General features: G+C 69.8%; 111 protein-coding genes (3 of these 111 cut by a window edge). 57 read left to right on the top strand and 54 right to left on the bottom strand.

The window, feature by feature from the left end; all coding sequences use genetic code 11:
* Positions 1-3 carry the beginning of an amino acid ABC transporter permease gene (locus tag ACFQU4_RS24095; protein ID WP_377496805.1) on the bottom strand. Its footprint begins 873 nt before the window's first position, so the window shows 3 of its 876 coding nt (coding positions 1-3); the start codon lies at positions 1-3; its stop codon lies off the left edge, out of view.
* On the bottom strand, positions 1-872 hold the 5' portion of the coding sequence (locus ACFQU4_RS24090; protein ID WP_377496803.1) for an ABC transporter substrate-binding protein. 1 nt of this gene lie to the left of the window's left edge; the window shows 872 of its 873 coding nt (coding positions 1-872); the start codon lies at positions 870-872; its stop codon straddles the left edge of the window (only 2 of its three bases are visible, at positions 1-2). The genes ACFQU4_RS24095 and ACFQU4_RS24090 overlap by 4 nt, the downstream gene beginning before the upstream one ends.
* Positions 873-963: 91 nt before the next feature.
* On the opposite strand from ACFQU4_RS24090, the gene ACFQU4_RS24085 reads away from it, so the two are divergent.
* Positions 964-1,215 carry a PLD nuclease N-terminal domain-containing protein gene (locus ACFQU4_RS24085; RefSeq protein ID WP_377496801.1) on the top strand — a complete coding sequence of 84 codons (252 nt, stop codon included), beginning with the start codon at positions 964-966 and terminating at the stop codon, positions 1,213-1,215.
* A gap of 1 nt (position 1,216) precedes the next feature.
* On the opposite strand, the gene ACFQU4_RS24080 is transcribed toward ACFQU4_RS24085, so the two are convergent.
* From ACFQU4_RS24080 to ACFQU4_RS24060, 5 genes are all read right to left on the bottom strand, one after another.
* Positions 1,217-1,723: a gluconokinase gene (locus tag ACFQU4_RS24080; RefSeq protein WP_377496798.1), complete on the bottom strand. Its 507-nt coding sequence runs from the start codon at positions 1,721-1,723 to the stop codon at positions 1,217-1,219.
* Positions 1,720-3,156 carry an NADP-dependent phosphogluconate dehydrogenase gene (gene gndA / locus ACFQU4_RS24075; protein WP_377496796.1) on the bottom strand — a complete coding sequence of 479 codons (1,437 nt, stop codon included), beginning with the start codon at positions 3,154-3,156 and terminating at the stop codon, positions 1,720-1,722. Before gndA ends, ACFQU4_RS24080 begins: the two co-directional genes overlap by 4 nt.
* A 117-nt stretch (positions 3,157-3,273) precedes the next feature.
* A complete protein-coding gene (locus ACFQU4_RS24070; RefSeq protein ID WP_377496794.1) occupies positions 3,274-3,879 on the bottom strand; it encodes a GNAT family N-acetyltransferase in 606 nt (201 codons plus the stop codon).
* 588 nt (positions 3,880-4,467) lie between these two features.
* The gene (locus ACFQU4_RS24065; RefSeq protein ID WP_377496792.1) at positions 4,468-5,724 is read right to left on the bottom strand and encodes an MFS transporter; all 1,257 of its coding nucleotides are present in this window, start codon (positions 5,722-5,724) and stop codon (positions 4,468-4,470) included.
* A 47-nt stretch (positions 5,725-5,771) separates the two neighbouring features.
* Entirely contained in the window at positions 5,772-6,953 is a 1,182-nt protein-coding gene (locus ACFQU4_RS24060) for a hypothetical protein (protein ID WP_377496789.1), read from the bottom strand.
* A 401-nt stretch (positions 6,954-7,354) separates the two neighbouring features.
* On the opposite strand from ACFQU4_RS24060, the gene ACFQU4_RS24055 reads away from it, so the two are divergent.
* The 4 genes from ACFQU4_RS24055 to ACFQU4_RS24040 all read left to right on the top strand — a co-directional run bounded on the left by ACFQU4_RS24055 (position 7,355) and on the right by ACFQU4_RS24040 (position 11,818).
* Entirely contained in the window at positions 7,355-8,539 is a 1,185-nt protein-coding gene (locus ACFQU4_RS24055) for a YcaO-like family protein (RefSeq protein WP_377496787.1), read from the top strand.
* Positions 8,539-9,288 carry a TfuA-like protein gene (locus ACFQU4_RS24050; RefSeq protein WP_377496785.1) on the top strand — a complete coding sequence of 250 codons (750 nt, stop codon included), beginning with the start codon at positions 8,539-8,541 and terminating at the stop codon, positions 9,286-9,288. Before ACFQU4_RS24055 ends, ACFQU4_RS24050 begins: the two co-directional genes overlap by 1 nt.
* A gap of 117 nt (positions 9,289-9,405) precedes the next feature.
* Positions 9,406-10,389 (top strand): hypothetical protein, encoded by a 984-nt coding sequence (locus ACFQU4_RS24045; RefSeq protein WP_377496782.1) that lies wholly within the window; start codon positions 9,406-9,408, stop codon positions 10,387-10,389.
* Between the two features lie 883 nt (positions 10,390-11,272).
* Complete coding sequence (locus ACFQU4_RS24040) at positions 11,273-11,818, top strand: rRNA adenine N-6-methyltransferase family protein (RefSeq protein WP_377496780.1); 546 nt, start codon at positions 11,273-11,275, stop codon at positions 11,816-11,818.
* A gap of 29 nt (positions 11,819-11,847) precedes the next feature.
* Here the strand turns inward: ACFQU4_RS24040 and ACFQU4_RS24035 are convergent, their stop codons facing one another.
* Positions 11,848-12,228 (bottom strand): SSI family serine proteinase inhibitor, encoded by a 381-nt coding sequence (locus ACFQU4_RS24035; RefSeq protein WP_377496778.1) that lies wholly within the window; start codon positions 12,226-12,228, stop codon positions 11,848-11,850.
* Positions 12,229-12,516: 288 nt separating this feature from the next.
* Between ACFQU4_RS24035 and ACFQU4_RS24030 the strand changes: the two genes are divergently transcribed.
* Entirely contained in the window at positions 12,517-15,453 is a 2,937-nt protein-coding gene (locus tag ACFQU4_RS24030) for a S8 family peptidase (RefSeq protein WP_377496776.1), read from the top strand.
* Between the two features lie 10 nt (positions 15,454-15,463).
* Positions 15,464-16,312 carry an AAC(3) family N-acetyltransferase gene (locus tag ACFQU4_RS24025; protein WP_377496774.1) on the top strand — a complete coding sequence of 283 codons (849 nt, stop codon included), beginning with the start codon at positions 15,464-15,466 and terminating at the stop codon, positions 16,310-16,312.
* Between the two features lie 15 nt (positions 16,313-16,327).
* On the opposite strand, the gene ACFQU4_RS24020 is transcribed toward ACFQU4_RS24025, so the two are convergent.
* The gene (locus ACFQU4_RS24020; protein WP_377496771.1) at positions 16,328-17,170 is read right to left on the bottom strand and encodes an alpha/beta fold hydrolase; all 843 of its coding nucleotides are present in this window, start codon (positions 17,168-17,170) and stop codon (positions 16,328-16,330) included.
* Between the two features lie 111 nt (positions 17,171-17,281).
* Here ACFQU4_RS24020 and ACFQU4_RS24015 point away from each other — a divergent pair, with 111 nt between their 5' ends.
* On the top strand, positions 17,282-17,842 hold the full coding sequence (locus ACFQU4_RS24015) for a TetR/AcrR family transcriptional regulator (protein WP_377496769.1): 561 nt from the start codon (positions 17,282-17,284) through the stop codon (positions 17,840-17,842).
* A gap of 1 nt (position 17,843) precedes the next feature.
* Here the strand turns inward: ACFQU4_RS24015 and ACFQU4_RS24010 are convergent, their stop codons facing one another.
* Positions 17,844-18,611 carry an N-formylglutamate amidohydrolase gene (locus ACFQU4_RS24010; RefSeq protein ID WP_377496766.1) on the bottom strand — a complete coding sequence of 256 codons (768 nt, stop codon included), beginning with the start codon at positions 18,609-18,611 and terminating at the stop codon, positions 17,844-17,846.
* An 85-nt stretch (positions 18,612-18,696) separates the two neighbouring features.
* Between ACFQU4_RS24010 and ACFQU4_RS24005 the strand changes: the two genes are divergently transcribed.
* Positions 18,697-19,098 carry a hypothetical protein gene (locus ACFQU4_RS24005; protein WP_377496764.1) on the top strand — a complete coding sequence of 134 codons (402 nt, stop codon included), beginning with the start codon at positions 18,697-18,699 and terminating at the stop codon, positions 19,096-19,098.
* Positions 19,099-19,271: 173 nt separating this feature from the next.
* Here the strand turns inward: ACFQU4_RS24005 and ACFQU4_RS24000 are convergent, their stop codons facing one another.
* The 3 genes from ACFQU4_RS24000 to ACFQU4_RS23990 form a co-directional block, all read right to left on the bottom strand.
* A complete protein-coding gene (locus tag ACFQU4_RS24000; RefSeq protein ID WP_377496762.1) occupies positions 19,272-19,931 on the bottom strand; it encodes a response regulator transcription factor in 660 nt (219 codons plus the stop codon).
* Positions 19,916-21,505, bottom strand: coding sequence for a sensor histidine kinase (locus ACFQU4_RS23995; protein WP_377496760.1), 1,590 nt, complete (start codon positions 21,503-21,505; stop codon positions 19,916-19,918). Before ACFQU4_RS23995 ends, ACFQU4_RS24000 begins: the two co-directional genes overlap by 16 nt.
* Positions 21,506-21,574: 69 nt before the next feature.
* On the bottom strand, positions 21,575-22,720 hold the full coding sequence (locus tag ACFQU4_RS23990; RefSeq protein ID WP_377496758.1) for a GntR family transcriptional regulator: 1,146 nt from the start codon (positions 22,718-22,720) through the stop codon (positions 21,575-21,577).
* Positions 22,721-22,873: 153 nt separating this feature from the next.
* Between ACFQU4_RS23990 and ACFQU4_RS23985 the strand changes: the two genes are divergently transcribed.
* From ACFQU4_RS23985 to ACFQU4_RS23970, 4 genes are all read left to right on the top strand, one after another.
* A complete protein-coding gene (locus ACFQU4_RS23985) occupies positions 22,874-24,412 on the top strand; it encodes an extracellular solute-binding protein (protein WP_377496756.1) in 1,539 nt (512 codons plus the stop codon).
* Positions 24,409-25,323, top strand: a complete 915-nt coding sequence (locus ACFQU4_RS23980; protein ID WP_377496754.1) for an ABC transporter permease — start codon at positions 24,409-24,411, stop codon at positions 25,321-25,323. Before ACFQU4_RS23985 ends, ACFQU4_RS23980 begins: the two co-directional genes overlap by 4 nt.
* On the top strand, positions 25,317-26,291 hold the full coding sequence (locus ACFQU4_RS23975; RefSeq protein WP_377496752.1) for a carbohydrate ABC transporter permease: 975 nt from the start codon (positions 25,317-25,319) through the stop codon (positions 26,289-26,291). The genes ACFQU4_RS23980 and ACFQU4_RS23975 overlap by 7 nt, the downstream gene beginning before the upstream one ends.
* Positions 26,292-26,365: 74 nt before the next feature.
* Complete coding sequence (locus ACFQU4_RS23970; protein ID WP_377496750.1) at positions 26,366-26,875, top strand: DUF1772 domain-containing protein; 510 nt, start codon at positions 26,366-26,368, stop codon at positions 26,873-26,875.
* Here ACFQU4_RS23970 and ACFQU4_RS23965 read toward each other — a convergent pair.
* Positions 26,872-27,915 carry a LacI family DNA-binding transcriptional regulator gene (locus tag ACFQU4_RS23965; RefSeq protein WP_377496748.1) on the bottom strand — a complete coding sequence of 348 codons (1,044 nt, stop codon included), beginning with the start codon at positions 27,913-27,915 and terminating at the stop codon, positions 26,872-26,874. The genes ACFQU4_RS23970 and ACFQU4_RS23965 overlap by 4 nt on opposite strands.
* 108 nt (positions 27,916-28,023) lie before the next feature.
* Here ACFQU4_RS23965 and ACFQU4_RS23960 point away from each other — a divergent pair, with 108 nt between their 5' ends.
* The 6 genes from ACFQU4_RS23960 (at position 28,024) to ACFQU4_RS23935 (ending at position 34,171) form a co-directional block, all read left to right on the top strand.
* Entirely contained in the window at positions 28,024-29,334 is a 1,311-nt protein-coding gene (locus ACFQU4_RS23960; RefSeq protein WP_377496745.1) for an ABC transporter substrate-binding protein, read from the top strand.
* A gap of 4 nt (positions 29,335-29,338) precedes the next feature.
* Positions 29,339-30,256 carry a carbohydrate ABC transporter permease gene (locus tag ACFQU4_RS23955; protein WP_377496743.1) on the top strand — a complete coding sequence of 306 codons (918 nt, stop codon included), beginning with the start codon at positions 29,339-29,341 and terminating at the stop codon, positions 30,254-30,256.
* Positions 30,256-31,155 carry a carbohydrate ABC transporter permease gene (locus ACFQU4_RS23950; RefSeq protein WP_377496741.1) on the top strand — a complete coding sequence of 300 codons (900 nt, stop codon included), beginning with the start codon at positions 30,256-30,258 and terminating at the stop codon, positions 31,153-31,155. The genes ACFQU4_RS23955 and ACFQU4_RS23950 overlap by 1 nt, the downstream gene beginning before the upstream one ends.
* Before the next feature lie 44 nt (positions 31,156-31,199).
* Entirely contained in the window at positions 31,200-32,246 is a 1,047-nt protein-coding gene (locus ACFQU4_RS23945) for a zinc-binding alcohol dehydrogenase (protein ID WP_377496949.1), read from the top strand.
* Entirely contained in the window at positions 32,243-33,055 is an 813-nt protein-coding gene (locus tag ACFQU4_RS23940) for a sugar phosphate isomerase/epimerase family protein (protein ID WP_377496739.1), read from the top strand. Before ACFQU4_RS23945 ends, ACFQU4_RS23940 begins: the two co-directional genes overlap by 4 nt.
* 186 nt (positions 33,056-33,241) lie before the next feature.
* Positions 33,242-34,171 (top strand): TRM11 family SAM-dependent methyltransferase, encoded by a 930-nt coding sequence (locus tag ACFQU4_RS23935; RefSeq protein WP_377496737.1) that lies wholly within the window; start codon positions 33,242-33,244, stop codon positions 34,169-34,171.
* 9 nt (positions 34,172-34,180) lie between these two features.
* Here ACFQU4_RS23935 and ACFQU4_RS23930 read toward each other — a convergent pair whose 3' ends face one another.
* Positions 34,181-34,528 carry a MerR family transcriptional regulator gene (locus tag ACFQU4_RS23930; RefSeq protein ID WP_377496735.1) on the bottom strand — a complete coding sequence of 116 codons (348 nt, stop codon included), beginning with the start codon at positions 34,526-34,528 and terminating at the stop codon, positions 34,181-34,183.
* A 51-nt stretch (positions 34,529-34,579) separates the two neighbouring features.
* On the opposite strand from ACFQU4_RS23930, the gene ACFQU4_RS23925 reads away from it, so the two are divergent.
* The 5 genes from ACFQU4_RS23925 (at position 34,580) to ACFQU4_RS23905 (ending at position 38,394) form a co-directional block, all read left to right on the top strand.
* The gene (locus tag ACFQU4_RS23925; RefSeq protein ID WP_377496733.1) at positions 34,580-35,350 is read left to right on the top strand and encodes an SDR family NAD(P)-dependent oxidoreductase; all 771 of its coding nucleotides are present in this window, start codon (positions 34,580-34,582) and stop codon (positions 35,348-35,350) included.
* 29 nt (positions 35,351-35,379) lie between these two features.
* Positions 35,380-36,780, top strand: a complete 1,401-nt coding sequence (locus ACFQU4_RS23920; RefSeq protein ID WP_377496731.1) for an acyl-CoA synthetase — start codon at positions 35,380-35,382, stop codon at positions 36,778-36,780.
* A gap of 176 nt (positions 36,781-36,956) precedes the next feature.
* Positions 36,957-37,787: a hypothetical protein gene (locus ACFQU4_RS23915; protein WP_377496729.1), complete on the top strand. Its 831-nt coding sequence runs from the start codon at positions 36,957-36,959 to the stop codon at positions 37,785-37,787.
* Between the two features lie 9 nt (positions 37,788-37,796).
* A complete protein-coding gene (locus ACFQU4_RS23910; RefSeq protein WP_377496727.1) occupies positions 37,797-38,015 on the top strand; it encodes a cold-shock protein in 219 nt (72 codons plus the stop codon).
* A 91-nt stretch (positions 38,016-38,106) separates the two neighbouring features.
* Positions 38,107-38,394: a hypothetical protein gene (locus tag ACFQU4_RS23905; protein ID WP_377496725.1), complete on the top strand. Its 288-nt coding sequence runs from the start codon at positions 38,107-38,109 to the stop codon at positions 38,392-38,394.
* Between the two features lie 21 nt (positions 38,395-38,415).
* Here ACFQU4_RS23905 and ACFQU4_RS23900 read toward each other — a convergent pair whose 3' ends face one another.
* Positions 38,416-39,207, bottom strand: coding sequence for an SDR family NAD(P)-dependent oxidoreductase (locus ACFQU4_RS23900; protein ID WP_377496723.1), 792 nt, complete (start codon positions 39,205-39,207; stop codon positions 38,416-38,418).
* 97 nt (positions 39,208-39,304) lie between these two features.
* Here ACFQU4_RS23900 and ACFQU4_RS23895 point away from each other — a divergent pair, with 97 nt between their 5' ends.
* The 9 genes from ACFQU4_RS23895 (at position 39,305) to ACFQU4_RS23855 (ending at position 49,205) form a co-directional block, all read left to right on the top strand.
* On the top strand, positions 39,305-39,937 hold the full coding sequence (locus ACFQU4_RS23895; RefSeq protein WP_377496721.1) for a TetR/AcrR family transcriptional regulator: 633 nt from the start codon (positions 39,305-39,307) through the stop codon (positions 39,935-39,937).
* Between the two features lie 106 nt (positions 39,938-40,043).
* On the top strand, positions 40,044-40,892 hold the full coding sequence (locus ACFQU4_RS23890) for a phosphatase PAP2 family protein (RefSeq protein ID WP_377496718.1): 849 nt from the start codon (positions 40,044-40,046) through the stop codon (positions 40,890-40,892).
* 42 nt (positions 40,893-40,934) lie between these two features.
* Positions 40,935-42,722 carry a beta-galactosidase family protein gene (locus ACFQU4_RS23885; RefSeq protein ID WP_377496716.1) on the top strand — a complete coding sequence of 596 codons (1,788 nt, stop codon included), beginning with the start codon at positions 40,935-40,937 and terminating at the stop codon, positions 42,720-42,722.
* 207 nt (positions 42,723-42,929) lie between these two features.
* Complete coding sequence (locus ACFQU4_RS23880; protein WP_377496714.1) at positions 42,930-43,874, top strand: TauD/TfdA family dioxygenase; 945 nt, start codon at positions 42,930-42,932, stop codon at positions 43,872-43,874.
* Positions 43,871-44,857 carry an ornithine cyclodeaminase family protein gene (locus ACFQU4_RS23875; protein ID WP_377496712.1) on the top strand — a complete coding sequence of 329 codons (987 nt, stop codon included), beginning with the start codon at positions 43,871-43,873 and terminating at the stop codon, positions 44,855-44,857. Before ACFQU4_RS23880 ends, ACFQU4_RS23875 begins: the two co-directional genes overlap by 4 nt.
* Positions 44,848-46,203, top strand: a complete 1,356-nt coding sequence (locus ACFQU4_RS23870) for an alanine racemase (RefSeq protein ID WP_377496710.1) — start codon at positions 44,848-44,850, stop codon at positions 46,201-46,203. Before ACFQU4_RS23875 ends, ACFQU4_RS23870 begins: the two co-directional genes overlap by 10 nt.
* Positions 46,204-46,214: 11 nt before the next feature.
* Positions 46,215-47,225, top strand: a complete 1,011-nt coding sequence (locus ACFQU4_RS23865) for a PLP-dependent cysteine synthase family protein (protein ID WP_377496708.1) — start codon at positions 46,215-46,217, stop codon at positions 47,223-47,225.
* Positions 47,226-47,331: 106 nt separating this feature from the next.
* Complete coding sequence (locus ACFQU4_RS23860; RefSeq protein ID WP_377496706.1) at positions 47,332-47,799, top strand: pyridoxamine 5'-phosphate oxidase family protein; 468 nt, start codon at positions 47,332-47,334, stop codon at positions 47,797-47,799.
* Between the two features lie 23 nt (positions 47,800-47,822).
* Positions 47,823-49,205 (top strand): acyltransferase family protein, encoded by a 1,383-nt coding sequence (locus ACFQU4_RS23855; protein WP_377496704.1) that lies wholly within the window; start codon positions 47,823-47,825, stop codon positions 49,203-49,205.
* A 6-nt stretch (positions 49,206-49,211) separates the two neighbouring features.
* Here the strand turns inward: ACFQU4_RS23855 and ACFQU4_RS23850 are convergent, their stop codons facing one another.
* Complete coding sequence (locus ACFQU4_RS23850; RefSeq protein WP_377496702.1) at positions 49,212-50,369, bottom strand: enolase C-terminal domain-like protein; 1,158 nt, start codon at positions 50,367-50,369, stop codon at positions 49,212-49,214.
* 25 nt (positions 50,370-50,394) lie between these two features.
* Positions 50,395-51,705: a hypothetical protein gene (locus ACFQU4_RS23845; protein WP_377496700.1), complete on the bottom strand. Its 1,311-nt coding sequence runs from the start codon at positions 51,703-51,705 to the stop codon at positions 50,395-50,397.
* A 113-nt stretch (positions 51,706-51,818) separates the two neighbouring features.
* Between ACFQU4_RS23845 and ACFQU4_RS23840 the strand changes: the two genes are divergently transcribed.
* Positions 51,819-52,655 (top strand): hydroxypyruvate isomerase family protein, encoded by an 837-nt coding sequence (locus ACFQU4_RS23840; protein ID WP_377496697.1) that lies wholly within the window; start codon positions 51,819-51,821, stop codon positions 52,653-52,655.
* Positions 52,656-52,667: 12 nt separating this feature from the next.
* Positions 52,668-53,339: a GntR family transcriptional regulator gene (locus tag ACFQU4_RS23835; protein WP_377496695.1), complete on the top strand. Its 672-nt coding sequence runs from the start codon at positions 52,668-52,670 to the stop codon at positions 53,337-53,339.
* A 116-nt stretch (positions 53,340-53,455) separates the two neighbouring features.
* Here the strand turns inward: ACFQU4_RS23835 and ACFQU4_RS23830 are convergent, their stop codons facing one another.
* Positions 53,456-54,226: a TetR/AcrR family transcriptional regulator gene (locus ACFQU4_RS23830; protein WP_377496693.1), complete on the bottom strand. Its 771-nt coding sequence runs from the start codon at positions 54,224-54,226 to the stop codon at positions 53,456-53,458.
* Positions 54,227-54,312: 86 nt separating this feature from the next.
* Here ACFQU4_RS23830 and ACFQU4_RS23825 point away from each other — a divergent pair, with 86 nt between their 5' ends.
* Complete coding sequence (locus ACFQU4_RS23825; RefSeq protein WP_377496691.1) at positions 54,313-55,269, top strand: ATP-binding cassette domain-containing protein; 957 nt, start codon at positions 54,313-54,315, stop codon at positions 55,267-55,269.
* A 74-nt stretch (positions 55,270-55,343) separates the two neighbouring features.
* Positions 55,344-56,117, top strand: coding sequence for an ABC transporter permease (locus tag ACFQU4_RS23820; protein WP_377496947.1), 774 nt, complete (start codon positions 55,344-55,346; stop codon positions 56,115-56,117).
* A 152-nt stretch (positions 56,118-56,269) separates the two neighbouring features.
* On the opposite strand, the gene ACFQU4_RS23815 is transcribed toward ACFQU4_RS23820, so the two are convergent.
* Both ACFQU4_RS23815 and ACFQU4_RS23810 read right to left on the bottom strand, forming a co-directional pair.
* Positions 56,270-56,605, bottom strand: a complete 336-nt coding sequence (locus ACFQU4_RS23815; protein ID WP_377496689.1) for a VOC family protein — start codon at positions 56,603-56,605, stop codon at positions 56,270-56,272.
* Between the two features lie 2 nt (positions 56,606-56,607).
* Complete coding sequence (locus ACFQU4_RS23810) at positions 56,608-56,940, bottom strand: PadR family transcriptional regulator (protein WP_377496687.1); 333 nt, start codon at positions 56,938-56,940, stop codon at positions 56,608-56,610.
* Between the two features lie 62 nt (positions 56,941-57,002).
* Here ACFQU4_RS23810 and ACFQU4_RS23805 point away from each other — a divergent pair, with 62 nt between their 5' ends.
* Complete coding sequence (locus ACFQU4_RS23805; RefSeq protein ID WP_377496685.1) at positions 57,003-58,187, top strand: DNA glycosylase AlkZ-like family protein; 1,185 nt, start codon at positions 57,003-57,005, stop codon at positions 58,185-58,187.
* 9 nt (positions 58,188-58,196) lie between these two features.
* On the opposite strand, the gene ACFQU4_RS23800 is transcribed toward ACFQU4_RS23805, so the two are convergent.
* The gene (locus ACFQU4_RS23800; RefSeq protein ID WP_377496683.1) at positions 58,197-59,909 is read right to left on the bottom strand and encodes a hypothetical protein; all 1,713 of its coding nucleotides are present in this window, start codon (positions 59,907-59,909) and stop codon (positions 58,197-58,199) included.
* On the bottom strand, positions 59,894-60,664 hold the full coding sequence (locus ACFQU4_RS23795) for an ABC transporter ATP-binding protein (RefSeq protein ID WP_377496681.1): 771 nt from the start codon (positions 60,662-60,664) through the stop codon (positions 59,894-59,896). The genes ACFQU4_RS23800 and ACFQU4_RS23795 overlap by 16 nt, the downstream gene beginning before the upstream one ends.
* 113 nt (positions 60,665-60,777) lie before the next feature.
* Between ACFQU4_RS23795 and ACFQU4_RS23790 the strand changes: the two genes are divergently transcribed.
* The 3 genes from ACFQU4_RS23790 to ACFQU4_RS23780 are packed head-to-tail and all read left to right on the top strand — an operon-like array spanning position 60,778 to position 63,745.
* The gene (locus tag ACFQU4_RS23790; RefSeq protein WP_377496679.1) at positions 60,778-62,016 is read left to right on the top strand and encodes a histidine kinase; all 1,239 of its coding nucleotides are present in this window, start codon (positions 60,778-60,780) and stop codon (positions 62,014-62,016) included.
* Positions 62,004-62,708 carry a response regulator gene (locus ACFQU4_RS23785; protein ID WP_377496677.1) on the top strand — a complete coding sequence of 235 codons (705 nt, stop codon included), beginning with the start codon at positions 62,004-62,006 and terminating at the stop codon, positions 62,706-62,708. Before ACFQU4_RS23790 ends, ACFQU4_RS23785 begins: the two co-directional genes overlap by 13 nt.
* Before the next feature lie 23 nt (positions 62,709-62,731).
* Positions 62,732-63,745: an ABC transporter substrate-binding protein gene (locus ACFQU4_RS23780; RefSeq protein ID WP_377496675.1), complete on the top strand. Its 1,014-nt coding sequence runs from the start codon at positions 62,732-62,734 to the stop codon at positions 63,743-63,745.
* Here the strand turns inward: ACFQU4_RS23780 and ACFQU4_RS23775 are convergent, their stop codons facing one another.
* Positions 63,746-65,149, bottom strand: coding sequence for a sulfatase (locus tag ACFQU4_RS23775; RefSeq protein ID WP_377496673.1), 1,404 nt, complete (start codon positions 65,147-65,149; stop codon positions 63,746-63,748).
* Positions 65,150-65,191: 42 nt separating this feature from the next.
* On the opposite strand from ACFQU4_RS23775, the gene ACFQU4_RS23770 reads away from it, so the two are divergent.
* Positions 65,192-65,770: a DinB family protein gene (locus ACFQU4_RS23770; RefSeq protein WP_377496671.1), complete on the top strand. Its 579-nt coding sequence runs from the start codon at positions 65,192-65,194 to the stop codon at positions 65,768-65,770.
* On the opposite strand, the gene ACFQU4_RS23765 is transcribed toward ACFQU4_RS23770, so the two are convergent.
* From ACFQU4_RS23765 to ACFQU4_RS23745, 5 genes are all read right to left on the bottom strand, one after another.
* Positions 65,763-66,179: an RNHCP domain-containing protein gene (locus tag ACFQU4_RS23765; RefSeq protein ID WP_377496669.1), complete on the bottom strand. Its 417-nt coding sequence runs from the start codon at positions 66,177-66,179 to the stop codon at positions 65,763-65,765. The genes ACFQU4_RS23770 and ACFQU4_RS23765 overlap by 8 nt on opposite strands.
* A gap of 120 nt (positions 66,180-66,299) precedes the next feature.
* On the bottom strand, positions 66,300-67,469 hold the full coding sequence (locus ACFQU4_RS23760; protein ID WP_377496667.1) for a serine hydrolase domain-containing protein: 1,170 nt from the start codon (positions 67,467-67,469) through the stop codon (positions 66,300-66,302).
* 36 nt (positions 67,470-67,505) lie between these two features.
* A complete protein-coding gene (locus ACFQU4_RS23755; protein ID WP_377496665.1) occupies positions 67,506-68,774 on the bottom strand; it encodes an RNA polymerase sigma factor in 1,269 nt (422 codons plus the stop codon).
* On the bottom strand, positions 68,771-69,157 hold the full coding sequence (locus tag ACFQU4_RS23750; protein ID WP_377496663.1) for a YciI family protein: 387 nt from the start codon (positions 69,155-69,157) through the stop codon (positions 68,771-68,773). Before ACFQU4_RS23750 ends, ACFQU4_RS23755 begins: the two co-directional genes overlap by 4 nt.
* A gap of 6 nt (positions 69,158-69,163) precedes the next feature.
* The gene (locus ACFQU4_RS23745) at positions 69,164-69,487 is read right to left on the bottom strand and encodes a hypothetical protein (RefSeq protein WP_377496661.1); all 324 of its coding nucleotides are present in this window, start codon (positions 69,485-69,487) and stop codon (positions 69,164-69,166) included.
* An 85-nt stretch (positions 69,488-69,572) separates the two neighbouring features.
* On the opposite strand from ACFQU4_RS23745, the gene ACFQU4_RS23740 reads away from it, so the two are divergent.
* Complete coding sequence (locus ACFQU4_RS23740; protein ID WP_377496659.1) at positions 69,573-70,133, top strand: TetR/AcrR family transcriptional regulator; 561 nt, start codon at positions 69,573-69,575, stop codon at positions 70,131-70,133.
* Here the strand turns inward: ACFQU4_RS23740 and ACFQU4_RS23735 are convergent.
* The 10 genes from ACFQU4_RS23735 to ACFQU4_RS23690 form a co-directional block, all read right to left on the bottom strand.
* Entirely contained in the window at positions 70,130-70,951 is an 822-nt protein-coding gene (locus tag ACFQU4_RS23735) for an LLM class flavin-dependent oxidoreductase (protein ID WP_377496657.1), read from the bottom strand. The genes ACFQU4_RS23740 and ACFQU4_RS23735 overlap by 4 nt on opposite strands.
* A 10-nt stretch (positions 70,952-70,961) precedes the next feature.
* The gene (locus ACFQU4_RS23730) at positions 70,962-71,483 is read right to left on the bottom strand and encodes a cupin domain-containing protein (RefSeq protein ID WP_377496655.1); all 522 of its coding nucleotides are present in this window, start codon (positions 71,481-71,483) and stop codon (positions 70,962-70,964) included.
* A gap of 49 nt (positions 71,484-71,532) precedes the next feature.
* Complete coding sequence (locus ACFQU4_RS23725) at positions 71,533-72,576, bottom strand: ABC transporter ATP-binding protein (RefSeq protein WP_377496653.1); 1,044 nt, start codon at positions 72,574-72,576, stop codon at positions 71,533-71,535.
* Positions 72,566-73,570 (bottom strand): ABC transporter ATP-binding protein, encoded by a 1,005-nt coding sequence (locus tag ACFQU4_RS23720; protein ID WP_377496651.1) that lies wholly within the window; start codon positions 73,568-73,570, stop codon positions 72,566-72,568. The genes ACFQU4_RS23725 and ACFQU4_RS23720 overlap by 11 nt, the downstream gene beginning before the upstream one ends.
* On the bottom strand, positions 73,567-74,484 hold the full coding sequence (locus tag ACFQU4_RS23715; protein ID WP_377496649.1) for an ABC transporter permease: 918 nt from the start codon (positions 74,482-74,484) through the stop codon (positions 73,567-73,569). The genes ACFQU4_RS23720 and ACFQU4_RS23715 overlap by 4 nt, the downstream gene beginning before the upstream one ends.
* Before the next feature lie 3 nt (positions 74,485-74,487).
* On the bottom strand, positions 74,488-75,495 hold the full coding sequence (locus ACFQU4_RS23710) for an ABC transporter permease (RefSeq protein WP_377496647.1): 1,008 nt from the start codon (positions 75,493-75,495) through the stop codon (positions 74,488-74,490).
* A 16-nt stretch (positions 75,496-75,511) separates the two neighbouring features.
* Positions 75,512-77,356 carry an ABC transporter substrate-binding protein gene (locus tag ACFQU4_RS23705; RefSeq protein WP_377496645.1) on the bottom strand — a complete coding sequence of 615 codons (1,845 nt, stop codon included), beginning with the start codon at positions 77,354-77,356 and terminating at the stop codon, positions 75,512-75,514.
* A gap of 222 nt (positions 77,357-77,578) precedes the next feature.
* Positions 77,579-78,349, bottom strand: a complete 771-nt coding sequence (locus ACFQU4_RS23700) for an SDR family NAD(P)-dependent oxidoreductase (RefSeq protein WP_377496643.1) — start codon at positions 78,347-78,349, stop codon at positions 77,579-77,581.
* A 48-nt stretch (positions 78,350-78,397) separates the two neighbouring features.
* Positions 78,398-79,699, bottom strand: a complete 1,302-nt coding sequence (locus ACFQU4_RS23695; RefSeq protein WP_377496641.1) for an MFS transporter — start codon at positions 79,697-79,699, stop codon at positions 78,398-78,400.
* A gap of 95 nt (positions 79,700-79,794) precedes the next feature.
* Positions 79,795-80,808, bottom strand: a complete 1,014-nt coding sequence (locus ACFQU4_RS23690) for a LacI family DNA-binding transcriptional regulator (RefSeq protein ID WP_377496639.1) — start codon at positions 80,806-80,808, stop codon at positions 79,795-79,797.
* Positions 80,809-80,988: 180 nt separating this feature from the next.
* Here ACFQU4_RS23690 and ACFQU4_RS23685 point away from each other — a divergent pair, with 180 nt between their 5' ends.
* The 5 genes from ACFQU4_RS23685 to ACFQU4_RS23665 all read left to right on the top strand — a co-directional run bounded on the left by ACFQU4_RS23685 (position 80,989) and on the right by ACFQU4_RS23665 (position 87,369).
* Positions 80,989-82,821: a glycoside hydrolase family 127 protein gene (locus ACFQU4_RS23685; protein WP_377496637.1), complete on the top strand. Its 1,833-nt coding sequence runs from the start codon at positions 80,989-80,991 to the stop codon at positions 82,819-82,821.
* 38 nt (positions 82,822-82,859) lie between these two features.
* On the top strand, positions 82,860-84,161 hold the full coding sequence (locus tag ACFQU4_RS23680; RefSeq protein ID WP_377496635.1) for an ABC transporter substrate-binding protein: 1,302 nt from the start codon (positions 82,860-82,862) through the stop codon (positions 84,159-84,161).
* On the top strand, positions 84,158-85,093 hold the full coding sequence (locus tag ACFQU4_RS23675; protein ID WP_377496633.1) for a carbohydrate ABC transporter permease: 936 nt from the start codon (positions 84,158-84,160) through the stop codon (positions 85,091-85,093). The genes ACFQU4_RS23680 and ACFQU4_RS23675 overlap by 4 nt, the downstream gene beginning before the upstream one ends.
* Before the next feature lie 2 nt (positions 85,094-85,095).
* The gene (locus tag ACFQU4_RS23670; RefSeq protein WP_377496631.1) at positions 85,096-85,983 is read left to right on the top strand and encodes a carbohydrate ABC transporter permease; all 888 of its coding nucleotides are present in this window, start codon (positions 85,096-85,098) and stop codon (positions 85,981-85,983) included.
* Between the two features lie 198 nt (positions 85,984-86,181).
* Entirely contained in the window at positions 86,182-87,369 is a 1,188-nt protein-coding gene (locus tag ACFQU4_RS23665) for a serine hydrolase domain-containing protein (protein ID WP_377496629.1), read from the top strand.
* Positions 87,370-87,414: 45 nt separating this feature from the next.
* On the opposite strand, the gene ACFQU4_RS23660 is transcribed toward ACFQU4_RS23665, so the two are convergent.
* On the bottom strand, positions 87,415-88,137 hold the full coding sequence (locus ACFQU4_RS23660; protein WP_377496627.1) for a 4a-hydroxytetrahydrobiopterin dehydratase: 723 nt from the start codon (positions 88,135-88,137) through the stop codon (positions 87,415-87,417).
* Between the two features lie 91 nt (positions 88,138-88,228).
* On the opposite strand from ACFQU4_RS23660, the gene ACFQU4_RS23655 reads away from it, so the two are divergent.
* Complete coding sequence (locus tag ACFQU4_RS23655) at positions 88,229-89,203, top strand: helix-turn-helix transcriptional regulator (protein WP_377496625.1); 975 nt, start codon at positions 88,229-88,231, stop codon at positions 89,201-89,203.
* A 7-nt stretch (positions 89,204-89,210) separates the two neighbouring features.
* Here ACFQU4_RS23655 and ACFQU4_RS23650 read toward each other — a convergent pair whose 3' ends face one another.
* Entirely contained in the window at positions 89,211-89,957 is a 747-nt protein-coding gene (locus ACFQU4_RS23650; protein WP_377496623.1) for a phytanoyl-CoA dioxygenase family protein, read from the bottom strand.
* 91 nt (positions 89,958-90,048) lie between these two features.
* Between ACFQU4_RS23650 and ACFQU4_RS23645 the strand changes: the two genes are divergently transcribed.
* A complete protein-coding gene (locus ACFQU4_RS23645; protein ID WP_377496620.1) occupies positions 90,049-90,858 on the top strand; it encodes an AraC family transcriptional regulator in 810 nt (269 codons plus the stop codon).
* A gap of 6 nt (positions 90,859-90,864) precedes the next feature.
* Here the strand turns inward: ACFQU4_RS23645 and ACFQU4_RS23640 are convergent, their stop codons facing one another.
* From ACFQU4_RS23640 to ACFQU4_RS23630, 3 genes are read right to left on the bottom strand one after another with little or no spacing between them, the layout of a single operon-like run.
* Complete coding sequence (locus ACFQU4_RS23640; protein ID WP_377496618.1) at positions 90,865-91,677, bottom strand: TIGR03943 family putative permease subunit; 813 nt, start codon at positions 91,675-91,677, stop codon at positions 90,865-90,867.
* Entirely contained in the window at positions 91,674-92,696 is a 1,023-nt protein-coding gene (locus ACFQU4_RS23635; RefSeq protein WP_377496616.1) for a permease, read from the bottom strand. The genes ACFQU4_RS23640 and ACFQU4_RS23635 overlap by 4 nt, the downstream gene beginning before the upstream one ends.
* A 27-nt stretch (positions 92,697-92,723) precedes the next feature.
* Positions 92,724-93,512, bottom strand: coding sequence for an alpha/beta fold hydrolase (locus ACFQU4_RS23630; RefSeq protein ID WP_377496614.1), 789 nt, complete (start codon positions 93,510-93,512; stop codon positions 92,724-92,726).
* 97 nt (positions 93,513-93,609) lie between these two features.
* Between ACFQU4_RS23630 and ACFQU4_RS23625 the strand changes: the two genes are divergently transcribed.
* From ACFQU4_RS23625 to ACFQU4_RS23605, 5 genes are all read left to right on the top strand, one after another.
* A complete protein-coding gene (locus ACFQU4_RS23625; protein WP_377496612.1) occupies positions 93,610-94,305 on the top strand; it encodes a TetR/AcrR family transcriptional regulator in 696 nt (231 codons plus the stop codon).
* Entirely contained in the window at positions 94,302-94,919 is a 618-nt protein-coding gene (locus ACFQU4_RS23620; RefSeq protein WP_377496610.1) for a class I SAM-dependent methyltransferase, read from the top strand. Before ACFQU4_RS23625 ends, ACFQU4_RS23620 begins: the two co-directional genes overlap by 4 nt.
* Before the next feature lie 43 nt (positions 94,920-94,962).
* On the top strand, positions 94,963-95,595 hold the full coding sequence (locus ACFQU4_RS23615) for a DUF2461 family protein (protein WP_377496608.1): 633 nt from the start codon (positions 94,963-94,965) through the stop codon (positions 95,593-95,595).
* A gap of 84 nt (positions 95,596-95,679) precedes the next feature.
* Positions 95,680-96,141 carry a nitroreductase/quinone reductase family protein gene (locus ACFQU4_RS23610; protein ID WP_377496606.1) on the top strand — a complete coding sequence of 154 codons (462 nt, stop codon included), beginning with the start codon at positions 95,680-95,682 and terminating at the stop codon, positions 96,139-96,141.
* On the top strand, positions 96,138-96,728 hold the full coding sequence (locus tag ACFQU4_RS23605) for a TetR/AcrR family transcriptional regulator (protein WP_377496604.1): 591 nt from the start codon (positions 96,138-96,140) through the stop codon (positions 96,726-96,728). The genes ACFQU4_RS23610 and ACFQU4_RS23605 overlap by 4 nt, the downstream gene beginning before the upstream one ends.
* Here ACFQU4_RS23605 and ACFQU4_RS23600 read toward each other — a convergent pair.
* The 3 genes from ACFQU4_RS23600 to ACFQU4_RS23590 are packed head-to-tail and all read right to left on the bottom strand — an operon-like array spanning position 96,715 to position 100,305.
* Positions 96,715-97,509: an inositol monophosphatase family protein gene (locus ACFQU4_RS23600; RefSeq protein ID WP_377496602.1), complete on the bottom strand. Its 795-nt coding sequence runs from the start codon at positions 97,507-97,509 to the stop codon at positions 96,715-96,717. The two genes, ACFQU4_RS23605 and ACFQU4_RS23600, sit on opposite strands and share 14 nt — an antisense overlap.
* Positions 97,510-97,562: 53 nt before the next feature.
* Positions 97,563-97,877, bottom strand: coding sequence for a hypothetical protein (locus ACFQU4_RS23595; RefSeq protein ID WP_377496600.1), 315 nt, complete (start codon positions 97,875-97,877; stop codon positions 97,563-97,565).
* Positions 97,878-97,908: 31 nt separating this feature from the next.
* The gene (locus tag ACFQU4_RS23590; protein WP_377496598.1) at positions 97,909-100,305 is read right to left on the bottom strand and encodes a NosD domain-containing protein; all 2,397 of its coding nucleotides are present in this window, start codon (positions 100,303-100,305) and stop codon (positions 97,909-97,911) included.
* 97 nt (positions 100,306-100,402) lie between these two features.
* Here ACFQU4_RS23590 and ACFQU4_RS23585 point away from each other — a divergent pair, with 97 nt between their 5' ends.
* The gene (locus ACFQU4_RS23585) at positions 100,403-100,939 is read left to right on the top strand and encodes a hypothetical protein (protein ID WP_377496945.1); all 537 of its coding nucleotides are present in this window, start codon (positions 100,403-100,405) and stop codon (positions 100,937-100,939) included.
* Here ACFQU4_RS23585 and ACFQU4_RS23580 read toward each other — a convergent pair.
* Entirely contained in the window at positions 100,936-102,774 is a 1,839-nt protein-coding gene (locus ACFQU4_RS23580; protein ID WP_377496596.1) for a polysaccharide biosynthesis tyrosine autokinase, read from the bottom strand. The genes ACFQU4_RS23585 and ACFQU4_RS23580 overlap by 4 nt on opposite strands.
* Before the next feature lie 53 nt (positions 102,775-102,827).
* Between ACFQU4_RS23580 and ACFQU4_RS23575 the strand changes: the two genes are divergently transcribed.
* Positions 102,828-103,553 carry a polysaccharide deacetylase family protein gene (locus tag ACFQU4_RS23575; RefSeq protein ID WP_377496594.1) on the top strand — a complete coding sequence of 242 codons (726 nt, stop codon included), beginning with the start codon at positions 102,828-102,830 and terminating at the stop codon, positions 103,551-103,553.
* 104 nt (positions 103,554-103,657) lie between these two features.
* On the opposite strand, the gene ACFQU4_RS23570 is transcribed toward ACFQU4_RS23575, so the two are convergent.
* The 6 genes from ACFQU4_RS23570 to ACFQU4_RS23545 all read right to left on the bottom strand — a co-directional run.
* Positions 103,658-104,566, bottom strand: coding sequence for a dienelactone hydrolase family protein (locus ACFQU4_RS23570; protein WP_377496592.1), 909 nt, complete (start codon positions 104,564-104,566; stop codon positions 103,658-103,660).
* Positions 104,567-104,671: 105 nt separating this feature from the next.
* Positions 104,672-105,988: a hypothetical protein gene (locus tag ACFQU4_RS23565; protein ID WP_377496590.1), complete on the bottom strand. Its 1,317-nt coding sequence runs from the start codon at positions 105,986-105,988 to the stop codon at positions 104,672-104,674.
* 65 nt (positions 105,989-106,053) lie between these two features.
* Positions 106,054-107,556, bottom strand: a complete 1,503-nt coding sequence (locus ACFQU4_RS23560; RefSeq protein ID WP_377496588.1) for a lipopolysaccharide biosynthesis protein — start codon at positions 107,554-107,556, stop codon at positions 106,054-106,056.
* The gene (locus ACFQU4_RS23555) at positions 107,553-109,640 is read right to left on the bottom strand and encodes a glycosyltransferase (RefSeq protein ID WP_377496586.1); all 2,088 of its coding nucleotides are present in this window, start codon (positions 109,638-109,640) and stop codon (positions 107,553-107,555) included. The genes ACFQU4_RS23560 and ACFQU4_RS23555 overlap by 4 nt, the downstream gene beginning before the upstream one ends.
* Complete coding sequence (locus tag ACFQU4_RS23550) at positions 109,637-110,242, bottom strand: hypothetical protein (protein ID WP_377496584.1); 606 nt, start codon at positions 110,240-110,242, stop codon at positions 109,637-109,639. The genes ACFQU4_RS23555 and ACFQU4_RS23550 overlap by 4 nt, the downstream gene beginning before the upstream one ends.
* On the bottom strand, positions 110,239-112,886 hold the 3' portion of the coding sequence (locus ACFQU4_RS23545; protein WP_377496582.1) for a PKD domain-containing protein. The gene runs 508 nt beyond the window's last position; the window shows 2,648 of its 3,156 coding nt (coding positions 509-3,156); its start codon lies beyond the right edge, outside the window — the gene reads right to left on this strand; it ends in the stop codon at positions 110,239-110,241. Before ACFQU4_RS23545 ends, ACFQU4_RS23550 begins: the two co-directional genes overlap by 4 nt.

Here is a 112,886-nt window from a genome sequence, read left to right as displayed (position 1 = left end):
CACGACAGGACGGGAGCCCCGCCCGAGCCGGCCAGCCACTCCTGCTCGAGCCGCTCCAGGGTGCCGTCCGCGCGCAGTTGATCAACGGCACCGGAGACGCAGCCGGTCAGCCGGCTTCCCTTGCCCAGAACGAAACCGAACTGGTCCGGCGTGCCCTGACCGGCCGGCAGCTGGCCGACGATCACCCCGTCGTCGAGCTGGGCGGCGGTCATGTAGAACGCGGTCGGCAGGTCCACCACGATGCCGTCCACCTGGCCGTTCTGCAGGGCCTGCACGGCAAGATCGTTCGTGTCGTAGACGGCCGGCTGCTGGCTCGGCTTGATCTGCTCGGTGATCGCCGTGTACGAGGTCGTACCCACCTGGGCGCCGAGCTTGGCGCCGGCCAGGTCGGCGATCGAGGTCTTCCCGTCGATCGCCGAGCCCTTCGTGGTGATCACGGTCTGCGCGACGTCGTAGTAGCCGGTGGAGAAGTCGACCGCCTTGCGCCGCTCCTCCGTGATCGACACCTGGTTGAGGTCGACGTCGAACTTCTTGTCCCCCGGCGCGTACGCGCTGGTGAACGGGACCACGGTCCAGGCCACCTCGTCCCGGGTGAAGCCGAGCTTCTCGGCGACCGCGTAGGCGACCGCGGACTCGTAGCCCTTGCCGTTGGCCGGGTCATCGTCGACGAACCACGGCGCGTAGGCCGGCTTGTCGGTCGCCACGGTGAAGGTGCCGGGCTTGACCAGGGCCAGTGACTCCTTGGCGCAGGCGGCGGCATCGGTCGGTGGTGGTGCGGACGACTCGACCTGCGGCGCGCACGCGGCGGCGAGGGTCAGCGCGACCGCGGCGAGGGCGCCGAGGCCCAGCCGGGCCGGACGGAGAGGGGACATCGCAAGGCCTCCCAGGGGTTCGACGAGTCGGTTCACCGACGGGCAAACCCTACTGGCTCCGCAACTGGCGTCACGGGGCTAGGCTTTGCCCATGATCAGGTACCTGCCGATCATCATCGTCGCGCTCCTCACGATCTACTGTGTCGTCGAGGTGGCTCAGGCGCGCCCGCTCGAGGTGCGCCGGATGCCGCGCTGGCTCTGGGCCACGATCATCATCTGCCTGCCGCTCGCCGGTGCGGTCTGCTGGCTGTTCTTCGGCCGGCCGAACGCCGAGTCCCGCCGCCGGTTCGATCAACCGCCGAAGGCCCCGGACGACGACGTCGACTTCCTCCGCGGGCTCTAGCTCAGTCCGCGGCGAGCCGCGCCAGGGCCGCTGCGGCGATCTCCTCCGGCGTGCCCGTCACCGGGATCACCACGCCGTCCTCGTCCGGCCCCAGCGGTTCCAGCGTGTCCAGCTGCGAGTCGAGCAGGCCGAGCGGCATGAAGTGGTCGGTCCGGGCGGACATCCGGGCCGCGATCTCCTGCCGGGACCCGTCCAGGTGGACGAACCGTACCCGCGCATCGGCCTGGCGCAGCACGTCCCGGTAGACCCGGCGCAGCGCCGAGCAGGTGACCACGACGTCGCCGTCCGAGGCCGAGATCCAGTCCCGGATCGCGGCCAGCCAGGGCTGCCGGTCCTCGTCGGTGAGCGGAGTGCCGGCCGACATCTTGGCGACGTTCTCGGCCGAGTGGAAGTCGTCCGCCTCGGCGACCGGCCGGCCCAGCCGCTCGCCGAGGATCGCGGCCACCGTCGTCTTGCCCGAGCCCGCCACGCCCATCACGACGAGCGCGGTCTTCGGAGTCTCGGTCACGCCGGGCTCTCGGAGCGGTCCGCGCTCCACTCGGTGTGGAAGGTGCCCTCGCCGTCGACCCGCCGGTACGTGTGCGCACCGAAGAAGTCGCGCTGCCCCTGGATCAGGGCGGCCGGCAACCGCTCGGCCCGTACCCCGTCGTAGTAGGCCAGCGACGACGAGAAGGCCGGCGTCGGCACCCCGTGCCGGGCCGCCGCGATGACCACCCGGCGCCAGGCGGCCAAGCTGCTCCCGACCGCGCTGGTGAAGTACTCGTCGGCGAGCAGCAGCGGCAGCTCCGGATCCCGCTGGTACGCCTCCGTGATGCGATCCAGGAACCGGGCCCGGATGATGCAGCCGCCGCGCCAGATCTTGGCCATCGCGCCCCGGTCGATGTCCCAGTCGAACTCCTCGCTGGCGGCCGCGATCTGATCGAAGCCCTGCGAGTACGCGACCACCTTGGACGCGTACAGCGCCTGCCGGACGTCCTCGACGAAAGCGTCCGGATCCTCGACCTGCCAGGCCTCCGCGTCACCCGGCAGCACCTTCCGGGCGGCCTCGCGCTGCGGCACCGACCCGGACAGGGCCCGGGCGAAGGTGGCCTCGGCGATCCCGGTGATCGGCACCCCGAGATCGAGCGCGTTCTGCACGGTCCAGCGACCGGTGCCCTTCTGCTCGGCCTGGTCCAGCACGATGTCCACGAACGCCGAGCCGGTCTTCGCGTCGACGTGACCGAGCACGTCCGCGGTGATCTCGATCAGGAACGACTCCAGGTCGCCCGAGTTCCAGGTCCGGAAGATCTCGGCGATCTCCGCCGCCGACTTCCCGGTGCCCTGCCGGATCAGGTCGTACGCCTCGGCGATCAGCTGCATGTCGGCGTACTCGATGCCGTTGTGCACCATCTTGACGAAGTGCCCGGCACCGTCCGGCCCGACGTGGGTGCAGCACGGTTCGCCGTTCACCTTGGCCGAGATGTCCTCCAGCATCGGCCCCAGCGTCTTGTACGACTCCGGCGACCCGCCCGGCATGATCGACGGACCGTTCAGCGCCCCTTCCTCACCACCGGAGACCCCGGTGCCGACGAAGTGCAGGCCGCGCTCCTTCAGCGCCGCCTCGCGCCGCCGGGTGTCCGGGAAGTGCGCGTTGCCGGCGTCGATCACGATGTCGCCCTCGTCGAGCAGGCCGAGCAGCTCGTCGATCACCGCATCGGTCGCCGCGCCCGCCTTGACCATGATCACCACGCGGCGCGGCTTCTCCAACGAGGCAACGAAATCCCGCATCGACTCCGAGGGTACGAAGGTCCCGTCGTCACCATGATCATCGATCAAGGAGGTGGTCTTCGCGTAGCTGCGGTTGTGCACCGCCACCCGGTACCCGTGCCGGGCGAAGTTGCGGGCAAGGTTCCGGCCCATCACGGCCAGTCCGGTGACCCCGATCTGCGCAAGTTCAGCCACGATTCGACTCCATCTCTTCGGTCCTGTACGAGCAAGCGACTGCGGGGAGTAGCGTAGCCGCGCCGGTCCGGACGTGCGCCGGCAGGTGGACCACACGTGACGTGGTTTAAAAGCTGCCTATGAGGCTGAGTCCTGCTGTCGTTCGGCGGAACGCCGCCACTCATTCTCAAGCACGCTCATGATCACCTCGTCACAATACTGACCGTTGTGGAATGCCACGTCGCGGCGTCGGCCTTCCTCGATGAACCCGGCACTCCGGTATGCCGCGATGGCGCGGGTGTTGTAGGCCCAGACCCACAACTCGATCCGGTGCAGCCCGAGTTCTGCGAAGCCGAATCGCAGCATCAGCCGGACTGCCTCGGTGCCATATCCCTGACTGGTGTATTCCGGGCCGAGAACGATGACGAACTCGGCCGATCGCCCGTACTGTTCCAGCTTAAGTCCAGCCTGACCGATCAAGGTGTCGTCGGAGGCGCGGACCACAGCTAGGCCGAAGTCCTGCAGCGTCATGGTGCGAGTCCACTCTCGGAAGCGGTCGACCGTCGCACCTTCCGGAACGGGACGGGCTGTCGACTGCTGAAGGGTCAGCGTCGCAGGGTCGTTCCACCACCGTGTGAACTGGCCAAGATCTTCGTCACGGACCTCCCTCAAATAGATCCGGTCGCTCCGCAGCAGGTCGGTGCTGTAGGCGATCGCCGAGTCAGTGTCGGTCAGCCGTCGCATTGCCACATCCTGCCCTATTGGTCACTGACGCACCAGATCTTGATCAAGATTGAGCCGACGAGTCGTTTGGAGACGATCCAGAGACGTCGTGCCGGGGAAGCAAGTCATTCGCAGTCGGACCGATGCTCTTGTCGGCGAACGAGCCGGAGCCTGATCATGCTCCTATCAACCGGGCGGAATTCAGCAGCTTCGGGCGCTGACGGCGCCCTCGGTGCCGAGGTCCCAACTTTGTTGACTGCGCTTGACGATCGCAGCCCTCCGAAGTCTAAGTACATGCTTCACCCCGCCGCGATCCAGGCGCGGCCGACGAAGATCAACTCGATCACTCCTTGCGGTCCAACGATCAGCGTGTCGGCGAGAGACCTCGCGTTCTGCATGGCACGGATATATTCCAGCCTGGCAGGACAGCCCCCCCACGGATTGCGCTGCAGAACGTGAGGACATACCCGAAGCCGCGAGTGACGCTTGACGTCAAGGGTCAGCGCACTGAGATCCAGCGGGAGGGCGAGCGGCAGTGCGAGCACGAGCCCACGCGGTCCCCAGACACGATCACCGCCCCCTAGCCCCTGCGGGTCTGGCTATCGAGAATCAGGGCGTGACGGCGCCAACGTCCTCTGACTCGACCTCTGGCCTGCTACTGAACCTTCGCACAGCGCGCGTCATCGCAGCGATGATCGCAGCGGCCAAGATCACCAGAGCGCCGAAAACGAACGGGACCTTCGCGCTACTCCAAGATGTGAGCAGGCCCGTCAGCGCGTAGCTGAACGGAATGGCGGTCCGACTGGTGAATGCGAGCGCAGCAACGACTCGACCGACATGAGCAGCCGGAGCCATCTCCAACATTGCCGCGTTTGCCAGGGTGCCGAATAGTCCAGCCCCTATCCCCATCAGAACCCCGATTCCGCCAGACAGCACCAACACGCTCCCACTGGCCCCGATCAGCGCAAGAGCAGCGAGACCCATGAGACCGCCTGCCATGATCACTAGCCCGAGGCACATCACCAGTCCACCGCGACTTACACCCTTGCGCCACGACAGCAGTCCCGCAACGGTGGCTGATCCGAGGCCGAACCCGCCGATGATCCAACCGATCGCCCCGACGCCCCAGCCCGCCTCCTTGGCAAGCAGCGGAACTCCAGCGGCCGTCTGGCCCACGAAGCCCAACTCCAGCAGGAAGATGATGAGGAGCAACCGCGCCAATGCCTTGTTGCTCCTGATGGCCCGGAAGCCAGAAGCCATGTCCGCCCACATTGACCGAGAGCCCTCAGCGCCCTCGTCGACCCCGTGTGCCGAACCAACGGTGTGCCGGGACGGGGGGACCATCCGTGTCAGCAGTAGGGCAACGACGGAGATGGCGAACAGGCCGGCGTTGACCCCAAACACCCAAGCGCTGCCCGCCAACAGCAACAAGGCGCTGGCGGCCGGCGAACTGATGAACGCGGACACACGGCTCGCCACCGTCTTCGCCGCCGAAAGTCGCGTCACCGACACAGTAGGCCCGAGGAACCGCGGCACCGACGCAACCGCCGGCTGGAAGAATCCGTCGACGATACCGAACAGTGCGGCAAGGACGGCTAGCAACAGTGGACTGAGAGAACCGCTGCCGATAACGACCAGCAAGATGATCATGATCAACGTTCGAAGCGAATCGGACACCACGATGATCCGCTTCGGCCCGACACGGTCGACCAGCACACCACCGAACAGCAGAATCAGCGCCTCAGGCACCGCATTTGCCAGCAAAATCCAGCCTACATTCGCTGGTGTCGTCGTCTGGACCGCGACCCAGCTCAGAGCAATCAGAAATATATGACTCCCAATGAAAGAGGTCGTCAACCCGATCAACCATCGCACCGAATGTGGGACCGTACTCGCGGCCCGTGCAAAAGCCATCAGACGTTGCGCTTCGCCGCGAGCAGCCCATGCCTGATTAGCAACTGAAGGTGCTCGAGGATCTCTTCCTCCGGAACTGTCTCACCCTCGGCCCGCGACCAGGTCAACGCCTCCGCCACGCGGAACGGTCCGGCGACACTCCCCAGCCCGATAAGGAACGCGCGCAGCCTGGGATCATCCGACTCGAACTCATCTTCAGGTGACAGCGAGACGCGCACCAGGTTTCCATCCTGCTGCAGAGTCGGTTTACGCCGGAAGATCAATAGCGAGTCGCTGTTGATGCTCGCCTTACGCTCAGCGAAGCGCTGCTCCGACCGCTCCCAGTCACGATCCCAGCTTCCGCCGTCCCGCAGATCAGACTGATACTTTCCAAGGCGAACGGCGTTGCGGCGGTACGGATCGAAGACGTGCCAACGTAGTGGGTCGAGGATTCTGCCCTCCGGCACCGATGGAATGTCGGTGTGCTCGACAACGTCGCCAGCTGGCCTAAAGACCCACACTTGAGCTAACGGCTCCTCGGGGGCCACGGACAGCCAAGCGTCCTTGTTGTGGACACGCAGCGGAATGGCCACACTCCCATGCCATCGGTCGCTGGCGATTACGGCGTCCAGCACGCGGAAACCCCGATCGACCATCTGCACATGACTGGGGTCTTTAACGAACAGTTCGTGGCCTGGTTCCGTCTCGAACACCACGCCCAACCAGATGCTGATCAAGAAACCGAAGTCTCGAGGGCCCTGCTCATGTGTGACCTCGATGAAGTGGTGCGGGTAGTCGGGGTCGTCCACATCGAAATGCTTTGGAACCCGCTGTCCGGCCAGCCGATCCCGGTACAAATCCACGCACTCCTGATGCCACGAAGGCGAGAAGTCAGAAATCCTGATGTAGCTGTCCTCGTCGATCGTTCGCAGGTAAGTGGATCCGTCGTCACCAGGAAGACGGAAGTCGACTGCGTCGGAGCGAACCCGGAAGGAGAAGCCGACCGGAGAGAAGCACAATGCCCCAGTGCCGTATGGACCAGCGACCGGAGGGCAGAACTGCACTGCGCGTGCCGGCAGATCAGGAGCCAGGTCGGAGGCCGGAACGACCGCCCGCGCCCTCGGCAAGGTCGCATACGTGCGCAACGTCGAGGCGGGAAACCTGGAGCCCGGTTCAAGATCACCAACGCGCTGTGTGGCCATAGCAGCACAAGTGTAGACAGCCCATCCGCACCTGAGCAGTGACTCAACGAAATTTGGCCAATGTGATCGAACCCATTGCCGTGGGCGACCGCCCTACGTACCATCAATCACATCCATCGATCCATCTGCGGCATTGGACTGCAGCCACCACTCAAGGGGAGATGAACATGTTTGAGCACGACACAAAGCCGTTAACGGAAACCACCCAGCCTGACTCGCCCACGCCGACGAGGAAGGACGAAGGGGGCTCGACCCGCAGTACAAGTCTGAAGGTGCGATCCGCCGTGCGCGGTGGTGCCAACGGCGCCTACATCCGCTGATCAGTTGCAGTGGCCCCACAAGGAGGCACCGAGTCCGACAGTGCCCGCCATGATGCGGCAGCGACTCGTCGGCCGCCGGGAATGAAGCGCTACTTTGGGGGCACTTACCGAGCCGTCGACCCGGCTGACACATGGAAACGCGTGTGGCGGTCGCGGTCGACGTTCGGTATTACCCGGCTAGCACGAGTCACAGGGCTCGATTTTGTTGGCATCCCAGGATTCACCGCCATCCGTCCGAATTCGAAATCTCTGGCCGTTTCCCAAGGCAAGGGCCTTAGTGACGACGCAGCACGCGCGTCCGCGATCATGGAGTCGGTCGAGCTTTGGCACGCCGAGAACGCAAACCTTGTGACACGGACCACCTCATTTGAGACATTGTCGCGAACCGGCCGCGTCATCGACGTCAATCGACTGCCGCTTAGGCCCGGCGTACAGAAGGTGGATGAGACGCAGGAGATCGCCTGGGTCGAAGGAACCAATGTGATCGACGCCCAGAATATGTGGGTCCCGCTGGACGCGGTGATTATCGACAGCACTCTACCCGCGCCGCCGGTCTTTCCACATTCCACCAATGGACTCGCGTCAGGAAACACCCACGACGAGGCCGCTTGCCATGCATTGTTCGAACTCATCGAACGTGACGCCTATTCAATGTGGCAACACGACCTCGCAGATCCCGAAGGCGAATCCACTCTGCTCGATCTGAGGACTGTCGACGACCCCGATTGCCGAGCGTTGCTCAACCTGTTCGCCGAAGCAGGCTTGGTGGTTGTAGTCAACGACATCACCTCAGAGTTCGGCGTTCCCTGCTACACGTGCCTGGTCGGCGACCAACCCGGAAATTACCGCACAATTGGGCTCGAGTGGGGAGCTGGTTGCCATCTGTCCCCACGGGTTGCGCTCGCCCGCGCACTCACCGAAGCGGCACAGTCTCGGCTAACCGTCATTTCTGGCAACCGCGACGACATCGCCGACAGCCGGTACACCGACCTCACCGACGACGACCTCACCGATTTCCGAGACCGCGTCCAGTCCGCTGTTCCCACCTGCCAATGGCGGATGGAGGTCGACTGCACATCGAGTTTCACGACAGACTTCAAGACGGTCGTGTCCCGGTTGTCGAGCGCCGGCATCGATGCCGTAGTCCTCGTCACTCTGACCGATCCCGACATCGGCATACCTGTCGTCAAGGCGATCGCTACCGATCTGGAGGGGCCGTTTGGCCATGTCCGGATCAATAGCCGAGCCCGGACGTTGACGTCCTAATGAGCGCAGATGCGGTGGTCTTTCTCGGTCCGAGCCTTGCTTGCGACCGTGCCACTACCATTCTCGACGCGACCTACTTGCCCCCTGTCCGCGCAGGCGACGTGTTGCGGGTTGTTGAAGAAATCCATCCAGCTTTTCTGTTGGTCATAGACGGTCTGTTCGAGCAGGTCGCTTCAGTCCGCCACAAGGAGTTGCTCTATGCGTTGTCGCAAGGAGTACGAGTTTTCGGGGCGTCCAGCATGGGGGCGCTCCGTGCCGCTGAGCTTGGTGAGTTTGGAATGATCGGTGTCGGCCGAGTCCACGACCAGTACGCGCTCGGCGACATCGACGGCGACGACGAGGTCGCAATCTCCCACAGCTCAGCCGATGACGGCTGGCAGCCGTTGTCAGAATCGCTGGTGAACATCCGCTGGGCCACCGGGAGAGCCGTCACCCGCGGCGTAATCAGCCCCGCCGTCCAGCATCAACTGGTGAGACACGCGCGGCGGACCTACTATCCGTTCAGGCACTGGGCGTCCTGTTGCGACGCAGCGCTCTCGGGAGGCGCACCCGCCGGCGAGATCGCAGACTTCCGTTCATTCCTAGCCGCCGAGAAGCCTGACGTGAAGGCTCTCGATGCTGAGGATCTGCTCCGCCGTGTCCGCTCCGAAGTCGAACAACGGACGGGCGCAAACCGCTCCCCAAACTTCACGCTGGCCCGCACCAGCGAACTGGACGGATGGCTGACCGACGCCCGACCGCAAGGTTGACCCGGCAGGTGAAACACCCTGCACGCCGCCCTCGCCAGAATCGACGTACTGATCGCGACCGGCGAACAAGCATCGGATACTGTGACGGGAAGCCCCGATCATCATCGAGGAGCAGTCATGCTTCAGCCCCTTGGTATCCGCGCCGAGGCCGAGGCCATCTACGTGGTCCTGGCAACGACGGATGCCGCCTCGGTCGAGGAACTGGCTCAACGCGCTGGCGCACCCTTGGACAGTGCTGAGCATTCCTTGTCAGAGCTCCGAGGCTTGGGCCTAGCAGCCGAGGTGACGCCCGGGTTGTGGAAGGCGCTGCCGCTGCTCGATGTGGTCAGCGGGCTGCGAGCGCAGCGGCTCTCCGAGCTGGAGACAGCGACCATCGCGGCGGAATCCCTGGCCAGCCATCTTCTGGCCGCCTCAGAGTCCACCACTGACGCCATCAAGGTGCTGGTCGGGACGGATGCCATCGTCGCTGCCCATCGGGAGATCTGGGACTCCGCGAAGCGCGAGGTCTGCGCTTTCGACAAACCGCCCTACGTCAAGGCTCGTCCGAATGCCACGCCCGAGAGTTTGCTGCAAGTGGCGCCTGAGTGGCGAGCGCTGGAGCGCGGCGTCGGGATCCGCGCCGTCTATCACCCCGGATTCGATTCCGACCGGCTGGCAGAACTGGCCCTGTTCGGGCAGAGAGGCGAGCAGTCACGGACGGCGCCGGTGCCGATGAAGCTCGTCGTCGTCGACGGCCAGGTCGCCATGATCCCTTCGATGCGTTCCTACGGACCGGGGCACGAGCTCCGGGTTTCGGTCACCAGGCATCCGGCGATCATCGAAATGCTGCAGTGGTTGTTCGAGTCGGTCTGGGACTCTTCGGTGCCGATCATCACCCACTACGGACGCACTGATCCACGGCGCCAGATGCTGATCTCGCTACTGATGACGGGGTCGACCGATAACGCGATTGCCGGCCAACTCGGCGTCACGGTGCGATCCGTCCGACGCTGGATCTCCGACCTCATGGACGAGTTGGGCGTGACCACCCGACTGCAACTCGGTGCCGCATTGGTGCGAGCGGACGCCCTGAATCAGACCCCGGATCGCCAGCGCGCCTGAGAATTCCATTGATCTCAGCGTCAACATCTTTCCAAGTCGGGTGCTTCAAGGCTAGGATCCTCACACAAAGAAGCCACGCCCGCGGTCCTCTGGGAAAGGACCGCGGGCGTCGCCCAGGGGGAGGAGATCCTCATCAGTCTCGGGGGATGACTGATAAGGACATCAGCGACAGATTCGGTGCTCACATCACCGGTCTGTCTTTCCGGGAACGTCAGGTAATCCCGGCTTCCTTGCGGAAGTCTCTTTTGTTGTCGTCGCTCGGACCGCTCACCACCCTGACGGTGGGGCTCTGGTCCGGCGGTCCTGCGTCTACTTCCTGCGAACTCAGAGGCTGTTGACCTCGCTCGCGATCTGCAGACTGTTCACCTCGGGAACTAGCCCGTTGTCTGCCTTCAAGCTATTCACTGCACTCGCCGCCGTAGCCGCCGCAGCAATCACGCCCACCGCCAACACGGCCGCGGCTACTGCTCGTACGACGATGCGCTTGGAAGGCCTGGACGGCCCTGCCCGCCGAGCACCGACATTGTTGTGAGACATGCAACTCTTCCTTCCTGTTGGTGCCAGCCTCCGCATTCCCAGTTGCTTCGGCAGTCACCCCTGACGTTGGTTAGAACTTATTCGACCCTGGAGACGAAGTCACCATTTTTGAGTGTCCAGTACTGGAAATGTCCTAAAGCGGACCCTGGCGGTCGCCATGCGACCTGACTGCCCCCGAGGCTCACCAGGCCAGGATGGCCCCGCCCCAGGTCTCGGTCAAGCCGCCTCTCACTAGGCGAGGAACCGCGTTCCCGAGCCTCCGGCCGGGCGCTGCCGGAAAATCCGTCGCGGACCTGGGCGGCCGATCGGTACGTTCGGATCATGAGCATGTTCATGATGGTGACCCGTGTCCGGGGCAGGGCGGCAGCGGCCGTCGTCCCGACGTCGATGGGGTTGGCACCGGCTCGAGCCTGAGTGGGCGGACCGGCTGGTCGATCATTCCCAGGTCCGGCCCGGGCAGCTGGTGGTGGAGTTCGGAGCCGGGACCGGAGCGGTGACCGGACCGCTGCTGAACAGCGGGGCCCGGGTGATCGCGGTCGAGCGGCACCCCGGACGGGCCGAGACCCTTCGGCGGAAGTTCTCCGAGCAGCAGGCCGAGGACCGGTTGAAGGTGGTCGAGCTCGATGCCCGCGACTTCCGGTTACCGGGCCGTCCGTTCCGGGTGGTCGCCAGTCCCCCGTACTCGATCACCTCGGAGTTGCTGGGGTTGATCACAACCCGCGGCAGCCGGATGGTGCGAGCCGACCTGCTGCTGCAGCGGGCCGCCGTGAGGCGGTACGTCCGACGGCCGCCCGGAAGGTACGCCGGCGCCCTCGGGCTGCCGGTGCCGCGGCGGGCGTTCGCGCCACCGCCCGAGGTCGACTCGGCGGTGCTGACGCTGAGGCGGCGCTGACCGTTGTCCTCGCGGACACCCAGCGCTGATCAGGTGCCGGCGCGCGGGAGCAGACCGGCCAGCGCGTCCCAGCGGCCGATCTCGCAGCCGTTGGTCCGGCTGAGGATGCTGTTCACCGGCTGGCCGCGCCAGGTCCCGGTGATGGTGGCGGTGTCCGGGCCGCCGTACTGCTCGGTGCAGGCGCGGTCCGGCGGCACCGGCTGCAGCGCCTCCTCGTGCGACTGCAGGGCCGCGCACGCTGCCTTCGGGTCGGGATGGTTGCCGCCGGCCGGAGCACAGGTCAGTGTCCAGGTCGAGACGGTGCCGTTGCCGTTGTCGTACCGGATCGTCAGCTCGTCGCCGGGCGACGGCTGGGCCGTCGGAGCGCCGGAGGTCGAGGGGCTCGGCGACGGCTCGCTCGGACCGGACATGGTCGGCTCCTCACTGGGGGCGGCGGGCGTCGTCGCCGATCCGCATCCGGCGATCAGCCAGACCAGGCAACCGAGCAGAACCAGCCAGAATGCCCGTCGGTACCCGTTCCGCATCCTTTTCCTTCGCCTCGACGCGTCTCACCCCGACTGCTAGCGTCAACCCTACCGGGGGGTCCAGTGGGGCTGGGCTCTTCGCATGTCCATGGCCCGGCGACCTCGTCGTGTAAGGGGTTCGACGCGGAGAGGATCGCAATGTTGGTCAGGAAACGCCGTCGGTTGGCTGCCCTCGTGACCGCACTTCTGGTGACGGTCGGTCTGGTGGCGACGGTGCAGCCGGCGACGGCTGATCCGCTGCTGCCGGAGGCCATGCCGCTGACCGCGCCCGGCACCTACATCGTCACTCTGGCCGACCGGCCCCTGGCCACCTACGACGGTTCCCGGAAGGGCTTCGACGCGACCCGGCCGGAGAACGGCCGCAAGGTCCGCGTCGACACCGACGCTGCGAAGGCGTACCGCGGACTGTTGTCCCAACTGCAGGACAGCATCGCCGACCTGGTCGGCGCGAAGGTGCTGCAGCGGTTCTCGGTCTCCCTGAACGGGTTCGCCGCCGAGCTGACCCCGCGCCAGGCCCAGCGCCTGCAGCGCACGCCGGGCGTCATCTCGGTGGTCAAGGACACGCTGATCCAGTCCGACGACGACCGCCGCTCCACCGACTACCTCGGCCTCAGCGGCGACGAGGGGGTCTGGGAGACCCTGGGCGGCCCGAAGAAGGCCGGCGCGGGCGTCGTGGTCGGCGTGATCGACACCGGCATCTGGCCGGAGAACCCCTCCTTCGCCGGTGACCCGCTGAAGACCAAGCGGTCGGACGAGGACTTCCAGCCGTACCTGGACGGCAAGTCCGTGGTCCTGGAGAAGTCCGACGGCAGCACGTTCCACGGCACCTGCCAGACCGGCGAGGAGTGGACCGCCGCCGAGTGCAACGACAAGTTGATCAGCGCCCGCTACTTCGGTGACGCCTGGATGGCCGCCGTCCCGCCGGCCGCCCGGCGCGACTTCCTCTCCCCGCGGGACGGCTCCGGCCACGGCTCGCACACAGCCTCGACGGCAGCCGGCAACGCCGACGTGCCGGCCAGCGTGGACGGGGTCCCGTTCGACGAGATCTCCGGCGTCGCCCCGGCGGCCAAGATCGCCGTCTACAAGGCCCTCTGGGAGGGCGCGACGGTCGAGCAGTCCGGCGGCTTCACCTCCGACATCGTCGCGGCGATCGACGCCGCGGTGGCCGACGGCGTCGACGTGATCAACTACTCCGCCGGCAGCGGTGACACCTCGCACGACGACCCGGTCGGCCTGGCCTTCCTGTCGGCGGCCTCGGCCGGCGTCTTCGTCGCCGCGTCGGCCGGTAACGCCGGGCCGACGCCCGGCTCCGTCGGCAACACCGAGCCGTGGATCACCTCGGTCGCCGCCCACACCGTCCAGCCGTACGAGGCCACCGTCGTGCTCGGCGACGGCCGGAAGTTCGCCGGTGCCAGCAGCACCGTCCGGGACGAGGTCGGGCCGTCGCCGCTGGTCACCGGCGCCACCGTCAAGACCGCCGAGGCCACCCCGGAGGACGCCACGCTGTGCGGGCCCGGCACGCTCGATCCGGCGCTGGCCGTCGGCAAGATCGTCGTCTGCGACCGCGGTACGTACGACCGGGTGGCCAAGTCGGCCGAGGTGAAGCGGGCCGGTGGGCTGGGCATGGTGATGGCCAACCTCTCCGAGGACACCACGGTCGGCGACCGGCACTCGGTGCCGACGGTGCACCTGAACCCGCCGGGCTCGGTCGACGTGAAGACCTATGCGGGCACGGCCGACGCCACGGCGACCCTGGTCCAGGGCAACCAGACCGACCTCAAGACCCCGTACCCGCAGATCGCCGACTTCTCCTCCCGCGGTCCGTCCACGGCCGGCGGTGGCGACCTGGTCAAGCCGGATCTCGCCGCCCCCGGCGCGACGATCCTGGCCGCGGTCGCTCCGCCCAGCAACGAGGGCCGCGACTACGACTTCTACGACGGCACCTCGATGGCCGCGCCGCACGTGGCGGGGCTGGCCGCTCTGCAGCTGACCAAGCATCCGCAGTGGGAGCCGATGCGGATCAAGTCGGCCCTGATGACGACGGCCGGCAATCTGAAGACGTCCGACGGCAAGGCCCTGACCGACCCGTTCGCGCAGGGTGCGGGCGGGGTCCGGCCGGGCCGGATGTTCGATCCCGGCCTGGTCTTCGACGCCTCCGACGACGACTGGCTCGGCTATCTCGAGGGCCTCGGCGTCGACACCGGCACCGGCGCCGACGAGATCGATCCGAGCGACTACAACAGCCCGTCGATTGCGATCGGTGAACTGCTGCAGCACCAGACCGTGACCCGTACGGTGACGGCCGTGAAGCCCGGCACCTACCGGGCCAAGATCAATCTCCCCGGCATCAAGGCCAAGGTCACGCCGTCCATCCTCAACTTCGACGAGGCCGGCCAGACCAAGACCTTCACGGTGACGTTCGAGAAGGATGCGGCGCCGTACGACGAGGCGGCCACCGGGTTCCTCACCTGGAACGGTGCCGGCACCTACGCACGGCTGCCGATCGCGGTCACCCCGGTCCAGCTGTCCGCGCCCGAGGTCGTGACCGGCGACGGCGGCAACGGGTCGCTCCGCTACGAGGTGGTGCCCGGCGTCGACGGCGACTTCCCGATCGTCAAGTACGGCCTCGCTGCCGGGACGGCCGAGAAGGGTGCGCTGAAGCCGTCGGAGCAGAAGCAGTACCCGGTGACCATCGAAAAGGGCACCAAGGCCGCCCAGATCTCGGTCCGTTCCGAGTACGAGCAGGCCGACCTCGACCTCTACCTGTACCGGCTCGTCGACGGGACCCCGGTGCCGGTCGGCGAGTCCGCCGGGCCGACCGCGGACGAGACCGTACGGCTGACCGAGCCGCCGGCCGGCGAGTACGTGGCCCGGGTCGAGGGGTACGCCAACGCGCCGGAGACCGAGACGACGCCGTACCTGTTCCAGGCAGCGTCCGTGACCGACAAGACGTCGGAGGGATCCTTCACGGTCCGGCCGTCGGACCCGACCGCGGAGGTCCAGGAGCCGATCGACGTCTCTGTCCGCTGGCGCGGCCTGGACCGGGACGTCCCCTACCTGGGCTACATCGAGTACCGGGACGGCTCCGGAACCCTCGTCACGATCAACTGATGATCACGGCATGACCGATCCGGTGATCGGCCGGGACGAGCTCGTCGCCGGCCTGGACCGGCTCGGGCTCGGCCCGGAGTCGATCGTGTTCCTGCACGCGTCGCTGCGGTCGTTCGGCCGGGTCGACGGCGGCGCCGAAACCGTGCTCGCCGCCGTGCGGCAGGTCTGCGGCACGGTACTGATGTTCGGCGCGGTCGGCGATCGGACCGGGGTGCCGGCGCCGCCCGGCCTGGTCCGGCCCAACAATTCCTTCTACGAGGCGGATTCCTGGGCGGCCTTCGACGCCGCCGTCGCCGCTGCCACCCCGGCCCGGCCGGGACTGCCGACGGACGCCTGGCTCGGTGCGATCGCGGCCGCCTTCGCCGACCAGCCGGACGTGATCAGCGGTGATCATCCGCTGTATCCGTTCCGGGCCGCCGGTGATCATGCCGAGGAGTTGATCAAGGCTCAGCGGCCGGACCTGATGCTCGGCCCGGTCGACGCGCTGGACCGGCTGGCCGGCGACGTGCTGCTGCTCGGCGTCGGGCATCACGCCAATACCACGATCCATCTCGCCGAGCAGCGGCTGGGTCGCTCGCTCTTCTACCGGTACGCGGTCGTCGCGCCCGGCGTCTGGGCCGAGGTTCCGAACGTCTCCGGCGAGTCGCACCAATTCGACGACCTCGAGCCGCAACTGGCCGCCGCGACGACCGAGACCATGATCGGGAACTGCCGGGCCCGGCGCGTCCCGGCCCGTGCGGTCCTGGCCGCCGCCACCTCGGTGATCATGAACGACCCGGCCGCGCTGCTCTGCCCGGACCCGGATTGCCGCTGCGGCGGTGCGTTCCGGCAGCGGCTCGCCGTACTCGCCGCGGAGTGAGCCGCCGCCCTTTCGTCAGCTCTTGACGAAGTCCAGCAGGGCCTGGTTGACCTCGTCGGCATGGGTCCAGAGCAGGCCGTGCGGGGCGCCTTCCACCTCGACGTACCGCGCCGCCGGCACCGCCTGGCGGAAGCGCCGGCCGGTCGCGTCGATCGGCAGGATCCGGTCGCCGCTGCCGTGCAAGATCAACACCGGCTTGCCGCTGTCCCGGACCGCCACCACGTCGTCCCGGAAGTCCTCGATCCAGGTCGGTACGACTGCGTAGGCCGCGACCGGAGCGGACCGGGTGGCCGTGTTCCAGTTGGCGGTCACGACCTCCTGGCTGATCTTGGTCCCGAGGTTCTCGTCCAGGTTGTAGAAGTCGTTGTAGAACGCGGTGAACCAGGCGTAGCGATCATGGCGGGCGGTCGCGGCGATGCCGTCGAAGACCTCCTGCGGTACGCCCTCGGGGTTGTCGTCGCGCTGCACCAGGAACGGTTCCAAGGAGGCCAGGAAGGCGAGCTTGGCGACCCGATCATGACCGTGGTTCTTGACGTAGCGGGCCAGCTCGCCGGTGCCCATCGAGAACCCGGCCAAGATCACGTCCGTCAGGTCCAGGGTCTCCAGCACCGCGTTCAGGTCCGCGGCGAAGGTGTCGTAGTCGTACCCGTCGTTGATCTTGCTCGACTGCCCGAAGCCGCGGCGGTCGTAGGTGATCACCCGGTAGCCGGCGGCGAGCAGTTCCCGGGTCTGCCGCTCCCAGCTGTGCCCGTCCAGCGGATAGCCGTGGATCAGCACGACCGGCTGCCCGCTGCCCTGATCCTCGTAGTAGAGCTCGATCGGCGTGCTGTTCTGCGTCCCGACGGTGATGGTGGCCATCAGTTTCCCCTTCGACTCATGTCGGAGAACGATCGTTCTCCGCTCCTGTCGACTAGAGTAGAGAACGATCGTTCTCAACGCAAGGGGAGTCCAATGCCTAGGAGTGCTGGCGTGATCGACGAGCAGACCGCCCGGCGGCAACTGGTCGAGGCGGCCGACCGGCTGTTCTACGCGCGCGGAGTGCAGGCCGTCGGGATGGACGCGGTCCGTGCCGAGGCCGGGGTGTCCCTGAAACGGATCTATGCGCTGTTTCCCGCCAAGGACGACCTGGTCACCGCCGTACTGCGGCACCGCTCCGCCCAGTGGGATGACGGCATCACCGCGGCGCTGGCCACCGCCGAGGATCCGGTGGGCCGGCTGCTGGCGATCTTCGACTACCTGCGGGACTGGTTTCAGGAGCCCGACTTCCGCGGCTGCGCCTTCGTCAACCTGTACGGCGAGCTGGGGCCCAGCTCGCCCAACGCGGCGGATGCGGTGCGCCGGCAGAAGCGCGGCTTCGCCGAGCTGGTGGCCGGACTGGTCCGCGACGCCGGGCTGCCCGACGAGCTCGCGCCGCAGCTCGTCGTGCTGGCCGAGGGCGCACAGACCACCGCCGCGATCCTCGGCGACCCCGAGGTGGCGCGGCATGCCCGGACGGCCGCCGCCGTCCTGATCGAGGCGGCGGGCCGGTAGCTCAGGCCAGGGTGTCGATCAGGCCGGCCAGGGTCTCCGCGCGACGACGTACCCCGGCGACGGTGTCGCAGCCGTCCCGGCGCAGTTCGATCATCACCGCGGTGACCCGGAGCGTCTTGCGGTACTGCCGCAGCGGCACGTAGCACCCGGCGAACGGCTCGTCGGTCACCACCGCGCCGAGCGGCGAGAACGCGGCGACGGCGGCGTCGCGGAGCTTGTCCGGAGTGTGGAAGTCGTCGGTGCCGATGCAGGTCATCGGGCGGCGGCGGTCCGGGTGGAGTTCGTACGGCAGCGGGTCCCGCGGGTAGGAGTGCAGGTCGATCACGATCGCCCGGCCGGCCTCGACCAGCCGCGCGTCGACCAGGTCGGCCATCCCCTCGGCGTACGGCCGGTAGAAACGGGCCAGCAGGTCCTCGTGGCCGCCCCCGTCGGCGGCCCGGAGCGGCCGGCGGTCCGAGGTCTTGGCGTAGACCGCCCCCATCCCGGCGGCCGCCATCTCCTCCCGTTCGTCCGGGAACCGTTCCGGATCGACCACCAGCCGGGAGTACCGGTTGACCGCGAGCCAGGGCCGGGCCGCGGCCAGGCCCGCCGCCAGCCGGCCCACCTGGTCGGTGCCCGCATCGGTCATCGCCGCCAGTTCGGCCGCCAACGCGTCGTCGTCGAGCAGCAGCCCGGTCCGTACGTCCGCCGGGATCTCCGTCGCCGCATGCGGCAGATGCACGATCACCGGCGACTCCGGCGCGCCCGGCACGATCGAGAGCGGACTCATCGCGCCGCTCCGACCCGCCGCCCGGATGATAGAGCTCTCATCCTCACTTCCTCGCCTTCTCATCGCTGGCTAGTTTGGTAGAACCATGCAGAACAGGACCAAGTGGATCATCACCGGCGGCGCGGCAGCGTTCGTCCTCGCCCCCGTCGCGGCCTTCGGCCTGCCCGCCCTCTCGCAGGAGCCGCTGGCCGGCTCCGGCTATGTGGCGCACGCCGCCGATCCGACGGCGGACCCGACCGCCAAGCCCAGCCCCGGTGAGGACACCGGCAAGCCGACCCCGCCGCAGACCGCGAAGACCCCGGTCAGCCCGAAGTCTGCCGTGACTCCGCCCACTCCGCAGACCAGCGCCACGCCGAAGAGCGCACAGACCACGCAGACGGCGGCGTCCGCCCAGACCGCGCAGAGCGCCCAGTCGCCGCGGACCACGCAGACTCCGCCGTCCGCGAACTCGGCCGTCTCGCCCGCCTCCCCCACCTCCGCCGGCTGACCCTAAGCCCGCAACGCCGTGCCCTGAGTTCGTCGGAGGGCCAGGCCAATCCCGCATCAGCGCTCCCTGCGAGCCTGTGGCCTGGCCCTTCGACAGACTCAGGGCACGTTTCACGTTTCGGGTGAGTTTTCGCCGGGTAGTCGCGGCCGAATTTCACCCAAGTCGTGCGGCAGTCAGGAGACCAGGCGGTAGCCGGCGCCGCGCACAGTGAGGATGCGGTGGGCGCCGATCTTGTTGCGCAGGTAGCGGATGTAGACGTCGACGACGTTGGAGCCGGGGTCGAAGTCGTAGCCCCAGACCCGGGAGAGCAGTTGCTCCCGGGTCATCACCTGTCCGGGATTGCGGAGCAGCGTCTCCAGCAGCGAGAACTCGCGCGCCGACAATTCGACGGTACGGTCTCCGACGCGGGCCAGCCGGGTGTGCAGGTCGAGCGCCAGGTCGCCGTGGGAGAGGGCGGTCGGCTGCTCGCTCGAGGTCTGCCGCAACCGGATCCGGACCCGGGCCAGCAACTCCTCGATCCGGAACGGCTTGGCCATGTAGTCGTCGGCGCCGCTGTCCAGCCCGGCCACGGTGTCGGTCACCGAGTCGCGCGCGGTCAGGATGATCACCGGCAGCGTGAAGCCCTGTCCGCGCAGCCGTTCCAGCACGGCGAACCCGTCCAGCCCGGGCAGCCCGATGTCCAGCACCAGCAACTCGAACTGATCACTCAGCGCCAGCTCCAGCGCCTCCGGCCCGGTGGCCGCGACGGTGGTGGTGTGGCCGGCGGCGCGCAGCCCCTTCTCCACGAACGAGGCGATCCGGGATTCGTCCTCGGCGATCAAGATCGCGGCCATGGGCTCTCCTGTTCCGTCGGCAGGGGGTGCCGGTCGTCCGGCACCTCGAGTTCTTCGGTACGGGAATCGTCGGTGATCACCGGTAGATCAAGGGTGAAGGTCGAGCCGCGGCCGGGCCGGCTGTGCAGCAGTACCTGGCCGCGGTGGGCGGTGGCGATCGCGTCGACGATGGCCAGCCCGAGGCCGGAGCCCTCCGGGTGCCCGGAGGCATGATCAGCTTCGTGGGCGGTGCCGGACCGGGCGAACCGTTCGAAGATCCGCTGATGATCTTCGGGGGCGATCCCGGCACCCTCGTCGCGGACGCTCAGCCGGAGCCGCTGACCGGTCGGGTGGTCGGGGTCCGGCATCACCTCGGCACCGAGCGCGATCACGGCGTCGTCCGTCGAGTGCCGTACCGCGTTGGACACCAGCTGGACCAGGGCCTGGGTGATCCGCTGCTGGTCGAGTTCGATCACCGCGTGCACGGTACGGTCGATCCGCCAGCGCCGGTCGGCCAGCGGCTTCACCTTGTCCAGCACGGATCCGAGCAGGTCGTCGACGTCCACCGGACCGGGCCGGACGAAGTCGGGCCGGCGCGACTTGGCCAAGATCATCAGGTCCTCGACGATCCGGCGCATCCGGGCCAGCTCGTCAAGCGACAGGTCAACGGTCTCGGCCACCTCGGTCGGGTTGCGCTGATCGAGCAGCTCCAGATGCCCCTGCACGATGGTGATCGGCGTCCGCAGCTCGTGCCCGGCGTCGTCGAGCAGGTTGCGCTGTTCGTCGAACGAGGTGGACAGCCGGTCCAGCATCGCGTTCATGGTGTGACCGAGGTCGGCGATCTCGTCGCCGCTGGTGAGTTGATCTTCGGGGATCCGGCCGGACAGGTTGCCCTCGCCGATCTCCTGGGCGGTCTGCCGCAGGGTCCGCAGCGGAGCCAGCAGCTTGCCGGAGACCACGAAGCCGACCAGGCCGACCAAGATCAACGCGACGACGCAGACCAGCGCATAGGTGCGGTAGGTGCTGTCCAGGGGCACGAAGGCCTTGTCCACGTCGACCGCGGCGACGTAGTGGCCGACATCGTCGGACCCCGGCAACTGCGCGGTGACGGAGACGAAGGCGAGGTTGCGGTTCCGTGCGTTGCTGACGTGCTGCATCACGATCTCGCCGCCCGGCCGAACCTGGGCCGCTTTGGCGATCACCTCAGGATCGCCCTGCACCAGGGTCTGCAGCTCCGACTCCTTGTTCGGGTGCAGCTCCAGCTTGCCGTTGACCAGCCCGAGGACGGCCTCGTTCTCGTCCGGGTAGGTCGCCTTGATGGTCGCCCGGAGCAGCGCATCGACGGTGGTGATATTGGCTCCACCGGGCCCATTCAGCGCCTCGTTGCTGGCTTCGAAGAACTCGTTGACCTCCTGGCGCAGGGCATCCCGGACGCCGTCGTACACGCCCTGCCGGCTGATCGCGTACGAGGTCAGGCCGGCGGCCATCATGCCGAGGGCGGTCGTCATCAGCACCGCGGTGAGGATCCGGAACCGGACCGACCAGCCGCGCGGGTGCTTGGGCGCGCCGAGCCGGTGGTCGCGGACGGGTTCCATTCGACCATCCTGACAAATCCGGGCCGGACAGCACGGATTCCGGCGATGAGACTCCTCTCATCGGGTCGGTCAACCCTTGGCGACCACCCTCAGGTGGCCGGGCGCCCCGTCCCTGGTCCGGATCGTCACCGGCACGATGCAGTGCTCGACCTCTGCGCCGGGCTCACCGTCGCCGATCCGGCGATGTAGCAGTTCGGCCGCCTCGACCCCGATCCGCCGCGACGGCAGGACTGCGGCCACCGCCGTAATCGGCAGGATGTCGAACGGACCGGACGAGTCCATCCCGGCCAGGTCGACCCGGTCCGGCGCATCGATCCCGAGCGCCACCAGGTCCTCGACCACCCGGGCCAGCACATAGCCGTTGCCGCACATCAGCACGGTCGGCGGCTCGGGTCCGCCGAGCAGCCGTTCCAGCGTGTCGGTGCCGGAATAGCGGCGCAGCACGGTCAGTTCCGGCCGCACCGGCAGCCCGTGCTCGCGCAACGCCTGCAGGTGCCCGGACAGCCGCTCCCGGACGCTGGTGCAGCCGGTCTCGGACCACAGCGTCGCGATCCGCTTGTGCCCGCGCTCGATCAACGCCGTCGTGACCTGGTGACCGATCGCGACGTCGTCGGCGAGCACGGCATCGGTCGCCACCGACGGGTGATAGCGGTCGACCAGCACCAACGGGATCCCGCTGTCACGCACCTGTTGATAGACCGAGAGGTTCGCGTCGCTGTCACCCGGATAGATCACGATGCCGCTCGGCCGCACCTCGAGTGCGTCCAGCAGCGCGGCCCGCTCGCGGTCCGGGTCGTCGTTGCAATAGCTGAGGTAGAGCCGGTAACCGAGCGCCGACAGCGTGGTCTCGACCCCGTCCAACAACTGGGCCGAGTGCGAACCGACCCCTTGCTGCAGGATGCAGGCGACGGTACGGAGCCCGGAGCGCGCGCCCGATTCCGAGCCCGCCTGGACGGCCGGCCGTTCCGCGACGAAGGTCCCCTTGCCTTGCTTGCGGACCACGATGCCCTCGGCGACGAGGTCGTTCAGCGCCCGGACGGCGGTGGTGGCGCTGACGCCGAACCGCTCCCGTACCTGTCGCTCGGTCACGAACGGGACATCGGGCGCGTGGTCGCCCCTGGAAATGGCCTCCCGCAAGGCGTTCTTGACCCGCTCGTACGCCGGGAGCGACCGCTCTCGGTCTGATCCGGTCCCCTCGCGAGATGCAGCATTCACCGCATTAACCCTCTCCTGCCGGTCAAGATTGGACCGAGGTATTGACACATTAACACGTTAATTCCTAGGTTGATTCACATTCAGCAGTCCCGGCGACACGACGGAGTGGCCGACTTTCCCCGCTGCTCGCGTGTCCAAAGCCTAGGAGGGCCCATGCGACCCATTTCCCGGCGACGTCTCCTGGCCGGCGCGACGGGCGCCGCGCTCGCCACGGTGACGGTCGGCTGCAGCAGCAGCGGTGACAGTGATCAACAAGGGCCATCCGGTCTCACCTTCAGCTATCTCCGGCCGACCTGGGGGCCCGCCACCTACACCAAGGACGGCCCGTACGAACTGGAACTGGAGCGCCAGGCCGGGGTATCCGTCGACGTACAGATCATCCCGGTGATCGACTACAACACCAAGATCAACACCATTCTCGCCTCGGGCGACCTGCCCGACGTGCTGTGGGCGCCCGGCCCGAGCTCAGGAGTCTGGGCGGAGGCGCAGGCCGAGGGCGCGTTCCTCGCCATCGACGAACAACTGGAGAAGCATCCGGCGGTCAAGGCCGCGGTACCCGAGTCCATCTGGGCCCGGATCAAGGACGCCGAGGGCGCGACCTACTTCGTGCCGAACCTGATCTGGCCCCAGGTCCCGTTCTTCATGTTCGCCAGGACCGACCTGCTCGAGTCCGCCGGGATCGATGAGCCGACCACGCTGGAGCAGTTCGTCGACACTCTCGCCGCGGTCAAGAAGGCCTACCCCGACCACATCCCGTTCACGATGGGCTACGAGTGGCACACCAAGGAACTGGCCACCTCGTTCGGCGTCTCCAAGAGCGGCTGGGAGCCGAGCCAGGGTGATCCGAACCAGCTCGATCCGTGGTTCGTCAAGGAGCGCGAGGTCGACCTTTACTTCTGGCTGCAGGACCTGCACCGCAAGGGCCTGCTCGATCCGGACTACGGCGTGAACAAGGAGCCCAACCTCTCCACCAACAAGTTCAAGGCCAACAAGGCGGTCTTCGCGATCGAGAACTGGGCCGTCTTCCCGGACCTCGTTGCCAACCTGAAGAAGGCCGCGCCGAAGGGCACCGTCGGGGTCCTCGACCCGCTCGGCGAAGGCGCCGGCAGCCGGCCGGTCTTCCCGATCGACCGCGGGTTCTACATCTCGGCCAAGATGGCCGATCCGGAGGCCTTCTTCGACTTCCTGGAATGGACCCTGACGGAGGGCTCCGACTTCCGCCGGTACGGGATCGAGGGCAAGACGTACACGGTGGTCGACGGCAAGAAGGCACCGATCCAGGACACCGATCGGGAGACGGCCTTCCAGACGCCGCAGCTCGAGCCACTCAGTTTCATCGGGCCGTTCTCGGAGAAGCTGGACTGGGAGCAACTGGGGCTGAGCTACGCGTCCGCAAAGCTGGACGACAAGTTCGACTACATCCGCGGCAAGTTCGAGGCCTACATCGGCACCGAGTACCCCGACTTCCGCAATCCGACGGTGCTGTCCCCCACCGAGGCCGCGGACGGCACGCGGTTGACCCAGGACTACCTGCAGAAGGTCACCGAGAGCTGCATCATCAACCACGACCTCAGTCGAACGGACTGGACCACCGCCGTCGAGAAGTGGAAAGCCGCCGGCGGGAACAAGATCATCGACGAGGTCAACCAGCTGCAGACCGACAAGTCGCGACCGGACTACACGAACTCATGACCGCCGCGACCGCGACGACGGCGCGGCGGATCTGGCGGCACCGGTGGATCTACCTGTTGATCTTGCCGACCATCGTCTACTTCGTGATCTTCGCGTACGCACCGATGGTTGGCCTCCAGATCGCGTTCAAGGACTTCAAGGTCTTCGCCGGGATGTGGAAGAGCCCGTGGGTGGGATTCGAGCACTTCCAGACCCTGTTCGGGTCGGAGAAGTTCCCGCAGCTGATCCGGAACACCTTGTTGATCAGCGTCTACCGGATCGTGTTCGGCTTCCCGGTGCCGATCATCTTCGCGCTGCTGCTCAACGAGGTGCGCCGGGTCTGGTTCAAGCGGGGCGTGCAGACGGTCACGTACTTCCCGCATTTCCTTTCCTGGGTGGTGTTCGCGGGCATCGTGGTGAACCTGCTCGGGCCGACCGGGATCCTCAACACCTTGATCGTCGAGGCCGGCGGTGAGCGGATCAATTTCCTGACCAATCCGGACACGTTCCGCTCGGTGCTGGTGCTGACCGGGATCCTCAAGGAGTTCGGTTGGGGCGCGATCATCTACCTGGCCGCCCTGTCCGGCATCGATCCCCAGCTGTACGAGGCCGCGCGGGTCGACGGCGCCGGGAAGCTGCGGCAGATTTGGCACGTCACACTGCCCGGGCTGCGGCCGGTGATGGCCGTTCTGCTGGTGCTCTCGCTGGGCAACCTCTTGGACGCAGGTTTCGATCAGGTGTTCCAGCTCTACAACGGCGCCGTGCTCGAGGTCGGCGACATCATCGACACCTACGTCTACCGGGTCGGCCTGCTGGACGCCCAGTTCGAGCTGGCCACCGCGGTCGGGCTGTTCAAGGGCGTGATCGGCCTGATCATGATCGTCTCGGCCAACCAGGTGCTGAAGAAGATGGGGCAACGATCGGTATGGTGACCACCGTCGGTCCGCACGCGGACCCATCCCAGAACCTTCCCGGCGGAGCGGACCTCAGCGGCGAACGGGGCCGCCGGCGGGTCCCGTCGCTGGACCGGAATCCCTGGTGGGCCAACGGGATCATCTACCTGATTCTGGTTCTGCTCGGCCTGGTCACCTTGCTGCCCATGATCAACATCCTGGCCCGCTCGCTCAGCGGCAGCGCCGCCATCGCGGCCAACCCGTTGATGCTGCTGCCTGACGACTTCACGATGGAGGCGTACGGCTACATCTTCGAGACCCCGGTGCTGATGCGCTCGCTCGGCGTGACCGTGTTCGCGACCGTGGTCGGCACCGCGTTGAACCTGCTGCTCACCACCACGGCGGCGTACGGATTGTCGAAGACGACGCTGCCCGGCTACCGGCTGCTGATGTGGATCGTGATCGTACCGATGTTGTTCGGCGCCGGGCTGATCCCGACCTATCTGCTGTTGAAGAGCCTCGGGCTGATCGACAACATCTGGGTGCTGGTCGTCTCCGGTCTGGTCTCGCCGTTCAATCTGATCTTGATGCGGAACTTCTTCTGGAGCCTGCCGCGGGAGTTGGAGGAGTCGGCCAGGATCGACGGAGCCGGTGATCTTCGGGTGCTCTGGCACGTGGTCCTGCCGCTGTCCAAGCCGGTGCTGGCGACGATCGGGCTGTTCTACGGGGTCGCGCACTGGAACGACTTCTTCACCGGCTTGTTCTTCCTCACCGACAGCGCCAACTTCCCGCTCCAGGTCGTCCTCCGCTCGATCATCATCGACCAGAGCATGCTCGGCATGGGCAGTACCACCGCACCGAACAACGACCTGCAGAAGCTCGTCGTCTCGGCCGACAACATCAGGGCCGCGACGATCATCTTCTCCACGCTGCCGATCCTGCTCGCCTACCCGTTCCTGCAGCGCTACTTCGTCAAGGGCATCGTGCTCGGCGCCGTCAAGGGCTGATGCGAGACGCTCGGACATGGCTCCAAGCGCCACAGGGATGGCAGGACGGTCGGCCGGGCGGTTGACTGAGCGTCATGTTCACCGTGTTGCAGGGCGTCGCGCTGGTCGCGGCCACGCTGTCCACCGGCTTCATGGCCTCGCTGTTCATCACCTACTCGGCGGTGATCATGCCCGGGCTCCGCGGCGCCGACGACCGGACGTTCGTCGCCGGCTTCCAGCGCCTAGACGCGGCGCTGGTGACCCCGGCGTTCCTGCTGCTCGGCTTCCTCGGCGCGCTGATCTTCACCGGCCTGGCCGGTCTGCTCCAGCTCGGTTCCGAGCACCGGGCCGCGCTGCCCTGGATCGTGGCCGCGTTCGTGCTCTACCTGGCGACGTTCGTGATCACGGTGGCCGTACACCTTCCGTTGAACAACGGTCTCAAGGAGGCCGGTGCTCCGGACCGGATCGCCGATCTCGCGGCCGTACGGGCGGCGTTCCGCGAGTCGACCTGGCTCGCCTGGAACCACGTCCGCTCGGTCGTCGGCCTGATCGCCTTCGGCTGCCTGGGCTGGGGCCTGGTCGAGTTCGGCCGGTCGGTCGGCTAGCCGGTCGACTCTCTGATCATCAGCCGGTGTGGGACGACGTAGCTGCGGCCCGGCTCCCGGTTCCCCTCGATCCGTTCCAGCAGGGCATCGATGGTCCGCTCGGCCAGCGCCTCCAGGTCCGGCGCCACCGAGGTGACGGTCGGGCTGACGTACTCGGTGTCGATGATGTTGTCCCAGCCGACGACGGCGATGTCCTCCGGCACCTTCACGCCGGCCCGCTTCAGCCCGCGGATCACTCCGATCGCCAGCAGATCGCTGCAGCACACGATCGCGTCGCAGCCGAGCAGGTCCTCGCCCGCCTCGCGGATCGTCTGCTCTCCCATCTCGCGGGTGAACCGGCCGGTGTCGATCACCCGCCGGTCCTCCAGCTCCAGCCCGTGCGCGGCCAGTCGGTCGCGGACGCCGACCATCCGCATCTCGCCGACGGCAGTGGGCCGGTTCGGAGTACGACCGACGTAGCCGATCTTGCGCCGGCCGGACTGCTGCAGATGGTCGACCACCTCGCCGGCAGACGCGTGGTTGTCGATCGCGACGTAGTCGGCGTTGCTGCCCGGCAGCGGCGCCGCGAGCAGCACCATCGGCGTCCGCCGACTCATCGCGGCCATCGCCTCCTGATCGATCGCGAACGGGCTGAAGATCACGCCGTCGATGCCGTGACCGGGATAGCCGGCCGCCGCCTGCTCCTCCCGCTCCGGCACACCGGCGGTCTCGTCCATCACGACGGTGTAGCCGCGCGGTGACGCGGCGGCGATCATCGCGTGCGCCAGCGCCCCCAGATAGGGCTCGTCGATCCGGGGCAGGGCCAGCGTGATCATGGTGCTGCGGCCGCTCTGCAGCTGTCGCCCGGCCAGGGACGGCCGGTAGTCGAGCTCCTCGATCGCGGCCAGCACCCGGGCCCGGGTGGAGTCGCGGACGTTCGACCGTTCGTGGACCACGTTCGTCACGGTCTTCAGGGACACGCCGGCCAGGGCCGCGACGTCCTTGATCCGGGCCGGTCTGGGCCGGTCCAGTTCGCGGGAAGACCGCTCGGTGGCTGACATGGGCGTCCTCGAGACATCGACGGTACGGGTCTTGACATCCTAGGGTCTCCGGCGGATTCTAACGTTAGATTCTAACGCTAGAAGTTTCACCAGGACACAGGAGTCACGATGAAGCCGAAGGTCCCGATCCACCGCAGGACCCTGCTCTCGGCCGCAGGTCTGACCACGTTGGCGCTCGCCACGGGCTGTACCGGGCCGGCGCCGGGCGGCGGGCCGACGCAGCAGGAGACCTCAGCCCAGCAGGAGATCCGCTACATGATCGGCCAGCCCGAGGACTCGGCGGATCTCGACCTGATCCGGGCGGATCTGAAGAAGTTCGAAGCAGCCCGGCCGGGGATCACGGTCGCGTTGGACGTCATTCCGTCCGACACCGTGCGGACGGTGCTGCAGACGCAGCTGCGCTCCGGCCAGGGGCCGGACGTCTTCGGCTACGACACCGGGCCCGGGTTCGCCGGCGCGCTGGCCGAGGCCGGTCTGCTCTACGACCTCACCGCCGCCTACGCGGAACGGAAGTGGCCGATCTTCGAGTTCGCCAAGCAACGCGTCACCTTCGACGGCAAGATCGTCGGCGTTCCCAGCCAGATCGAGCAGGTCGGGCTGTTCTACAACAAGGACCTGTTCGCGAAGTTCGGCCTGGCCGAGCCGGGCAGCCTGGCCGACCTCGAGGCCGCGGCGCGCACGCTCGCCGACAACAAGATCATCCCGCTGGCCGTCAGCGACAAGGAGGGCTGGCAGGGCGGGCATCTGCTGAGCATGACGCTGTCCAGCCAGGTCGGCTCCGCCGGCATGGACGCCCTGCTCACCGGCGGGCGGCCCTGGGACTCGCCGGAGGTGATCGAGGCGCTCGCGGTCTGGGAGCGGTTCGGCCAGGCCGGGCTGCTGACTCCCTCGCCGGCGGCCGTGACGTACGACAACGCCAACGCGCTGTTCTACTCCGGCAAGGCGGCGATCAACCCGACCGGGAGCTGGCTGGCCCTGGACATCGAACGCAACGCCAAGTTCGAGGTCGGCTTCATCCCGTTCCCGGCGCCGAACGGGCGCGGGATCTTCAGCGGCGGGCTCGGCTCGGGCACCTTCGTCTCGGCCGGTACGACCAAGGCCGAGGCGGCGATCGCCTTGCTGGACTACCTGCAGACGCCGGAGCACGGCCGCTGGGCGGTCGAGAACCTGCAGGACATCCCGGCCTATCCGGTGGACACCGCCGGGATCAAGGCCAGCCCGCTGTTCACCCAGATCCTCGACGACGCGGCCAAGATCGCCGAGGGCACCGGTGACTTCGGCTACAACATCGACGTCCTGACCGGCGATCAGTTCAACAACGCCATGTGGAAGGGCATCCAGGGCGTCCTGACCGGTCAGACGACCGCGGCCGAGACGGCCGGGCGGATGCAGGACGCCGCCGCCAAGGACGGGAACTGAGCCGATGGCCGCGCTGAGCCACCTCCCCCGGGTCACCCGGCGAGCCCAGGCCCGGCTCGGGCTGATTCTGGTGCTGCCGGTGATGGCGCTGGTGATCATCTTCTTCCTGTTCCCGATGATCAGTGCGCTCTACTTCTCCGTGGTCGACTTCGACGGCCTCGATCCCACGCCGCCGTTCGTCGGCGCCGCCAACTTCAGCGAGCTGTTCGGCGACCCCGAGGTCTGGCGGGCGCTGGGCCGGAACGCGATCTGGATCGTCATCGGTACGGCAGCGCCGATGGTGATCGGACTCGTGGTGGCGCTGCTGGTCTGGACGGTCCGGTCGGGCAGCGTGGTCTACCGGCTGATCTTCTTCCTCCCGTACGTGCTGCCCGGCATCGCGATCGGGATCGTCTGGGGCTGGATCTACGACCCGGTCAGCGGCTGGCTGAACCGCGCCCTGGACCTGATCGGGCTCGGCGCCTTGCAACGGGGCTGGCTGGGTGATCCGAACACCGCCCTCTACGCGGTGTTGGTGACGGCGATCTGGGCCACCTGCGGGTTCGTGATCATGGTCGTCCTGTCGGCGTTGCGCAACGTGGACACCGAACTGGTCGACGCGTCCCGGATCGACGGGGCCGGTCCGTTCGACCGGCTGCTGCACGTGATCCTGCCGCAGGTGATGCCGGTGCTGCTGATGGTGCTGACCCTGATCCTGGTCGGCGGCTTCAGCGTCTTCGACATCATCTTCATCATGACCGGCGGCGGCCCGGCCGACGCCACCAACGTGCTCGGGACCTATGCGTACAAGAACGCCTTCCAGCTGAACCGGATCGGCTACGGCACCGCGCTGGCGTTGTTGATCACCGTGCTGTCGATCCCCTTCGCAGTCGGACTGAATCGACTGCAGCGGCGACTGTCCCTGCAGGGAACGGGGGCCTGATGTCGGTCCAGACCTCACTCACCGAGCAGGCCCCGCTGGTCGCCGATCCGCCGCGGGTGCTGCGCCGGCGCAATGCCCGGACCACCGGCGGACTGGTGGCCCGGCACCTGGTCCTGGTGGTGCTGGCCGTGTTCACGCTGTTCCCGGTGATCATGGTGGTCTCCACCACCTTCAAGTCCGAGGCCGACGTACGAGCCCGGCCGTTCGACCTGTTCAGCTCGTTCTCGTTCGAGAACCTGATCACGGCCTGGACCCAGGGCGAGTTCAGTCGCTACCTGGTCGACAGCATCCTGCTCACCGTACCGAGCACGGCGCTGGTGGTGATCATCTCCACGGTGGCGGGCTACGCGTTCGCGCGGCTGCCCTTTCCCGGCCGGTCGATCATGTTCTACTCGGTGGTGCTGGGGCTGCTGGTGCCGTTCTTCACCTACATGATCCCGTTGTACTTCCAGCTCCGGTCGATGGGCCTGCTGGACACCTTGATCGGCGCCGTCCTGGTGCTGACGATGACCGGGATCGCCTTCGGCACCTTCTTCATGCGCGCGTTCTTCACCGACCTGCCGGACGAGCTGGAGCAGTCGGCCCGGGTGGACGGCTGCTCGGAGGCGCAGATCTTCGTACGGGTGCTGTTGCCGCTGGTCCGGCCGGGCCTGGGAGCGCTGACCGTGTTCACCTTCCTGGCCAACTGGAACAACTTCCTGGTGCCGCTGCTCTACCTGCCCAGCGGCCGCTACCGCCCGCTGACCACCGGCCTCTACATGTTCACCGGCGGCCGATCGCTGGACATCGGTCCGCTCGCGGCCGGGACCTTGATCACGATCCTGCCGGTCCTGATCGTCTTCCTCGCCCTGCAGCGCCAGGTCACGCAGGGCTTCCTGTCCGGAGCGATCAAGGGTTGATCACTCGTACCACCCCCTTTGTGAGGAGCATGCCCGTGGCATCCATGGTCAGTTTCGTCGAGCCCCGCGTGGCCGAGGTCGTCGCCGACGAGGAGCGGCCGGTCGGGCCGGAGGAGGTCCGGCTGCGGACCCTCTACACCGGCATCTCGGCCGGCACCGAGCTCACCGCTTATCGCGGCACCAACCCGTATCTCAACCGGTACTGGGATTCCGGGGTCAGGCTGTTCCGGCCCGGCGACACCAGCCTGACCTTCCCGGTCAACGGCTGGGGGTACGAGGAGGTCGGCGTCGTGGTCGAGACGGGGCCGGCGGCGGAGGGGGTCACGGTCGGCGACATCAGCTGGGGCACCTGGGGCCACCGGACGCACACCGTACAGCCGGCCGAGAAGGTCCGCCGCAAGCTGCTGCCGCCGGGCGCCGATCCGCGCCTCGGCATCTTCTCCCAGATCGGCGCGATCGGCCTCAACCTGGTGCTGGACGCCGACATCCACATCGGCGAGACGGTGGTGATCTTCGGCGCCGGCGTGCCCGGCCAGATCGCCGCCCAGCTGGCCCGGTTGAACGGAGGCCGGGTGATCGTCGTGGACAAGATCGCGGACCGGCGGGCCCGGGCGCTGGAGCTGGGGGCGGAGATCGCGCTGGATCCGGACGACGAACCGGTCGCGGAACGGGTGCGGGAGCTGACCGACGGCCGGGGTGCCGATGTCTGCCTCGAGGTGAGCGGGCACTACCCGGCGCTGCACGAAGCGATCCGGACCGTGGCCTACAACGCGCGGGTGTGCGTCGCCGGGTTCATGCAGGGCGAGGGCGCGGGGCTTCGGCTCGGCGAGGAGTTCCACCACAACCGGGTCTCCTTGATCTGCTCGCAGATCTCCGGCGTTTCACCTTCCCTGCAAGGGCGCTGGGACTTCGAGCGGTTGTCCCGGACCGCGATCGAGCTCGGCGTCTCGGGCCGGCTCCGGCTGACCGAGTTGATCACCCACACCTGGCCGTTCGACCGGGCCGCGGAGGCGTTCCGGCTGCTCGACGAGCATCCCGAGCAGGCCCTCCAGGTCATCCTCGAGATCGACAACGCGAAGGAGCACGCATGAGCATCAAACTGGCCGCCGCCGAAGGCACCCTGCCGGGCGAGACGTTGGAGGAGAAGTACGCCTTCGTCCGCTCGGTCGGCTTCGACGGGATCGAGCTGTCCGGTCAGGGCGACGGGATCTTCGCCGGCCGGGCCGACGAGCTGGCCCGGGCCCGGGACGCCGGCGTGATCATGCCGACGGCAGTGGTGCACATGGACCACTTCATCGGAGATTTCGATCATGACCGGCGGCGGGACGCGATCGACCAGGTGAAGCAGTTGCTGTCGACCATCGTCGTCGCCGGCGGCACCGGGATCGTGTCGCCGCACGCGTACGGGCTGTTCTCCAAGCGGTTGCCGCCGTTCACCCCGCCCCGCTCGGACGCGGACTCCCGCAAGCTGCTCGTGGAGGCGTTGCGCGAGCTCGGTGATCATGCCGCGGCGGCCGGGGCGACCCTCTACCTGGAGCCGCTGAACCGGTACGAGGACTTCGTGATCAACACGCTGGCCGATGCCGTTTCGGTGGTCCAGGAGGTCGACTCACCCGGCGTGGCGGTGATCGCGGACACGTACCACATGTCGATCGAGGAGGCCGACGTCGGCGCCTCGATCCGCGCCGCGGGCCCGTTGATCAAGCACGTCCAGCTCGGCGACAGCAATCGGCTGGAGCCCGGCGCCGGCCACTACGACTGGCCCGAGACGCTGGCGGCCCTGGCCGGCATCGGCTACGACGGCTGGCTCGCGATGGAGTGCCGGCTGAGCGGTCCGGTCGAGGAGGTGCTGCCGCGGGTGGCGAGGCTGCTCCGTACGCCGCCACCCGGTCCGCGTTGATGCCGTCCCTCGTCGCGTGGGTCCCGGCCTAGAGCTCGATGACGACCTTGCCGTGCACGTGCCGGCCGGTCGAGGAACTAGTAGGGTCGCCGGTGTTCGCCGAGCGAGGAGGACGGGGCGATCACCGACTTTCTGATCCAGTACGCGGCCGGGACCGGACCGCTGGCCGGCGAGGCGCTGCGGCAGGTGCTGCCCGACGCGCGGGAACTGTTCGCCGACGACAGCGCAGCCCTGGTCCGGACCGGCCGGCCGCTGCGCTCGGCCGACGCGTTGCCGTTCGCCAACAACGCCTTCCGGGTGATCGCCAAGGTGCCGCGGGGCAAGATCATCGGGGCGATCCGGAAGCTGGCCGCGCAGGTCCCGAAGGCCGACCTGGATCCCGCCGGACGGCAGGGCTTCCGGGTGATGGCGCAGCTGGACGGTCAGCTGACCGCGATCGACCGCGCGGCGCGGAGCGACCTGGAGCGGGCGCTGTCGTCGAAGGTGCGCGGCCGGGTGAGCAGTCGCGGCGGCGGCGACGAGTACTGGGTGATCGGCCGGAAGGATCTCGGCGAACTCCTGCTGGCGTACCGGCTGCCGAAGCAGCGCAGCCGGAAGGTGGCGGCCGGAGCCCTGGCCCCGGAACTGTCCTCGATGCTGGTGGCGGCCTCGCGGCCCGACCGGCGGGACCGTTTCCTCGACCCGTTCGCCGGGTCCGGTGCGCTGGTCGCGGCGCGGCTCGCGCAGCCGGCCCGCCGGATCGACTACGTCGACGAACAGCTCGACGAGCTGCGGCCGAACCTGCCCGACGTGCTGCGCCGCAAGCGGGACGGTGTGCGGCTGTTCCAGGGCGATGCCCGGCGGCTGACCATGATCGATGATCATGACGTGGACGTCATCGTCACCGATCCGCCGTGGGGCGAGCACGAGGATGTGGACGGCCCGTACGAGAGCTTCGTCGCCGACGTGGCCGCCGAGTTCGCCCGGGTCCTGAATCCCCGGCACGGCCGCCTGGTCCTGCTCAGTTCCCGCCGTCGCGCCGACCTCTGGTCCGACGCCCTCGGACCGCTCGCGGCCGAGACGCTGGAGATCTTGATCAACGGACACCCGGCCACGGTGCTGATCGGATCACGGTGATCACGAGACTCACAAGGCGGTGAGTTTCCGGGTCAGCCGCTCCCTGGTGTCCTGCAGCGCCGCCAGCCGGTCGTCGACCTCGGCCAGCCTCGCCCGGTACGTCCGCGCCGGCAGCTCCGTGTCCTCGCAGCGTTCCGGGTCGTGGTCCTCCAGGCACGGCACCAGGTCCTTGACCCCGTCCAGGGTCAGGCCGCTCGCCAGCAGCTCCGCGATCGCCCGCACCCGGTCCACCGCCGGCTCGTCGTAGTCGCGCCAGTCGTTGCCGCCGCGCCGGGCGTGGAGCAGGCCGTGCTGCTCGTAGTACCGCAGGGACCGCCGACTGACACCGGTCCGGCGGGCCAGTTCGCCGATCCTCATCAGACATCTCCTTGACCTTGACACCGGTGTCACGATCCTAGTCTCGCGATCATGACCGACAACGAGCTGACCCCTCCCGCCCACGACCCGGCCCGACGGACGGCACTTCTCACCGGCGGTGGCTCCGGGATCGGCCGGGCCATCGCGCTGGCGCTGGCCGAGGCCGGACTGGACGTCCTGATCACCGGCCGGCGACCGGACGCCCTGGCCGAGACGGCGGCCCTGCACCCGGCGATCAGGACCCACGTCGCCGACGTGGCCGATCCGGATGATCATGAAGCGACCGTGGCTGCCGCGGCCCGGTTCGGCCGGATCGACCTGGTGATCAACAACGCGGGGATCGGCGCTCCCGGCGCCCTGGGCGACATCGAGGCCGAGGTGGCCCGGCGGACCTGGGCCACCAACGTGCTCGGCCCGATCCTGCTCGCCCAGGCCGCGCTGCCGTACCTGATCAAGAGCCGCGGATCGATCATCAACCTCTCCAGCACGTACGGCGTCAAGCCGGCCCCGGGCCACAGCGCGTACGGCGCCAGCAAGGCCGCACTGGAGCACCTGACCCGAAGCTGGGCCCTCGAGCTCGCCGACCACGGCATCCGAGTGAACGCCATCGCACCCGGGCCGACGGAGAGCGAAGCCCTGTCCCGGATGGGCCTGTCCGCGGACCAGATCGTGGCGATCAAGGACCAGGAACGGCGGCTGATCCCGCTGCGCCGGCGCGGCGAGGTCGAGGACGTGGTGCCGTGGGTGGTCGCCCTGGCCGAACACGGCGGCTGGATCACCGGTCAGGTGATCGGCGTCGACGGCGGCTACGCACTGGCCTGACGGCCGAACGCGGTCGCTACCCTCGACGCATGCGTTCTCCCGGGGCCGTCCCGCTGCTGCCGTCGCTGACCGGACCGGACCGGACGGCGCTGACGATCGCCGGGGTCGAGTTGACCCGCCGCGACCTGCTCCGCCGGGCCTCGGCGACGGCGGGCGAGTTGCGCGAGGCCGGCGTCCGCCGGGTCGCGTTGCACGCCGTGCCGACGCCGGAGACCGTGATCGCCATGGTCGCCTGCCTCCTCGCCGGTACGACGGCGGTGCCGGTCCCGCCCGACGCCGGGGCGAGCGAGTTGGCTCACGTACTCACGGATGCGGAACCGGACGCCTGGCTCGGCGCCACCCCGCCGGATCCCGGCGGCCTGCCGGTTCGCTCCGTCTCGGCCGGGTCCGACCCAGGGCCGTTGCCGGAGCCCGATCCGGCCGGCCCGGCGCTCATCCTCTATACGTCCGGCACCACCGGTCCGCCGAAGGGCGTGGTCCTGTCCGGCGCCGCCCTCGCGGCCGGGATCGACGCGTTGACCGAGGCCTGGCAGTGGACCGCGGACGACACCCTGGTGCACGGGCTGCCGCTCTATCACGTGCACGGACTGGTGCTCGGCCTGTTCGGGCCGCTGCGGATCGGCAGCCCGCTGGTGCACACCGGGCGGCCCACCCCCGAGGCGTACGCGAGCGCGGCGGGCACCCTCTACTTCGGGGTGCCGACGGTCTGGTCCCGGATCGTCGCCCAGCCCGACCTGGCCCGCCGGCTGTCCCGGGCCAGGCTGCTGGTCTCGGGCAGTGCGCCGTTGCCGACCCAGACCTTCCACCGGCTCGTCGAACTGACCGGAGCGGCGCCCGTCGAGCGGTACGGGATGAGCGAGACCTTGATCACGATCAGCACCCGGGCCGACGGCGAGCGGCGCCCGGGCTGGGTCGGGCTGCCGCTGCCCGGGGTGCGGACCCGGCTCCGCGACGACGCCGGCCGCGAACTGCCCAGGGACGGCGAGACGATCGGCAGCCTCGAGGTGGCCGGCCCGATGATCTTCGACGGCTACCTCGGCCGGCCGGACGCGACGGCGGGCACGCTGACCGACGACGGCTATGTCCGCACCGGCGACGCGGCCGTGATCGACTCGGCCGGGTTCCACCGGATCGTCGGCCGGGAGTCGGTCGATCTGATCAAGTCCGGCGGGTTCCGGATCGGGGCGGGCGAGATCGAGACCTGCCTGCGCGAGCACCCCGAGGTGGTCGACGTCGCCGTGGTCGGCGAGCCCGACGATGATCTTGGTCAGCGGATCGTCGCGTACGTGGTCGGCGCCGGCGACCCGGACGAACTGATCGGCCACGTCGGTTCCCGACTGGCCCGGCACAAGCGCCCCCGGGAGGTGCGGTTCGTGGCCGACCTGCCCCGCAACGCGCTCGGCAAGGTCCAGAAGCATCTGCTGCGCTGACGGCGCCCGCCCGAAACACGGATGCGCCGGGTCGGCGTGATCTTGGATACTGCTGCGATGCACCGACCTACCTGCACGGCGGCCGGCTGGGCTGGCGGGACGCGCCGGAACAGGTCCGAGCCTGGGTCACCGCCCGCTCGGGTACGGTCTCGGAGGTCGAGGACCGGGTCGGCGGGATGTCCACCGGCCTCGCCACGGTCGTCACCGGCGAACGGCGCCGGGTCTTCGTCAAGGCGCTCGACGCCACCCTCAACGCCGCCGGCGAACGGTTCTACCGACGGGAAGCGGAGTCCTCCGCCCTGCTGCCGGACCTGCCGTCGATCCCGCGCCTTCTTGATCATGGAACGGTCGCGGTCGATGATCATCACTGGGTCGTCCTGCTCTATCCGGCCGTCGCCGGCGAACCGCCGCAGCACCCCTGGCGCGCCGCGGACCTGAACCGAGTGCTGGACGCCTGGCTCCCGGTCGGCGAAGCGCTGAGTGCCATTCCCGACTGGCCGCGCAACAACCTGATCGCGCCGCTGTTCACCGGCTGGCGGACCATCGCCGAGAGCCCCGACGATCCGTGGCACGAACACGCCCAGGACTGGACCGACCGCGAGCAACGCTTCGTCACTGCGGCGACCGAGACAGGGCCACTGATCGGCGCCCACGTCGACCTGCGGGCGGACAACCTGCTGCTCGGACCGGACGGCGTCTGGTTCGTCGACTGGGCCCATCCTGATCATGCGGCGCCGTGGCTGGATCCGTTGATCATGCTCTGCGACGTCGTCGCGTCCGGCGCTGATCTTGGTGACGGCGGCGAGATCGACGTGGCCCGGGTCTGGGCCGAGCACCCGGCCTGCGCCGGTGCCGATCCGGAGACCTTGATCGACGGCGTGTCCGCGTTCGCCGCTCTGATGCACGCCGGATCGCGGAAGCCGCCGCACCCGGCCGTTCCACACGGCCGGGCCTGGCAGCGGCTGGTCTCCGAGCGGACGCTGCCGTACGCCCTGCGCCGTCGTTAGCCTGGCTTCATGGCACGCGGCACCGTGAAGTTCTACAAGTCCGACAAGGGCTGGGGCGCGATCTCCTCCGCCGAGCTGCCGCCCGGCCTCGACGCGTTCGTCCACTACAGCGCGATCGAGGCCGAGGGCTTCCGCGAACTCCACCAGGGCGACGAGGTCGACTTCGACTACGAGCCGGCCGTCCAGGACAGTTTCCGGTTCGTCGCGACCCGCGCCCGCAGGCTCTGAGCAGCCGCCGGCCCAGCTGGTGGCTGACCCTCGTCGTGGTTGGGTGGCAGGAAAGGAGACCCACGAAGCTCACCAGCAAGGAGTCACCCTCATGCCAAGCAAGCTGCGGACCACCCTGGGGCTCAGCGCCGCGACCGCCATCGCGGCCGCCGGCCTGGTCGCCGTGCCCACCACGGCTTCGGCCGGAGTCACCTGCGTGACGACCCGGGACAACACACCGGTGCAGGCCGATCCCTGGTCGACCTCGCCGATCATCAACCGGCTGTCCGACGACACCGTGCTCGCCTGCACCGGCGGGCCGGGCTGGTTCCGGGTCGGCCGGGACGGTCGTTGGCTCGGGTACATCAGCGCCAACTTCCTCGACACCAGCTTCGGCTGACCCCGAGCCCGCCCGGGCGCCTCAGTCGAGCACCGAGAACACCAGTTCGGCCCGGTCGCGGGCCACGGTGAGATCCCAGATCTGATCGGCCATCGCGTCCGGATCGAGCGACCGTGCGGCCAGTTGGTCGGCGTCCAGCCCGACCGCGGCCAACTGCTCCGCGTTGCTCGCCATCGCCGCGTAGATGTCGCCGCCGCGGACCCCGCCGCCGATCACGATCGATCCGGCGAAGACGCCCCGGTCGGCCACCGCCGCGTTCAGAGTGAGCGTGTAGTTCCGCAGCGCCGCGCCGATCGGCGCGAGATGGCCCAGCTCGGGCATCGGGCGGATCGCACTCAGGCCGGTCGGCAGCAGGATCACGCCGCGACCCCGTTCGAGCATGCCCGGCAGCACCGCACCGACGGCGTCGGCGGCCGACGTGACCAGCGTGAACGTGGCGTTCAGGGCAGCACCCGTGGTCGCCTCGATCGGTACCGGGAAATCGGCCGGGTCCATCCCGGCCGGACCGTAGTAGAGCGCCTCGACCGGTCCGAGCTGCTGCTCGATCCGGGCGAGCACGTCCGCCACCTGATCCCGGTCACGGACGTCGGCCGCCTCGGCGATCGCGGTCGTACCGTCGGCTCGGAGCCGGCTCAGGTAGTCCTCGTGCCGCGCGGAGGACCGGGACACGACGGCGACCGGGTGGCCGCCGCGGCCGAACCGGCGGGCGATCGACAGGCCGAGGCCGGGCCCGACGCCGAGCACGACGGCGGTGCCCCGCGGCTCGCGGGATCCGGCGGCGGCAGCAGGTTCGGCAGCTTGGTCGATGGTCATGACTCTCCTTGCTCTGAATTAAGTTGAGGACATCCTCAATTTCTTGGATCGACCGTAGCTTAACTTGAGGCTGGCCTCAAGTAGTAGCGTTGGGCTCATGGCCGGCCGCACCCGTACCCCACGACGCGACGCCGTCGCGAACCGGGAGAAGCTGCTGACCGCCGCCGCACAACTCTTCGCCGAGCGCGGACTGGCCGCACCGCTGGAGGAGATCGCCCGCCGCAGCGGGGTCAGCATCGGCACCCTGTACAACCACTTCCCGACCCGCGAGTCCTTCTTCGACGCGATCTATCCGGAGAAGCTTCGTGGCCTCGAGGTCGCCGGCCAGGAGGCCCTCGCGGCGGCCGATCCGTGGACGGGGTTCCGGGATTTCATGCTGGCCACCTTCAACCTCCAGGCCGAGGACCGGGGCCTGAACGAGGCGATGACGCTGCGCTATCCGGCCGCGGCGGCGATGACCGAGGCCTGCGACCGCGGGTACGCGAGCGTGCAGCAGATCATCGATCGGGCGCAGCGGGCCGGCGTGCTGCGCGCCGACTTCACGCTGCAGGACCTGGCCTGCCTGATCTGGGCCACCTCGCGGGTGATCGCCGCCACGGTCGAGGTCGCTCCCCGGGCCTGGCGGCGCTACTTCGACCTCCAGCTCGACGGCCTGCGCGCCGAGGCGGCCAATCCCTCCGAGGTGCCGCCGATGACGAACGAGCAGGTCGCCGCCGCGATGCGCGCCTGATCGCGATCCGCCCACGGTCTCAGGCCCGATCGGCCCGAGGTCTCGAGTCCGGCCCCGGTCGGCCGGATCCCCTGGATCCTTGGAATCCTCGTGGCACCGTTGACGCGTGACCACCCAACAGCTCGGAACCGTGCCGATGGCCATGCCTGCTCCTGCCCCGACCCGGAACCGCTATGCCGGCGGCGCCGCGATCGCCATGATCATCGGCATCGTCGGGACGATCATGCTGATCCGGTTCGCCGTGCTCAGCCGGTCCGGGCAGCAGCTCGACGCCGACGCGACCGAGGCGCTGCACACCGGCCAGGACGCCCTGGCGCCGCTGCTGTCCGCGCTCGGCACGATCTCGACCGGCACGGTCGCGGTCGCGCTGGCCGCCTGCGTGGTCCTCGCGCTGATCCGCCGCCGGTTCGCCGCGGCCGGCGCCGCCATCCTGATCGTCGGCGGCGCGAACGTCACCACCCAGTTGATCAAGCTCCTGGTCGACCGGCCGAACTTCGGCGACGGCTCGCACAACAGCCTGCCCAGCGGGCACACGACGGTCGTGGTGTCGATCGTGCTGGCGGCCCTGCTGGTCGCCCCGGTCGGGCTCCGGGCGCTCGGCGCCCTGCTCGGTTCGTTCGCGATCGTGTTCATCGGCATCTCCACCGTGGTCGCGGGTTGGCACCTGGCGAGCGATGTCCTGGCGGCGATGACGGTGACCTTCGCCTGGGCCGGTCTGGCCGTGCTGCTGCTGTCGCTGCGGCCGACGGAACGACCGACCGGTGGGGTCGGCGCCTTCTTCCTGGCCGCGCTCGGGGCCGGCGCGGGAGTGATCGCGCTCGTGGTGACCGGCGTCCGGCCGTACGGCGGCTGGAGCGGCATCGAGCCGGCCCTCACCGTACTCGCCGTGATCACCGGCGGGACGGCCCTGACCGTCGCCTGGTTCGCCCGGTTGTCCTCGGCGCACGCCCGCTGACCCGCGCCGGTTCCGGACGGCGCCGCCTGACAGACTCCTGGGGTGACCGAGACCCAGCCACGTGTGACGATCGAGGACGGACGCTTCGCCCGGGACGGCGAGCCGCATCAACTCATCTCCGGTGCCCTGCACTACTTCCGCGTTCCGCCCGCCCTGTGGGCCGACCGGCTGCAACGGCTGGCCGCGATGGGCTGCAACACCGTCGAGACCTATGTGGCGTGGAACTTCCACCAGCCGCACGCCGATCAGGAGCCGTCCTTCACGGGCGATCGTGATCTTGGTGCCTTCCTGGACCAGGCCGCCGCGCTCGACCTGGACATCCTGGTCCGTCCGGGTCCGTACATCTGTGCCGAGTGGGAGTTCGGCGGCCTGCCGTCCTGGCTGCTCACCGATCCGGCGGTACGGCGAGCGCTGCGCACCAGCGATCCGGCCTACCAAGATCACGTCGATCGTTGGTTCGACGCGCTGATCCCGGTGATCACGCCCCGGCAGGCCACCCGCGGCGGCCGGGTGATCGGTGTCCAGGTGGAGAACGAGTACGGCAGCTTCGGCAACGACACCGCGCACCTGGCCCACCTGCGGGACCGGCTGGTCGCCCTCGGCATCGACGTCTGGCTGTTCACCTCGGACGGCCCCGGCCGGCTCTGGCTGCAGGGCGGCACGCTGGACGGGACCCTGGCGACGGTCAACTTCGGCTCCCGGCAGGAGACCGCCTTCGCCGCCCTCGCCGAGCAGCGGACCGGCGAGCCGGAGATGTGCATGGAGTTCTGGAACGGCTGGTTCGACCACTTCGGCGGCGAGCACCACACCCGGGCCGGCGACGACGCTGCGGTCGAGCTGGCCGGCATGCTCGCGGCGGGCCGGTCGGTGAACTTCTACATGGCCCACGGCGGCACCAGCTTCGGCGTCTGGGCCGGCGCGAACGCCGTCGAGGACGGCGGCACCGTGGTCCTGCAGCCGACGGTCTCGAGCTACGACTATGACGCGCCGATCGCCGAGGACGGCACGCTGACGGCGAAGTTCGACGCGTTCCGCGACGTGATCATGAAGCACACCCAGACGACGCCGTCTGAACCGCCGCCGTTGCCGGAACGACTCCCGGCCGGCACCGCGACCGTGATCGAACGGATCTCGCTGACCTCCGTTCTGGACCGGGTGCCGGTGACCGAGTCGATCAACCCGCTGACCTTCGAGGAGCTCGGCGTGCACCAGGGCGTGGTCCGCTACCGGACCGCGGCCGCCGGACCGTACCCGGAGGCGAAACTCACCCTGGACGGCCTGGCCGACCTCGGCACGGTGATCATCGACGATCAGGTACGGGCTCGGGTCGGCCGGATGCCGCTCGACGACCGGTTCCCGACCGGCCCCGCCACCGTCGAACTGGCCGAGCAGAACGCGGTCGACGTGCTGGTCACCTCACTCGGCCGGATCAACTTCGGCCGCCATCTCGGCGACCGCAAGGGCCTGACCGCGATCCGGCTCGACTTCCAGCACCTGATGGGATTCCGGCAGTCCGGACTGGACCTCACCGAACTGCCCAACCTGGACTGGTCCGATCCGGAGCCGGCGCCGGACGAGCCCGGCTTCCACCGCGCCGAGCTGGAGATCGAGCGGCCGGCCGATGGCTACCTGGCCCTGCCGGACTGGCACCACGGCTACCTGTTCCTCAACGGGTTCAACCTGGGCCGGTACTGGAGCATCGGCCCGCAGCGGACCTTGTACGCGCCGGCGCCGCTGTGGCGGGCCGGCCGGAACGAGTTGATCATCGCCGAGCTCGGCGGCGGATCCGGCAGCACGGTCGAGCTGCGGGACGCGCCCGATCTCGGCTGATTCGCGGCCTGAACTGTGACGTGTTCCGCGGCAAAGGGTTTCCCTCAAGACACTTTTAGGTAAGCCTTGCTTAAGCGGCACTGAGAGACTAACTTCGCTGGCCGGGGAACGACATCTCACAGCAGCCACGAAGGGAATCCGGTGTCCAGCTCTGCTCCGGTCCACGCTCCCCAGCCTCTCCCTACCCGGACCCTTTCCACGGCAGCCGTGGACACCCTGGACGGCATCGCGGAAGACCTCGCCGGACGGTTCCGGGCGCTGGACGATCCCGGCCTCGTCGCGGCGATCGACGAACGGCTGGAGGAGTTGCCGGGCGAGGTCGCGGAGGTGGTCCGGCCGCCCGGCGACGACGGCGCGGTGATCATCTCCGGGCTCCGGGTGGACGATGCCCGGCTCGGCCCGACGCCGGCCGGCTGGCGGGAGGCGGGCGAAACCGGGGTCGAGTTCTCGATGATCTTGCTGCTGCTGGCCCGGGCGGCCGGCGAGCCGTTCGGCTGGCGCGGCCAGCAGGAGGGCCGGCTGGTCAACTCGATCGTGCCGGCGCGCGGCCAGGAGGTCTCTCAGACCGGGGCCAGCAGCGCGACCACGCTGGCGCCGCACACCGAGGATGCCTTCCATCCGCGGCGGGCGAACCTGCTGCTGCTCGGCTGCCTGCGCAACCCGGACCGGGTCGGCACCACGGTGGCGTCGGTCCGCCGGGCCCGGCTCGACCATGATCAACTCCGGCTGCTGGCCGAGCCGGCGCTGCCGATCCTGCCCGACACCTCGTACGGGGGCGAGCACGATCCGGCCGCGGCGCCGGGGGTGCCCACGATCTGGGGCGGCCCGGACGGCCTGACCCTGCGGTACGACCCGGCCTACACGCCGCTCGAGCGCGCCACCCCGGACCACCGCGCGGCCTATGCCCGGCTGTCCACCGAACTGGACCGGGTCAGCGTCACCGCCGCTCTCGGTCCGGGCGAGCTGCTGATGATCGACAACGATGTTGCGGTGCACGGGCGGGTGCCGTTCCGGGCCCGCTACGACGGCACCGACCGGTGGCTCAAGCGGATCAACGTACGACTTCGCGATCGGCCGCGGCGGCAGGCGGAGGCGGCCGAGGACGGCTACGGCGAGCAGCTCGTGGAGCCGTACCGAGACCATGCCGCATGAGTGAGTCAGCTCCGCTCCGGCTGCTCAGCCGGAGCGATCTCGCCGACGTCGCGTTCCCGCCCGGTGACGTGGTCGCCGCCGTCGAACAGGCCTATCGCAGCCTCGGCGCCGGCACGGCGGACAATCCGACCAAGCTCACCGTCGGCGGGGTCCATGATCGTTCGGTGGCGTACGCGATGCTCGGCCGGGACACCGAGCGCGGCGTCGTCGCGATGAAGACGTCGTACAGCTTCGGTCCGGACGACGACCGCGGCGGCAAGCGCTACACGACGATGATCATGCTGTACGACGACCGCACCGGCGCGCCGATCGCCCTGCTGGACGGCTCCCGGATCGGGGCGCTGCGGACGCCGGCCGTGTCCGCGCTGCTGGCCCGCGAGACGCTGCGGCCGGGCGCCCGCAGCGTGCTGGTGATCGGCACCGGCGTCCAGGGCCGCGGCGCGCTGCCGCACCTGCTGGCCGCGAACCCGGCGCTGGACCGGCTGATGCTGTACGGAACCCATCCGGACGGGATCGCTGCTGTGCAAGGCGAGCTGGCCGCGCATCATCCGGACCGCACCCTGGAGCTGGTCGAGGACCTGCGGGCGGCCGCGCGGCAGGCCGACCTGGTGCTGGGCACGGCAGGGCCGGCGAGCCGGGCCGCGGTCGAGGCCGATGATCTTGCTCCGGGCAGCACCGCCATCATCGTCGGGTACGGGCTCGCGCCGTCGACCTTGATCGAAGCCGACCGGGTGATCGCGACCAGCGCGGCCCAGATGGCGGTCACCGGTCGTGATCTTGCCGGACCGGACGGCACGCTTCGGGGCGTCGACGCCGAGCTGCCCGACCTGATCGCCGGCCGGGCCGTGGGCCGGCAGGACGAACGGCAGCGGATCTTCGCCTTCAACAGCGGGCTGGTGCTGACCGACATCGCGGTCGCGCACGACCTGGCCCGCCGGGCGATCGAGCTCGGCCGCGGGACCGAGGTGGCGCTGTGGGTCTGACCGACGCTCGATCGGTGACCATGATCACCGCACCGCCGCTGACCGCTCATCGGGATCCCTGGGAGCGCAGGCTGCTGACCGATCCGGACCTGCTCGCCGACCTGGCCCGCGCCGCCGGCGGACCGTTCCATGCGCTGTATCCGGACCGGGTCGCCGCCAACGTCGCGGCGTTCCGGACCGCGCTGGCCGAGGAGGGCGTGACCGGCACCGTCCACTACGCCCGCAAGGCCAACAAGGCGGACTGCGTGATCGACGCCTGTGCCAGGTCCGGCGCCGGCGCCGACGTGTCCAGCGTGGGCGAGTTGCGGGCGGCGCTCGGCGCCGGGATCCGTGGCGCGGACCTGATGATCACCGGGCCGGCCAAGCCGGACCGACTGCTCTGGCTGGCCGCCCGGCACGGCGCCATGATCGCGATCGACGCGCTGGACGAGCTGGAACGCTTGATCATGATCACCGGGCCGGAGCCGGTACGGGTGCTGCTGCGGGTCCGACCGCCGGACTCGACCAGCCGGTTCGGGCTCGCGGACGCAGAGTTGGACGCCGCGGCCGCCCGGATCGCCGAGGTGCCGGCGCTCCGGCTGCAAGGGTTCAGCTTTCACCTGTCCGGCTACGATCCCGCGGCACGGACCCGGCTGGCCGGCGCACTTGTCGAACGCTGCCGGCGGGTTCGCACGCTGGACCACCCGGCCGACACGATCTCGATCGGCGGCGGCTTCGCGGTCGACTACGCCGCGGCGGACGAGTGGGCGGCGTTCGGTGACGGGCTGGCGGATCGCTGGTGTCACGGCGAGCAGGGCGTCCGCGACCTCTATCCGTACCACTCCGAGCTCGCCGGCGCCGCCATGCTGACCACGGTCCTGCGCGCCGACGGATTGGCCGAACGCCTGCGGGACAACGGAATCCGGCTCGCGGTCGAACCCGGCCGGGCGCTGCTCGACCGGGCCGGCTGCTCGGTGTTCCGCGTCCTCGGCGTCAAGACCCTGACCGCGCGCGGGCTGCCGTACCGGATGATCACCGTGGACGGCAGCAGCCTCAGCCTGTCCGAACAATGGTTCGGCAGCGAGTTCCTGCCGGATCCCGCGCTCTGGCCGGCGGGCGATCCCGCCGCCGTCCCCGTACCCACGAGTGTCGGCGGGGCCACCTGCCTCGAGTCCGACCTGCTCAGCCGCCGGCGCATCCCGCTGGCCCGGGAACCGCGGATCGGGGACCTGCTGGTCTATCCGAACACCGCGGGCTACCAGATGGACTCGAACGAGTCCTCCTTCCACAACCACCCGATTCCACCGAAGTTCGTCCTGCGTGCTGATCTTCGCTGGAGTCTTGATCAACTCGGAGAATGTTCATGATCGTCAGTCGCGTGACCGATCTGATCGGCCGCACTCCCCTGTTTCAGCTCGCCGAGACCGGCAGCGGGACCAGGCTGCTGCTCAAGCTGGAGCAGTGCAACCCGACCGGTGCCGCCAAGATCAGGATGGCCCGGTCGATGGTGCTCGACGCCGAGGCCCGCGGCCTGCTCCGGCCCGGCGGCCGGATCGTCGAGTCCACGTCCGGCAACACCGGACTCGGACTCGCCGTGGTCGCCGCCGAACGGGGCTACCGGTTCACCGCGGTGGTGGACCGGCACGCCTGCGCCGACAAGCTGCGCACGATGGCGGCGCTCGGCGCCGAGCTCGTCTTCGTCGGCGACGATGATCATCTTGCGACGTCGGCCCGGGAGGACCTGGCCGAGCAGCTGGCCGCGGCCGAGCCCGGCGCGTACTTCACCGAACAGCACAACAACCCGGCCAACGCCGACGGCTACGCGGGGCTCGCCGACGAGCTGCTCTCCGACCTGGGCGAGGTCGACCTGTTGATCAGCGCGGTCGGCACCGGCGGCTCGCTGTTCGGCACCGCGCGCCGGCTCCGCGACCAGGGTTCGGCGGTCCGGGTGATCGGGGTCGAACCGGTCGGCTCGATCGCCTTCGGCGGCGACGGCGGGCCCTACTGGCAGTCCGGCACCGGCACCCCGCCCGGCGCCACGATCGGCACCGCCGTGGACTACGCGCTGCTGGACGAGGGCGTCAAGGTGAGCGACCTGGACGCGTTCGCCACGGCGCGGGCGGTCGCGGCGAGCACCGGTTTGATGATCGGCGGGTCGGCCGGCGGTTCGGTGCACGTCGCCCTGACCCGGCTGGAGGACTTCCCGCCCGGCTCGACCGTCGTGACGATCGTCGGCGACGGCGGCGAGAAGTATCTGGACACCGTCTTCGACGACGAGTGGATGCGGGCCCGCGGACTGCTCGACGAGTCGGTCGAGGCACGGATCTCGGGTCTGCTCGCCCGGCTCGCTCCCGACCGAGCCGCCGATCCGGTGCTCAGCCTGGCCTAAGAACCCAGTTCCCTGAGGGCACGAAAAGGTCAGAGGTTAGACTCAGGTTCCCCTTTGTGGCACACCCCGCCGCGGGCTCACAACCGACACCTACGAGGTGGCACAGATGGCCGAGCATGATCAACATCCGGAGTTGGACGTCCTTCCCGAATGGCCTCGGGAGACGGTCGCGGTGCTGGTCACCCTCGCCGGGGACGACGGTGCGCCCCATGTGATCCCGGTCTCCTGGCCGGTCCGCGCGGATGATCGCCGGATCTTGATCAGCCTCCGCTACAACCGCGGTTCGCTGGCCCGGCTGCGCGAGCGGCCCCAGGTCGCGCTGCTCATCGTCGGCGGTGGCGACGTCGCACTCAGCGTCCACGGTACCGCCTCGGTGATCCGGGAGAAGCTCGCTCCGGACGGCGAGTACGCGGGCGTCCAGATCGTCGCCGACACCATCGAGGATCACCGGCAGGGCGCGTTCGCGGTGGCCGACGGGATCCGCCGGACGGTGCTGGACCAGGGCGAGTTGGCGGCGCTGGAACAGCGGGTGGCCGAGTTGACACGCTATGCCGCCGACTTGAACTCGTCATAACGCTTGGGTAACGTCGGGCTGCAATGGCAGACCGCACCACCGAATCACGTTCGAAGGTCCGCGACGCCTCCCTCGACAACGCCAAGGCGATCCTGATCGTCCTGGTCGTGCTCGGCCACGTGATCGAGGACGTCCCGAAGGACGACGCGGCGGAATGGCTCTATCGAGTCATCTACCTGTTTCACATGCCCGCATTCGCCTTGATCACCGGCTATCTCTCCCGTCGTTTCAAGGCGTCGATCGGCTCGTACCTCAAGCTGATCGGCGCGCTGCTGGTGCCGTACCTGGTCTTCCAGTCGGCGCACGGGCTGATCAACGCCCGGATCGACAACGAACCGTTCTCGCTGGACGTGTTCGACCCGAAGTGGACCCTCTGGTACCTGCTCGCGGTCGCCCTCTGGCGCGCCCTGACCCCGCTGCTCCGGGCGATCCCGTACGCGGTGCCGCTGTCGATCCTGGCCGCGCTCGGCTTCGGACTGATCCCCAACCTGCCGGACACGCTCTCGCTCGACCGCGCGATCACGTTGCTGCCGTTCTTCGTGATCGGGCTCACGGTGACCCCGGACAGTCTGGACAGCGTGCGCCGGGTCGGACCGCTGGCCTTGTCCGCGATCTTCCTGCCGGTGGCCGCCGGGGTGGCCTGGTGGTCGCTCGACCGGCTCGGCGGCGACGACTTCTGGTTCAGCCGGTCCTTCCTGCAGCTCGGCGACGACTGGCTCGCCACCGGGCTGATGCTGCGGCTGTGCAGTTACGGCCTCGGACTTCTCGGTACGGCCTGGGTGCTGGCCGTCGCGCCACGGCGCCGGCTGCCGATCACCTACCTCGGCATCCAGTCGATGTACATCTATCTGCTGCACAGCGTGACCCTGACGGCGTTCCGCGACAACGGCGTGATCGAGGGACTGGACGAGCCGTGGCTGGTCCTGGCCAGCATCGGCTTCGCGATCCTGCTGTCCGCCGTTCTCGCCTCCAAGCCGGTCACCGTGATCACGATGCCGTTCATCCAGCCGCCGTTCGGCAAGATCAAGAAGCGCGAGCCCGCTCCGGCCCGGCACCGCGCCCCGGCCAGGCAACAGGTGCCGCTCTGGGACTCGGTCCCGGCCTGGGAGCCCGCCCCGGCCCCGGCCCCGGAGCCCCGGCCGGCCCGCACCCGGGAGCCGCGCCGGGACTCAGTGCCTACCTGGGACTCGGTACCGAACTGGGACTCGGTGCCTACCTCGGACTCGGTGCCGATCTGGGACTCCGCTCCGGCCCCGGCGCCCCGGCAGGTCCGCACTCGGGAGCGGCGGCCGGTCGTGCAGCCCTCCCCCGCCCGGCGGGCCCTCGTCGAAGATCAGCCGCAGGGCGGCTGGGTGATCCAGGACGACACCCCGCGACCGCGCCGCGCGGCGCCGGCCCCGTCCTGACCGGCCTCAGTCGATGATCATCCGGTCGGCGTTCGCCGCGTAGAGCCGCTCCCAGTCGTAGCTGACCCCGAGCCCGGGCCTGTCCGGCAGCCCCACGCAGCCGTCCGCGCCGACGGCGTCGAGATCTTCGGCATAGTCGTCGGCGTACACCGGAGGATGCAGCGGGTTGCCGCTCTCCGGGTCGAGCAGCCCGAGCTCGTAGTAGTTGGTGTTCCGGATCGCCGCCATGCAGTGCCGCTGGGCCGGGCCGGACGCGTGCACCTCAAGATCGAGCCCGATCGACTCCGCCGCGTGCGCGGTCTTCATCACGCCCGTGATGCCCATGTCCAGCTCGGGATCGGCGCGCAGGAAGTCGGTGCCGCCGTCCAGTGCGACGGCCATCCGGAGCTCCAGCCCGCGGACGAACTCGGTGATCAACAACGGCGTCTTGATCTTGTCCCGGAGGATCTTGTGCCCGAACGGAGCGTTGTCCCGCATCGGGTCCTCCCACCAGTAGGCGCCGACCTCGTCGCAGACCCGGCCCAGCGCCAGCGCGTCGGCCAGCGTGCGCAACGAGTTGCCGGGATCGGTCATCACGTCGCTGCGGCCGGCCGAGCCCTCCGCCGACGCCCGCAGCGCCGCCGCCTCGGCGCGATGATCACCGTTGGACGGGCCGTGGATCTTGTAGCCCGGGATGCCGCGACCGGCGCAATGATCGGCGAAGTCGCGGTAGCTGGCCGGGTCGGACAGGCCGCCCAGGCCGTGCCCGCCGCCGACCGTGCTGACGTAGGCCGGCAGCCGGTCCCGGAACCGGCCGAGCAGGTCCGACACCGACATCCCGGCCGCCTTGCCGGCCGCGTCCCAGAGCGCGATGTCGATCGCCCCGGCACCGATCCGGTCCGACTTGGCCAGGTTGCGGTTGGCCCGGTCCCAGATCAGTTCGCGGTCGGTCAGCCGGCAACCGATGATCGACCGGGCGATCGCGACGACCTGCGGAGCGGCCAGCGGCGGCGCGCTCCACAGGGTCACGTAGTCGCCCGTGATCCCTTCGTCGGTACGGATCCGGACGCCGAACCGGCGGATCGTGCGGGTCCGCGGCACCGCCAGCGGACGGCCGGCTTCGTCGTAGCCGTACCGGATCTCATGATCGAACTCGACCAGTTCGACCTCGGTGATCATGGACATGACGGGCTCCTCGGTTCCGGGCTGATCATGACTCGAGCGGCTGCCAGAACCGTTCCTGGGCCTCGTGCTCACGCAGCCCGATCCGTACGGCGTCCAGGCGTTCCATCGTCGCCCCGTCGTAATGACCGAGCGACAGTCCGTCGGCACCGGCGTCGACCGCGGCCTTGATGCTGCCGCGGAGCGTCTCCGGGGTCGCGTTGGGCCGGACGCCGAGTGCCGCGATCAACTTCTGATCATCGTTCAGCGCCCGCCGCACCTTCATCAGCTTGGCCCGCTTGATCGCCACGCCCGCCGCGGTGCCCAGCTGATCGGAGTAGTCGGACTCACGGACCGAGTCGACGTGCCGGAAGGCGGACCTGAAGTCCAGCCCGGCCCGCTCCGGCGCCGCCATGTAGGTGTTGTAGCGGAGTTCGATCGGCCGGCCGATCCCGTCCAGCGCCTGCCGGACGTCGGCGAAGAGCCCGGTGATCGAACGCTTCCGGAACTGCAGCCAGGACATGAAGGCGTCGTTCTCGATCAAGAGGCTGGTCTCGCTGTAGTTCGCCTCGTCCAGCAGCTGCCGCTCGTGCAGCTCGGCCAGCCCGATCCGCTTCGACAACCGGGCCAGATGCCCGATCTCGGCGACCAGCTCGGCCCAGTCCAGGCCCTCCGCCGTCGCCTTCGCCTGGCAGGCGTCGCAGAAGCAGCCGCCGGTCGCGACGCCGAGCAGGTGCTGCCAATCGGTGGGGCCGGACGAGTGGGTGCCGCCGTCGCCGCGGCCGGCGCCGAACATGACCAGGCAGGTCTGCAGGTAGTCGACGTCGTAGTTGGCCGCCAGGTCGGTGAACAGGCCGATGATGTAGTCGCGCACGTCGGGATGGTTCAGGCAGGGCAGCGCGCGCTGCGCCTCGACCGCCTCGAAGGCGCCGACGATGTTGCCGAAAACGTCGCGCTGCAAGGCATCCGGGTAGTGCTCCCGGGCGTACTGGGCGTCGATGATCGTGTGCGAGATCTCGCAGCCGGTCCGCATGTTCCGGGCCCGCGCACCGTCGATCAACACCTGCAGCCAGTCCGTACCGGCGAGGAAGTCGCGATCACTGGTCAACGGCTTGATCCGGCCGTACCGGTCGGCGGCCGGCTTCCAGTAGGCCCGACTGTCCTCCGGCAGGTAGTAGCGCCGGACCGGATTGTGCGGATAGTGCCGCGCGTGCAGCGGCCGCTTCTCCTTGTGCATCATGCCGACCAGGTACGCCGAGTTCACCTCCGCCCGGCTGGCCAGCACGTCCAGAGCATGATCAATTCCCTCATCGGCCAGGTCCCAGGCATAGAGGCTGGCGGCGATCTCGTTCAGCGGCATCGGCATCCCTTCGTCGGGTGGTGCACCATGGACCGGTCATCGCTCTCTCAATCCTCAAGTCGGTAAACTTGTCTGTCAAGTTGTCAAGCCCGACATTCCAGAACGGAGTGCCCGTGCACGGCCATCGCTTCAGCTACGCCGCGAACATCTCGATCATGTTCACCGAGTACGAGTTCCTGGACCGGCCCGCGGCTGCCCGCGCCGCCGGCTTCACCAAGATCGAAACGTGGTGGCCGTTCGCCGAACCGGTCGCCGAGCCGGGTCAGGTCGACGCCCTGATCGGAGCGATCGACGCGGCTGGGGTCCGGCTGATCGGACTCAACTTCTTCGGCGGCGACCTGGCCGCCGGACAACGCGGCGTGGCCAGCCACCCGGACGCCGCGGCCGACCTCGCCGCGAACGCCGAGCAGGTGGCCGCGATCGCCGGGCGGACCGGCTGCCGCAACTTCAACCTGCTGTACGGGCAGCGGGACGACCGCTGGACGCCGGCCGAGCAGGAGGCGGCGGCGATCCGCGCGATCGGCCAGGCGGCAGCGACGGTGGCGACCTTCGGCGGCACCGTGTTGCTGGAGCCGCTGGCGAAGGGCCTCAACGGCGCCTATCCGCTGACCACGGCCGACGAGGTGGTCGCGGTGATCGACGCGGTCGCCGCGCCGGCCGACAACGTACGCCTGCTCTTCGACGTCTTCCATCTCGGCAGCAACGGGGCCGACCTGGTCGCCGAGGCCCGCCGGCACGCGGCCCGGATCGGGCACGTCCAGCTGGCCGACAGCCCGGGCCGCGGCGAGCCTGGCTCGGGGACCTTGCCGATCGCGGCCGCCCTCGCCGCACTGCCGTCCGGCTACGCCGGCGTGGTCGCCTGTGAGTACCGCCCGACCCGGGCCACCGAGGAGACCCTGGACTGGATCTCCGCGGTCGACGGAGCGCCACCCGCGGGCACGGATCTGTGAGACGGTAACCCCGTGTCAGACCAGTTCACCCTCGCGCCGTCGTCCCTGACCGACGCCCTGTTCGAGGCCGTACGGAAGCGGATCGTCAACGGTGACATCGCTCCCGGCGAGAAGCTCACCGAGCTGCGCCTGGCCGGCGAGTACTCGGTCGCCCGGCCGACCGCGAAGGCCTGCGTCGAGCGACTGACCGCGGTCGGCCTGCTCCGTCGCACCGCCCACCGCAGCGCGGTCGTCCCGGCGTTCGACGAGGCCGAGATCGTCGACCTCTTCATCGCCCGGGAGGCGGTCGAACGGTCGGCCGTGCTGGCGCTGGCCAAGCGCAAGTCCGTGCCGGCGGCGGCGACCACGGCCCAGCTCTCGATCGAGCGGGCGACCCGGGAGCGCGACTTCCCGAGCCAGGTCGAGGCCGACATCGCCTTCCACTCGTCGCTGGTCGCCGCTGTCGGCAGCGGCCGGCTGCTCCGGATGCACGAATCGATCATGGGCGAGGTGCAACTGACCATGGGCCAGTTCCAGGCCCACCGGACCGCCGACCCGCGGACCGTCGCCCGGGAGCACGCGGAGATCATCGCCGAGATCGAGGCCGGCCGCCCGCGCAAGGCCGAGGACGCCCTGTCCACGCACCTGCAGCAAGCCCGCGAGCGCCTGCTCTCCCACCTTGAGACGGCCGCAACCCTTGGCTGATCCCACGGGTCACCCTGGCCCCAAGTTTTTCACGTTACGTGAAAAACTGGCTCTTCCCGCGAGATATAACGCGCGGGAAGAGCCAAGAAGTGTGGGGAAGCCGAGGCGTTGGGGCCTTAGGTGGCGGCGGTGCGCTGCTCGATGAAGAGCTCGACGCCGTCGAGGATCCGGTCCAGCCCGAACCGGAAGGACAGGTCGGGGTCGGTGGCCGCGTTGTAGGCCTCGCCGGTGCTGGTGCCGACCCGGCCGGCCAGCGGGAAGTCCGTACCCGCCATCACCTTGTCCAGGATCGGCGCGTTGACCTCCCACCATTCGGCGTCGGTCATCCCGGACGACTCCTGGGTGCGCTTGGCCTCGATCGCCATGCCGGCCGAGCCGGCGGCGAAGCCGGAGACCAGCGTGATCACCTGGTCCATCGCGATGTCGTCCAGCCCGATCCCCTCGATCGCGCGGAGTTGCCACTCGTAGCGGGCCACCACGTACGGGCCGAGATTGCCCCGGATCGAGTCCGCCTGGAGCAGCCAGGGATGCCGCAGGTAGCCGTCGTACAGCTGCTGGCAGACCTTCTTCAGCCGGGTCCGGACACCGCCCCGGTGCGGCTTGACCGGCTGCTCGCCGACCGCCTCGTCGTGCATCAGGGCGATCAGCTCGGCCCGGTTCGCCACGTACGTGTAGACCGACATCACCCGTAGTCCGAGCCGGTCGCCGACCTTGCGCATCGACAGCGCGTCGAGGCCCTCGGCGTCGGCGATCGCCACGCCGGCCCGGACCACCTCGTCGACACTCGAACTCTGCTTCGGACCGCGGCTGCCCTGGGTCGCACCGAGTTCCCTGCGCCAGAGCAGCCGCAGGGTCCGGTCGGTGTTCTGGTCCGCGTCATCCGCCATGGTCGCAGCATAGGCACTGATTCTCCGTTAGGTGTACGATGTTCGGCTGGTACGATCTCCGTACTGCATACGGAATAAGGAGGACGGTGGGTAACAACCACTCACTCGAGGCCCGGTCGCTGCGCAAGCGGTACGGGTCGACCCATGCCCTGGACGGCTTCGATCTGAGCGTTCAGGCCGGCACCATTCACGGCCTGCTCGGGCCGAACGGGGCCGGCAAGAGCACCGCCGTGAAGGGGCTCAGCACGCTGATCGACCTCGACGGCGGCGAGGCCACCGTCGCCGGGTACGACGTCGCCCGGCAACCCGGCCAGGTGCGCCGCCGGATCGGCCTGATCGGCCAGAACGCGGCGGTGGACGAGGTGATCACCGGCGCCGAGAACCTGATCATGTTCGGCCGGTTGTTCGGCCTGACCAGGCGCGCGGCCACCGGGCGCGCCACCGAACTGCTCACCCAGTTCGGGCTGACCGACGCCGCCCGGCGACCGGTCTCGACCTATTCCGGCGGGATGCGCCGCCGGCTGGACATCGCGGCCGGACTGATCCTCACCCCGGCGGTCCTGTTCCTCGACGAACCGACCACCGGGCTCGATCCCCGGGCCCGGAACGAGGTCTGGGCCAGCGTGCGGCAGGTCGCCGAGCAGGGCACGACGGTGCTGCTGACCACGCAGTACCTGGACGAGGCCGATCAGCTGGCCGCGGTGATCTCGGTGATGGACCACGGACGGGTGATCGCGCAGGACACCCCCGAGGCCCTGAAGCGGCAGCTCGGCGGCGACCGGGTGACGGTCACCGTCTTCGACACCGAGCAGGTTCCGGTCCTCGCCGCAGCGCTGGAACGCGGCAGCGGTGATCCCGTGATCATCGACACCGAGGCCCGGACGCTGACGGTCGAGGCGAGCCGCAGTGGACCGGCGACGCTGGCCGACTGCGTCCGAGCCCTGGACGCGACCGGGATCGAGGCGGAGGACGTGATCCTGCGCCGGCCGACCCTGGACGAAGTCTTCCTGGCCCTGACCGACCGAGAGGACGTGAGCCGATGAGTGCCGGGATCAGAGACAGTGCAGGTCCTGACGCGGAGCGGGACGGGGGCCCAAGGGAGTCGTCCCCGTTGCTGGTGAGCGGGTGGGTGCTGACCAAGCGGGAACTGCTGCACTGGGTCCGGCAGCCCTGGGCCCCGATCTTCAACCTGGCCTTCATCGTGCTGTTGTTGATCATGTTCGGGGTGCTGCTCGGCGGCGCGATTCAGATCCCGGGCGGTGGCGGCGGCAACTACATGAGCTATCTGCTGCCGGGCATGTTCACGCTGGCGATGATGTTCGGCCTGGAAGGCACGATGACCGCGATGGCGAACGACGCCAAGCGCGGCATCACGGACCGGTTCCGCTCGATGCCGATCGGCAGCACGGCGGTCACGTTCGGCCGGATCGGTGCGGACATGATCACCTCGGTGGTCGAACTGGTGGTGCTGATCGGCGGCGGCCTGCTGCTCGGCTGGCGGGCCGGCGGTTCCTTCGGTGCGGCGGTCGTCGCCGTCCTGCTGTTGCTCTGGCTGCGGTTCGCCCTGCTCTGGTTCGGCGTCTTCCTCGGCCTGACCATCCGCGGTGACGGCGCCCAGACCGCGGTGTCGGTGCTGGTCTGGCCGATCGGCTTCCTGTCCAACCTGTTCGTGTCGCCGGAGACCATGCCCGGCTGGCTGGCCGCGGTCGCGAGCTGGAATCCGTTGTCCGCAACGGCTGCGGCCACCCGGCAGCTGTTCGGCAACCCGACCGGCATCACCGCCGGGCCGCTGGCCGACTACGCGCTGATCATGGCCTTCGGCTGGCCGTTGTTGATCACCGCAATCTTCCTGCCGCTGTCCGCCCGTGCCTACCGGCGGCTGCGCCACTAGCCGTCGCCCGGCTCCGGCCTGGTCCGTCGATCGTGCTCGTCCAGCGCGTCGGCGGACCAGGTGTCGGCGGCCTCCTGCTGTTCGGCGACGCTCAGCTCACGGCGCCGGCTGGCCAGCGACCAGCGGTGGCCGAACGGGTCGGTGAGCTGGGCCTACCGATCACCCCAGAAGGCGTCCTCGGGCGGCGCGGTCGGCGTGGCACCGGCGTCGACCGCGGCCCGGAACGCCGCGTCCACGTCCTCGACGTAGACATGCAGCACCACCGGGCTGCCGCCGATCGCGGCCGGCGACTCGTCGTCGAAGTCGTCGTGCAGCAGCAGCCGGCCGCCCATGATCAACAACTCGCAGTGGAACACCCGGCCGCCGGGGCCGGTGTTGCGGAGCAGCTCGTCTGCGCCGAAGGCCGCCGCGTAGAACCGCACTGCGGCGTCGGTGTCGGTGACGATCAGCTGCGGCGTGACGCCGCGGAACTCGTCGTCGTCGATCATGATCAGCCTTCCTTCTCGAGCAGCCGCCGGGCCGGCGGCTGGTTCAGCAACCCGGCCAGGAACCTGGCCTCGGCGGTGACCGCGGACCGACCCGCCGCGGTGATCCGGTAGCGGCGCTGCCGTTCGGCCCGGCGGTCGGCGCGGACGGCCGCCGGGTCGACGCCGACCTCCTCGATCATGCCGTCCACCCGGAGCCGCTGCAGCGTCCGGTAGAGCGTGCCCGGCCCGAGCCGGATCCGGCCGCCGGTGAGGTCCTCGACCTCCGCGATCAGCCCCCAGCCGTGGCGTTCGCCCTGGGACAGGGCGAGCAGCAGGGCGAACTGAGCCGGTGTCACGAGCCTCCCCCTAGATGATTGATCCACTTCGGATATATCCGAGATGGATGTATCTTAGCGCCATGGACCTGCAGAAGCTGCGCGCCTGGTGGTTCCGTCGGCAGGGCCTGGCCCACCGGCTCGACGGGACCAGCCCGGCCGAGGTGTTGCGCCGGACCGGGTGGGCTCGCACGGTCGGCGGCTCGAATCCGTACCTGACTCTGTTTGCGCGCGCCGGCATCGATCGCGCGACGGCGGACCGGGCCGCGGCCGAGGTGGCGATCTGCGAGCTGCCGTCGGCCCGCGGCTGCACGTACCTGCTGCCCGCCGAGGACTACGCCGTCGGTCTCGCCGCCGGGGCCGGAGCGCCGCGCGGCGAACTGGCGGCCGCGATCAAGCACCTCGACGTCACCGAGACCGAGATCGACCGGCTCGGCGAGGCGGTGCTGTCGGCGGTGACCGAGGCCGACGAGCCGCTGCAGCCGCAGGACCTCCGGGACCGGCTCGGCGATGCCGTCCGCAGCCTCGGCGAGGCCGGCCGCAAGCGTGGCGTCTCGAGCACCCTGCCGCTCGCGCTCGGGCTGCTCCAGTCGGCCGGCGAACTGCGCCGGGTGCCGGTGGACGGCCGCCTCGATCAGCAGCGGTACGGCTACACGCGCTGGACCCCGTCGCCGCTGGCCGACGCCGACCTCGATCCCGATCACCTCGCCGCCGAACTGGCCCGGCGCTACTTCGCCTGGGCGGGCCCGGCCACGCTGGCCCACTTCCGCTGGTTCTCCGGGCTCGGCGCGGCCGTCGCGAAACGGGCCCTCGCGGCCACCGAGCTGACCGACCTCGGCGACGGACTGCTGCTGCCTGCCGACCAGGTCGCCGAGTACGAGGAGTTCACCGCTCCGGCCGATCCCGAGTACGCGCTGGTGGGCTGGATCGACGGCATCCACCTGCTGCACCGCGACCTGGGCCGACTGCTCGACCCGGCCGACGTCGACCGGCCGTCGCCGCTGGAACCGGCGAAGCGCCTGGGCGAGCTGAAGGACCCGCCCTGCCAGTTGATCATGGACCGCGGCCGGATCGTCGGCCTGTGGGAGTTCGACCCGACCACGGAGGCTATCGTCAGCCGGCTCTTCGTACCTGAGGACGACGGGCTGCGGACCGCGATCGCCGAGACCGAGCGGTTCATCGTCGAGCAGCTCGGCGACGCCCGCGGTTCGGTCCTGGACAGCCCGAAGGTCCGCTCTGCCGCAGTCACCGGGCTGCTCACCGACTGACGCCGAGGGTCAGCCAGAGCTGCGCGTCAGTTCGCTCTGGCGCTTCTTCGCCCGGTCCGCCTTCTCCTTCTCCTTGGCGGCCCGGGCGTCCTCCTCCGCCTTCTGGGCCGAGGATTCCAGGCTGCCGAGCAGGCCCGTCGCGGCGCCGTCGTCGTTGCGGCCGTACCGGATCCGGGTGAACAGGGTCGGCAGCCGGTCGGTCAGGTAGCTGATCGTCATCCGGCCGAGCAGCCAGTAGCCGAGCCAGCCGCTGATCATGCCGACGACGATGGCGAGCCACGGGCCCCACGGCGGCAGCGCCAGGTAGCCGACCACCAGCGCGCCGGCGGTCGGGGTGATCAACAGCACCGTCAGCCAGATCGCCAGGTTGGCCTGCAGGGTGAGGTCGCCGCCGGCATCGTTCGGCCCGACCCGGCGGCGCGGATCGACCCCTGGCGACACGGCGACCGCGGAGATCAGGATCGCCAGCCCGCTGGCGACCCCGGTCAGCGCCGGCAGCCCGGCGAACACGGCGGGCCAGGCCCAGTGCTCGCCGGTGAGCATGATCAACAGGACCGAGACGATCAGGGCCGGCGCGCCGAACAGGATGATCATGGCCAGCTGCCGGCCGCGGACGTCGGCCCGGACGGTGCCCTGGCGCTGGCCGACGACGGTGAGCCAGGCCGCGGATCCGTCCTGGCCGTAGAGATTGCAGCCGCTGAGGCAGATCATGAACGCGATCATCAGCCCGGACAGCGGTGCGGCGAGCTGGTAGGAGCCGGAGAGGTACGCGAACAGGCCGATCACCAGACCGGTGTAGATACCGCTGCGCCACTCCAGCTTGCGCCACGGGTCGCGCCACCACTGCCGCAGCTCCTTGCCCAGGACCGCGCCCAGCTCGGTCGCCGGCAGCAGCCGTCGCCCGGTCAGCACCCGGCTGCCGAGCGGCCGCCGGATCCGGCGGGCCGTGCCGCCGTCGAGCCGCGGCCGGAGCAGCACCACGGCCAGGCCGAGCAGCCCTGCGGTGATCACGACGAGCAACCCGAGCCAGCCGAACGCGGCGGCCCAGTCCCCCGCGGCCGCCGCCTGGACGGCGTTGAGCGGCCATGAGCTGGGCAACCAGGCCAGGACCGCGCCGAGTTGGTCCGACAGCCCGTACCTGATCAACTCCGGGATGGTACGGAACGCCTGCACGATCACCATCCAGCCGGCCAGCAGCCCGCCGATCAGGAAGCCGAACTGGATGCCGGCGATCTCCACGCCGAGCCAGGTCCGCATCGCCGAGCCGAGCGCGGCGTAGATCAACCGGGACACGATGATCGTCAACGCCCAGCCGAGCAACGCCGCCGGCACCGCCACGACGACGGTGGCCGGGGCGATCGCGAACGCCTGGGTCAAGATCGCCAGCCCGGCCAGCAGCAGATAGGCCGAGGCGATGCCCGGGAACACCGCGGCCAACAGGCCGAGCGCCAGCCGGCGCCGGGCGATCGGCAGCAGGGTGAAGTACTCGGCCCGCAGCACACCGGCGCCGGACATGGTCACCGGACCGAGCGCGGCCCCGGCGAACCAGCAGGCGAAGATCACCATCAGGACATCGGAACGCACCGCGGCGTCCGCGGCGAACAGTCCACCGGCCCAGGTGATCAACACCAGCCCAGCGCCGAGCACCCAGCCGGCCAGCCGCATGCCGACCGGCGAGTGCCGCAGCATGGCGAACTTCATCGAGATCAGGATCCCAACCACGACAGCTCCTCCCCGGCCAGCTCCCGCTCGCCGACCAGCTCGACGAACCGGTCCTCGAGGCTGCCGCCGGCCCGCACCTCGTCGAGGGTTCCCTCCGCCGCGACCCGGCCGCGCGCGATGATCGCGACCCGGTCGCAGAGCTGCTCGACCAGCGGCATCACGTGGCTCGACATGATCACCGTGCCGCCGGCCGCGACGAAGCGCCGCAGGATCTTGGTCAGCACCCGCCCGGACACCGGGTCGACGGCCTCGTACGGCTCGTCCAGCACCAGCACCTTCGGCGAGTGCAGCAGCGCCGTCGCCAGGCCGATCTTCTTCCGCATCCCGGTGGAGTACTCCAGCACCACGGTGCCCAGCTGCTCGGCCTCCTCCAGTTCGAGCACCCGCAGCAACTCCGCGGTCCGGTTCCTGATCACCGACCGGTCCAGGCCGCGCAGCAGGCCCCAGTAGTCGAGCAGTTCGGCGCCGGTCAACCGCTCGGGCAGCGCCAGCCCGTCCGGCAGTACGCCGAGCGCGCGCTTGGCACCGATCGGGTCCTGCCAGGTGTCCAGGCCGAGCACCCGGGCCGTGCCCGAGGTCGGCCGGAGCAGCCCGACGGCCATCGACAGCGCGGTGGTCTTGCCGGCGCCGTTCGGTCCGACCAGGCCGAAGAAGGATCCGCGCGGCACCGCCAGCGTGAGGTCGTCGACGGCGACCTTGCCGCCGAACTCCTTGCGCAGCCGGTCCAGTTCGAAGGCGTTGCCGTGATCGTCCATGGCTCAAGTCTCGGCCCGGCCCGAGCCGGCCGGAAGCCGCCGATCGGCCAGTTCCCCGGGCCGACCGGCCAGACCTCGGCTGCGACGGGGACCGCCGGACATAGGGTCGGGACATGTCCAGCGCCCTGCCGCTGCGCCGGTTCGCGGAGCGGTCGAACCCGTTCGCGGTGGCTCGCCGTCCCCAGCACTGGGTGATCGATTCGGTCCTGTTCGCCGTATCGCTCGCCGGCGTCGCGGTGACCTCGTGGGGCATGAGCGACGTGTTCGCCCGGCTGCCGGGCTGGTGGCTGCCGCTCGATCTCGCCGCCGGGTTGGTCGGGTCCTGCGCGCTGTGGTGGCGGCGGCGCTACCCGCTGCTGATCGGCTTCCTGCTGGCACCCCTCGGCGGCCTGTTCCTCACCGCGGGAATGCCGGGCGTGATCGCGGTCTACGCGGTCACCGCCTACCGCAGGACGTACGGCTACCTGGCCGTCCTCGCGGTGCACCTGGCCATCTCGATCGGCTACTACCTGATCGTCCCGTTGGTCGACCAGTTCCTGCTCTGGGTCGTGTTCATGGTGTTGATCTACGGCACCGCGGTCGCGTTCGGGCTCGCCGCCCGGGCCCGGCGGCAGGTGATCGACGGGCTGATCGACTCCGCGGAGCGGGACCGGCAGGACTACGAACGGCAGCTGGGCCAGGTCCGGCAGGCCGAGCGGCAGCAGGTCGCGCGCGAGATGCACGACGTGCTGGCGCACCGGATCTCCTTGCTCTCGGTGCATGCGGGCGCCCTGGAGTACCGCAGCCGGTCGGCCGCCGAGCAGGGCCGCCCGCTCAGCGGAGAGGAGCTCCGGACCTCGGTCGGCGTGATCCGGGAGTCGGCGCACCGGGCGCTTGAGGAACTGCGCCAGGTGCTCCTGGTGCTCCAGGCCGACCCGGTGGAGACGCCCGGCGAACTCGGTACGGACCGGCCGCAGGTCACCCTGGCCGGGCTGCCCGAGCTGATCGCCGAGGCCCGCGCGGCCGGCCAGGTGATCATGCTGCGGCAGACCGTCGACCTTGATCAACTGTCCGCGCTGGACGGCCCGCTGCAGCGGACGATCTTCCGTACCGTCCAGGAGGGACTTACCAATGCCCGCAAACACACGCCCGGAGCGCAGGTCGAGGTGGAGCTCGGCGGGGCGCCGGGCCGCGAGGTCATGATCATGATCGGGAACCAGCTGCCGGTCGGCGCCACCGAGGCGGAGATCCCCGGTGCCGGGGTCGGGCTGACCGGGCTCGCCGAACGGGTCCGGCTGGACGGCGGCCGTCTGTCCCGTACGGTCGCGGACGGCCGGTTCGTGCTCACCGCGAGGCTGCCGTGGCGGGGCTGAACGAGGAGCGGGTCCGGGTCGTCCTGGTCGACGACGATCCGCTGGTGATCACCGGGCTGCGGATGCTGCTGGCCGGCGATCCCCGGATCGAGGTGGTGGCCGAGCTGAACGACGGCGGGCCGGTGTTGGACGCGGTCCGTGATCACCGGCCGGACGTGATCTTGATGGACATCCGGATGCCCGGGGTGGACGGGATCGAGGCGGTCCGCCGGCTGGCCGAGCTGGCCGAGGCACCGCCGGTGATCATGCTGACCACCTTCGACGCCGACCAGACCGTGCTGGCGTCGATCCGGGCCGGGGCGGCCGGCTACCTGGTCAAGGACGCTCCGCCGGAACGCCTGGTCGCCGCGGTGCACGCCGCCGCGGCCGGCGATCCGGTGTTCAGCCCGGCCGTGCTCCGGGCCCTGGTCCGGCACACCCGGCGCCCCGCCGAACCGGCCGAGCCGGCCGAGGCGCCGGTGCCCGAACCGGTCCGGGTCGCGTTCGACGCGCTCACCGAGCGGGAGCGGGCCATCGCCCGCGGCGTCACGGCGGGGCTGTCGAACGCCGACATCGCCGCCGAGCTCTACCTCTCCACCGGCACCGTGAAGGCCGCGATCTCCGGCATGCTGGCCAGCCTCGGCGTGGACAACCGGATCCAGCTGGCGATCCTGACCCACCGCCTGGACCCGCCCGGCGTCGACACTCCGTAGCCGCCCACCGTACGATTAGTTATGTGAGCCTTACCTACGCAGGATTCTCGCGGCGCCGGGCCCTCGGCCTGATCGCGGCCGCAGCCGCCGTCCCCGCGATCGCCGGCTGCCAGTCGGTCGCCCCGGACACCCCGGGCGGCTCCGGCGCGCCCGCCGCGGCCGGCTTCCCGGTCACCATCGAGCACGCCCGCGGCAGCACCACGATCGAGGCGCCGCCGACCAAGATCGTCACCGTCGGCTTCACCGATCACGAGTTCTTCCTGGCCCTCGGTGTGCAGCCGGTCGGGGTCCGGGCCTGGTTCGGCGAGGAGATCGACCACACCTGGCCCTGGATCAAGCCGGCCTGGGGCGACACCAAGGTGACCTACATCGGCACCCAGGACCTGCAGTACGAGAAGATCGCGGAGCTGGCGCCGGACGTGATCGTCGGCCTGTACGCGGAGCTCGAGGAGGACGTCTACACCCGGCTGAGCGCGATCGCGCCGACCGTCGCCGAGGACGCGGACAGCGCGCCGTACACGACCGACCGGGCGGTCATGTTCCGCAACGCGGCCAAGATCATCGGCAAGGCGGCCGAGGCCGACCGGATCCTGGTCAGCCTGGACGAGCGGTTCGCCACCGTACGCAAGGATCATCCGGAGTTCGCCGACCAGACCGCGGCCGTGGTGGATCCGGGGCAGCAGACCTTCTACGCGTTCGGCAAGGACGATCCGCGCGGCCGGTTCCTGAGTGATCTCGGGTACGCGACGCCGGACGAGATGAACAAGATCATCGGCGACAAGTTCGGCGCCGAGATCTCACCGGAACGCGTCGACGTGCTCGACCTGGACCGGCTACTGCTGCTGGCCGACGCGGAGACGCGGACCTGGCTCGCCGGCAACAAGCTGTATCAGGGGCTCGCGGTCGCCAAGGAGAAGCGCGCGCTGGAGATCCCCTACTACGAGGAACCGTTCGCCGGCGCGGCGATGGCGTACAACACGCCGCTCAGCGTCCCGTACGCGCTGGACAATCTGGTCCCGCAGCTCGCCGGCAGTTGATCAGGGCAGGCCGGCGACCAGGTCGCGGTCGTCGACCTCGAGCTGGCGTTGCCGGAGCTGGCCGACCAGTTCCTTGGCCAGCGCGGCGTACTCGGGTGCGTGGTAGAGGTTGATCAACTCGGCGGCGTCGAGGTCCAGGTCGTACAGCTCGAACTCCGAGGCCCGGTAGCCGGTGCCGCCGGGCGCCGGCTCGAGGTAGCAGATCAACTTGTAGCGCTCGGTGCGGACGCCGAGATGGGCCGGCACGGCGTGCGGCTCGGACAGGTGTTCCCAGTAGCGGTAGTAGACGCAATCCTGCGGGTCCGCCGGCGGCCGGCCGGCCAGCGACTCGGTCAGGCTGTAGCCCTGCAGCCGCTCCGGCAGCGCAGCACCGGCCAGCTCCAGCAGCGTCGGCGCGAAGTCGAGGTTGGTGACCAGGTCGGCGCAGACGCTGCCCGGCGCGATCAGCGGCGGATAGCTGATCAGGAACGGCATCCGGAGCGACTGCTCGTACATCAGGCGCTTGTCGTACCAGCCGTGATCACCGAGGAAGAAGCCCTGGTCCGAGGTGTAGATGATCACGGTGTCGTCGGTCAGACCCTGTTCGTCGACCCAGTCCAGCACCCGTCCGACGTTGTCGTCGATCGAGGCGATGCAGCGCAGGTAGTCCTTGATGTAGCGCTGGTAGCGCCAGGACCGTTCCTGCTCCGGCGTCAGCCCCTCCGGGACCGGTTGCTTGAGATCCCGCTCGTTCAGGTCGGCCATGCTCATCTTCAGCCCGGCCAGCGCGGCGGCACGTCCCGCATGATCATCGGCGAACGTCTCCGGTTCCGGAATGTCCACGTCGTCGTACAGGTTTGCGTGCTTGGCGTCCGGGTCCCACGGCCGGTGCGGCGCCTTGTGGTTGATCATCATCAGGAACGGCTTCGCCGGATCCCGCCGATCAAGCCAGCCGAGCGACAGGTCGGTGATCACGTCGGTGACGTAGCCCGGATGCCGCTGTGCGCCGTCCGGCCCGATCAGTTCCGGGTCGTGGTAGTCGCCCTGGCCGGGCAGCACCCGCCAGTAGTCGAAGCCGGCCGGGTCGCTCTCCGGTCCGTGGCCGAGGTGCCACTTTCCGACCAAGGCCGTCTGGTAGCCGGCCTGCCGGAGGTCCTTCTGCACTTGCGGCCTGGTGTTGTCCAGGGTGTCGAACAGGGTCCGGACCCCGTTGACGTGGTTGTACTCGCCGGTCAGGATCGCAGCCCGGCTCGGCGTACAGATCGCGTTGGTGCAGAAGCAGTTGTCGAATCGCATCCCGGCGGCCGCGATCCGGTCCAGCTGCGGTGTCTGGTTGATCCGGCTGCCGTAGCTGCCGATCGCGTGGGCGGCATGATCATCACTCATGATCATGATCAGGTTCGGTCGACGCGCAGCGTGGTCCATGATCGCATGGTAGCCGTCGGTGCCGGGTGCGATGATCGGGGGATGACGACACAGCAGGGTCTCAAGGAGGCCATGCACGACTATCTGCGCGCCGCCCGGAAGACCGTGATGACCAAGATCGACGGGCTCGGTGAGTACGACCGGCGCCGGCCGCTGACGCCGAGCGGCACCAACCTGCTCGGCCTGGTCAAACACCTGGCCGGCCTCGAGTTCGGCTACCTCGGCACCACCTTCGGCCGGCCGCCGGAACAGCTCCTGCCCTGGATCGAGAACAAGGCGATCTGGGACGGCGCCGACATGTTCGCCACCCCGGACGAGTCGACCGACTACCTGCTCGGCTGCTATCGGGACGGCTGCGCGCACGCCGACGCCACGATCGAGGCGCTCGAGCTGGCCAGCCCTGGCTCGGTGCCGTGGTGGGAGGAAGGCCGGCGGGACACCACGCTCGGCGTGATCATGACCCGGATGATCTCCGAGACCAGCCAGCACGCCGGGCACGCCGACATCGTCCGGGAGCTGATCGACGGCACCGGCAGCCCGGACTCCGCCGACCAGGGCGACGCCGACTGGTGGCGCGAGTGGCACGGCAGGATCCAGGCCGCCGCCGACGCCTTCAGGTAGCCGACGCACCTCCCTGCCGCCGGGCCGTCTGGCCGTGGCGCGGCTTTCTCGGCTTGGCCGGAACTGGGCCGTCGGGCTCGGCGGCGAACGGGACGAACGGCATCGTCAGCGGAAGCGCGGCCAGCCGCATCAGCTGCAGGACGTTGTCGTCGCCGGCGGTCTTGTTGAGCCGGAGCCGGCCGCACTGGGTGCAGCGATGGATGAGCACCCAGCGACCCTCACCGCGGACGGTGACGGCGATCGGCTCCATCCCGCCGGAACAGTCGGCGGTGCGGTCGCCGGGAACGTTGCGATCCAGATGCCGCGACCACAGGCAGGCCGGGCAGTGATTGCGATGGGTGGTGCCGGGCGCGTCGAGGGAGACGTCTACGCCGCAGTGGCCACACCGGAACGAGCGTGCAAAGGGCAAGTCGAAGGACCTTTCGGGGCGAGTGTGCCGGACGAAACGGACATGGTTCTCGCCTCCCTTCAATGCGACGTCGTTTACTGCGACCCACCCCACCAGCCGCGCCGCGGCCGGGTCAACCGGTTATCCCCGGTAGAGGGCGTCGACGAGGTTGTTGATCCGCAGGTCGTTGCCCTCGAGGAGCTCCGACCCACGATTCGGTACGTACGCGAGGGTGAGCCCGCGGTCCGGGTCGGCCAGCGCGAACGAGCCTGTCGCGCCGCCGTGGCCGAGGCAGCCCGGGCTCGCGGCGGCCGGGAACAGCGGGCCGCCCGGCAGCATGAAGCCGAGGCCGAAGTCGCTGCGCAGCCGCAGCACCTGGTCCAGGCCGCTGGAGTGCGACCGGCGAACCTCGGCCAGCAGCTCCGGCTTGATCAACCGGACCCCGTCCACCTCGCCGATCAGAGCGGCATAGGTCCGGGCCAGCCCGGCGGCCGAGGCGACGCCGTCGGTGGACGGTGCCTCCACCTGGACGTAGCGCGGATCGTTGGCGGACTCCCAGCCGAACGCCATGCTGGCGTACATGGCCCGGAAGGTCAGCGACGACGGGTCGTTCAGGGCCTCGAACAGCGGCCGCAGCTCCGGCACGTCGGCGCCGAGCCGGACCGTCTCCGGATCGTCCGGCGTGATCATCTCCGCGAGCCGGGGCAGCTCGGCATCCGGCAGCCCGATGAAGCAGTCCAGCCCGAGCGGGCCGGCCAGCTCGTCGGCGAACCAGCGGCCGACGGTCCGGCCGGTGACCCGGAGCGTGATCGCGCTCAGCGCGTGCCCGATGGTGAGCCCGTGATAGCCGTGCGCCGTTCCCGGCGGCCACTCGGGCCGCGCGGCCGCGATGGCGTCCATGATCGGCGTACCGGCCACCTCGTCGTCGTAGGTGATCGGATGGTGCGCCAGGCTGACCACTCCGGACCGGTGCGCCAGCAGGTCCCGCAGCGTCACCGCGGCCTTGCCCTCCGCGGCGAACTCCGGCCAGGTGTCGGCGATCGGCCGGTCCAACTCCAGCACGCCGCGGTCGACCAGGGTCAGCACCGCGGTCGCCGCCAGCGTCTTGGTCACCGACGCGATGTTGGCCAGCGTGTCCGAGGTCCAGGGCCGCCGGCCCGCGGCGTCGGCCACGCCAGCCCACAGGTTCACCACCGGCTCGCCGTCGGCGTACACGCAGCAGCTCGCCCCGACCTCGCGGCCCTCGGCGAAATTCTGCTCGAAAGCCTCCCGCACCGCCGCAAAGCGCGGCTCGCACTCTCCGTTGATCATCGTCACCACTCTCCCTACCGACCGGTCGGTTGGGAACTACGGTAACACCTCGGCGCGCCGGGCGGCCAGGTAGGACCGGGCGGCCGGATCGGCGGCCAGGAAGATCGCCCGGTCGTACGCCTGAGCCGCGTCCTCGGCTCGGCCGAGCCGGACGCACAGGTCGGCCCGGACCGCATGATAGGGCTGAAACGCTTCCACAGCAGGAGTTTCGACCGCGAGCTGGTCAAGTTGATCAAGGCCCGATGCCGGCCCGTCGGTCCGCCCGACGACCGCGGCCAGGGCGACCCGGCCGCCCAGGCTCGGCGCCACCTGGACCAGCGCGGCGTAGAGCGTACGCAGCGCCGGCCAGTCGGTCTGGCTGGTGTGCCGCCGGGCACAGTGCACGGCCTGGATCGCCGCCTCCAGCTGGAACCGGCCGGGCGGCGAGGCCGCGGCCCGGCGCAGCCGGTCTTCCCCCTCGCTGATCATGGTCGCGTCCCAGCCGGCCGGATCCTGCTCCTCCAGCGGTACGTAGTCGGCGCTGCCGGCCGGCCGCCGGGCCTGGGCCAGCGTGATCAACGCGGCCAGGCCCCACGCCTCCGGCTCGTTCCCGAGCAGCTCGGCCAGGGTGACGGCGAGATACTGCGCCTCGCCGGCCAGCGACTCCGGCGCCGTGGCGGGCAGGTCGACCGCAGGCCAGGCGATCGCGTAGCAGGCGTACACCGCCTCCAGCACCGCCGGCAGCCGCTCCGCCAGCCGGCGCCGGTCCGGGACCGCGAACGGGATCCGCGCGTCCTTGATCCGTCGCTTGGCCCGGACCAGGCGCTGCGCCATCGTCGCCGCCGGCACGGCGAAGGCGCTGCCGATCTGGGCGGCCTCGAAGCCGAGCACCGTCTGCAGCATCAGCGGGGCCCGGACGGCCGGGTCGATCGCCGGGTGGGCGCAGACGAAGAGCAGTTCGAGCCGCTTCTCCCCCAGCGCCTCGGCATCGAACGCCGCCGGGTCCGGGCCCGCTCCCGGACCAAGATCAGCAACGGTCTCCTGATCACCCGAACCCGGCAGCGGGACGCTGGTCCGGTAGGCCGACGACTTCCACCGGTCCCGGAGCCGGTTCCGCGCGACCGTGAGCAGCCAGCCGTCCGGGTTGTCCGGCACCCCGTCGGCCGGCCAGCGGGTCAGCGCCTGTTCGAAGGCCGCCGCGAGGGCGTCCTCGGCGCCGGCCAGGTCACCGTTCGGCGCGGCGAGCAGCGCGACCAGCCGGCCGTAGGAGACCCGGGCGGCCCGGTCCGCCGCCGCGGCCGCGTCGGCGGTGGGGCCGTCGGTCACTGGTTGGGCGTCCAGGCCCCGTCGACCGTGTGGGTGGCGCCGGGACGGATCTCCACCGCACCCCAGTGGATCGCCGGAGCCTGCCGGCCCCACTCGATCGCGGCATCGAGGTCGGGGACGTCGATCACGAACGTGCCGCCGAGCTGTTCCTTGGTGTCGGCGAACGGTCCGTCCTGCACCCGGAGCGTGCCGTCCACGGCGGTCAGCGTGGTGGTGTTGTCGGAACGCTGCAACACCTCGGCGCCGATCAGGACTCCGGCGGCGTGCAGTGCCTCGGCGTACGCGCTGAACGCACGCTGGCCCTCGGCCCGGTCCTCGGCGCTGAGTTGTTCGTCGGTCGGTTCGGGATAGTGCAGCAGCAGGGTGTAACGCATGTCGGTCATCCTCTCTCAGTGGGTGGTGTAGTAGGCCAGTTCGGTATCGGCGGACCGGGAGACCACGTACTTCGGCGTCCCGACCAGGCTCTCGGCGAACGGGTTCGGTTCCGGGGTGGTGGTCCAGTGGCCGAGCAGGTGGTTGTAGGTGCGGTGGCCGAACAGCCAGGCGAAGCCAGCCGACCAGAAGTCGCCGAGGAATCCCTCCGGTTGCTCGCCGGCGTACGGGGCCGCCCAGCCGCCGTGCCGGAATCCTCCGCGCGGGTCCTCCTCCGGCCCGCCGGGCGCCTGCATGACGCCGTCGAGGGTGAGGTGCTGGAACACCGTGATGGTGGCCATCTCTGCCTCCCTGATCGTGGGTTGTCGCAGTGATGACGATCCGACCCGGCCCCGATCGACAGTTCGGCCGGTAAGGTTTCCGGCCGTGAGCCGTACCGCCGAATCGGGAACCCGGGACCGGATCCTGGCGACGGCGCGCGACCTGTTCGGCGCACACACCTACGGCGCGACGTCGATGCGGCAGGTCGCCGAGGGAGTCGGGATCACCAAGGCCTCGCTCTACCACCACTTCACCAGCAAGGCCGAGATCCTGGCCGAGTTGATCGACCCGCCGGTCTCGGAACTGGGCACGGCGATCGAGGCCGCCGAGCAGCTGACCAGCCTGGCGGCGCGGCAGCAGGCCCTGCTGGAGGGCTGCATCGACGCCATGCTGCGGCACCGGGAGACCATGGCGCTGCTGCTCAAGGACGCCTCCGTGTACGGCGATCAGACGCTGGACGCCATGGACCGGGTGGTCGGTTTCAGCCAGCGGGCCGTGGCCGTGCTGGCCGGTCCACGGCCGAACCGGCGCCAGCGGATCCGGGCGGCCCAGGCCTTCGCCGCCGCCACCGACCCGATCAGCCAGTTCGCCGACGTACCGGTCGAACTATTGCGCGCCGAGCTGCTCGCCGGTGCCCTCGCCGTCCTGAGCCACAACGCTCCCTAGCGCGGCGGTCCCTGGCGGACCCGTTCCAGCAGCGTGGCCGGGTCGTTCGGCGCCTCCCAGCGGGACTCGATCCACCAGGTCGCGCCGGCGTCGGCGAGCGGAGCCAGGTGTTCCGCCGCCCAGCCCGGGTCGTCGCCCGGCGAGACGCCTTCGATGATCACGTCCCGGGTCGAGGCGTCGCGGTCCCGAAGCCACCCGGTGATCTCGCCGAGGTCGGCCGGCGTCAACTGGCGGGTCACGTCGACCGACAGGGACGGCATGATGCCGTCCCAGCGGGCGGCCCGCGCCATCGACTTGGGTCGCGGCCAGGATGCGACCACCCAGATCGGGATCCGCGGCCGCTGCACCGGTCGCGGTTCGAACCGGAGACCGTCGACCCGGTAGTGCTTGCCGACGAAGTCGACCTGCTTCCCGGACCAGGCAAGATCGAGGATCGCCAGGGTCTCGTCCAGCAGCTCGGCCCGCTCCTTCCGGTCGACGGTCTCCGGGCTCACCTTGCTGAACCCACCGTCGTCGACGGCGCCCAGGCCGACCGGGATCACCAGACGACCACCGGACAGGTGATCGATCGTCAACGCCTCCCGCGCCACCTTCCACGGCCGGCGCCGGGACAGCGGAAAGACCATCGCCCCCAGCGTGACCCGCTCGGTCCGGACGGCGGCCGCGGCCAGAATGGTCCACGGGTCGTACATCTCCATCGAGCCGATCGCGATGCCGTCCCAGGCGAAGAACCCGTCCCAACCGGCGCGCTCCACCTCGACCGCAAGCTCGACCATCTGCCGCGCGCTGCCCGTACTCGCAATGAATCCGTACTTCATCCGCGCGACGCTAGCCGCCGGCACTGACAGAACGGCCGAGCAGCCGGCCGATCCCGCCCAGGCAGCCTACGAACAGCGATCCGAGCAGTGGCGAGTTGCCCAGCACCAGCCGGAAGGTGTCCCGGTGGCCGGCCGCGTGCGCGGCGAAGGCGAGCAGGTCGGGGCGGCTGCTTCCGGCCGCGGCCGCCGACTGTTGCAGCGCGGCCAGCCCGCGGAACCAGGACTCGGCCTGCAGCGCCGGGGTGCTCCACCAGTGCACCACGACCGGTTCGGCGCCGCCGTTCCACATCCGGTGCACGGTGCCGCGCGGGATGGCGAACCCCGCACCGGCCTCGTAGCTCTCGTTGGTCCCGCCGAGATCGACGCTGAGCCGTCCCTCGACGACCTCGAACCGTTCGTCGTGACCGGGATGGAAGTGCGCCGGCGGCGGGGACCCGTGCGGCTCGTACCGCGCCTCGAGTTCCAGGCAGTCGGGATCGCTGCGCCGGATCGTCACGGCCTCGTGCGCCCCGATCCTCAGAGTGTCGCCCATCTGAACCTCACTGTTCCGGTCGTCGCGTTCCGACCCTAGCCCGGAGGGTTCACGACGCCGAGGGCGACTCCGTCGCGAGCACCTGTCGGAACGCCTCGCCGCCGAGCGAGGGCCGGTCCCGGTAGAGATAGCAGGCGGCCACGTGGCCCGGATCGATCACGAAGTTCGGTGGCGGGGCGTCCAGGCAGTGCGCCTCGGCGGCCGGGCAGCGGTCCGCGAACCGGCAGCCCGGATGGTGCTCGGGCACCTCGAGCTCGGACGCCGCCGCCCGCTCGGAACCCCATGACTGCTTGGGATCCGGCCACGGGATGGAGTCGATCAAGAGCCGGGTGTACGGATGCTTCGGCGCGTCGATCACGGTCTCCACGGCACCCGCCTCGACGATGTTGCCGCGGTACATCACCAGGATGTGATCACTGACGTGGTAGGCCGTACCCAGGTCGTGGGTGATGTAGAGGATCGGGACGTTCAGCGTCCGGTTCACCGTGCGCAGGCTCTCCAGGATGGTGGCCCGCAGCGAGGCGTCGACCATCGACACCGGCTCGTCGGCGATGATCAACTTCGGCTTCAGCATCAGCGCCCGGGCGACGATCACCCGTTGCCGCTGGCCGCCGGACAGCTGGTGCGGATAGCGGCCCAGAGTCTCGTCCGGCCGCAGCCCGACCGCCTCCAGCGCGGTGATCATCAGCTCCTGCCGCTGCGCGTTGGACTTGGCCAGCTTGAACTTCTGGATCGGCACGGTCAGCACGTGATCGACCTTGTAGAACGGGTTGAACACCGAGAACGGGTCCTGGAACACGGCCTGCACCTCGCGCCGGAACTGGCCCAGCTCGGCGCCGCGCAGCTTGGCGATGTCGCGGCCCTGGAACCGGACCGTGCCCTCGGTGGGCGCGATGAAGCCGAGCAGCAGCGAGGCCAGCGTCGACTTGCCGCTGCCGCTCTCGCCGACCACCGAAACCACCTGCGGGGTGTCGCCGCGGATGGTCAGCGACACATGATCAAGAGCCACCGTCGACGTCTTGGACAGCATGCCGCCGCGATAGATCTTGGTCGCCCCCGCCAGTTCGACCAGCGGCGTTCGATCATCCGACATGGCTCTCCTCGGGCTGGTGCAGGTGGCACGCGACGAACCGCTCGCGTCCCTCGGCGGGCTCCCGCGGCCGGGACGTGACGCCGTAGGCCGGTTCCAGGTCGGCGCAGGGATCGAACGCCTTCGGGCAGCGCGGATGGAACAGGCAGCCGGACGGCATCGACCGCAGCGACGGCGGCAGGCCGGGGATGCCGCGGAAGGTGCCGCGGTCGGCCAGCTTGGGCAGGCTTTCGATCAACAGTTCCGTGTACGGATGCAGCGGATCGGCGAAGATCTCCTGGATCGGCGACAGCTCGGCCAGCTTCCCGGCGTACATCACCGCGAGCCGGTCCACGGTCTGCGCCATCAGCCCCATGTCGTGGCCGATCAAGATCACCGCGACACCGAGTTCCTCCTGCAGTTTGAGGATCGTGTCCATCACCTGGCGCTGCACCACCACGTCCAGCGCGGAGGTCGGCTCGTCCGCGATCACCACCTGCGGCTGCATGGCCACCGCGATGGCGATGCAGACCCGCTGCTTCATCCCGCCGGACAGCTCGTGCGGATACATCCGGCCCACCGCGCGGCGCAGCCCGACCGCCTCCAACGCGTCCCGGGCCAGCCCGAGCAACTGCCGCTTGTCCCGGCGCGCGCCGTGATCCTCCAGCGTGTCGATGATCTGGTTCTCGATCCGGGCCACCGGATTGAGCGAGTTCATCGCGCCCTGCGGGATCATGCTGATCTTGCTCGAGCGGAGTTGCCGGACCCGGCGCTCCGGCATCCCGATCAGGTCCTCGCCGTCCAGCAGCACCTGGCCGGAGATGGTGGTCGGCGGCCGGAGCAGCCGCATCAGGGCCAGCGCCATGGTCGACTTCCCGGAGCCGGATTCGCCCACCAGGCCGAGCTTCTCACCCGGCATCAGGTCGAACGAGATCCCGTTGACGGCGCTGACCGGCCCGTCGTCGGTGTAGTACTGCACCGCAAGATCACGAACGGACAGCGCCGGTTCCGTACTCACTGGGACCTCCGGGATCGCGGGTTGGCCCACTCGTCCAGGGCGAACGAGATGAGGAACAGCGACAAGATCAGGACCAGGATGATCGCGATCGGGATGCCCCACCACCACCAGAGGTTGCGCAGTAGCGCGGAGAACTTCTGCATCCAGAAGAACGTCATCCCCAGCGTCGGCTCCCGTTGCGAGCCCAGGCCGAGCAGCTCCAGGCCGAGCGCGCCGTAGACCGCCGCGATCAACGCCGAGACGAAGCCGGCCAGCAGGAACGGCGCCAGATTGGGCAGCAGTTCGCGGACGATGATCTCCGGTCCGCGCATCCCGGACAGCCGAGCCAGTCGCAGGAACTCCCTTTCCCGCAGCGAAAGCACCTGGGCCCGGATCGCCCTGGTCGGGCCCGGCCAGGCGAACGCGGCCAAGATCAACGCCATGCTCTCGATCGAGATGTACTGCTGCAGCAGCGAGGCGATCACGACCATCACCAGGAAGCTCGGGATGGTGAACATGACGTCGACCACCCAGCGGATCACGTTGTCCAACCAGCCGCCGTAGAACGCCGAGACGAGACCGAGGATGATGCCGATCCCCAGTCCGATCGCACCGGCCAGCAGACCGATCTGCAGGCTGAGCCGAGTCCCGACGACCATCACCGCGAACAGATCCCGGCCCTGCGCGTCGGTGCCGAACCAGTAGTCCAGCGACGGCGGCTTACTGGCCGGCCCAGCCAGCGGGTACGGATCCTTGAGCGGATCGATCAACAAGGTTCCGGCGGTGGACAGCAGCACCAGGGCAGCGAACATCGCCAGCCCCACCGTGAGCATCGGATGTCTGCCCAGATAGAGAAACAGGGCTCGCGCCCGACCGACTCGCCGGCGCGGTGCGAGGATCGGCTCGGCGCCGGCGCGGGTCGCTGTGACAGCCATCGATCATGCCTTCCCGTACCGGATCCGCGGGTCCAGCAGCGGATAGATCAGGTCCACGACCAGGGTGGCGATGCAGACCGCGAAGACCAAGATCATCGTAATTCCGTAGAGCAGGTTGTAGTCGAGCACCTGGATCGAGCTGTTGATCAACCCGCCGAGTCCCGGGTATCCGAACAAGGTCTCGACCAGGACCGTGGAGAAGATGAACGTGCCGAGGGACATCACCAGGCCAGTGACCTGCGGAAGCAGGGCGTTCCGGACCGCATACTGGAGGAAGATCCGGCGCGGCGTCAGCCCTTTGGCGTCGGCGAAGATGATGTAGTCCTCACCGGTGGTCATGACCATCAGACTGCGCATCTGCAGGGCCTGGTGGCCGAGCTGGAACAAGATCAGCGCGCAGGCGGGTAGGAATCCGTGCCGGACGATGTCGAGGATGAACTCGAGACTGAACTCCGGCGTAGCCGTCCGCGAATAGGCGCCGGCCAGTGGGAAGAGCTTCAGCTGGAAGGCGAAGACGTAGATCAACAGGAAGCCGAGCACGAACGCGGGAACCGCGCTGGTGAGCATCGACGTCGGCACGAAGAACCGCAGCCAGCGCGGCGACCGAGGCCAGCCGAGCAGCGCGCCGAGGATGGTGCCGATGACGAAGGAGATCAGGATCGAGATGATCCCGAGTCCGAGCGTCCACGGCATCGCGTCCATGATCACCGAGTTGACCGTCCGCGGATATTGCGTGATCGAGTAGCCGTAGTCGAAGCGAACAACCTTCAGCAGCGCGTTGACGTACTGCTGCCAGATCGGCGAATCCAGTCCGAACTCGCGGCGATACACCTCGATCATCTGCTGCAGACCGGATTCGTTGCGGCCGCCCTGGGTCGCCGCCTGCACCAGGCGTTCCATGATCGGATCGCGCGGACTGAGCTTCGGGATCAGGAAGTTGATCGTCGCCGCGGTCCACATCACGGTGATCAACAAGCCGATCCGCTTCACCAGATATTGCCAGGAATACACCGCGGACCTCCTCGTCTCAGCCGGCCGCCGGTTTCAGGTGGGTCAGCTCCAGCGAGAACGTCTTGAACCAGAACGCGCCGGGCAGATAGGGATCGCTCGCCGTCGGCCAGCCGGTCCAGTAGGTGGTGTTGTACGGGATCCGGTGCATCCACTGCACCAGCGGGGTGTGTGACAGCTCTTTCAGGTAGATCTCCATCGCCTGCAGGAACAGCGGCATCTCGCCCGGGTCGCCCACCGGCAGTTCGGACATCTCTGCGACGATCTTGTCGTAGTCGGCGTTGCGCCAGCGGTTGGTGAAGTCACCGGTGGTGCCGATCTTGTGATAGTGCCGCGAGTGCATCAGATCGAGCGACGGGTACGGGTCCGCGATGGCGCCGGCGAATCCGAACAGGAACAGCTTGGCCTGGCCGTTGTTGATCCGGGTCCCGGCGTCGCCCGGCGTTTGCAGCGACGCCTCGAAGCCGGCCGCGCGGAGCTGCTCGGCCAGGATCGCTCCGTAGTCGTTGACCAGGTCCTGGAACCCGTAGATCGTGGCGTCGACCCGCTTGCCGTCCTTGGCCCACAGCTTCTGGCTGTCCTTGGCGTAGCCCTTGCCGGTCATGATCTCGTCGACCTTGGCCAGGTCGTACGCATCCGTCGGGTACTGCGCCAGCAACGGCTGCGCAGCGTCGAGATACGGCTTCAGCGGCGGAAACTCCGGGAACGGCAGCGTCGACGGCGTGCCGGCACCCTCGTAGCCGATGTCCACCAACTGCTGCCGGTTGATCCCGTGGTTGATCGCCCGGCGCATGTCGACATCGTTGAACGGCGGCGCATCGCAGTTGAAGAACAGCGACTGCGGCCACCAGTCCGTGTAGCCGAACGGCGGATTCCGGTCGGTCCAGGCGATGATCTTCGGATTGCTCTCGACTACCTGCTTGATCACCGGCGGACGGAGGTCGAGCGAGGAGTCGAGCTCGTTGTTGATGAGCTGCTGCGCGGTGTTGGTGGGGTCGGTGAACGGGACCACGATGATCCGGGTCGGGCCGGGCGGCTCGGACAGCCCGGCCTGGACCGCCCACCAGTCCTCCCGCCGGTCCATCAATCGTTGCTGCACCGTCCAATCGACCATGTGATAGGGCCCGGTGATCACCGGCAGCCCCTTCTCCGGATCGTAGAAGAGGAACTCTCGCGGGCTCTTCTGCTCGGAGAAGATGTGCGCCGGGACGATGAAGACGCCGAGGTCGTTCTTGAAATACAGGTAGTCGAAGGCGAACCGCGGCGCCGGCTTGGTGAAGCTGATCTTGACCGTGTGGTCGTCGGCGGCCTCGGCTTTCTTCACCCATTGCCGCATGTCAGCCGAATAGGACATGCCGGAGTTCTTCTCGTCCCGCAACATCTCCAGCGTGAAGGCCACGTCCTTGGCCGTGAACGGCGTCCCGTCACTCCACTTCGCGTCCGTCCGCGTCGTGATCGTGACGCTGGTGAAGTCCTTGGCGTAGACCGGGTCGGCAGCCGCCAGCCAGGCCGTCGTCTCGCCGGTGAAGGCCGAGTAGTACCAGAGTGGTTCGAACATCGCCGCCAGGCCGCGCTGGTGGTTGAAGCCGGCCGCGTACGGATTGCAGATGCCGAGGTCGCTGCCGTCGCCGTACGCCAGCATCAGGGTCTGCTCGCGCGGCACCTCCGGCGGCTTGCCTCGAGGCACCTCGCGCGGCGCGGACCCGGTAGCCGTCGGCTTGCTGCTGCCGGTCCCGGTGCCGGTGTCGGCGGGCGGGGTGATCTCCGGCGTGCCGCAGGAGGTCAGGGCCAGGCTGGCCGAGCTGAGCCCGGCCAGGGCGAGGAAGTCGCGGCGGGGCGTGCGGTCGGCAAACAGCGATGTCATGCGAACCTCCGGGGACCAGAGCAGAAAGGATTGATCGACCAGAGAGAGCGCTTACCGCGATCGGTGCACATCCGCGCCTCCAGTTCGTTCTGGTGGGCGCACAACAACTGAGCAACGGTGCTCAGAAGAAAGTCAATCGGCAGCCCTGGCGATCTTGCTCATGAGGTTACCTCCGGCACCGAGAATCCTGTCAAGGCTTGCCGTCCGCGGAACGGAACCGGTTCAGTAGGTGGCCCGCCCGCCGGAGGCGTCGAAGCAGAATCCGGTGGTGAAACTGCAGGCCGGCGAGATCATGAAGTTGATCATCTCCGCGACCTCTTCGATGGTGCCGACCCGGCCCATCGGGATCTTGGCCGTCATGTAGTCGATCACCTGCTGCGGCTGCTCGTCCAGGAAGGCGGTCCGGATGACCGCCGGGGCCAGCGCGTTGATCGTGATGCCGTCCGACGCGTACTCCTTGGCCATCGCCTTGACCAGCCCGATCAGCCCGGCCTTGCTGGCCGAGTAGCCGATCATGGAAGGGTTGCCTTCCTTGCCGGCGATCGAAGCCACGTGGGCGATCCGGCCGTAGCCGTGTTCGACCAGGTGCGGCAGCGCGGCCTGGCTGACCACCAGCGCGCCGCGCAGGTTGACCGCGATCGCGGCGTCGAACTCGGCCAGGTCGACCTCGTGGCTGCGCCGGCCCATCGGACCCTGGATCCCGGCGCAGTTGACCACCGCGTGCACCTGGCCGAATTCGGCCACCGTCATCGCGAACGCCCGCTGCACCGAGTCCGGCGCGGTCACGTCCGCGGCCTGGCCGATCGCCTCGCCGCCGCCGGCGATGATCTGCCCGGCCAGGTCGCCGACCGGGCCGCCGTCGCGATCCACGCAGGCGACCCGCATCCCGCGCCGGGCCAGCAGCAGCGCGACGCCGCGGCCGATGCCCGAGCCGGCGCCGACCACGAACGCGGTCTGGCCGTCGACGCTGCTCCGGTCATGATCAAAGGTCATCTCCGTACCGTAGCCGCCCGATTGCCGGCCCGGAACCGCCGCGGGCCGCTACCGCGCGGCGTCGGCATCGGCGTGCCGGCGGGTGGCGTCCACCTCGGCGGCGCGCCACCGGCGCTGGTTCAGCACCGCGATCACGCTGGCCAGGCCGGCGGCCACGGCGGCGCAGGCGAACGACGTGGCCACGCCGCGTAAGTCGATCATGATGCCGGCGAGCGCCGTACCCGCCGCGGCGCCGACCATGTTGGTCGCCGAGAGCAGCGACTGGGCCTCGTTCAGCCGGTAGGCGGGGGTCAGGTGGTCCAGCAACGCCTGCTGCATGATCAACATCGGCGCGATGGTCAGGCCGGTGCAGAAGAGCAGCGGCAGCAGGGCGCCGAGCGGGGCTCCGGCGAGGGCGATCAGGAGCGCGATGGCCACCAGGAACACGGCGAACAGGCCGAGACAGACCGCGACGCCGCGGCGCTCGTCGAAGCCCCAGGTCCGGGCACCGAAGGCGAGGCCGCCGATCGCGCTGCCGCCGGCGATCGCCGCGAACAGCAGGCCGACCCGCTCGGTCCCGCCGAGCAGCTCGCCCGCGACGCCGGCCATCGAGGTGTCCAACTGGCCGAAGCCGACGCTGAGCATGAGCATCACGATCAGCACCGCGGTCACGCCGGGGACGGTCAGGGCCGACCGATGAGTCCGTACGTCAGCGGGGGCCGGGCCGCCCAGATCTCCGGGTTGCGGCGTGGCCGGGCGAGAGCGCCGGGCCGCATCGGTCCGGCAGTAGGCGACACCGCCCACCGCCATGCAGCCGGCGGTCACCAGCAACGGCACCACCGGCACCGTCAGCGCCAGCAGCGCCGACAGCAGCAACGGACCGCCGACGAAGATCAACTCGATCGAGGTGGCGTCCAGCGCGAAGGCGACCCGGCGCGACTTCGGATCGGGGAACACGGTCCGCCAGGCGGCCCGCATGGCCGGGGTCACCGGCGAGAAGGAAAGCCCGGCACCGAGCGAGATCACGACCAGGCCCGGAATCGGCAGCCCGCCGATCGTGGCCAGGGCCAGCAGCACCGTCAGGCTCGCACTCACCAGGCTGGTCGGCAGGATGACCCGGACCTGGCCGAACCGGTCCATCGCCCGACCCCACAGCGGCGTCCCCACCGCGGAGCCGATCGCGAACGCGCCGGTGACGAAACCGGCCAGGCTGTACGCCTCCCGCTCGGACTGGACCAGCAACAGGATGCCCAGCGGCGCCATCGAGATCGGCAGCCGGGCGATGGTCGCCGCGAAGAACGGCGCCGCCGCCGGCCGGTACCGCAGCAGTTTCAGATAGGCCCGGAGACCGGACCCGAGATCGGCACTCATTCCGGGCATACCCCGGTCCGCGCCAGCACCAGATTCCTCGATTCGATCTTGACTCCCCCGCCGAGCCCGATGGTATACCGGCGGTTCGCGACGACCTAAGCCCAGCCGGTCGAGGCCCGCGGGACCAGCTCCATGCCGGTCAGCTCGGTGCCGTGGTGGGGGCGGCCGTCGATGGCGTCCAGCAGCAGTTCGGCGGCGCGCTGGCCGAGGTATTCCAACCGGAGGTCGATGGTGGTCAGCGGCGGCCGGCTGGCCAGCGCCATCACGTCCCAGTCGTCGAAGCCGGTCACCGCGATCTCGTCGGGCACCCGCAGCTCCAGCTCCCGCAGCCGGTCGCAGACGCCGCGCGCGATCTGGTCGCTGCCGCAGCTGATCGCGTCCACCGGCAGCGGCTCGCCGGGCCGCCAGCCCTGCAGAAGTTGATCAACGGCGCGCCGCCCCCAGCTCTCGCTCCACTCCCCGAACAGGGTCGGCGCGGCGGGCTCGAGGCCGGCGTCGCGGAGCGCCTGCTCGGTCACCTCGGCCCGGGTCCGCGGGCTGTGCTGGTGCGGCCGGCCGGCGACGTGAACGATCTTGCGGCGCCCGATGCCGAGCAGATGATCAACGATCCGGCGGGCACCGTCGGCGTCGTCGGGCATCACCGACGCGTCGTCGGGATCACTCGACGGCGCGAAGGCGTACACCACCGGGATGGGGACGTCGATCCGCGGCCGGGCGTCGGTGGTCCGGCCGGCCACGATGATGCCGTCCACGCGGCGGGCGACCAGGCTGCGCACGTGGTACGCCTCGCGGACCGGGTCGTTCCGGCTGGTCGCGAGCAGCGCCGACAGCTGGCCGGCGGCGAGCGCGTTCTCCGCGCCCAGCATCACCGGGATGCTGAACCGGCCGGCCGAGTCGGCACTGAGCAGGCCGACCGTGAAGCTGCGGCTGGCCGGTGGCCGGCGGGCCGGATCGGGGCTGAAGCCGAGCTCCGCCGCGGCCCGGTAGACCCGGTCCCGGGTGCTCTCCCGCAGCGCCCCGGAGTTGTTCAGGGCCTTGGACACGGTGCCCGGCGAGACTCCCGCCGCGCGGGCGATGTCCACGACGCGTGCCGTACGCCGAGCCGCCATCTGCCCTCCTTCGTCGAACAATTTTCCTGCATTTTTCCATCGAGCAATGGCCCCAGGCTACCTCACGTACTTCCAGAATCCGTGCCACAGAAGGGAATCGACCCTTGACGCCGGGTCCGACACCGGCCTACCGTCGACGGAAAGAGATTTCCAGTTTTCCGCAATTTCTTGGAGCTGACCATGGCGTACGCCGGCCCCGTCCGTCCGACCGAGACCGCCACCGTGGTGTGGCACCCCGTGGCCGCCGGTGCGGTCACCATCGCGGGTGGCCCGCTGGGCGCCCGCCAGGCCGCCAACCGCGCCGCCGCGATTCCGTCCGGCCTCAAGCAGTTGCGCGAGGCCAAGAACGTGCTCAACCTCGAGATCGCCGCCGGCCGCGCCGAGGGCGAGGCGGTCGGGCCGATCTTCGCCGACTCCGATGTGCACAAGTGGCTCGAGGCCGCCGCCTGGGAGTACGGGCGCAGCGCCGACCCGGCCCTGCTCGACGACATCCTCGAACTGACCGGGCTGCTGGAGAAGGCGCAGGCCGACGACGGCTACCTCGACTCGGTCGTCCAGCTCCGCGGCCTGGAGCGCTACAGCGAACTGGAGTGGAGCCACGAGCACTACTGCGCCGGCCACCTGATCCAGGCCGCGGTCGCCTACTCCCGGACCACCGGGCGGGCCGAACTGCTGGACGTGGCCCGCCGGGTCGCCGATCATCTCGTGGCCACCTTCGGCCCGGGCCGGAATCCCAGCCTGGACGGCCATCCGGTGATCGAGATGGCCCTGGTCGAGCTCTACCGGGAGACCGGCGAGCGGTCCTACCTCGACCTGGCCAAGCACTTCGTCGACACCCGCGGCCGGGGCACCATCACCGGCGGCCGGGACGTCGGCTACTACTCCGACCGGGTGCCGGTGCGCGAGGCCACCACCGTCGAGGGCCACTCGGTCCGGGCGGTCTACCTCGCGGCCGGGGCCGCCGATGTCGCGGCCGAGACCGGGGACGCCGAACTGCTGGCCGCGCTGGAGACCCAGTTCGCCTCGATGATCACGGAGAAGGAGTACCTGACCGGCGGGCTCGGCGGCCGCTGGGAGGGCGAGGCGTTCGGTGATCCGTTCGAGTTGCCGAACGACCGGGCCTACGCCGAGACCTGCGCCACCATCGGCGGCATCCAGTGGGCCTGGCGGATGCTGCTGGCCACCGGCAAGGCCGGCTACGCCGACCAGATCGAGCGGATGATCTACAACGGCTTCATCTCCGGGGTGTCCCAGGCCGGCACCGAGTACTTCTACGTCAACACGCTGCACCTGCGCGACCGGTCGGTTCCCGATCATGATCGGACGCCGGCCCGCGGCCGGGTCGGCTGGTTCGCCTGCGCCTGCTGCCCGCCCAACGTGATGCGGACCTTCTCAAGCCTGGAAGGCTATCTGGCGAGTACGGACGCGGACGGGCTGCAGCTGCACCAGTATCTGCCCGGCACCGTCGAGGCCGGCGGACTCAAGCTCACCGTCGCCACCGACTACCCGTGGCAGGGCAAGATCACGATCACCGTCGACCAGGCCGGATCGGGCGAGACGACGATCGGGCTCCGGGTGCCGGCCTGGGCCGAAGGGGCGACGCTGACCACCGCGGCGGGGACCGACCAGGTCACCGCGGGCGAGTACGCGAGCGTCCGGCGCACCTGGCAGGCCGGTGATCAACTGGTGCTCGACTTGCCGCTGACCCCGCGGCTGACCGCTCCGCATCCCCGGGTCGACGCGTCCCGCGGCTGCCTGGCGATCGAACGCGGCCCGCTCGTCTACGCCCTGGAACAGGCCGACCAGGCCGAGAGCGTCGCCGTCGATGATCTTCGGCTCGACCCGGCGGGTGCGCTCGCCGAGGAACGGCGCGAGGACCTGCTCGGCGGCGTCACGTTGATCAAGGCCGCCGGGAGTGGACCGGACGGCCCGGTCGAGCTCGTGGCGCTGCCGTACCACCTCTGGGCCAATCGCGGCCCACAACCGATGCGGGTCTGGATTCCCTTGCGATAAGGGAGATCCGGGCCCGCCCGGAAGGAGTGACAGCAACGATGCTGACGCGAAGAGCGCTGTTGGGCGCCGGTGCCGCAGTGGCCATGGCATCCGGCTGCGCCAGACAGCTCCCGGCGGTGAACACGGCGGCCGCCGGCTTCGGCAGCGGCGCCGCGGGCACCGTCGAGGTCTGGTGCCGGTCGGCGACCCAGACCGGGATCCAGTTCATGGCCGACACGTTCCACCAGCAGCAGGATCGGGTCCGGGTCCGGGTGACACCGGTGCCGGACGCCCAGTTCGTCACCAAGCTGGCCACCGCGATCCGCGGCGGCCGGGTGCCGGACCTGGTCGACTTCGACGACATCAACTCGATGCTGTTCATCTTCCGGGGCGCCTTCGCCGACCTGACCGACCTGATCGATCGCCTTCCCGGCAAGGAGAAGCTCAGCCCCGGACACCTGGCGCTGGCGACCAAGGAGGACCGGGTCTACGCGGTGCCGTTCCTGGCCGACAACTCGGTGCTCTTCTGCAACACCGAGCTGTTCGAGCAGGCCGGACTCGACGTCGACGACGCGACCAAGGACTTCGCCTCGATCCTGGAGGCGGCCCGCAAGCTCAGCGATCTCGGCGACGACGTGCACGGCTGGTCCATCCCGGGCAACTCGGCCGGCTCGCTCGGCTTCACCGTGCAGCCGCACATCTGGGCCACCGACACGGATCTGATCACCGGCGAGGTCGGTGATCAACGCGGCAACGTGGCCGGCAACGACGCGCTGCGCCGGACGCTGGAGTTCCAGCGCACGCTGTGGCAGGAGAAGCTGGTGCCCTCGTCGGCGTACGCGGAGGACGGCTCGACGTACCCGGCCGACTTCCTGGCCGGCCGGGTCGGCATGACGCCGCGGTCGTTCGGCGGCATCGTCAAGAACGCCGACGACGAGCTGCTGTCCAAGATCACCGTCCGGCTGCTCTGCGGGCCGGACGGCGGTCGCGCCTTCTTCGACGGCGGCAACAACCTGTGCCTGGTCAACGGTGCCCGGAATCCCTCTGCTGCTTGGGAATTCGCGTCCTTCTGCGTCGCACCGGAGCAGCAGGCCCGGCTGCCGGAGGGCAACTACACCCCGATCCGGTCCGACGTGGCGACGCCCGAGTTCCGGCAGCAGTATCCGCTGGCCGTGCCGACCCTTGATCAACTCGACGCCGGCTACGCACCGACGACGCTGGCGTACAACCTGCTCTACAACCAGCCCGACGGCCCCTGGCTGGCGATGTACCGGCGGGCCGTGTTCGACGGCGAGGTGGAGGCCGCGATGGAGGAAGCACAACGCAGTTACGACCGCATCCTGAGGCAGGCCCAGGCATGATCACCGAGACGCTCGAGGCGGCACCGGCCCGGTCCTCGGCCCGGCCGTACCGGGAACATCCGCGCTCGCTCACCCATCCGCCGCGGACCGGCCTGCTGCTGGTGCTGCCGGCGGTGATCTTCGTGTCCGTCTTCGTCCTGGCGCCGCTGCTGGTCGCTGTCTACATCTCGCTGACCAACTTCCCGCTGATCGGCGACTACCGGTTCATCGGGCTGGAGAACTACGCGCAGGCGTTCACCGATCCGGCGTTCGGCTGGTCGATCGTCTACACCTTGATCTACACGGCGATCGTCACGCTGCCGATCCTGCTCCTCGGCTACACACTGGCGGTGCTGGTCCGGTCCAACCGGCGCGGCGCCAAGGTGCTGCGGACCGTCTTCTTCATCCCGTACGTGGTCGGCCTGACCACGCTCAGCTTCCTGATGGTGCTGGAGGCCCAGCCGGATTCCGGCATGATCAACCTGATCTTGAAATGGGTCGGCCTGACCGACGGCAGCACGGCCTGGCTGGTGGACGGCCGGCTGGGCACGATCCTGATCTGCGGCCTGGTGGTCTGGGGCGTGTCCGGGCTGACCATGATGCTGCTGATGTCCGGCATGCAGGGCATTCCCAGCGACGTGTACGAATCCGCCGAGCTGGACGGTGCCGGCTGGTGGCGGACCGAACGCCACATCACGCTGCCGATGCTCCGCCGTACCATCGCGCTGAGCTTGATCATCTCCGTGATCGGCTCGTTCCTCGCCTTCACCCAGTTCTTCATCCTGACCCAGGGCGGGCCGGGGTCGCAGACGACCACCGTGGTGATGGCCATCTACAAACGGGCGTTCGTCCAGCTGCAGCTGGGCGCGGCGACGGCGATGTCGCTGCTGCTGGTCGTGATCATCGGCCTGGTGACGGCCGCCCAGTTCTGGCTGCTCCGGGAGAAGGACTGATCATGGCCACCCTGACCGCACCCGTACGCCGCTCCACGACGATCACCGGGATCGAACGGGACACCCGGACCAAACAGGTGCTCTACGTCTTCGGCGGGCTGCTCGCCCTGCTGGTGTTCACCGTGCCGCTGCTCTGGGCCCTCTTCCGCTCCCTGCAGCCCGGCGCCGTGATCGTCGACCCGCCCGACCCGGCGACCTACTTCGACATGACGCTGAGCAACTTCACCGTGCTGGTGCAGGAGGGCACGCTGGGCCGCTCGATCGGGAACAGCCTGATCGTCTCGCTCTGCTCGGCACTGCTCACCGCCGCCCTCGCCCTGTTCGCCGGCTACGGCTTCGCGAAGTTCCGGTTCCGCGGCTCCAACCTGCTGTTCGCGATCATCGTGCTCACCATGATGGTCCCGTTCCAGGCGATCCTGACCCCGCTCTACCTGCAGCTCAACGCGATGCGGCTGACCGACAGCCTGTTCGGGCTGATCTTGTTCTACGCGACCGTCCACCTGCCGTTCGGCGTCTTCGTGATGCGCAACTCCTTCACCGCCATTCCGGCCGAGCTGGAGGATTCCGGTCACGTCGACGGCGCCGGCACGATGCGCACCCTGGTCTCGGTGCTCTGGCCGCTCGTCATGCCCGGCGCCGCCACCACCGCCCTGTACGCCTTCCTCGCGTCCTGGACCGAATTCCTCGGCGCCCTCACCTTCCTCACCGACCCCACCCTCTACACGCTGCCGATCGACCTGGTGAACCTGCAGCGCGGCACCTACGGCCAGGTCGACTACGGCGTCCTCGCCGCCGGCGCCGTCGTCGCCATGATCCCCTGCGTCGTCCTCTACATCGCCCTGCAGCGCTACTACGTCCGCGGCCTCACCTCCGGCGCCGTCAAGGGCTAACCTCACCCCGCCGACTGGGCACAAAAGCAGGCGTTTGGGCGGCGTGTCGCTGCGGAGGTGCCCAGTGGATCGACCTCGGCACTCGACCCCACTCTGCGGTTTGGGTGAGTTCTGGCCGGGTAGTCCCGGCGGGAATCCGCCCACTGATGTCCGGGAGTTCGGGCAGACTGGGGCGCGATGCCGACCGAGGAGGGTTTCGTGTCCGAAGCAACAGATTCGCCGGGTGCGATCGAGGAACGGCTCGGGGCGCACGTCGGCGACGAGGTGCCGGGGCTGGCCTGGCTGCTCTCGTACGGCGACGACGTACGGACGGGCGCGATCGGGCATCTCGATCCGCAGGGCACGCTGCCGATCCGGACCGACACGATCTTCCGGATCTCCTCGATGACCAAGCCGATCACCGCTGTCGCGGCGTTGATCTTGGTCGAGGAGGGCGTGATCAGCCTGGACGAACCCGTGGACCGGCTGCTGCCGGAGCTGGCCGATCGGAAGGTGCTGCGCGACCCGGCCGGCCCGCTCGACGACACGGTGCCGGCGGAGCGCCCGATCACGGTCGACGACCTGCTCACGTTCCGGCTCGGCTGGGGCATGGACTTCACCGACTTCTCCCCGAAGCCGTTCGACGAGGCCTGGAACCAACGACGGCTCGGCTTCGGCCCGCCGACGCCGGCCCGGATGCCCGACCCGGACACCTGGCTGGAACGGCTCGGTACGCTGCCGCTGCAGTTCCAGCCCGGCGAACGCTGGCTCTACCACGTCGGTTCCCAGGTGCTCGGGTTCCTGGTCGCCCGGGCGGCGGGCCGGTCGCTGGCGGAGTTCTTCGCCGACCGGATCCTGGACCCGCTCGGCATGATCGACACCGGCTTCTTCGTGCCCGCCGAGAAGCGGGACCGGTTCGGGCCCCACTACGCCGGCGAGCCCGGAGCCTTGACGATCTTCGACGAGACCGACGGCCAGTGGAGCACCCTGCCGGCCTTCCAGGGCGGCGGCGAGGGCCTGGTCTCGACGCTGGCCGACTACCACCGGTTCGCCTCGATGCTGCGCGGCGGCGGCGAACTGGACGGCCGCCGGCTGCTCTCCGAGGCGACCGTCGCGGCCATGATCACCAACCAGCTCACCGATGATCAACTGGCCCGCGGCGGGCCGGCACCGGACGGCAGTTCCGGGTGGGGCCACGGCGTCGGAGTGATCATCCGCGACCTGCCCGACGGCCCGCCGGCCGGCGGCTACGGCTGGTCCGGCGGGCTCGGCTCGACCTGGTCCAACGCCGGCCCTGTCACCGGCATCCTGCTCACCTCGCGAGCCTGGAGCAGCGCCGGCCCGCTGCCGGTCTTCGAGACCTTCGAGTCGATCATCGGCGCCGCCGTCCACGACCGGCTCGAGTGAATGTCCGCCGCGACTGACCGGCGAAGATCCACTCGTTCTCTCGAGTCAGTCGACCCAGTTGGAGCCGCCCGGCCGGTACTGCGAGTCGCACAGGACGGTCTCGCCCGGCTGCCAGGTGCACAGCTGGACCTGGTTGCCGTCCGGGTCGGCCAGCACCCAGGACGACGGTGCGCCTTCGTCGCTGATCAAGGTCCCGCCGCCGGCCAGGGCGGCGTCGATCCGGGGCCGGATCTGGGCGGGATCCAACCAGATGTGCGGGTGCCAGGACCCCGACTGCTCGTCGCCGTCGGAGGTCCGGAACCAGACCATCGGCAATGCCTGCCGGGTGTCGCCGACGTCGCCCCAGGCTTCGGTGCCGATGACGTGTTCGCCGTCGAGCACTGCCGCCCAGAACGGCGCGATCTTGTCGTAGGCCGGCGTGTCCAGACCGAGCTCGATCCGGGTCAGGGTCGCGCATTCGAGTTCGACGCCGGCGGCGGTCGCGAGTTCGGAGATCCGGTGGGCCAGGGTCAGGTCGGGTTCGGTCACCCCGCCGCCCTCCCGACTGGTCAGCCGCACGTCCACCCGGAACGGGCGCAGGTCGAGTTCGGCGTGGTGGTTGAGTTCTTCCGCGGCCCGGCCGATCTGCTCGACCAGCCGCAGGCCGGCGTTGAAGTTCTCCGTGTGGATCCGGGTCTGCAGCCCGCCCTGACCGTACGACAGGAGAAGGGTCCAGCCGTCCAGGCCGGCGGCGGCGATCTGCTGGCCGGTCAGTGTCTTCGTGCTCATCGCTTCACGCTCCAAGGTTGAGGTCTTGACGCGACTGTAAAAGGGAAAACCGGCCAGCCTCCTGTCCTGTTTTCTTTGGTACGTTGCGAACATGCGCGCCGAGCGCCTCGTGGCCATCGCCCTGCTCCTGCAGGCCCACGGTCAACTGACCGCCCCGGACCTGGCCAGGCGCCTTGAGGTGTCCGAACGCACGATCCGGCGGGATCTCGACGCGCTGCTGCTGTCCGGGCTGCCGCTCTATTCGCAGCAGGGCCGAGGCGGCGGCTGGGCACTGCTCGACGGCCACGCGATCAACCTCTCGACGTTGACGGCGGAGGAGGCGCAGGCCCTGTTCCTCGTCACCGGGCCCGAGCTGCTGGCCGGGCTTGGCCTCGAGGCCGGCCTGACGTCGGCGCTGCGCAAGCTGCAGGCGGCGCTGCCCGCGAGCACCCGGGAGCAGGCCGGGATCACCCGTCGCGCGATTCACATCGATCCGACCCGCTGGGGTCAATCGGCCCTCGCGACCTCGCCCGCGCTCGCCCGGCTCCGGGCTGCGGTCGTCGCTGGGGTCCAGGTCGACCTCAGCTATGCCAAGCCCGGCGAGGATGCCGTCACCCGGCGCATCCATCCGTACGGGCTCGTGTCGAAGGGCGGCACCTGGTACCTGGTCGCCGGCACCGACGCCGGGCTGCGGACGTTCCGCGTCTCCCGGGTCGTCGACGCCGCCGCGACGACGGACCCGGTGGAACGGCCCGACGGCTTCGATCTGGTCCGGGCCTGGGAGGACGTCAACCGTCGCCGCGAGCCGTGCTCCAGCGAACGGGTCCTGGTCGAGTTCCAGGTCCGGCCGGACGCCGTCGGCACGGTCACCTCGAACCTGCCCGAGCAGTATCAGCTCGAGCCCGTCGCCGGCCCGGGCCACCGGTTCACCGCGAGCTTCCCCACCGTGCACGAGGCCGCCTGCGAGTTGATCTACCTGGGCAGCGGGATCCGGGTGCTCGAGCCCGCCTCGGTCCGGGCCGAGTTGGTCCGGATCGGGCACCGGCTGGTCGCCGCCCACGCACCGGCCTGGAAGCCCACCGGCTAGCCGGGCGTCACGGGGTGGCGAGCACCGCGCCGTCGCCGAGGAACTGCTCGAACGAACCCCACGGCTCCTTCCCGGCGGCGTCCATGATCACCTCCGACGAGTACTGCGCCAGATAGACCCGACGCAGCCGGTCGGTCAGGTTCGGCCCGCTGCGGTGGATCACCGTGCTGGAGAAGCAGACGATCGAACCGGCCGGAACGATCACCGGCATCCCCGGATCGGAGCCGAAGTAGCACACCTCGTCGCCCTTCTCGGAGCGCAGATGCTTGATGTAGGAACGGATCCCGGAGCGCGAGTACGGCAGCAGATAGACCGAGCCGTTCTCCTCGGTGACGTCGTCCAGCGCGATCCAGCAGGTCAGGTACGGGGCGTGGTTCTCGTGCACGTACCCGGAGTCCTGGTGCCAGGCGAACGCCGTGTCCGGGTCGCTCGCCTTGATCACGTACTGCTCCCAGAACAGGTACGCCGCGTCGCCGAGCACCGCCCGGCAGACCTCGGCCATCGTCTCGCCGAAGAGGAACTTCCGCAGCTCCGGCCGCTCCTTGTACACCATCTCGCTGAAGTAGCGCTTGCCCTTCGCGTTGATGTCGATCCGGTCGACGCCCGCCTCGTCCATCCGTTGGTCCAGCCGGTCCATGGCGTACTGGGCGCCGCCGCGCAGCAACTCGAGGTCCTCCCCCTGGATCGCCTTTTCCAGGATGAAGTAGCCCTCGTCCCGGTACTGGTCGATCATGGCCGGCGTGATCATGGTCATCTCTGCTCCTTCTGTGGTCGGCTACTCCGACGCTAGTGTTCGAGACGCGAACACGGAATGAACGTCTTGTCCCGGACATGGAGGTTTTGGGATGCCGATGCGGATCACCATCTCGGACGGGCCGCGCACCCGGCTGGGCTGGATCGCCCTCGCCGGCTCGGTGGAGGACGACGAGCCGGTGATGCCGCGCACGCTCCGGATCATCGACGATTACGTTGTGTCGCTGGTGTTGTCGGGCGAAGGTCAGTATCGGGACGAGGAGCGTCCGGCGGTCCCGATCACCGCATCGACGCTGACCGTCGTACCGCCGGAGTGGCCGCACCGGTACAGCACTCCGCCGGGCCGGTCATGGACGGAATGGTTCGTGGTGGCGGGCGGCCCGCTGCTCGACCTGCTGGCCCGCCAGGGCCTGCTCGGGGTGCCGGGACCGCGGCCGCTGGCCTGGCCGAGCGGCGGAGATGATCTTGCCCTGATCCTCGGCCAAGCGCCCCGGACGGCCGTCGACGCGGAGCGGCAGCTGATCGCCCTGGCCGACTGGCTGACCACGGCCTCGGCCCGCCGGCAACCGATGGAGGACCCGTGGGAGCAGGCCGCGGACCGGCTCGCCGCCGATCTCGCCGGGCGAGTTGATCTTGCCGAGCTGGCCGACGCCGTCGGCACCTCCTACGACGGGTTCCGGCGCGGCTTCCGGCGGCGCTTCGGTGCCGCCCCGCTGGCGTACCGGAACGCGCGGCGGCTGGAGTCGGCGGCGGCCCTGCTGCGGCTGACCGACCTGCCGCTGCACGGGATCGCGGAGCGGCTCGGCTTCACCGACGAGTTCTATCTGTCCCGCCAGTTCCGGCGCCGGTACGGGATGCCGCCGCGGGACTACCGGCGGGAGCAGCACGGCCAGTCCGGCTGAGCCGCGTCAGTAGACGTACGGATCGGCGGGTTCAGGAATCTCGCGTACGTCCTCGGCGGCGAGCCGGGCGACATAGCCGGAGGACTCGACCACCGGCGGCTGGAAGGTGCCGGTGACCTCGAGCCAGCGGTCGTCGTTCTGCGGGGCCGCGCCGGTGATCCGGACCAGCACCGGAACGCCGTCGGCGGCGCAGCACTGGATCCGGATCCGGGCCAGATACCAGCCGTCGCCCTGCGGGTGGTTGATCACGAACCCGGTGATCGTGAACCGCCGCCCGGCCAGTTCCTCCGGCGGCCGGGTCACGGCGAGCGCCGCGTACTTGGCCATCGGCAGTCCCATCACCTGTCCGGAACCGCCCGCGGAGGTCGGCACGTCGGGCAGCGGCGGCGCGTCGGCGGCCGACACCGGCGCAGGTCCGCGGCGCTGCGCCAGCTGGGCGCCGATAGCCGGCGGGCTGATCACCGCCACGATCACCACCGGCACGAGCAGCAGCCAGACCGACCAGGCCCCTCCGTGACCGTGGCCCTCATGATCATGCCCGTCGTGATCATGCTCCGCGTCGGCGTGCTCCTCATGATCATGAGCTTCGGCGTTCCGGGGCCGCAGGCAGACCACGATCATGGTCCAGAGCGCCAGCGCGGCCAGGCAGCCTCCGGTCAGCAGCAGCGGGATCGCCATCTCGGAGCGGAGATAGCGCTGGTAGTGGCCCGTTCCGACGATGCCGATCAAGGTGCCGCCGAGGGACAGGATCAGGAAAGCCTCGGCGAGCCGCGCCCAGCCCGGGTGCGACTTCCGCTTCGCAGCAGCGAGTTTCTTCACAGCAGCACCGTCCCGACCAGGGCCGCGACGATGATCGCCGTGACGAAGGTGAGCGGCGCGAACCGGGCGGCGAACCGGCCGCCGAAGACGCCCGCCTGCATCCCGATCAGTTTCAGGTCGACCATCGGGCCCACCGTGAGGAAGATCAACAACGCGGTCGGCGCGAACTCGGTGAAGGAGGCGGCGATGAAGGCGTCCGCCTCGGAGCAGATCGCGGCGACCACCGCCATCGCGCCGGCCGCGAGGTAGGACAGCGGACCCGACTCGGCGATGGCGCCGATCGTCTCGGCCGGCACGGTCGTCGCGACCGTGGCGGCGATCGCGGCGCCGAGCACCAGGAACCCGCCGGCATGGACCAGATCATGGACGGCCGAGCGGCGGAACGTCTCCGCCCGGCGATCGGTGGTCGGCTCCGCTTCCCGTACCGCCGGGACGGTGACCCAGCGCTGCAGCCGGAGGAACAGCCAGCCGACCACGACGGCGGTCAGCAGGCCGGCCACGAACCGGGCCACCACCATCATCGGCTGGGCCGGGAACGCGACCCAGGTGGCGAGCAGCACGATCGGGTTGACCGCCGGCGCCGCGAGCATGAACGTCAGGGCCGGAGCCACCGGAACACCCTTGGCCATCAGGGATCGGGCCACCGGGACCGAGGCGCACTCGCAGCCGGGCAGGATCAGCCCGGCCATCCCCGCCGACACGACGGCCCAGCTCGGGTTCCGCGGCAACAGATAGGTCAGCGCGGTCCGCGGCACCAGCGTGATGATCAGTCCGGCCAGCAGCACGCCCGCGGCGAGGAACGGCGCGGCCTGGAAGCAGATCGCCAGGAACACCGTGGACCAGGACTCGACCGCGGTCGGCGCACCCACGTCCAGGCCGGAGGTGTGACCGAACCAGATCAACAGACCCAGATTCACCACCAGGCCGAGGGCGACCAGCAGGATGCCCGGCGACGCCGGCCCGGATTCGCGCAGCGAAGGAGGCCGGTCCGGAATCACGGCGCTGGCAGCTCGATTCACCGGACGATCATGGCACGGCCCGGGCCGTCAGCCGGCCGCCGCCCGGGTGAACGCGGTCAGCTCCGCGGCCATCGGTTCCGGGACCCAGGCATGGTTGGCGCCCGGCAGTTCCTTCTCGACCGCGCCGGGGATCGCCGCGACGACGGCCGCGGCCGACACCTTCATTTCGTCGAAGGTTTGCTCGCCGTACATGATCTGGACCGGGATCCTGATCTTGGCGAACACCTCGGCCTGCGGTCCCGAGTCGGCCCAGACCAGCGCCTCGCCGTCGGCCCGGTAGCTGATCACCTGCGCCACGAAGGCCGGGTACATCGGGTCCTGCTTCGACCCCTCGAGCCATTCCGGCGGCATGTCCTTCATGTAGTGCGCCAGCGCGCCCTCCAGATCGCCGCCGTCCATCCGGCGCTCCACCTCGGCGATCCACGCTGCCGTCTCGCCGGTCGGCGCGATCGGCGCCTCCCAGAGCGCCAGGCCGGTCACCGGCAGCCCCCGGTCCGCGGCGACCATCGAGATCGCGCAGCCCGACGAGTGACCGCAGAGCACGGCCCGGCCGCCGGCGAGTTCGATCAAGGTCGTCAGCGCCGCCAGCTCGCGGTCCAGCCCGATCCGGCCGTCACCCTCGCTCTCGCCGCGCCCGATCCGGTCGTACACGATGGTGGTCAGGCCCAGCGCCGCCGCGCGTTCGGCGGTCTCGGTCGTCCACGGGTCGATCGCCCGGAACGGGCCGGCGCCGGCGACGAACACCAGGCCGGGGCCGCTGCCTCGCTTGTCGTACGCAATCCGGTCCCCCAGTGACGTGGTCACGAACTCGGTCATCAGATCCTCCCCAAACTGGACTGTCCAGTACTGGTAGCGAGACTAGACTGTCCAGTACACTTTCGGCAACAGGTTCCGAGAAACCGAGGAGATCACGATGCCGAGGAAGCCCGAGGGCACCGAGTCCCGCTCCGATCGCAAGCACCGCGCGATCCTCGAGGCGGCCAGCACGATCTTCCTCACCCACGGCTATCTCGGCACCAACATGGATCTGATCGCCGCCGAGGCCCAGACCTCGAAACAGACCGTCTACAAGCATTTCGGCAGCAAGGAGGCGTTGTTCGTCGAGATCGTCACCTCGATCACCGACGCCGCCGGCGACCAGGTGCACAAGGACCGGCCAGAGCTCGGCGACGACCCGGACCTCGGCGAACTGCTCCGGGAGTACGCCGAGCGCCAGTTGATCATCGTGCTGCAGCCGAGGGTGCTCCAGCTGCGCCGGACCGTGATCAGCGAAGCCGGCCGGTTCCCGGAACTGGCCCGGGTGCTGTACGAACGCGGACCGAAGCGGGCCATCGGCGAGCTGACCACCCTCTTCACCGAGCTCCGCGACCGCGGCCTGCTGACGATCGACGACCCGGCCCACGAGGCGGAGCGGTTCAACTGGTTGATCATGGCCGCACCGCTCAACCGCGGCATGCTGCTCGGCGACGAGGCGCTCCCGTCCCGCGCCCAGCTGCGCCGCCATGTCGCCGACGCAGTGCAGTTCTTCCTGGCCGCCTGCAACACTGGGGCGGCGACAGCGCCACCACGACGCAGTGCCCAACGATCAAGGACGGGGACCAGGCCATGACGGCTGATCGAATCGAGCGGGAGAACCAGCTCCGGTCCTTCTACGGCAAGGAAGTGGCCACCCGCGCCGCCCGGGTGAACGCCGGCCGGCGGGACGAGCTGCGGGGCGAGTTCATCGAGTTGCTCGGGGCCGAGCAGCGGAGCGGACTGCTCGAGGTCGGTTGCGGGGCAGGCCAGGACGGCGGGACGTTCGCGGCCGCCGGGCTGGCGTACACGGGGGTCGACCTGACGCCCGAGTCCGTCGCGTACTGCCGCGAGCTCGGCCTGCGGGCCGAGGTGGCGTCGGCCCTGGACCTGCCGTTCCCGAACGGGTCCTTCGAGGCGGCCTGGACGATGAGCACCCTGATGCACCTGGCGCCGGATGATCAAGGTCGCGCCGTGGCCGAGCTGGCCCGGGTGCTGCGGCCCGGATCGCCGCTCGCGGTCGGGGTCTGGGGCAGCCGGGCGCCCGACGAGGTCATCCACACGAACGACTTCGGCGACCGCTACTTCGCCACCACGGACGATGATCATCGACGCGCCATGCTGAGTACGGTCGGCACCATCGAGCGGTTCGAGGCCTGGCCGGACGACCGCTCCGACCGGCACTACCAGTGGGCGATCGTTCGGGTCTGATCGTCCCGCGTTGACTGTCGGAGGTGACTGGCAGCATCGGGTCATGGCGTTCTCCGGTTGGCCGCGCGAGGCCTTCGACGTCCTGGCCCGGCTGGACGGCGACCCGTCACCGAGCGAGCGGGAGGCCGTCCGGCCGGAGCGGGAGCGGCTGGTCCGGCTGCCGATGGTGGCCCTGCTGCGCGAGCTCGCCGAGCGCGATCAGGCCTACGCCGACCACTCGGTCTGGCGGTACGCGACGACGGTGCCCGCCTGGCAGCGGCAGGGTTCCGCGATCCGGCTCGAACGCAACGTGGAGCTCGGGATCAGCTTCGATCTCGACGGGCTCCGGGTCCAGGGGGCGTGGTGGTACGCGCCGCCGGAGCAGCGGGACCGCTACCGTGCGGCGGTCGCCGGCGACCCTGGTGTCGACCTGGAACGCGCCGTGCGCCGGCTGCGGCGGCAGTCGTACACGGTCGACGGCGACCTGATGGTACGGGTGCCGCACGGCTACCCGCCCGATCACCCGCGAGCCCTGCTGCTCCGGCACCGCTCAGTGATCGCGGCCCGCCGGCTCGGCACCGGCGCCTGGCTGCACGATGCCTCGGCCGTCGACCGCGTCCAGGCCGCCGCCGAGGAACTGCGGCCACTGCTCGAATGGTTCTGCGACCACGTCGCCGGCCTCCCCGTCGAGCCCTGACCCGGCTCCCGTCCGACACCCTCTTGCGTGGCTAACGTTGTTAGCCTATGGTTGAGGCTAACAACGTTAGCCAGAGGAGCGATCATGACCGCCAACACGTACTACCGGGAACCGGGCTGGATCACCCGCCGGATCTTCAACCCGGCCGTCGCCGGACTGACCCGGCTGGGCCTCAGCGTGTGGGGTTCGCGGATCCTCGAGGCGCGCGGCCGGGCCACCGGTGAGCCGCGCCGGGTCCCGGTCAACCTGTTGCAGTTCGAGGGCCGGCCCTATCTGGTGGCGCCGCGTGGGCAGGCCCAGTGGGTCCGTAACGTACGGGCCGACGGCGGCCGGCTCGACCTGCTGCTCGGCAATCGGCGGGAGCACTGGCTGGCCGTCGAACTGGACGACGAGGAGAAGCTGCCGGTGCTCAAGGCGTACCTGCGCAAGTGGAAGGCCGAGGTCGGCGTGTTCTTCGACGGCGTCGATGCCGACTCGCCCGAATCGGAACTGCGCCGGATCGCGCCGCGCCACCCGGCCTTCCGGCTGGAGCGCCGCGACGCATGACGGACACCGTGAACGCGCCGGCCGCCCTGGACCGGGTGGCCGCCCGGCCGACACCGCGCGAGCTGACTCCCCGGACGGCGGAGATCGTCGCGGCGGCCCGCGGACTGCTCGAGGCGGAGGGCCGGGCCGCGATGACGATGCGGCGGATCGCGGAACGGCTGGAGATCCGGGCGCCGTCGCTGTACAAACACCTGTCCGGCAAGGGATCCCTGGAATCGCTGGTGGTCGAGGCCGGGCTGTTCGAGAGCGGCGACGTGCTGCACCGGGCCGTCGACCGGCCGGGCCGCCGTACCCCGATCGCCGCCCTGCTGGCCGCCTACCGGAAGCACGGCCGGGACCATCCCAACCTCTACCGGCTGATCACCGCCGCGGACTTCCCGCGCTCCGGCCTGGTGGACGGCCTGGAGGACTGGGCCGGCGAGCCGTTCTACCGGGCCGTCGGCGAACCGTACGCGGCGCAGGCGCTCTGGTCCTTCGCGCACGGCACGATGATCCTCGAACTGGACGAACGCTACCTGTCCGGCTCGCAGCTCGACCGGACCTGGTCCGCCGGGGTCCGGGCCTTCTCCGCGATCATGGAGACTTAGCGCCGCTTACCAGTTCGATCAGCGGCCCGACCAGCTCCGGCGAGGTGGCGATGGTCGCCGCCGACGCCAACCCGTGGTCGCTCCCGTCAGCATCGACGACGACCGCGCCCGCCTCCCGCGCGATGATCACTCCGGCCGACACGTCCCACGGCTTGTTGGACAGCAGGACGTTGGCGCCGAGCCGGCCGGCGGCCACCCAGGCAAGATCGATTGCCGCCGAGCCGAGCATCCGGATCCGTTCCACCCGCGACGCCAGCCGGCCCATGATCGCGAGCCGGCGCGCGTTGCCCTCCTCGACCTCCGGACCGGTCGCGAAGTCGCCGATGCTGATCATGATCTCGGAAAGGTCCCGGGCCGGCGACACCGTGATCGGTTGATCATTCAGCCGCGCGCCGGCGCCCTCGCGGGCCGTGAACCGCTCGCCCAGGAACGGAAGTTCGATCACCCCGACCACCGGACGGCCCTGGTCCAACAGGGCCAGCGAGACCCCGCAGAGCGGCAGGCCGTGCACCAGATTGGACGTACCGTCGACGGGGTCGAGCACCCAGGTCGGCCCGCCGGTCGCCCCGTGGGTGCCCTCCTCCTCGCCGAGGAAGCCGAAGTCCGGGGTCGCCACCGCCAGGTGTTCCCGGACCGCGCGCTCGATCGCGACGTCCAGCTCGGACGCGTAGTCCCGGTCCTTCTTCGCGGTGACCCGGCCCACCTGCCGTTCCCGCAGCAGCCGCCCGCCGATCGTCGCCGCTTCCTCCGCGATCGCGTGCAGCCGTGCCAGGTTCGTCATGGCCCCATCCTCCCGGCCGGGAGCGCCCGGCCGGCGACCGGGTGCCGTACCGCTCAGACCGTCTTGGCGAACTCGCGATCGACGACCCGTTCGAAGATCGTTTCCGCGCCGTAGTGGCGGAGCAGGCCGAAGACGGTGTGCAGCAGATCCTCGACCTCGTCGGCCAGGGCACCGACATCGCCCGCGCCGTGCTTGGCCAGCTTCGCCGGTGCGCCCTCCAGCCGCTGCACCTCGACGGCGATCTCGCCGAGCTCCTCGGTCAGCCGGGCCAGATGGCCGAGCGGGGTGTTGCCCTCCGGGAAGCGTTCCGCGTAACGGTCCGCGATGGCGTACAGCTGGGCGAATCGATCCTGCCGGTGATCACTCATCGCGCCACTCTGCGGCACCGGCGGTGATCGATCAAGCCGGCGGCGGGCCGATCAGCCGGGCCCCGGCGGGCAACCCCAGGGCCGCCGCCACCGCATCCGGGAGGGCGACCGCGGAGCCGGCCAACCGGTCCAGTTCGGCGGCATCCGGCCGGGCGCTTCCGGTGAGCAGGTTGGTCCAGTCCGGGCCCTTCGCCGCGGCCAGCGCACTCGGCGTCCGGTAGACGTTGATCGTCTGGTTGTCGTCGCCGCCCCAGGCCGCCATCCGTACGGCCTCCAGTCCGCCGGGCGCACTGAACAGGTTCCCGTCGATCCTGACGTTCATCGCGTCCAGCGGCACCCGGGTCCGCTTGTCCAGCCCGTAGAACTGGAAGCCGCCGTTGTCGCCGCCGTCCTCGCCGGCGAACACGTTGTTGATCACCGTCACGTCCTGCAGCTGCCACGGGCAGGTCGGGTCCGGCACCGGATGGCGCGGGTCCCGGCCGACCGGGTGGCTGGCCTGCCGTCGCTCGTCCTGGGTCAGCCCGATGTCCCAGACCGTGGTGTGCCGGATCAGGTTGTTCGCGATCACGACCCGGCCGGTGTTGTAGAGCGTGATGCCCTCCTGCGGCCCGCTGATGTCGTTGCCGGCGATCACCCCGGTGTCGGACAGTTCGGCGACGATCCCGGTCGGCCCGTCGTCGGTACGGATCGTGTTCCGGGCCAGGGTGAACCCGACGACGCTCTCGTCCAGCCAGATCCCGTTGACGCCGAGATTGCCCTCGAGCAGGCTGCCGGTCACCGTGATGCCGCGGCTGCGGCCGATCTTGATCCCGGCCGCGGCCGGCGCCGCGTTGAAGTGCTCCGTGTTGTTGCCGGTGATCAACGAGTCCTTGATCAACAAGCCGTCGGCGTACGCGGCGTGGATGCCGACCATGCCGTTGTCCCGCGAGGTGACCCGGTCGATCAGGACGTTGCCGGTGGCGACCGAGAGGCCCTGGGTCGCGTTGTCCTCGACCACCAACTGCTCCAGCACGCTGCCCCCGCTGCTGCCGCCCAGATAGACGGTGCCCATCTGCGGCAGCGACGTCGCGTACCGCCGGATGCCGAGGCCGCGGAGCGTCACCTGGCCGGAGACGACGACCGCGCGGCCGAGCACGCTGGCCCGGACCTCCCGGCCGGCCGGGTCGGTGCCGATGATCATCAGATCGGCGTCGTCGTCCGCGGCGAACTGGCCCTGGCCCGGCGTCGTGCCGGCCGCGACCTGGACCAGCGGCTCGCCGTCGACGAACACCTGGTCCGGGTGCGCCGCCATCGGGTACTTCGGATTGACGAAGCCGCCCTCGTCGGAGCCCTCGCTGTGGCTGGCCCAGGACGAGAACTCGGCGGGCAGCGGCGCCGTCCAGGTGCCGCCAGCCGGGCTCCACCGGGTCAGCGGCGCGCTGCCGTCGAGCCAGACCGCTTCGCTCGGGTAGGGCTGGATGGTCAGCCGCTTCGAGGCCGGTACGTGCACCTGCTCGGTGTAGCTGCCGGCTCGCAGCACGATGGTCGCCCCGTCCGGCGCCACCGCGATCGCCCGGCCGAGCGAGCCCAGCGGTGTCGCCTCGGAACCGTCGGCGGCGTCGGAACCGTGCGGTGCCACGAAGATCGCGCCGGCCGGCACCGGGTAGTTGGCGGCCCCGATCGGTGCCGCGCCGACCTGCCCGGACGCGGCGGAGCCGGGAGCCGGGTCGACCGAGCGGGACAGTTCGGCACCGGACAGTTCGTGCAGGCGTACGGTGACCGGGCCGGAGTCCCGGGCCAGGTAGCCGCGCACGCCGACCGTCCCGGCGGTACGGAGCCGGTCGGCGTCGCCGTCCTGCCGGACCAGCCAGCTACCGGGCAGCTGATCGGCCCGCTGGGCCCGCACGCCGATCTCGACCGGCTGGTCGCCGACCAGGTACGCGGCGAGGGCGAGCGACTGGCCGGCGCCGATCCGGAGCCCGCTGTCGACCGTGGGGCCGACCCGGGTCTCGCTGCCACCGGAACGCCGGCTGACGCCGAGCGAGACCGTACCGTCGGGAGCGATGGTGGCCGTGGCCAAATAGCCGCCGTCGCCCTGCTGGCGGAGCAGCAGGCTCACCGAGACCCCGTTGCCGTCGGTCGGCAGGGCCGGTAGTTCGATCACCGCGGTGAGCCGCTGGTCGGCCGTCCGGACGTCAGCGAGGCGGGCGCCGATCGCCGAGCCCGGCCGGGTCAGCCGCAGTTCCCCGTACCCGTCCGTGCTGCTGCCGCCGACGGTCACGGTGCCGCCCTCGACGACGTACCTGCCGCCCTTCGCTGCCGTACCCAAGGCTTCGGCGGGACCGCGGTCGAAATCGTCGGCGACGTTGGCGGCCTCCGCGAATCCCGGGATCTCGGCCGTCGCCGCGGGCGGCCCGACGAGCGCCAACCCCGTAGCGAGGATGGCCATGGACACTGCAAGAATCGCCGCATGCAGACGACGTCGGGGCAATCGGATGCGGGGGAACTGAGGGCGCGCGCCGGTGGATGACGCCTTCACCATTCTCATGGTGTGCACGGCCAATCGCTGTCGATCGCCCATGGCTGAGCATATCCTTCGATCCCGGCTGGCGGAGTCGCCGCTGAACTGGCGGATCTCATCCGCGGGCACGCACGCTGTCGAGCACACCGGAATCATGCCCAACGCTGCCAAGATCCTGGACCGAATGGGCATCGACACGACCGGATTCCGCAGCCGGCGGGTGAACCGGCAGCTGATCGGCGAGGCCGACCTGATCCTGACCGCGGAGCAGCGGCAGCGGGAACTGATCGCCGCGGTCGAGCCGGCGGCGCGGCGGCGCACCTTCCCACTGCTGCAGTTCGCCCGGTTCGTCGACGACCCGGAACGCGACGGCCAGCTCCGGACCGGGCAGGAACTGTTGCACCTGGCGCTGGAGATGCAGGGTGCCAGTCAGCCGCCGGAACAGTCCGAGGACCTCAACGATCCGGTCGGCGGGCCGCGGCGCGGCTATCGGGTCTGCGCCGACCTGATCGAGACCGCGGTCGACTCCATCCTCGGCTATACGGACTGGCGGCCGGCCTAACCCTCGCGGCTGTGCAGCGGCGGGGTGGCCGGGGACAGCGTCGGATCCGGGTCCTCTTCGGCCCCGTCGATCACGACCGTCTCTGCGGTCTCGGCGTCATCGTCCGGTTCTTCCGGGTCCGCGGGCGGGCTCGACTCCGGCGCCGGGAACGGCGCCTCGGCCGGCCGCCGATCCGAGACCTGCCGCAGCCGGTGGACCAGATCCGGCTGCTCGATGGTGTCGTTCTGATCGAAGGCGTCGAGATTGGTGATCATGGTCGGCCGCTGGGCTCGGGACGGCCGCGGGGCCGGTTGCGGCGTCGGTTGCGGAGTCGGCTCCGGGGCCGGGGTCGGGGGCACCACCGGAGGCTGCGGAGGTTGCGGAGGCGCGGCGGGCCGCTCCGCCGTGTCGGCCGACCGGGCCGGGGTCGGCTCCTCCTCGTCGAATCCGGCCGGGCTGGCCGAGCTCAGCCCGGCGCTGCGACGGGCCTGGAAGGTGGCCACCTGATACGAGTCGCCGCCGTACGTCCGCTGCTCCCGCTTGCTCGACTTGCGCATGTTGAGCACGCCGCCGATGATCCGGGCGCCGACCCCGTCGAGGGTCTTCCGCGTGGCCGTCAGCTGGGTCCGGTTGGTGTGCCCGTCCCGGACCACCACGACGACGCCGTCGACCAGCGCCGACGCCACCGCCGCGTCGGTCACCGGCAGCAGCGGCGGCGCGTCCACGATGATCTTGTCGAACCGGCCACGGAGCCGTTCCATCAGCTCCGCCATCCGCTCGCCGCCGAGCAGCTCGGACGGGTTCGGCGGCAGGGATCCGCTGCCGATGTAGAAGAGCTGGCTGTTGCCCCACTGCTGGATCGCGTCGTTCAGTTGGGTCTGGCCGACCAGCAGCCCGGTCAGGCCGTTCGACTCCGACAGGGTGAGCAGCGAGCCGAGCCGCGGCCGGCGCAGGTCCGCACTGATCAACAACACCCGGTCGCCGAACTCGACGAAGCTCAACGCCAGGTTGACCGAGGTCGTCGTCTTGCCCTCGTTGGGCACCGCCGAGGTGATCAACAAGACCTGGGTCGCGGCGGCCGCGTCGACGAACTGCAGACTGGTCCGCAGATGCCGGTACGCCTCCGACCGCGCCGACGCCGCCTGTTCGCCGATGATCAACGGCAGCCGCTTCGTCGTCGGGTCGAAGTTGATCGTGCCGAGGGCGGGGGCCCCGAGGACTTCGCTGAGCGTCTCGCCGCTGCGGATGCTGGTGTTCAGCAGCTCCCGGAACAGCGCCGCCAGCACGCCGAGGAGCAGCCCGCCGCCGATCCCGATCGCGCCGTAGATCCGGCCGCTCGGCGCCACCACGAGCGGCGGAGTCGGTCCGGAGACCGTGGTCAGCACGACGACGGCCGAGCCCGACTTGCCCTTGTTGTCCAGCTCGTCGACCATCTCCGGGAACTTGTCCGAGACCGCCTGCGCGATGGCGAACGCCCGGGCCGGGTCGGCGTCGCTGATCGTCGCGGTGACCAGCACCGTGTTCAACTCGGCCGAGCCGGTGATCATGTCCTCGTGGCTGCCGGGCGGGGCGTCGAAGCCGACGTCCTTGGCGACCTCCTCGGCCAGCTTGTCGCTGGACAGCAGCTCGACGTACGAATTGACCCGGGTCACCGCGAACTGCCCGGACGACTGCGGGTTGCTGCCGTCGGAGATCGGGGTGCTGACGTAGAACGTGACCTTGCTGGCGTACGTGTTCGGGGTGAGCAGCAGGGCCGCCACCGCGATGGCCGTACAGCAGGCGGTGATGACGAGGACCAGCCACCAGTTCTTGCGCAGGGCGCTGAGATAGCTGCGCAGGTCCATTCCCCGGTTCACCTCCTCCAACGTCAGCCGCCGGTAGTCTATGCGGCGAGTCGTCAGGGGGTGCCGTGTTACGCAAGGTCCTGCGCATCGGACGACCAGTGGTCGAACGGGCGGCGGCCCTGGTCGGTTCCGTGATTGCGGTACGAACTCGGGCGCCGGAGCTCGTACTGACCTTCGACGACGGCCCGGACCCGGTCGGCACCGAGCAGGTTCTCACCGCCCTCGCCGAGCGGAACGCCACAGCGACCTTCTTCGTCCTGGGCACCCGGATCCGCCGGCACCCGTCCCTGCTGGCCGATCTCGTCGCCGCCGGCCACGAGATCGGCCTGCACGGCCCGGACCACCAGCCGCTGCCCCGCTTCGACGCCGCGGCGACCGAACGCCGTACCGCCGACGCGGCGAAGGAACTGGCCGACCTGACCGGCCAGGGCGTCCGCTGGTTCCGTCCGCCGTACGGGCGGCAGACCCTGGCCAACTGGCGCGGCATCCGGGCCGCCGGGCTGATGCCCGTGTTCTGGGGCCCGACCACCTGGGACTGGCGTGACCTCCCCCAGCAGGAACGCGTCGCCAAGGCCCTGCAGGGCGCCCGCCCCGGCGCCATCCTGCTCGGCCACGACGGCTTCGCCGGCACCCCCGACGGTGCGACCGATGACGTCAGCCACACCCTCGACCGGCACGACCTGATCGCCCAGATCCTGGACCGCTATACGGCAAAGGGCTGGCGCGCCGTCTCCCTCGGCCGCGCCCTCGAGACCGGCCGCCCGATCCTCGCCGGCCGCTTCTCCCGCTGATCCAGCTGCCGGAGCCCTCGACCTCACCGAGTGGACTGCTTGACCCGAGAAATCGGCGAAACCCGAGGTCAACGCGTCCACTCGGCGAAGCCGAGGTTTGCGGTTCAGGGAACGTGGACGGTCGAGGCGAACCAGGGGTAGAGCTCCGAGTCCGGGGCGTAGGCACGTTCGCTGGCGTCGACGTGGCCCACCTCCGGGAAGATGACCGTACGAATCCGGCCGCCGGCTGCTCCGACCGCTTCGGCCATGGCGAGCGTGGTCTCGACGGGCACGATCGTGTCCTCGACGCCATGGAACGCGCAGATCGGGATCCGAGCCAGCTCCGCCGCCAGCAACGGATTCCCGCCGCCGCAGACCGGTGCGGCCGCGGTGAAGGTTCCCGGGCATCGGGCTGCGAGATCCCAGGTGCCCGACCCGCCCATGCTCGGCCCCGTCAGCAAGATCGCGTTCGCATTGATCGGGTGCCGAGCCCGTACCTCGGCCACGACGGCCGCGACCTCCGCCGGGAACTCGGCCCAGCTGTTTCGGTTCGGGTGCGGCGGATTCGGGCAGTGAGGTGCCACGACGACGAACGGCGGGGCGTATCCCTGCTCGATCTGCTTCGGCAGCCCGCCCCGCGCGGCGTTCGACGGGTGGCCGCCCGTCTCCGCGCCGCCGTGCAGGAAGATGATCAAGGGCCAGCCGGATTGTTCGGGTTCGCCGTCAGGGGTCCAGATCAGGTAGTCCAAGCCCCGCCCGGTCGAAGACTTGATCTTGAACTGGTGCAGCGCGATCGCCGTACCCGGCCCGATCCCCGCCCGTCGCAGCAGCAACTCCTCATCAACCGGCGGCTGGCCCGCGGCCAGTTCCCAGATGCGTTTCCACCACCGGCCGCACTCGGCGCACCGCCAGAGCCGATCGTCGGCCGAGCCGGTCCACGGAACCGCACACGCGTGCAGCGGATCGCGTTGGCGTTGGTAGTCGGGGGCCGGATCCTCGGGCGAGATCCCGAACCGGCGTGCAGCTCCAGGCATGCCCCGAGCCTGGGCCTTCAGCCAACTCGAAGGTCAAGGACTCCGACGCCCGAGAGCCACCCGAAGCCCCTCGTGCCGACTCGGCAGTTCTGCAGCGACACGCCGTCAGAACGGCTGCTTTTGTGCCCGGTCGGCGGGGGTTGGTGGGGGCGGTTCGGTGGTGGTTTTGGGGGTGAGGGCTAGGGCGAGGAGGAGGACCAGGCTGGGGGTGGCGGAGATCAGGGGGCTGAAGAGGAGGTTCCAGGCGGTCCAGCAGACCAGGAAGAGGTAGAGGGCGGTGGCGGTGCCGTGGGCGACGTGCCGGACGACGCCGATGATCACGATCACGGCGATCATGATCGCCAGCGCGATGCCGGGCAGGCCGGTCTGGGCCCACAGGTCGCCGGTCACCGAGTGCAGTTCGATCCCGCTGCCGAACATGAAGCGCTCGACGTAGCCGTTCTCCGCGTCGTAGCCGGTCGCGATCATGCCCGCCTTCGCCGCATTCACGCCGGCCAGGTCGAGCACGGCGCCGAAACCGAACCCGATCGGCCGGTACGCCAGCAGGGCCAGGAAAGCACCGAGTTCGGGACGCCCGCCGAGGATCAGGTTGCCCGCCGTGTCCAGCTGGGACAGGGTGCGCTGCTGGGCCTCGGTGCCGAGCGCGCCGCCGACCAGCAGTTCGGTGCCGAGCAGGTAGACGGCGGCGCCGGCGGCGATCAGCAGGATCGCCGTCCGCGCCACAGTGCCGCGCTGGCTCAGTTTCCGCGGTTTCAGCTGCCAGACCACCAGGATCCCGGCGAGCAGGAAGGTCGCCATGTACGAACGCGAGTCGAAGATCACCGACACCCCGGCGAGCATGATCAACACCAGCAGTTCGACGATCCGGGACCGGGTCGCCGCCGCCACCCCGAGCAGCACCATCGCGACCGGTACGGCCAGCGCGAACTTCCACGGATTGCCGGAACCGAGACCTTCGCCGAGAGCAGCGCTGATCATGGAACCGATCCCGAAGATGATCGCGATCGTCGCCGGCTCCAGCTTGGTCCGGGCCCACAGCAGCGCCGCGACGGAGAGGAAGATGCCGACGAAGAAGGTGATCGAATACAGCTGGTTGCCCGCCTCGATCCGGTACGCATCCGGAGCCAGCACCGACAGCGCGACGCCGCCGAGCAGGGCCACCCCGGCCAGCACGAACAGCGGGACGGCCAGCCGGAACCGGGGCAGCACGGCCAGCAGCAACGGCGCCAGCACCACCGCCACGGCGATCCCGGGCGTGATCGCGGAGAACAGGTAGATCCGGACCGCGACGGCGAACACCAGCCCGGCCGCGAGCAGCTTCTCGGTCGACGCCCAGCGCTCGTCGACCGGAGCCGCGGGGATGACCACCGCGGCCGGCGGCGCGGCGGGTGCCGCGCTCCGACGAGGGCTGGCGGGAGCCACGTCCACCTCCGACCGGGGAGTGTCCACTCTGCTACGTCGGCCCACGATAGCCCGCGGCGCGTCGGTCACCGGAAACCCAGCCGGGCCGAGCGGACCACCGAGATGACGTCCCGGCGCACCGACGGTACGACCAGCGAGGCGGCGGCGACCACCACCGCGACGCCGACCGCCGCGCCGAGCCGGGCCCAGTCGCCGGCCCCGGCCAGCTGCCAGCTGACCAGCCAGGTCGCCGCGGCGATGGCCAGGCTGACCGCGACGATCCGGAGCCCGTTGACGATCAGGGGGACCACGTCCAGGCCGGAGCTGCGCCGCAGCCAGGCGAACGACAGCGGCCAGGAGGCCACCTCGGCCAGCGCGAAGCCGGCCGCGACGCCTTCCACGCCCCACTGGCTGCCGATCGCGATGCCGATGATCTTGATCGCGGTGGACATGATGGTGAAGTAGAGCAGCTTGCGGACCAGGCCCTTCGATACGTACGTCCAGTAGCCGACGAAGGCCAGCGTCTCGAAGATCCCGCACAGGGCCAGCCAGCGCATGATCGGCGCGACCCCGGTCCACTGGTCGCCGAGGAAGATCGCCACCACCGGGTCGACCGCGCCGATCACCAGACCGAGGCCGAGGACCAGGGAGTAGCCCATCGCCCGCTGCCCGATCCGGAGGTATTCGCCGTACCGGCGCTCGTCGTCGGTCAGCCGCGACAGCACCGGCAGCGCCACCGAGGTGAGCGGCGCCCGCAGCTGCCCGAGCGGCCGCATCAGCAACTGGAAGCCGCGGTTGTAGAGCCCGAGCGGGTTGGCGCCGAACCGGGCGCCGATCAGCAGCGCGTCGAAGTTGGCGCCGAGGTAGTGGATCAGCTGGCCGCCGGCGAGGTTGCCGCCGAAGGCGAGGAACGGGCGCACCGGCGCGTCCCGGCGCCACCACCGCGGCAGCCAGCCGGCGGCGATCACGACCATGATCAGGTTCGCCAGGAACTGCACCACCTGCTGCCCGACCAGGGCCCAGTAGCCGGCGCCGCCGAGGGCCAGCCCGATCGCCACCACGAGGGCGACCAGGGGCGAGCCGACGTCGGCGACGGTGAGCCGGGTGAACAGCATCCGTCGCTGCAGATCCGCCCGGTACTGCGTGGCCAGACCGCTGAACAGGAAGGACAATCCGACCACCGCGCTGATCATGGTCAGCTCCGGCTGCCGGTAGAACAGGGCCAGCAGCGGGCCGGCGGCGATGATCACCACCAGCAGGATCAGCCCGGTCAGCGTGTTGACCCAGAACAGGTTGTCCCGCTGCCCCCGGGACAACTCCTTCGCCTGCACCGCGGCCGAGGACAGCCCGAAGTCACGGAACACGTCGGCCACGCCGACCACCGCCATCACCATCGCCAGCAGCCCGTAGTCGTACGGGGTCAGCAGCCGGGCCAGAATGATCACCGAGACGAGCTGGAGGACGATCTTGGCCAGCTGCCCGGTCATGGTCACGACCGCGCTGCGGGCGGCGACCCCGCCGAGCCCGCGGCGGGACTCCTCGGTCTGCTCCCCCGTGCTCTGCCCCGGGGTGTCCTCCTGGCCGGTCATTTCAACGTGGCCCGGACCAGCGCGGCCAGCTCGCGCCGGTACCGGTCCGGTGCGTGCGCCTGCCGGACCCCGGCCGCGGCGTCGGCCGCCGCGGCCGACACCGTCTCCCAGTCCTTGATCAACTCCGCCAACGCGTCGGCCAGGTCGGCGGGCCGGTCCGGCGCCACCACCCGGACCGACGGCAGGTCCCCGACCGCCTCGAGCAGGCCCGGCTGATCGGTGATCACCACCGGTCGGCCCGCAGCAGCCGCCTCCACCGCCGCGTTCCCGTACGACTCGTCGCCGATCGACGGCACCACGACAAGATCGGCGTCAGCCAGCCAGGCCGCCGGGTCGGCGTGGAAGCCGCGGAACCGTACCCGGTCCCCCAGCGGCGCGGCCTGCTCCCGCAGCTCGGCCTCGAAGTCCTGCTGGCCGGCCACCGGCGCGCCGAGCAACTCCAACTGCACCTCAAGATCGCGATCCGCCAGCAGCCGGACCGCGGCGATCGCCGTCTGCGGCCCCTTCCGCCGGGACAGCCGCCCGCAGTAGACCAGCCCGACCGGACCGACCAGCGACGACCGCGACGGTCGCGGCTCCGGCAGCTCGAGTCCGTTGTGCACCACGGCATTCCGGTTCCGGGCCGCGGCCGACGTGCCGGCCAGCACCTGGGCGGTGAACCGGCTGTTCGTGATCACCCGATGGACCAGCCCGAGCGGCGCCGTGAGCACCCGCCGGACCGCGGTCGACAGTTGCCGTTCCGCCTCGTGGACGTGGCAGACCACCCGCCGGCCGGTCAGTCGGCCCAAGATCAACCAGCCCGGCCAGACCAGCGTGTTGACATAGACCAGATCGGTGCCTTCGCGGAGCAGCCGCAGCGCCGGGCCCGCGTACCGTACGGAATTGATCATGAACCGGGCCAGCCCGGTCGGCGTCAGCATCGCCTTGCGCAGCGCCGGCAGGCCGCAGGTGCGCACGTCGAAGCCGCGTTCGTCGAGCACCTCCAGCAACGGCCCCTGGTACGGCAGCACGACGGTCACCCGCCAGCCGTCGTCCCGCAGCGCCTCGGCCGATTCGAGCAGCATCCGGTCCGACCCGTACAGGTCGGCGCTCGGGTGCGCGAGCAGCACCCGCGGTGCCGCCGTCCGGCTCCGTCGCCGCGGCCGGAGCAGCTGGAACAGCCCGGCCAGGGTCCCGCGGACCGCCGCCAGCAGGCCGAGCGGATGGCTGAGCAGTTGTCGGCGGCCGCCGCGCAGATAGATCTGCCAGCTCTGCGCCGGCGTCGCGACCAGCCAACGCAGCCGTTGCCGGCGGCCCAGCAGCCGGCGGGCGAACAGCAGCCGGTTGCGGCAGTTGTAGCGGTAGTAGAGGTCCGACTTCGCCGGGCCCGCCGAGCGCTGGGTGCCGCCCTCGTCGTGCACCGCCACAAGATCATTCCGCAGCACCAGCCGGGCCCCGGCCCGGGCGCACCGGACGCTGAAGTCGACGTCCTCCCAGTACATGAAGTAGTCCTCGGCCAGCCCGCCGGCCCGCTGCCACAGCTCCACCGAAAGGGTCAGGCAGGCCGCGGTCAGCCAGCCGAACCGGTCCGGCAGCGACGGCAGCACCAGTTCGTCCGCGTAGCCCTGCTCGGGTTCGGCCCGCCAGCTCTTGATCGCGCCGGTGGCCAGGTCGACGAACGCCCCGCTGAAGTACGGCTTCCCGGCCGAGTCGACCAGCCGCGGGCTGACCAGGTCGTCCGGGTTGCTGCGGCAGTGCCGGAGCAGCGCGTCGGCCGTCGCCGGAGCGAGCACCGCGTCGGGATTGAGCAGGATCACCGTCTCGGCGTCGAGCTCGATCGCCCGCCGGACGCCGGCATTGACCCCGGCGGCGAAGCCGCGATTGTCCGGCTGCGGCACCAGCTGCCAGCCCTGCTCGGCCGCCAGCCGACGGACCGCGGCCCGTTCCTCGGGGCCGGAGCGGTTATCGACGACGATGATCATCCGGCCCGGCTGGGCGAGCACGTTCGCCGGATCGGCGGCGGCCGCGGCGAGCAGCCGGTGTGATCCGAAGTTGACGATGACGATCGCGGAGCGTGTGCTCCCGCTTTCGTCGGTGGGACTCACCCGAGCGGGCCCTCGAACCTGACGACCGGTAGGTCACCGGTGACCGTGACCGCGAGCGAGATCTCGTCCCGTTGCTTCTCGTCGATCACGAAGACGTACCGGCCCTCGGCGGACTCTCCCGGCTCCAGCACGCCCTCGAACGGCTCGGCCGGATCGCTGCTGATCCGGTTCACCGGCGCGCCCGACCCGTCGGTGCACTCGACCACGACGGCGACCAGGTCGATCGGCTTCGAGGTCTCGTTCTCGATCACCAGATCGAAGCGGACACCGGGGCCGGCGACCTCACCGGGCAGGGTGGCCTTCGCCTCGATCGACTTCGTCCGCTCGATCCGGACCGTGATCCCGTCGGCGACCTGGGCGGTCTTGTTCAGCGACACCGGCTTCCGCGCGGTGATCGACTTCTGCTTCACCTTGTCCTGGATGTCGCCGCTGCCCTTGGAGGGTGGCGGGACCGGCTTCTCGACGGGCGGCCGGGCCGCGGACGGCGTCGCGGCCGGCGGCAGCGCCTCCCGTCCGCTCGTCGCGCAGCCGGTGAGTGCCACGCCGACGACGAGCGCACCGGTGGCGGCCAGAGCGGCGATACCGCCGCGGAACTTGATCATGGTGCGATCACTTTCAGGTTGTCCACGGTGAGCCGGATCGGCGCGTTGCCGACGTTCCCGGACAGGTAGCCGAGGAAGCCGACCGAGCCGGCCGTCTGCAGTGACGGGGTGCCGTCGGTCCGGGTGATCTGGGCCGCCGCGGGTTCGGTGCCGCCGACCGGCCAGACCTTCCCGGTCAGCGTCGTCGTCCCCGTGCCGGAGAGCGTGAAGGCGACCCGCAACGCCTGGCCCGCCTGGTAGGTCACCGTCGGCACGTTGACCTCGCCGAGGATGGTCTCGGAGCCGTTCACCGCCGCGGCCAGCACCAGGTGGGTCTCGCCGCTCGGCAGGAACCGCACCTTCAACCGGTAGTCGGAGTTGCCGACCGCCCGGCCCTGCAGGCTGAGCGCGAGCCCGTTCCCGGTCAGCACCTTGTCCACCGCAAGATCAGTGATCATGGTCAGGTCGGTCGCCGACGGTTCGTTCAGCGAGGCCGAGAGCAGCGTGCCCGGCGCCGCGAAGTCGACCCGGCCGACCCCGTCGGCGGTGCTGAACGCGCTGCCGCCGGACGTGTTCCAGGCACCGCCGACGTCGGCGCTGCCCCAGCCGGTGGACAGGGTCCGGCCGAACGCGTCGCCGGCGACCACGCCGGGTCCGGCGGCCGTGATCCGCTTGGTCACCTGGCCGGTCATGCCGTCGTCGTCGGTCACGGTCAGGGTGACGTCGTAGCCGCCGATCGCCGGGTAGCTGTGCTGCACGGTCTTGCCGGTCCCGTTCGTCCCGTCCCCGAAGTCCCAGTCGTACGAGACGATCTGGCCGCCCTCGTCGGTCGAGCCCGCGGCGTCGAAGGACAGATCAAGATCATCAGCGGTCCAGCTGAACTCCGCGACCGGCGGCGTGTTCGTGCTCTGCCGGCCGGACGCCGAGTAGTGCAGCGCCACCTCTTCGGCGGTGAGCGGCGCCGGGTAGACCGCGACCTCGTCCACCTTGCCGTTCAGGAAGTTGCTGCTCGGCCGGTTCGGCCAGCCGCTCAGGTTGTCGCCGCCGATCCGCCAGTAGCCGTCGTAGGACAGCCCCTCGGTCACCGCCGGATCGGCCGCGACCCGCTCGCCGTCGACGTACAGCTCGAGGCCGGCGGAGGACAGCTGGCCCACCACCTGGTGCCACTGGCCGTCGTTGTACGCCTTCGCCGACCGGACCGCCTTGAGGTTGCCGACGCCGAAGCTGACCCGGCCGCCGCTGTCCAGATAGAGCTGCCGGTCGAAGGTGCTGGAGGTCCCGGTCTGGCTGTTGCCGTACCCGATGATCTTGCCGCCGCTGCTCGACGTCGAGGAGAACCAGCCCTCGACGGCAAACGTGCTCGGCGCGGCCGCGGCGGTCGCCGATCCGGCCCGGCTGAGCGAGGAGCCGCTGAACACGGCGGCGCCGTCGCTGTCGTTGAGCAGTGCCCCGGTCGCGGTGCGGCTGACGCTGTTGGTGCGCAGGTTGTCACCGCCGGTCAGGTCCGGGGAATTGCCCGACGAGAAGCTGTTCAGCCGCCAGTAGCGGCTGGGTTGATCGGCGAGCACGCCGATCGCGTAGCTGCCCAGCGAGGTGGTGGACGGCATCGTGAGGTCCACATAGTCGCCGGTCGCCCGGTTGCCGTCCGGGTCGATCGCCACGATCCGGTAGCGGTACGTCTTGCCCGGCTCGGCGGTGCTGTCGACGAAGGACAACTTGGGCCGGTTCCAGAACTGGGAGACGCCCTTGACCGTGCCCAGCGGGGTGCCGGCCTTGTCGGACCGGATCACCTGGTAGCTGAGATCTTGATCATCCTGGTCCCAGTTGGAGGTCCAGGTGATCTTGGCCGCGTGCCCGTCCACCGCGCTGACCGTCGGCTTGAAGAGCGCACCGCTGTCCACCGGGCCGCGCTTCTTCGGCGCCTTGGTCGAGGTGGCGAACCGGACCAGGCCCTGCTGGCCGGTGCCGTTGACCTTGGTGAACTCACCGCCGGCCACCAGGTAGTCGCTGTTGCCGGAGAGACTCCAGGCGGCCTGCCACTGCCCGGTGAAGTTGGCCGCGGTCAGGGTCGGGAAGTAGTTGATGATCGACGGCGCCGGCTTGCCCTCGAAGTTGCCGTAGCCGGAACCGGTCTGGCCGTTCTTGGCGACCGTCCCGGTGGCTTCCTTGGTATAGGCCATCAGGTAGTGGTGCTGCCGCGGGCTGGTGTCCGGATAGCCGCCGATGTTCCTGCAGTAGTGCGGATGCCCGGCTCCGTAGACGACGCCGTTGGCACTGAACGCCGAGTACGTGTCGCCGTGGCAGTCGTCCAGCCACTTGATCGCGCCGGTGGTCGGGTTCGCCGCCCAGACGCCCTCGAAGTTGCCGGTGCCGAAGTTGAAGCTGGTCCCGTAGACGGTGTCCCCGTCCCGGGTCAGGTAATAGGTGCCCGCGGTGTCGCCGGCGTTGCGCACGACCGAGTTGATCGAGAACGGCAGCAGCGATCCGTTGGTCGCGTTCAGCGACGCGATGCCGTACGCACTCGAGCCGTTCACGTTCTTGAACTTGCCGCCGATGATCACCTTGCTGTTGTCCGGGGTCAGCGTCATCGACTGGACGTCGGCGTCGGCGGTGGGCGCCCAGCCGAGCAGCGAACCGTCGGCGGCGCTGAACGCGGCCAGCCGGG

It is taken from the genome of Microlunatus sp. GCM10028923 (genome assembly GCF_042666975.1).
Lineage (GTDB): Bacteria > Actinomycetota > Actinomycetes > Propionibacteriales > Propionibacteriaceae > Microlunatus.
This window is presented reverse-complemented; position numbering and strand designations above follow the sequence as displayed.

Coding starts and splice junctions, on each gene's coding strand:
- ACFQU4_RS24060 (WP_377496789.1), bottom strand. CDS start 6,953: ATGGCCACACAGCGCGTTGGTGATCTTGAACCGGGCTCCAGGTTTCCC.
- ACFQU4_RS23875 (WP_377496712.1), top strand. CDS start 43,871: ATGAGTGAGTCAGCTCCGCTCCGGCTGCTCAGCCGGAGCGATCTCGCC.
- ACFQU4_RS23830 (WP_377496693.1), bottom strand. CDS start 54,226: ATGGCGGATGACGCGGACCAGAACACCGACCGGACCCTGCGGCTGCTC.
- ACFQU4_RS23995 (WP_377496760.1), bottom strand. CDS start 21,505: ATGGAACCCGTCCGCGACCACCGGCTCGGCGCGCCCAAGCACCCGCGC.
- ACFQU4_RS23675 (WP_377496633.1), top strand. CDS start 84,158: ATGATCACCGAGACGCTCGAGGCGGCACCGGCCCGGTCCTCGGCCCGG.
- ACFQU4_RS23905 (WP_377496725.1), top strand. CDS start 38,107: ATGCCAAGCAAGCTGCGGACCACCCTGGGGCTCAGCGCCGCGACCGCC.
- ACFQU4_RS23750 (WP_377496663.1), bottom strand. CDS start 69,157: ATGACCGACATGCGTTACACCCTGCTGCTGCACTATCCCGAACCGACC.
- ACFQU4_RS23945 (WP_377496949.1), top strand. CDS start 31,200: ATGGTCAGTTTCGTCGAGCCCCGCGTGGCCGAGGTCGTCGCCGACGAG.
- ACFQU4_RS23915 (WP_377496729.1), top strand. CDS start 36,957: ATGTCCACCGGCCTCGCCACGGTCGTCACCGGCGAACGGCGCCGGGTC.
- ACFQU4_RS23685 (WP_377496637.1), top strand. CDS start 80,989: ATGGCGTACGCCGGCCCCGTCCGTCCGACCGAGACCGCCACCGTGGTG.
- ACFQU4_RS23625 (WP_377496612.1), top strand. CDS start 93,610: ATGCCGAGGAAGCCCGAGGGCACCGAGTCCCGCTCCGATCGCAAGCAC.
- ACFQU4_RS23980 (WP_377496754.1), top strand. CDS start 24,409: ATGACCGCCGCGACCGCGACGACGGCGCGGCGGATCTGGCGGCACCGG.
- ACFQU4_RS23795 (WP_377496681.1), bottom strand. CDS start 60,664: ATGGACGATCACGGCAACGCCTTCGAACTGGACCGGCTGCGCAAGGAG.
- ACFQU4_RS24010 (WP_377496766.1), bottom strand. CDS start 18,611: ATGAGTCCGCTCTCGATCGTGCCGGGCGCGCCGGAGTCGCCGGTGATC.
- ACFQU4_RS24050 (WP_377496785.1), top strand. CDS start 8,539: ATGAGCGCAGATGCGGTGGTCTTTCTCGGTCCGAGCCTTGCTTGCGAC.
- ACFQU4_RS23700 (WP_377496643.1), bottom strand. CDS start 78,349: ATGACCTTTGATCATGACCGGAGCAGCGTCGACGGCCAGACCGCGTTC.
- ACFQU4_RS24005 (WP_377496764.1), top strand. CDS start 18,697: ATGCAGAACAGGACCAAGTGGATCATCACCGGCGGCGCGGCAGCGTTC.
- ACFQU4_RS23660 (WP_377496627.1), bottom strand. CDS start 88,137: ATGAGCACGAAGACACTGACCGGCCAGCAGATCGCCGCCGCCGGCCTG.
- ACFQU4_RS23595 (WP_377496600.1), bottom strand. CDS start 97,877: ATGAGTGATCACCGGCAGGATCGATTCGCCCAGCTGTACGCCATCGCG.
- ACFQU4_RS23630 (WP_377496614.1), bottom strand. CDS start 93,512: ATGACCGAGTTCGTGACCACGTCACTGGGGGACCGGATTGCGTACGAC.
- ACFQU4_RS23850 (WP_377496702.1), bottom strand. CDS start 50,369: ATGTCCATGATCACCGAGGTCGAACTGGTCGAGTTCGATCATGAGATC.
- ACFQU4_RS23910 (WP_377496727.1), top strand. CDS start 37,797: ATGGCACGCGGCACCGTGAAGTTCTACAAGTCCGACAAGGGCTGGGGC.
- ACFQU4_RS23855 (WP_377496704.1), top strand. CDS start 47,823: ATGGCAGACCGCACCACCGAATCACGTTCGAAGGTCCGCGACGCCTCC.
- ACFQU4_RS23760 (WP_377496667.1), bottom strand. CDS start 67,469: ATGATCAACGGAGAGTGCGAGCCGCGCTTTGCGGCGGTGCGGGAGGCT.
- ACFQU4_RS24070 (WP_377496794.1), bottom strand. CDS start 3,879: ATGCGACGGCTGACCGACACTGACTCGGCGATCGCCTACAGCACCGAC.
- ACFQU4_RS23920 (WP_377496731.1), top strand. CDS start 35,380: ATGCGTTCTCCCGGGGCCGTCCCGCTGCTGCCGTCGCTGACCGGACCG.
- ACFQU4_RS24020 (WP_377496771.1), bottom strand. CDS start 17,170: ATGGCCACCATCACCGTCGGGACGCAGAACAGCACGCCGATCGAGCTC.
- ACFQU4_RS23735 (WP_377496657.1), bottom strand. CDS start 70,951: ATGAAGTACGGATTCATTGCGAGTACGGGCAGCGCGCGGCAGATGGTC.
- ACFQU4_RS23690 (WP_377496639.1), bottom strand. CDS start 80,808: ATGGCGGCTCGGCGTACGGCACGCGTCGTGGACATCGCCCGCGCGGCG.
- ACFQU4_RS23670 (WP_377496631.1), top strand. CDS start 85,096: ATGGCCACCCTGACCGCACCCGTACGCCGCTCCACGACGATCACCGGG.
- ACFQU4_RS24025 (WP_377496774.1), top strand. CDS start 15,464: ATGACCGATCCGGTGATCGGCCGGGACGAGCTCGTCGCCGGCCTGGAC.
- ACFQU4_RS24085 (WP_377496801.1), top strand. CDS start 964: ATGATCAGGTACCTGCCGATCATCATCGTCGCGCTCCTCACGATCTAC.
- ACFQU4_RS23975 (WP_377496752.1), top strand. CDS start 25,317: ATGGTGACCACCGTCGGTCCGCACGCGGACCCATCCCAGAACCTTCCC.
- ACFQU4_RS23680 (WP_377496635.1), top strand. CDS start 82,860: ATGCTGACGCGAAGAGCGCTGTTGGGCGCCGGTGCCGCAGTGGCCATG.
- ACFQU4_RS23600 (WP_377496602.1), bottom strand. CDS start 97,509: ATGACGAACCTGGCACGGCTGCACGCGATCGCGGAGGAAGCGGCGACG.
- ACFQU4_RS24045 (WP_377496782.1), top strand. CDS start 9,406: ATGCTTCAGCCCCTTGGTATCCGCGCCGAGGCCGAGGCCATCTACGTG.
- ACFQU4_RS23605 (WP_377496604.1), top strand. CDS start 96,138: ATGACGGACACCGTGAACGCGCCGGCCGCCCTGGACCGGGTGGCCGCC.
- ACFQU4_RS24000 (WP_377496762.1), bottom strand. CDS start 19,931: ATGGCCGCGATCTTGATCGCCGAGGACGAATCCCGGATCGCCTCGTTC.
- ACFQU4_RS23965 (WP_377496748.1), bottom strand. CDS start 27,915: ATGTCAGCCACCGAGCGGTCTTCCCGCGAACTGGACCGGCCCAGACCG.
- ACFQU4_RS23560 (WP_377496588.1), bottom strand. CDS start 107,556: ATGACCGGCCAGGAGGACACCCCGGGGCAGAGCACGGGGGAGCAGACC.
- ACFQU4_RS23950 (WP_377496741.1), top strand. CDS start 30,256: ATGTCGGTCCAGACCTCACTCACCGAGCAGGCCCCGCTGGTCGCCGAT.
- ACFQU4_RS23585 (WP_377496945.1), top strand. CDS start 100,403: ATGGTGTGCACGGCCAATCGCTGTCGATCGCCCATGGCTGAGCATATC.
- ACFQU4_RS23645 (WP_377496620.1), top strand. CDS start 90,049: ATGCCGATGCGGATCACCATCTCGGACGGGCCGCGCACCCGGCTGGGC.
- ACFQU4_RS23900 (WP_377496723.1), bottom strand. CDS start 39,207: ATGACCATCGACCAAGCTGCCGAACCTGCTGCCGCCGCCGGATCCCGC.
- ACFQU4_RS23695 (WP_377496641.1), bottom strand. CDS start 79,699: ATGAGTGCCGATCTCGGGTCCGGTCTCCGGGCCTATCTGAAACTGCTG.
- ACFQU4_RS24055 (WP_377496787.1), top strand. CDS start 7,355: ATGAAGCGCTACTTTGGGGGCACTTACCGAGCCGTCGACCCGGCTGAC.
- ACFQU4_RS23940 (WP_377496739.1), top strand. CDS start 32,243: ATGAGCATCAAACTGGCCGCCGCCGAAGGCACCCTGCCGGGCGAGACG.
- ACFQU4_RS23615 (WP_377496608.1), top strand. CDS start 94,963: ATGGCGTTCTCCGGTTGGCCGCGCGAGGCCTTCGACGTCCTGGCCCGG.
- ACFQU4_RS23550 (WP_377496584.1), bottom strand. CDS start 110,242: ATGATCAAGTTCCGCGGCGGTATCGCCGCTCTGGCCGCCACCGGTGCG.
- ACFQU4_RS23845 (WP_377496700.1), bottom strand. CDS start 51,705: ATGCCGCTGAACGAGATCGCCGCCAGCCTCTATGCCTGGGACCTGGCC.
- ACFQU4_RS23590 (WP_377496598.1), bottom strand. CDS start 100,305: ATGGCCATCCTCGCTACGGGGTTGGCGCTCGTCGGGCCGCCCGCGGCG.
- ACFQU4_RS23770 (WP_377496671.1), top strand. CDS start 65,192: ATGACGACACAGCAGGGTCTCAAGGAGGCCATGCACGACTATCTGCGC.
- ACFQU4_RS23775 (WP_377496673.1), bottom strand. CDS start 65,149: ATGGACCACGCTGCGCGTCGACCGAACCTGATCATGATCATGAGTGAT.
- ACFQU4_RS24035 (WP_377496778.1), bottom strand. CDS start 12,228: ATGTCCGGTCCGAGCGAGCCGTCGCCGAGCCCCTCGACCTCCGGCGCT.
- ACFQU4_RS23805 (WP_377496685.1), top strand. CDS start 57,003: ATGGACCTGCAGAAGCTGCGCGCCTGGTGGTTCCGTCGGCAGGGCCTG.
- ACFQU4_RS23725 (WP_377496653.1), bottom strand. CDS start 72,576: ATGTCGGATGATCGAACGCCGCTGGTCGAACTGGCGGGGGCGACCAAG.
- ACFQU4_RS23955 (WP_377496743.1), top strand. CDS start 29,339: ATGGCCGCGCTGAGCCACCTCCCCCGGGTCACCCGGCGAGCCCAGGCC.
- ACFQU4_RS23730 (WP_377496655.1), bottom strand. CDS start 71,483: ATGGGCGACACTCTGAGGATCGGGGCGCACGAGGCCGTGACGATCCGG.
- ACFQU4_RS23960 (WP_377496745.1), top strand. CDS start 28,024: ATGAAGCCGAAGGTCCCGATCCACCGCAGGACCCTGCTCTCGGCCGCA.
- ACFQU4_RS23925 (WP_377496733.1), top strand. CDS start 34,580: ATGACCGACAACGAGCTGACCCCTCCCGCCCACGACCCGGCCCGACGG.
- ACFQU4_RS23620 (WP_377496610.1), top strand. CDS start 94,302: ATGACGGCTGATCGAATCGAGCGGGAGAACCAGCTCCGGTCCTTCTAC.
- ACFQU4_RS23930 (WP_377496735.1), bottom strand. CDS start 34,528: ATGAGGATCGGCGAACTGGCCCGCCGGACCGGTGTCAGTCGGCGGTCC.
- ACFQU4_RS23610 (WP_377496606.1), top strand. CDS start 95,680: ATGACCGCCAACACGTACTACCGGGAACCGGGCTGGATCACCCGCCGG.
- ACFQU4_RS23970 (WP_377496750.1), top strand. CDS start 26,366: ATGTTCACCGTGTTGCAGGGCGTCGCGCTGGTCGCGGCCACGCTGTCC.
- ACFQU4_RS23790 (WP_377496679.1), top strand. CDS start 60,778: ATGTCCAGCGCCCTGCCGCTGCGCCGGTTCGCGGAGCGGTCGAACCCG.
- ACFQU4_RS23895 (WP_377496721.1), top strand. CDS start 39,305: ATGGCCGGCCGCACCCGTACCCCACGACGCGACGCCGTCGCGAACCGG.
- ACFQU4_RS23745 (WP_377496661.1), bottom strand. CDS start 69,487: ATGGCCACCATCACGGTGTTCCAGCACCTCACCCTCGACGGCGTCATG.
- ACFQU4_RS23815 (WP_377496689.1), bottom strand. CDS start 56,605: ATGATCGACGACGACGAGTTCCGCGGCGTCACGCCGCAGCTGATCGTC.
- ACFQU4_RS23715 (WP_377496649.1), bottom strand. CDS start 74,484: ATGGCTGTCACAGCGACCCGCGCCGGCGCCGAGCCGATCCTCGCACCG.
- ACFQU4_RS23860 (WP_377496706.1), top strand. CDS start 47,332: ATGGCCGAGCATGATCAACATCCGGAGTTGGACGTCCTTCCCGAATGG.
- ACFQU4_RS23655 (WP_377496625.1), top strand. CDS start 88,229: ATGCGCGCCGAGCGCCTCGTGGCCATCGCCCTGCTCCTGCAGGCCCAC.
- ACFQU4_RS23570 (WP_377496592.1), bottom strand. CDS start 104,566: ATGCCTGGAGCTGCACGCCGGTTCGGGATCTCGCCCGAGGATCCGGCC.
- ACFQU4_RS23650 (WP_377496623.1), bottom strand. CDS start 89,957: ATGACCATGATCACGCCGGCCATGATCGACCAGTACCGGGACGAGGGC.
- ACFQU4_RS23985 (WP_377496756.1), top strand. CDS start 22,874: ATGCGACCCATTTCCCGGCGACGTCTCCTGGCCGGCGCGACGGGCGCC.
- ACFQU4_RS23705 (WP_377496645.1), bottom strand. CDS start 77,356: ATGACATCGCTGTTTGCCGACCGCACGCCCCGCCGCGACTTCCTCGCC.